Source organism: Vibrio sp. K4, from assembly GCF_051122595.1.
Taxonomy (GTDB): Bacteria; Pseudomonadota; Gammaproteobacteria; order Enterobacterales; family Vibrionaceae; genus Vibrio; species Vibrio owensii.
In genome coordinates this window covers 403,701-519,043 of sequence record NZ_CP178577.1, presented here as the reverse complement: position 1 = coordinate 519,043, position 115,343 = coordinate 403,701, and the positions used below count along the sequence as shown (strand labels likewise).

Here is a 115,343-nt window from a genome sequence, read left to right as displayed (position 1 = left end):
TAAAGCGCGCGAACTGGAAATCCAATTGGCGAATCGCTCCTTTGTTTGCCAACGATTCTAAAGTTGCCAATAGTTCTCGTGTTGCTAAAGGGCTGCTTTGCTCAGAAAGAAGATCATTGGTTTTCATCAAATTAACTCCATCTGACCCGATTCACTGGATCGTGTGTCAGGTGCTTGACCATCAATCAAATGATCCATCTCTTGTAAAAATTCAAAGGTTGGCTTGGCAGAAAAAATACCGTGATCACTTTGCCCATCCATACCACGCAAGAACAGGTAATAAACGCCGCCAAAGTGCTGTTCATAATCATAATTTGGCAATCTGCTACGCAAGAAACGATGCAGCGCCAAAGCATAGATTTGGTATTGCAGATCGTAGCGATGATCCGCCATCGCCGACTTCAACGCATCGCCATGATAGTGGAACACATCATCACCTAAGTGATTCGATTTCCAGTCAAGGACGTAGTATTTACCTTGGTGCTCAAACACCAGGTCAATAAAGCCTTTCAACATTCCTTGCACGGTTTGGAAACCCAGATCGCCCGCTTGGGCAGACAGCGGATCATGACGTTGAATCACGCGGTTCAATGCTGGTGCAGATAGCACTTCAATCGGTAATAAGAATTCCATCTCAACCAAACGTTGCGCCGGACCTTTCTGATTGAGAAGCAGTGCTTTGCTATCCAAAGGCGTTGCCAGCACGGTATCAATCAACTGTTGCAGGATTGGTAACCACTCTTCATCAAGCTGCTCACTTTCCATTAAACCGAGGATGATTTGGGTGTTCTCTTCCGTCGTCGCAGGTTGAGTAAACTCAATTTCCTCAAATAAACTGTGCAGGAAGGTACCCGGGCGTGCGCCACGTGGGAAGTTGAAGATAGAGCGTTCTGGCTCAACCAATTCCGCTTCATCTTGCTCTTCTGAAGAATCGATATCAAAGCCGGTGATTTCAATCGTCGCGTCGTGTTCAGCATGATGAGAACCTTGCTTAACCAAGCCCGAGTAACTGGTGATGCGCCAGTTTCTATCAATTGGATTTTGCAGCTCTTTGGCAGTCAACGCTTCTAACTCGGTTTGCTCCGCAACATACATCTCATCGTGCTGCTTTGGAGGCTCACAAATCACCACGTTATCGAGATTCTCTTGTTGCTTCTTCAATCCTACAAACAGGTCGTTGATGCCGCCTTCTTGACCATTTTGCACCAAATAACCAATCGCACTGTGATGCACACCGGTTGGCTCTTTGGTTGAGCGACCATTGCGCAGTGGTGAAGCACCAATAAAGCAGGCATACACGGCACGCGTTAGCGCTACATAGATGAGGCGCAAGTCTTCAGCAAGGCGCTCTTTATCTGCCTGTTTTAACGACGCATCATTGCCCGTGATATCAAGTACGGTGCGGTCGTTCTCAGCGTCGTAGTATTTGGCTTCACTCGCTTCTCGGTAACCAAACACAAATGGCAGAAAGACCAAGTCATATTCCAGACCTTTGGATTTGTGAATGGTGACGATTTGCACCAAGTTACGCTCTGATTCCAAACGCTGAATTTGATCATCGCTGCCACCCAGCCCATGTTCTGCATCGCTGATGGATTGCGCCAACCAACGCAGCAAGCCGTGGTCGCTGTCTAATTCGTTGCTCGCTTGCTGCAGTAACTCACCAATGTGCATCAGATCGGTAAGCACTCGCTCACCGTTTTCGCTTTGTGAGCTCGCCCCTTCTTCTAGCAGACGCTCAGCAATATGGCGCTTACTGATCACTGCTCGCAGCATAGGTAGCACACCACGTTGCACCCAAAGCTTACGGTATTCTTTGAACTCGTTAACCGCATTTTCCCACACGGTTTCGTCGTTGTTGAGGGCGTCTAAGCTGGCTGCATCCAGAGCGAACAATTCTGATGCTAGGCTGGCGCGTAATGCTCTGTCGTTTTCTGGTGTTAATACCGCTTGCAGCAAACGCTGTAAGTCTTGCGCCACAGAGCTAGTAAACACACTATCGCGGTTGGACAAATACACACTAGCAATGCCTTGGTCTGCTAACGCCTGCTTGACCATGCGACCTTCGCTACCCGTTCGCACCAATACTGCAATGTCGCCCGCTTTAACTGGCTTCTGCTTTTCGCCATTAACCAAGCACGCTTGACCCTGTTGCGCTGCGGTCAAAATGGTTTGAATTTGGCTCGCTGTCGCCTCTGCCATGGCGGTGAGGTATTCACCTTTTGGCAAAGGTTTATCCTCCGCTTCTTGCAGCCAATAAGTCAGTGCAGGTTGCTTTTGACCACCCATGGTCCAAACGCGTTTGTCAGCGCTTGGGCTGTAATCCACAGCGTGGAATGGAATGTCGGAGTCATAAATAAACGGGCTATCTGGCAGAGCAAAAATCTGGTTCACTGCCAATACCATATCGGCACTTGAGCGCCAGTTGGTGCCAAGCGTGTAGTGAGCACTAACTTGGTTACGAGCTTTGATGTAGGTGAAGATGTCTGCACCACGGAAACCGTAAATCGCCTGTTTCGGGTCGCCGATCATAAACAAACCGCACTCAGGATTTTCCAAATAAATGCGGCTGAAAATGCTGTATTGCAGTGGGTCGGTATCTTGGAATTCATCGATCATCGCAACCGGATAAAGCGTGCGAATGCGCTCTGTCAGTAGTGCGGTTTCATCGGTATCAATCGAGGCAGAGAGCTGAGTCAGCAAGTCATCGAATGACAACCATTGTTTCTGATTTTTTGCTTTTGCCAGCATCACGCGACAATGCTCAATTGCGTGAGCCAATAGCGGCGCTTTTAAACTGATTGGGTTGGCAAGGAAAGCTTCAATCGCCTCAAACACAGGGTGCTGTGGCGCAGTGCCTTTCGGAGTTTTCTCAAACAACACATTCTGCGCGAACTTCTCGAGCTTATCTGGATAGTCATAGCCCGTGGTTTCTGTCGAAGCCCATACGTTGACCGCTTCTAACCACGTCGGCAAAGACTTTTTGGTGTAGCTGCGTTTGTTGACATCGGAATCAGAAATCAGTGTGAGGAAGTCATCTTGGCTATCACTCCATTGGGCTTTCAAAGCATCAATTTGCTTTAGGTTTTGCTCATGCAAATCGGCAAGGCTACCTTGCATTGCTGGGACAGAGAGACTTAGCGGCGCGCCCGTGAGGTAGTTACTGATGTCATACAGTAGATCCGATGGCGAGCCCCATAGTTGGCGCACTTCTCCAGCCAAAGCGAATGGCAGAGGGTAGAAGTTACGACGCCAGTAATCGGCAACCACTTGCGCTTTTAGGTGGCTTTCGTCCGTTACAAATTCATTATTGAAACGGCTACCGGATTCGAATGCGTTTTGCGTCAGCATGCGTTGGCAGAAACCATGAATGGTGTACACCGCGGCTTCATCCATTTGGCGCTCTGCTTGCAAAAGGATCTCGGCGGCTTGTTTATGATCCTCGATTTCTTCCAACAAAGGCTGAATCACAGGATCTGAGCTTTGTCCGCGAGCGAATGCGATCCTCGCGTCGTGAATACGCGCACGAATACGATCACGCAGCTCCGCCGTTGCAGCTTCGGTAAAGGTCACCACCAGAATTTGATCCACGGTCAACGGCACGCAGTGCTTCGTCTCGGCAGTGCCATGCCCTAGTAGAAGTCGCAGATACAAACCCGCGATGGTAAAGGTTTTACCCGTACCCGCCGAAGCTTCAATTAGCCTTGCACCATGCAGTGGAAAAGTCATGGTTTGCAGTGGAGTTGGAACTGACATTTGCGCCATAACGCTGAATCTCTCCGGATTATCGACTGATCGAACTGTGATCTATCGTTAAAAATTCTATTAATATGTCTAATAGGTTGGAATATTTAGACCTTTGTGGGATCTCACTCACGGTTATCATTACGGAGTACCGTTAGTATGCGCCTCACGAGATAAGCCAAGCCTTTCAGGCAGCTACACTCAAACGAATCATGGTCCCTCTGACCTTGTGGCCGTACAGCGAACGCCCTACAAAAAATAATGATTTTCTGGCGGCCACCCTACTCTCTTTTTTATCTAAATAATCCAACTTACTTTTCATCATCGGCATCCATCGCCGTCAATCTTGCGCCTTGAAGAACCAATGCAGTCAGCGTGCGAACTTCTGCTGCAAGCTCATCATTCCAAGCAGACCAAATACGCGAAATATACGCATTGTTTCCTTCGCCTGGACTCATGTAACCATCATTGAATACATCCGCCATTTTCTTCAGCGATTTCTCTTCGTCATCAGCCCAGTGGCCACGACTAAAGCCCGCTTCGACACACGCCAGTGCTGTTTTCGGGAAATATGGCAATGGCTTGGTCATGCCTTCAAAAAACAGACGTACTAATTCAGCAAGCAGTTGTTTTGCTTGTGCAGCATCTGCCATTGCTGGGTAAATCAAATGCACCGCGCCTTCCTTGCGGTCATAACCGATAACGTGGGTCTTTCTAGCCTGACCAGAGGCAGACATAGCAAGATGATCGATCCATGCAGCAAGGTAATCCTGCGCACGAATTTTACCGCTGCGGTAGCGAATCAAACCAGATTGATAGCATTGAGTTAGCCAACCGGTTAGACGGATGTTTTTTCCTTCACCAAGCACATCGAAAGTAAGGTCGATTTCTAAATCGTCTTGTGGAGCACCGGATAAAAACGCCAACTTATCCACCAGCTCTTCCGCTTGCACGCGGTTGGTTTCAAACTCGATATCACCAAATGCGCCAACCGGTAATTTACCCTGTGCGCGTTGCTCACTCATAAAATGTTTGAGTACGTCTGCTTTTGCGGACGGTTGAGTAATGGCGGTTTCGAGCAAGGTTTCCAATAGCTCATCGCGCATCTGATAGCTTTCTAAGCCGCCTAATACAAAGGGCTCGTCATCTTCCATCACAGGCAATGGCGGCTCGAACATCACTTTCAAACGGCGGTTAAAGAAATACTGAACAGGCAAACGCCAGAAGCGTTGTAATTCCACCAAGTCCAACTCGATTGGGAAGGTTGCGCCAAGTAAGTAATCATCCAATGCGCGGTTAAACTCGCCACGCGCATGACCTTGCGATTGATTGCTTTGGGTCAACGCCGCTGGAATCCACTCTTTGGCATAGCTTGAGTGAGAACCTTGGAATGCACTTGGGCTGAATGGCACCATGGCATGCACATTCACTAACTCGTTGAGTAGTTTATCTCCCGAGTCATCGACGGGCTGGTCTTGATCGCCATCTAGGCAGTAGTTCTGATGGCAATATTCCATCAATTCAGACACCAGAACAGACGGTACTCGTTCGGTGTTATCTTGAATAGAACGCCCAACGTAACTGATGTACAAACTTTGCTGCGCTGACAACATGGCTTCTAAGAATAGGTAACGGTCATCGTCTCGACGTGAACGATCACCCGGTTTAGTGCGCCCCGTCATTAAGTCAAAACCTTCCGGTGGCATTGAACGCGGGTAAACACCATCGTTCATACCAAGCAGACACACGGTTCTAAATGGGATCGAGCGCATCGGCATCAAAGTACAGAAGTTCACTTGCCCAGCAAGGAAGCGCTGACTGACCCGTGTTCCTGACAGCTTGTTTTGTAGATACTGGCTTACAATAGAAGGCGACAAGGCATCATCAAATGCCGCATCGGTTAGCTGTTCTTTCAGTTGGCTTAAGGTATCTCGAATCGACTTGAGCGCCATTTCCCCTTCTAACTCAACGGAGAAGAAGTCATCCAACATCGCCACCAAGGTTTCACGCCATGCATCAATCGACTGAACATGGGAAAGTTTGCGGCGATATTGGCTAATTTGTTGAATAAAATGGGCTAACTTACCAGCAAGTTCTGCGCCCATGCCTTGCACTTCATTGTATGGTGAGAGGCTACCTTCTTGCGCTTCAAACAAACCGGCAGATTCTGGCATCGCGTAACCTAATAACATACGCTGAATACCAAATTGCCATGTGTTTTGGCGTGTTTCTGGCAGTTCAAATTCGCTGCCCGTATGGCTATCTAGCCCCCAGCGAATGCCGGATTCTTCCACCCATTGTTTGGCTTGAAGGAAATCATCTTCGCTGAGATCGAATCGCTTCAAAATCGCCGGCGTTTCTAACAGCTCAAGTAATTCAGAAGCCAAGCAACGTGTATTCGGTAAATTAACAAGTTGCATGAAAGCCGCCAAAATTGGGCTTTCTTGATCGGCCGTTCGGTCTGAAATCGAGTAAGGAATAAATCGCTCACCCGGCGCATTGCCGAACACCGCCTGAATCGCAGGGCTGTAGGCATTGATGTCTGCCACCATGACAATAATATCGCGCGGTTTCAGTGTCGGATCAGCATCGAACATTGCCAAAAGCTGATCGTGTAACACTTCCACTTCTCGCATTGGGCTGTGGCAAGAGTGCAAGCTCAGAGATTTATCACCCAAACTCACCACTTGTTTGTGCTGACTGCTGTCGATTTGCTCGTCGTCTTGGTGCTCTTCTAAATTAAGAATGTCGGCTTGAAGTTGATGGAGCAGACTGTCGCGCTCGACATCAACAAAAGCTTCAATCTCATGGGATTCGAGCTGCGACAACAGATACATGTTATCGCGTCCAAGTTTACCCATCGACGCCAACAAGCTGTTACCCACCACATCGGTATGCAGCTCATCCACCACGTTTTCTTCTAGTGAACCTTTTAACTGCTCACTCTCACCTTGTACTTCAGAATGGTCTTCTTGCCAGACCACGTGCTGACGATGTTTTGCTGCTAGGCGAGCTAGGAATTTACGGTCGCGTACCTCACCCCAGTAATAGCGACAAGGGTTGGTAAACATCAAGTGCACATCAATGTGTTCACCAATGGCTTTGAGCGCATCCATGTAACGTGGCGGCAGTGAAGAGATACCAAACACAAACAGACGCTTCGGCAGATGGTCAAAGTTACCGTTGAAGTTTTCGAGCGTATCAATGAAGTGTTCGTACAAATTGGCACGATGATAAGGCGATTGCCCAAGGGTAACCGTGTGGTCGTACAATGCTTGCCACAAAACTGGCTGCCATGGGTGTTCGTCTTCAAGTTCAGGTACCGTTTGTCCGGCTTCCCAGCTTGCAATCCATTCTGGGCGATACACCAAATAGCCATCGAAGATATCAGCAATTTTCTCTGCCAATTGATACAGCTTGGAATTGTCAGTGTCGTCCTGAAGATAACGAGCCAAAGGTTCGAATGATGCTTCGTTTAGTAAACCCGGAAGCAAGTGCATCAGCTTCCACGTCATGGCTTCTTTGTTGAAGGCACTGCGCTTAGGCACATCAGCCAATACTTGGGTGAACATGTCCCAAATGAAAGTCGCTGGCAACGGAAATTCTAGGTTTGCCGCAACACCAAACTCTTTCGCCAATTCCATTTTTAACCACTGAGACATGCCCGGGCTTTGAACCAGAATTTGCTCTTTTTCGAATGGGTTTTCTAATGGATTGATGCGAATCAGTTCAACAAGAAGTGATTTGAGAACATCGACCTGATTGGAGTGATAGACAGTAAACAAAGTAGGAGCACCGAATGCCAATGGAAACTGCTAGCAAGCTTAGCACAGCCACATTTATTCCTAGAGCGATCTCGATAGCTTAAATAACAAAAGGTTAGAGAACACTCAAACTCTGCGCAAATAACCAGCAACTGACATTTGTAAGTCACGTCTTACACGCAAATACAAAGCGTGACATCAGTCACAACTATTTCATGATAAAAAACACTGTTTTATAATTCACGCAAATTTTTATAACAATACCCATCAAATTGAATATTGAGTGAAAGGCGAAGAATCACGGGGTTCAAGTCATCTTGATTTCACGCTGAGTCGCACTTTGTTCTTGATTTGATAGGGATGAAAAAGCACTGGAATACCAAAACTATGTTGCTCAAATTTTCTTCAAATAGCGCTTGGCTGATTGCATTTTTTGCTTGCTTTGCGCTTTATCTGTCGATCTCTTGTTACCCATTTTTGCTGTCAAATAATCAAGCAGAACCGCTCACCTTTCTGCAAGAATATTATTTACTTGCTACACAATTTGGCTGGTTGGGTTTAATTGCTCTTCCGCTGATGCTGGGTTGTTTATTGCTGTCCTTTTTACCGACGCACATGTTCAAAGTCGTTGTGATCACCATTGCCATCACACTCTTGATCATGTTGAAAGTCGATATCCTCGTTTTCCAGCAATACAAACTGCACATCAATGGCCTGCTGATCCGCATGTTCTTCGAAGGCGGTCGTGACGTATTTGAAATCTCTTGGATGAGTTGGCTGATCTTTATTAGCGACATTGCACTGCTCGCCATTGGCTTGGCATGCACCGTTTGGTTAGCCAATAAACTGGCTCAGAGCCGAGCAAAGTTTGTGATCGTTGCGGTTTGGTTTGGCTTGTTGCTAAGCACTCAGGTTATCCATGCCTATAAGAACGCACTCTATGACGACGAAGTCAGTCAGTTCTCGAATAACTGGCCTCTTTACTACCCATTAACGGCGCGTAAGTTTATCTATCGTCATCACTTGGTGGATGAAAATATGGCCTCACAAAACCGAGTGGAGCTGAAAAACATTGAAAGCAGTTCACTGAACTACCCACTCGCCCCTGTAAATGTAGAACCTAAATCTAAACAGCCGAATGTGTTGTTCATTCTGGTTGATGCTTGGCGCTACAGTGATGCAACACCAGAGATCATGCCAAATGTCAGCAAGTTCACCGAAAAAACGGTCAATTTCTCTCAACACATGAGCGGTGGTAACTCTACTCAAGCGGGCATTTTTAGTCTGTTCTATAGCTTGCCAGCAACTTACTGGGACAGCTTTTATGCGAGTCAGAAATCCCCCGTCTTCATGGATACCCTACAAAACCAAGGCTATCGAATGGGTATTTTTGGTTCAGCACCATTAACCAGCCCACCTTTGTCGCGCACCGTCTTTAAAAAGGTGAAAGATCTCACCCTTAAACAAACAGGCGAAACACAAATCAAACGTGACCAGCAGATCACCGATGAGTTTATTCAGTTTCAAAAGCAAGATAGCGACAAACCGTATTTTAGCTTCTTGTTTTACGATTCGGCTCATGGCACCAGTTTTCCAGAGCCTGAGTTTGCTAAATTCAAGCCTTACTGGGAACGTGTCGATCATATTCTTCTGAACAACGAATTTGACGCCTCGCTTTATCATAACCGCTATAAGAACTCGTTGTATTTCATCGACAGTTTGATCGCAAAAGTGCTGAAGAATGTCGACCTAGAGAACACCATTGTGGTGATTACTTCCGACCACGGAGAGGAATTTAACGACCATAAGATGAATTACTGGGGCCATACGGGTAACTACAGTGATACTCAAGTGCATGTGCCGTTATACGTTTATCTTCCAGATCATCAGCCAGAGCAGATCAACTACCGCACCACACACTATGACATTGTGCCAACTCTAATGAACGAGCTATTCGACGTTCAAGGCGACACACAATCATATAGTGTAGGACGAGACCTATTTGATAATTGTGTACCACGTGATTGGTTCATTGCGGGCAGTTATTACAACTATGCGCTGGTAGGGAGAGAAACCATGTTAGTGGTAAACCCAGGTGGGCACTCTCAACAGCTCAATAATCAACTTAAAGTAGATACGGAACATCAAGTGCCAGTGAACGTGATTCAAGATTCTCTCGATGAAATGTCGCGCTTCTATAAGAAAGGATAAAAAGAACGCACGCCCATCAGACAGGTAGGCATAGTGAAGAGAGGTAAGTTTCGAATTGCCATCTTCTGCATGAGAACTCTCGCTACAATGGCCGCGGTTACTAAAGTTTGATGTATTAAAATTGTATCTATTTTTCCTGCCACCCTTTTGGGGTGGCATTTTTTTATCTGCAGATTGGCTTTAGAGCCCACCCTACCAATACAAAAAAAGCCTCTTGGCGAGAGAGACCAAGAGACTTTGCTTTACGAGTAAGACTTATGCGTGATGTGTCGTCATCAAGCGTGGTTGGATTAGTAAGTTATTGATGTATTGCAAACCTACGTAAGTCACCACAATCGTTGCCACAATCAATTCGATGCCTGCTAGACCGCGAACTTGTTGTACATAGTGCGCTGCTAGACCATTTGCTTCCATCCAGTTTGCTGTTTTGAACAGAGCCGTTGCACCAATCACCATTGGGAAGGTAAACGCTGCGTAACCTGGGCTAAATGGCAGTCTTAGCAATTTAAAGAAGGCTAAGTAGATGATGGCTGTCATCAATACCGCGATACCAAACAACAGAGCAATAATCACTGGTGAAGGTGTTGCCGTTACGGTTAGGTAACCTGCCAACGATAGGCTTGCTGGTGCCGCCATGATTGCCATGGTTGGTTTGGCTGCGTCTGGGATTTCATGAGTGAACATGAAACGGTAGATCATCATTGGCAACATCACCGCGTAAGCCACCATACCGAAGATCAACGCACCGTGTGCAATAGGTGCAAGCACTGGGTTACCTGAAAAAGACACGTCTGCAACGATAATACCCACTGGTGGTACGAACCAGCTTGGCACCATGTGGTGTAGTTCGAAGTCTTTCGCGCGGTGGTACAAGAAACTCACTAGGAACACGATATGTAGAGCTACCGCCACTAACCAAAGCACGTCACCTGCAGCAGGGAAAAAGTGCCCTAGAGAATTTGAAACCACCATGGTTCCCATCGCGAAAGTTGGAACGACACTACCCACCACAGGGTGCGCAAGATCTTGTCTCAACAAATGATTGTGAAAAAGAAATTTAGTCGCCAAGATTGCTAGCAGTACGCTTGCAATACCTGCGCTAATCCACTGTCCATAGCCATGTAATTCGGCGAAGTTTTCCCAACTCCAACCTAAGCTCGCAATACCAAGAGCCAGACCCGCCATTGGGGTTGGTGCTCCCATTACTTTTGCTTTTGTTCTTTGAATCATTACGACCTCAAAATCTAGGCTAACTTTCTATGGGGTGTATATTACTCTTGCACTTCGTTCCAATATATCTAATTATTTAAAACTAACGTTCAGATAAACTTAACGGAATATCATGCCTAGTCATATCTCTCTTAAACAACTGAAAGTTTTTACTACGATCACTCAGCACAAAACGCTAACTGCGGCTTCTGAAAGCCTGTTTCTTTCTAAGGCGGCCGTGAGTATGGCGCTGTCTGAGTTAGAGAAACAAATTGGTCATCACCTATTTGACCGGGTGAACAACCGCTTAATTCTCAACCAAGAAGGACAAAAACTTTTGCCCCTCGCGGATGAACTCCTCAACCGAGCTCGGGATATTGAGAGTGTGTTCGATGGCGACCAAACCTTATCAGGGCTGCTTCGCATCGGTGCCAGTGACACCATCGGCAACCAAGTTGCACCTTACCTGTTAAGTGATTTTCGTGATGAAACAAATCACCAATCGCAAAGTTTGTTCATCTCTAACTCAGCCCAGATTTGTGACATGTTGATCGCGTACGAACTCGACATCGCGCTCATCGAGGGCAAGACCATACACCCAGAGTTGGAATCAACGCAATTCAGTGAAGACGAAATGTGTGTAATTTGTCCGCCGGATTACCCTAACTTCGATGAAGGGCCAATCAGCCTAAACGAACTCGAAGACACAGAGTGGATTCTGCGTGAGGCGGGTTCTGGTTCTCGTGAGTTCTTCATGCGAGCCATCGCTCCGCGTCTAGAACACTGGCATGAGGCTTTTCAGCTCAACACCACCGAAGCGCTGATCAATTCGGTATCTGCCGGACTTGGCCTAGGTTGTTTATCACGCCTATCTGCAGAACCTGCAATTCGTGATGGTCGTGTGAAAATGCTCAACATGCCACTGGATATGAAGCGTCGCTTCTGGCTTTTGATCCACAAAGAGAAGTATCAAAACCCACTCCTGCGTACATTCATTGAATTCTGCCAAGATTGGGAGCGACCAGAGAACCCACATCTTAAAGATGGCTAGTTCGAGATGGGGCGTTCACGGGAGATAGTTCAAGGCAGATAGTTCAAATGCTGGTCACTTAGTTGTACACGGCTCTCATTCTGAGGCTTGTCGCTAGACTTAATTGGTCAAAAACTGTATAAAAAGCCAGTATAAAATTTAACAAATTAACTTAGAGGACCAACCATGGCTGTAATCGTCAAGTACGTGGTAGAACGCAATGGAGAAGAGAAAATGACTTTTACCTCTAAAGCGGAAGCTGACGCATACGACAAAATGCTGGATATGGCGGACGAGTTATTCTCACTGCTGGGTAAGAGTGAACTTCTAGAAGACGAAGGTAAGCAAGAAGATCTTGCAATGTACCTTGCGCAAAACAAAGAAGAAGTGCTTTACGCTCTGGGTGCAAAACGTAAACCTGCACAAAAAAAAGCAAAGAAGCTTGAAGCTGTTGAAGAAGATAGCGAGCAAGAAGACGCTGCATAAGCCTCTCATTTGTTTAGAAAAAACGTCGCATTATGCGGCGTTTTTTTATGCGTTACATTTATCGCCATATATCTCTGAGAATATAAAGAATCGATTTAATATCCCAAATTGCTCTAAATTTCATGTTGCAGATTAGTGTGACTTAGATCTAATCTAAATGGGCACGGTGATGGGGTGCCACCGGAATCGAAAGATTCGAACCGCTTTAAAGCTAATGACTCCTACAGAAACGAAAACAGGTCAGCCCTGTTGGAAATGCTTTCGCCGATGTTGTGAAAGCAAGAGTTCTGTAGTGAGCAATTCAACTCTTCTCCAACCCCGCTCCTGTTTTCTCAAAAAATAAAAATACACTGGGAAAACATTATGCAATATTCACACGAAATCCAATCAATGTGCCCGATTCAACGCGGCGATCTTCATGCATCTGCACCGATCCCTGTTGAAGGCGCAATGATCAATCCAAAAGACGTTATCGCGATTTCTGGTCTTAGCCACGGCGTTGGCGCTTGTGCTCCTCAACAAGGCGCAGCAAAACTGACTCTTAACGTCAAAAACGGCATCATCGAAGAAGCATTGATCGAAACGATCGGCTGTTCAGGCATGACTCAATCAGCAGCGATGGCCGCAGAAATCCTAACTGGCAAAACCATTCTTGAAGCACTGAATACCGACTTGGTATGTGATGCTATCAACGTCGCGATGCGCGAAATCTTCCTTCAATTTGTTTACGGCCGTACTCAATCTGCTTTCTCTGAAGGCGGCTTAGAAATTGGTGCGGCACTGGAAGACCTTGGTCAAACTCAACGTAGCCAAGTAGGCACTAGCTACTCAACTAAAGCAAAAGGCGTACGTTACATGGAGTTGGCCGAAGGCTACGTAACAAAACTCGCGCTAGACGAAAACAAAGAAGTGATTGGTTACCAATATCTCAACCTAGGCAAGATGATGAAAGCCATCAACGAAGGCGTATCTGCAGCAGAAGCCGCAGACAAAGCAACGGGGACTTACGGTCGTTTTGACGAAGCCGTAACTACTATCAACCCACGCCAACAATAATTGCCACCAAGAGGAAAGAGATTATGAACACTCCAATTACTGAATCTGTACGTCGCACATTAGACGAAATGCAACTTTCTTCTCTGGAAGAGGCTTACCAATACTGTATGGATCGTGGTATCGACCCTAAAGCGCTAGTGATGGACACTCAACCTATCGCGTTTGAAAGCGCTGCCGATGCCTACACGCTAGGCACTGCTTTGGCAATTTTCCGCGGTGCAAAAACAGCAGAAGAAGCTGCAAACATCATCGGTGAAGGCCTTCAAGCCTGCACAAAACCGGGCAGCGTAGCAGAGCAACGCCGAGTGGGTATCGGTCACGGTGCCTTGGCGGCTCGCCTACTGAATGAAGAAAGTGGCTGTTTCGCTTTCCTTGCGGGCCATGAGTCATTCGCAGCGGCAGAAGGCGCAATCAAAATCGCATTGAACGTAAACAAATCACGCAAAAACCCGTTGAAAGTGATCCTAAATGGCTTGGGTAAAGACGCTGCTTACCTAATCTCACGCATTAACGGTTTCACTTACGTACGCACTCAATACAACTACCAAACTGGAGAGTTAGTGGAAGTAGAACGTCGCCGTTTCTCCCAAGGTCCACGAGGTGAGATCCTTTGCTACGGTGCAGACGATGTACGTGAAGGCGTGGCTATCATGCATAAAGAGCAAGTAGACGTGAGCATCACCGGTAACTCAACCAACCCGACTCGCTTCCAACACCCTGTAGCAGGTATCTACAAAGCAGAACGTAACCGTGAAGGCATGCCTTACTTCTCTGTGGCATCAGGTGGTGGTACTGGTCGTACTCTACACCCAGATAACGTGGCGGCGGGTCCTGCATCTTACGGCATGACCGACACTATGGGTCGCATGCACGCCGATGCACAATTCGCGGGCAGCTCTTCAGTACCTGCACACGTAGCGATGATGGGCTTCATCGGTATGGGCAACAATCCAATGGTAGGGGCAACGGTTGCACTTGCAGTAGAGGTCGGTGAGCTAAGCCTCTAAATCGATTTATCGCTTTACTATCCAAAGCCAGTAAATCCAACAAACCCAGTGTAGGGGGAGTGACTTCGGTCCTCCCCTTATTTTTTGCGATGCCCCTTCTCCAACTTCACTGTGTCTCTGCCCAAAATCGGTCTGATAAGGCTTTTGCGACACATTTCTCATCAGACAAACATATCTCTAAAAAGACAAAAGGTATCCATCTACGGACTTTCTCCATTTCCCCTCTTTAAACTCCCCAATACTCTCTTTATGATGACTGACAACTTAATTATTTCTTGTCAGTGAACAGACGAGACACAAGACTCAACACATGGAGATCAACTATGGCTTTCTTCTCTCTAGCCTTTGGTACGGCAACTAAAAACCGCGACGGCAAAATCATCGAAGCGTTTTTCCCAAACCCAATTCTTAACCCAAGCGAAGCGCTTGTTAACGCACTAGCAGCAGTAGCAGGTTACGAGCAAGGCAACCAAGCTATCGAGATCTCTGCAGCACAAAGCGCAGAACTGGCAGCAGCATTTGAAGCAAACGGCGATGCTGCAAACGCATCATTCGCAGCAAAAGCAGCAGAATCAGCACAACCACTTGTACTGGTTATTCTTGCAACTGACGAGCAGCCACAAAGCGTTGCTGAAGGTTTCCTAAAGCTTCAACTTATCTCTAACCGCCTAGTTCAACCACACGGCACGGTACTAGACGGCATCTTCGGTCTACTACACAACATCGCATGGACTAACGAAGGTCCAATCGACCTACCTGAACTAGCAGAGCGTCAAATCGAAGCTCGCCTAGCGGGTCGTGCACTAAGCGTAGATTGCGTAGACAAGTTCCCTAAAATGGTGGACTACGTGGTACCAACTGGCGTTCGTATCGCTGACACTTCTCGCGTACGTCTTGGCGCACACGTTGGCGAAGGCACAACGGTAATGCACGAAGGCTTCATCAACTTCAACGCGGGTACAACTGGCGTGAGCATGGTTGAAGGTCGTATCTCTGCTGGCGTAGTGGTTGGTAACGGCTCTGATATCGGCGGCGGCGCATCTATCATGGGTACGCTATCTGGCGGCGGTAAAGTTGTGGTTTCTATCGGTGAAAACTCACTACTAGGCGCGAACGCAGGTCTTGGCTTCCCAATGGGTGACCGTTGTACTATCGAATCAGGTCTATACGTAACTGCTGGTTCTAAAGTGCGCATGCTAGATTCTGCAGGCCAAGAAGTAGAAGTAGTGAAAGCACGCGATCTTGCTGGTGTGTCTGACCTACTGTTCCGTCGTAACTCTGTAACAGGTCAAATCGAGTGTCTTGCAAACAAGAGCGCGGTTGAACTGAACAGCGAACTGCATAAAAACAACTAATTCATTCGTGAATTAGCCCTACGAAAAATCCCCCAGCAGGAAACTGTTGGGGGATTTTTTATTGCCTGATAGATGGCACATTGTTACGACATGGCGTGTGACGTAATACTGAGCGTTTCAAACACTCAGTTTTTAGAACTTTACTTGTTCAGAAAGTTCACCGCTTTATCAGGGAAGTCAGTAAACAAACCGTCCACTTTCACCTGATTGTAGAAGATGTCCATCATGCCATCGAAGCTGTCGGTGTAAGCAGGAATACGTCCAGGGTCCGCTCGGAAAGTATAAGGGTGCACTTGCAAGCCCGCGTCTTTTGCTGCTTTCATCAAAGGTTTGATGATGATGTTATCCTTAGTTGATTTGTCATCCACCAACATTGGCTTCCAAGGACCGATCCCTTCCGCGTACTGGGCAACCTTCTTCATACCATTGGCTTCAAACATCCAGTCATAACTATATGGTGTTGCCTTGCCGCCTTTGTACTCCATGGTCTCGTTCCAGTCGGTGTAAGCCATGAGCTGAACGAGCTTTAAATCCATGTCCATTGTAGGCATGAGCTCACTGTTGATGCGCTGAAGCTCATTCGCATCAAAACACTGAAGGTATACTTTGTCGTCTTGCGAATCGTAACCGTACTGCTTTAAAACGTTAAGCACCGCTTTTGAGATGTCTTTGCCTTCATGACGATGAAACCACGGCGCTTTGATTTCTGGGTAAATACCGATGTCATAACCCAGTGTTTTGTTTAAGCCTTGGATCAGTTCAATCTCTTCGGCAAAAGTAGGTACGGTGAAGTCTGATTTCCACATTGGGAATCGTGTCGGATAACCAGCAACCTTGTTCCCTTTCTCGTCGATGTTAAAGCCTTCCGTAACTCGCAATGATTTGATTTCTGCCAACGTGAAATCAATCGCGTAGTAACGACCATCTTTACGAGCACGATCCGGGAATCGCTCAGCTACATCGGTCACGCGATCGAGGTAATGATCATGCAATACAACGAGTTGATCGTCTTTGGTCATCACCACATCTTGTTCGATGTAGTCTGGTTTCATCGCGTACGCTAACGCTTTTGCTTCTAAAGTATGTTCTGGTAGATAACCCGATGCGCCACGGTGCGCGATAACAAGCGGTTGTGCAATTGCTCCAGCTGAGATGCTGAAAGCGAGAACCGTCATGCAAACTGACGTTGTTTTCATTGTTCTTTCCTTAGCTTATTGAAGGGGCAGTATTCCACCGCCCCTTTAATGTTTTATGACGCCAATGCTTCTTTCTCACGCGCTTTTTGTTCATGGTGAGCACGCTCGCCAAGAAATGCGTAAGTTAGACAAACGATAGAGGTGATACATGAACCGATTAGGATGATAAAGCCACCATCCCAGCCGAAGTGGTCTACCGTGTAGCCAAGAATCGCGTTTGCCGCTACCGCACCGCCCAAGTAACCAAATAAGCCAGTTAAACCTGCAGCCGTACCCGCCGCTTTCTTAGGAGCAAGCTCTAGCGCATACAAACCAATCAACATTACCGGACCGTAAATCAAGAAGCCGATTGCAACCAGTGCCATCATATCGACTGCAGGGTTACCTGCTGGGTTGAACCAGTAAACCAACACAGCGACGGTGACTAACGCCATAAATAGAATACCGGCAGGAGCACGACGACCTTTAAACAGCTTGTCTGAAATCCAACCACACAATAGCGTACCTGGGATACCCGCCCACTCGTATAGGAAGTAAGCCCAAGAAGATTTATCAACCGAGAAGTCCTTCGCTTCTTTTAGGTATACTGGCGCCCAGTCCAACACACCGTATCGGATCAGGTAAACAAACGCGTTCGCAATCGCGATTGACCACAACAACTTATTAGAAAAGACATACTTGAAGAAAATTTCCTTCGCCGTCATTTCTTTTTCGTGTGACTTGTCGTAATCGTCAGGGTAATCGTCTTTGTACTCTTCAATTGGCGGAAGACCACAAGACTGCGGTGTATCTCTTACGGTGAACCAAATAAAGACAGCAACGAGCGTGGCAAAAAATGCAGGAACATAGAAAGCGGTGCGCCAATCGTCGTTAAATGCCCAAAGACCAAGAATAAATAGTGGACCAATCAAACCACCACCTACGTTATGCGCCACGTTCCAAACCGATACGATCTCGCCACGCTCTTTGCGCGACCACCAGTGAACCATGGTTCGACCACAGGCAGGCCATCCCATACCTTGGAACCAACCGTTTAGGAACAATAGAATAAACATCGCGGTAATGCTGCCCGTAGCCCAAGGCATAAAGCCGAAGCAGAACATCACAAGTGCAGACATTAATAGACCGCCACTTAAAAAGTAACGAGGGTTTGAGCGGTCAGAAACACTGCCCATTAAGAATTTTGACAAACCGTAAGCAATAGATACCGCAGCTAAGGCAACACCTAAGTCACCACGACTAAAACCTTGTTCAATAAGATAAGGCATCGCCAAGCTAAAGTTTTTACGAACCAGGTAGTAGCCAGCGTAACCAACAAAGATGCCGATAAAGAGTTGCCAACGTAAGCGGGAATAAGTGCCATCGATCTTATCGGACGATAAACGATCGATGTGCGCCTTGGGTTTGAATATTCCAAACATAGGAACCTCATTAATATTGTGAGCGATGGTAGGGAGTATTAAATCGCGAACGAGCAAAAAGGAGTTTCGTTCGAAAGTAGTTGCATTCTATGAGATTCGATTTTTATTTCTGTGACAAATGTTGCATAAGGATTAAATTTCAGTAAATACAGAAAATTAGAGATATTTAGTTAGACTATGCTTCCACTTTCCCCAGATTTCGTTACTGTTCGATTTTGTCTTAATAAGAAATAAATGCCTACCACCTGTAAAGATTGAAGTTAAAACGCGCAGAGAACAAAACAAAAATAGGAATTTACCGAAACATATGCGATTTATAACTGTGTTTTCCTTCTTAACGACCCGATTCAATATAGGCTTCCTTTCTAGATAGTTAAGCAGCATTAAAACTAAAACCACTCCCAGAACCAATAAGCAACAAAACGAACACAAAACACGCTACGTTTAGTTTCTTTTTCGCTCCAAAATATGCGCCATTTAACAAAAATAGGCGTATAAATTAACAATTTCATGTTCAAACGCTCAATTTTACAGCGCGTTTATTTTCGAATGCTCTCATGTATGCACAATTGCACGTGCTAGATAAACAAGTAACTAAAGGATTATTAACATGACAGCAAACAAATCCCCCTCTTTGCTCGGAGAATGTTTAGCCGAGTTCATCGGAACAGGACTGCTTATCTTCTTTGGTGTGGGCTGTGTTGCAGCACTCGTGCTAACAGGAGCAACATTCGGACAATGGGAAATTAGTATTGTCTGGGGCTTCGGCGTTGCCATCGCAATTTATTGTACTGCGGGCGTATCCGGTGCACACATCAATCCAGCCGTCACCATTGCACTTGCTATGTTTCATGGATTTGATAAGGCGAAAGTTGTGCCTTACATCATTGCTCAAATGCTCGGCGCGTTTTGCTCTGCGGCTTTGGTTTACAGCTTGTACAGTAATCTATTTACTGATTACGAAATCGCACACAACTTCGTTCGTAGCAGCCAGGACGCATTAGCGACGGCGGGCATTTTCTCGACTTACCCACATGCTTCTCTCTCTTTCTTTGGCGCTTTTGCTGTGGAATTCGTGATTACTGCAGTGCTAATGTTCGCTATCTTAGCCCTTGGTGATGAGAACAACGGCGCACCTCGCGGCGCAATGAACCCTCTACTGATCGGTATTCTCATTGCCGTTATTGGTGGATCTCTTGGTCCACTGACGGGGTTTGCAATGAACCCTGCACGTGACTTCGGGCCTAAACTGTTCGCCTACTTCGCAGGTTGGGATTACGCCTTGAGCGGTGCTCGCGATATTCCTTACTTTATCGTCCCTATGCTCGCTCCAATTGCAGGTGCATGTTTCGGAGCTTGGTTATACCCAAAAGCCATTGCTGTTCACCTACCATCTCAAGGCCATGGATGCACCATTCCTAACCAATGCGAAACCGAAGAAGAAGCAGAACAGGCTCGTGCTTAACTCCAGAAAAACAAACAACTCGTACAAATCTAATAACGAAATAAAAGGACTCTTACCATGACTGAGCAAAAATACATCGTTGCCCTCGACCAAGGTACGACAAGCTCTCGCGCTGTAATCCTCGACCATGATGCGAATATTGTGAGTGTCGCTCAACGAGAATTCACTCAGATTTACCCAGAGGCAGGATGGGTTGAGCATGACCCAATGGAAATCTGGGCAACACAAAGTTCAACTTTGGTTGAAGCGCTAGCAAAGTCTGGTATCCGAAGTGACGAACTAGCAGCTATTGGTATTACTAACCAACGTGAAACTACGATTGTATGGAACAAAGAGACTGGCAAACCGGTTTACAACGCAATCGTGTGGCAATGTCGCCGTACTGCCGATATTTGTGAAGAATTAAAAGCGCGCGGACTAGAAGATTACGTTCGCGACAACACTGGCTTGGTTCTAGACCCTTATTTCTCTGGTACAAAAGTGAAGTGGATTCTAGATAACGTTGAAGGTGCGCGCGAAGAGGCTGAAGCAGGCAAACTACTGTTCGGTACCGTTGATACTTGGCTGGTTTGGAAGATGACTCAAGGTCGCGTCCACGTAACGGATTACACTAACGCATCTCGTACCATGCTTTTCAACATCAATGACCTATGCTGGGATCAGAAAATGCTGGATGAGATGGGCATCCCAGCTTCGATGATGCCAGAAGTCAAACGCTCATCAGAAATTTACGGTCAAACCAACATTGGTGGTAAAGGCGGCACTCGTATCCCAATTGCAGGTATTGCTGGTGATCAACAAGCAGCACTTTACGGACAAATGTGTGTAGAAGCAGGTCAAGCGAAAAACACCTACGGCACGGGTTGTTTCTTGCTGATGAACACGGGTGAAGAGAAAGTCACCTCAAAGAACGGCCTACTGACTACTCTTGCGTGTGGCCCTAAAGGTGAACCGGCATATGCGCTAGAAGGTGCAGTATTTATGGGCGGCGCATCAATTCAATGGCTACGTGATGAAATGAAGATCTTGGCTGGCGCTGAAGATTCAGAGTATTTTGCAACTAAAGTTGATTCTTCAAATGGTGTCTATGTCGTGCCGGCATTTACGGGCCTGGGCGCACCATATTGGGATGCTTACGCTCGCGGTACAATTGTCGGTCTAACTCGTGGCGTGAATGCAAACCATATTATCCGCGCAACGTTAGAAGGTATCGCTTACCAAACTCGTGACGTTCTAGATGCAATGCAAGCTGACTCTGGTATCAAGCTCGCGAACCTTCGGGTAGATGGCGGCGCAGTCGCAAATAACTTCCTAATGCAGTTCCAATCTGACGTGCTTGATACCGAAGTGCACCGCCCACAAGTGACTGAAGTAACGGCGTTGGGTGCTGCTTATCTAGCGGGCTTAGCCGTTGGTTTTTGGGAAAGTATTGACGAGTTGCAAGACAAAGCAGTGCTTGATCGCACTTTCGAACCACATCACGACGAAGAAAAGCGCAATCGCCGTTACAAAGGCTGGAAGCGTGCTGTTAAGTGTGCACAAACCTGGTCGGAGCTTCACGACGAAGAAGACTAATTTTCTACTATCGTTTGACGTTTCTTGACGAACGACTCCCCCTAATAATAAAGAGCGCGAATTCAGCGCTCTTTTTTTGCGCCTGATCGCGTAATCCTTACTCCCTTTACTTCTCAGTTCGCGCTAATTCGAGCACAATAGAGTGAGTTTATATTTTCGATTTTGAAGCATTGGCTATTACCAGTGCACATGGGAGTGCTAAGTGAAGCAAATACCAAGGCACCAACAGATCGTCGAGTTGGTGAAGAAACAAGGCTATGTCAGCACGGATGAGCTGGTCGAGAAATTCAATGTAAGCCCTCAAACTATTCGTCGCGATCTCAACGACCTAGCAGATGAAAACAAAATACGCCGATATCATGGTGGCGCAACGATTCCGCTTAGTTCAGAGAATACGTCATATAACACGCGTAAAGCGCTTAACTTCAATGAGAAAGACGTGATTGCCGAAGAAGTGGTAAAACACATTCCTGATGGTGCGACCTTGTTCATTGATATTGGTACCACTCCTGAAGCTGTTGCCCGAGCATTAAACAAAAGCCATAAGCAATTACGCGTGGTGACCAACAACATCAATGTTGCAACTATTCTCTTACCTAATCCAGAAATCAAAGTGATTTTAGCTGGTGGTGAAGTCCGCAACCGTGACGGTGGTATTGTGGGCGAAGCAACTTTGGACTTTGTGAAACAATTTCGTCTCGACTTTGGCATTCTCGGTATCAGTGGTATCGATTTTGATGGCTCACTGTTAGATTTCGACTACCACGAAGTTCGCGTTAAGCAAGCTATCATCGACAATAGCCGAAGTGTGTTTCTCGCCGTCGACCATACTAAGTTTGGCCGAAATGCAATGGTGAAACTTGGTAATATTTCGCAATTAAATATGGTGTTTACCAACAAGCTGCCACCAGAAGAAATCCTGTCGATATTGAAAGAAGCCGCGATCCCGCTTGAAGTGGTTGATACGATGATCGAAAGAAACGAAACCGAATAGCAACACACTGTCAAATTTCTTCGTAACAAATGACCTCTATCTTAATTACATAGAGGTTTTTTTATGCCCAAATCACACAAAACGCTCACAAACGAAAATAATAGGTGATCATAAACGAAACCTAAGCTACGATTATTTCATGTTCTAAAATGCTCGTTCGCTCATCGAGAGGTCAAATTTATGAGTATCCAACAAAATGCTTCCAAAACTAATCCACTCCCTACTCTAGACATGATCGTGATTGGTGGCGGCATTAACGGGGCTGGCATTGCAGCAGATGCTGCCGGCCGTGGTTTAAGCGTCGGTTTGTACGAAGCTAACGACTTCGCATCTGCTACTTCTTCTGCTAGTTCTAAACTTATCCATGGTGGATTACGTTACCTTGAACACTATGAGTTTCGTTTGGTTTCGGAAGCGCTCGCTGAGCGTGAAGTGATCTTACGCAAAGCGCCTCATGTGGCTCTGCCAATGCGCTTCCGTTTACCTCATCGTCCATTTTTACGCCCAGCTTGGATGATCCGCTGTGGCTTGTTCCTTTACGATAACTTGGGTAAACGAACCACTCTTCCTGGCAGCAAAACCGTCAACCTCGCAAAATCAGGTCTATTAAAACCTGAAATGAAAACCGGTTTCGAATACTCAGATTGTTGGGTAGATGACGCACGCTTGGTGTTGTTGAACGTTCTAGCGGCTAAAGAGAATAACGCAGAAGTTCGCAACTACTGCCGCGTAGAAAAAGCACACCGTGAAGGCGGCATTTGGCATGTCACCATTCATGACGTCACCACAGACCAACGTTTCGAACGCAAAGCGAAAGCTCTGGTTAACGCTGCTGGTCCATGGGTGAAACAGTTCTTTGATGAAGGATTAGAACAAACCTCCCCTCGCAACATTCGTTTGATCAAAGGCTCGCACATCGTTGTTCCTCGTATCCACAACGAGCCGCAAGCCTACATCCTACAAAACAAAGATAACCGCATCGTATTTATGATCCCTTACCTAGATAAGTTCTCGATCATTGGTACAACAGATGTGGAATACAAAGGCGATCCGCGTGAAGTCGCGATTTCTGAAGATGAAGTCGATTACTTGATCGATATCGTTAACCAACACTTTGTCCACCAGCTAAGCCGCGAAGACGTGGTATGGACATACAGTGGTGTACGTCCGTTGTGTGATGATGAGTCTGACTCACCGCAAGCGATCACACGTGACTACACACTAGAACTGGACGCTGAATACGACCACGCACCTTTACTTTCAGTGTTCGGTGGCAAGCTCACGACTTACCGTAAGCTTGGTGAAGCAGCAATGAAGAAACTTGCCCCGTTCCTACCTGAAATGGGTAAAGACTGGACGGCAAACCAAACCCTTCCTGGCGGTAACTTCAGTTGCAGCCGTGAGCAACTTGCGAAGATGATTCATGCGAAGTACTCATGGGCATCAGAAGCGATGTTGCTGCGCTACGTGACTCAGTTTGGTACACAAACTTGGGATCTGATGGAAGGTACTAACAGCGTAGAAGATCTTGGTCACTGCTTCTCAGAGCAAGCAAGTGGCGTATATCAACGCGAAATTGATTACTTGATGAATCACGAAATGGCGATAAATGAGGAAGACATTCTGTGGCGTCGTACTAAGCTTGGTCTTTACATGAACCAAGAAGAACAGCAAGCACTCACCGATTACTTAAAAGAAAAGTTGCAACAGAAAGTCGTGAACCTTTCGCAAGTTAGCTAGCAACTTGTAACCATCACTAAAGGCATGAAAATCCCCCATCAGGAAACTGTTGGGGGATTTTAATTAGTGCAAGATTTCAAGAGTTTGGATAGTAACTATCACAGATAAAAATAGTCGGGGCGGGCGCCCCGACTAATGAGCTGACTTACCGACCAGAGGGCCAACTCAAAATCAGTCACGAATAGAATGATTCGCCATGTGCTCCAACGCTTTGATCATCGCAGAGTGATCCCAGTTTGAACCGTCTAACGATGCGCAAGTATTGAATAGCTCCTGCGCTGTTGCAGTGTTTGGTAGATTGATATTCAGTGCTCGTGCACCTTCCAACGCAAGGTTTAAATCCTTTTGGTGAAGTGATATACGGAAACCAGGATCGAACGTACCGTTAATCATGCGTTCGCCGTGCACTTCAAGAATTTTAGAGGATGCGAAACCGCCCATTAAAGCCTGACGAATTTTCGCCGGATTTGCACCCGCTTTAGAAGCAAAAACAAGCGCTTCTGAAACCGCTTCAATGTTCAAAGCGACAATGATTTGGTTCGCGACTTTACAGGTTTGACCATCACCGTTTCCACCAACTAATGTGATGTTTTGCCCCATGATCTCGAACAAAGGTTTCGCGCGTTCAAAAATCTCATCACGGCCACCAACCATGATTGATAGCGTGCCGTTAATCGCACCGACTTCGCCGCCAGATACTGGTGCATCGAGATAAAATGCGCCTAGTTCTTCTACTTTTTTAGCGAACTCTTTCGTCGCGATAGGTGAAATTGAACTCATGTCGATCACAACTTTGTCTTTCGCAAGGCCATGAGCAATACCAATTTCACTAAATAGTACGTCGTTAACTTGTGGTGTATCTGGCACCATCACGATAATGAACTCACACGCTTCAGCGACTGCAGCCGGGGTTGGCGCTGCAAAACCATTGTCACCCAATAGATCTGACGGAGCTGCTTCAAAGTGCTCAGAGAAGTACAAGGTATGACCTGCATTTTGCAGATTCTTCGCCATTGGTTTGCCCATGATACCTGTACCGATAAAACCGATATTCGCCATTTTTCTATCTCCGATTCTCAATTCTTTACGCTATTAAATTAGGTTGTATTCTTTTAGCCAGCCTAGGCTCGCTTCTGTTGTTGTTGCTGGCACATATTCGCAGCCAATCCAGCCTTGATAGCCAATATCGTCAATGTGCTTAAGTAGGAATGGATAATTGATTTCACCAGTCCCAGGTTCATGACGCCCTGGGTTATCCGCAAGCTGAATATGCGCAATAGTTGACTGGTTATCTTTCAGTGTACGAGCCAGATTGCCTTCCATAATTTGCATGTGGTAAATGTCGTATTGGTAACCTAAGTTAGCTTCACCCACTTCCGCCACAACGCGCAGTGCTTTTTCTGTGCTGTTTATAAAGAAGCCCGGCATGTCTTGTGTATTAATGGCTTCCATAATCAAACTAATGCCTTCCGCTTTGAGCTTTTCAGACGCAAACTTCAAATTCTCAACCACAGTCTGAAATGCTTCTTCTTCAGAAACATGCGAAGGTTTAATCCCTACAAGACAATTCACTTGTTGGCAATTCAATGCTTTAGCATAACGAATTGCTTTATCCACACCTTTACGGAATTCTTCTACACGGTCAGGGTGGCAAGCAATACCGCGCTCCCCTTTGGCCCAATCACCAGCAGGTAGATTGAATAACACTTGAGTTAAACCAAACTGGTACAACTCAGCCGCAATTTCTTGAGCGTCATAATCGTATGGGAAGAGATATTCAACACCACGGAAACCCGCTTTGGATGCCGCTTCAAAACGGTCCATAAAATCGTATTCCGTGAACAACATAGAAAGGTTGGCAGCTAGTTTAGGCATAAGTCACTCCAAGAATATTTGTTGATGCCCTCCCCCACTCAAAGGCGTGGAGGAGAGTGAGTTAGCTATTAATCCAAATCGATGGTTTCTTCGAACTCGACCACTTTGTCGATGTCTGGCCCCATTGCGATATTGGTCACGCGCTCCGTAATCACTTCCACAACAACTGGAACTTGGAACTCTTTGAGCCACGCTTGAGCTTTGCGCAGTGCTGGTTGAATATCTTCTGGGTTGAACACACGAATCGCTTTACAGCCAAGACCTTCTACTACTGACACATGGTCAACGCCGTAGCCATTTACTTCTGGAGCATTAATGTTTTCAAAATCCAGTTGCACACAGTGGTCAATCTCGAAAGCACGTTGAGATTGGCGGATTAAGCCTAGGTAAGCGTTGTTGATTAGTACGTGAATGTAAGGCAGTTTGAATTGTGCACCTACCGCCAACTCTTCCATCAAGAATTGGAAATCGTAGTCACCAGAAACACCAACAACCGGTGTTGTAGGATCGGCCTTCGCCACACCAAGTGCAGCAGGCATTGTCCAACCTAAAGGGCCTGCTTGGCATGAGTTAATCCAATGACGAGGACGATGGACATGTAAGAACTGGTTCGCTGCGATTTGCGCGTTACCAATGGTTGCGACATAACGCGTTTCTGGGCCAAATACCTCATTCATTTCTTGGTAGACACGTTGAGGTTTAATTGGGTTATTGTCGAAATCGGTACGACGCAACATAGTGCGTTTACGTTCCTGACACTCACCTAGCCATGCTGAACGATCTTTTAGTTCGCCACGTGCTTGCATCTCTTGAGCAACTTCTACAAACACTTTAAGCGCCTCACCTGCATCAGAGACAATACCAAGATCTGGGCCAAAGATACGACCAATTTGTGTTGGTTCGATATCTACGTGAATAAATTGACGACCTTTAGTGTAAGTTTCAATTGCACCTGTGTGGCGGTTCGCCCAACGGTTACCAATACCAAATACAAAGTCAGACTCTAGGTAAGAAGCGTTACCGTAACGATGGCCTGCTTGACACCCCATACGACCAATCATCAGTTCATGATCGTCAGAGATTGCCCCCCAACCACGCAGTGTTTGGATAACTGGAACACCTGTAATTTCAGCAAACTGCTGTAGTAGTGCCGACGCACCAGCGTTAATGATGCCGCCACCAGCAACCAAAATAGGTTTGTCCGCTGCATTCAGCATTTGCAGTGCGCGCTCTGCTTGAGCTCGACTTGCTTTTGGTTTGTGTGGCTCTAATGGCTCATACAAATCGATATCGAACTCGATCTCCGCCATTTGAACGTCCATTGGTAAGTCAATATGGACAGGGCCAGGACGGCCCGAACGCATTTCGTAAAATGCTTTTTGGAAAGTACCAGGAACTTGGCCAGCTTCGCGAATAGTCACCGACATTTTAGTCACAGGCTTCGCAATCGCTTCAATATCGACTCCTTGGAAGTCTTCTTTATGAAGCTTCGCTGTTGGTACCTGACCAGTAATGGTAAGAATCGGCGTTGAATCTGCTGACGCAGAATACAGACCGGTGATCATATCTGTACCAGCAGGGCCAGATGTACCGATACACACGCCGATGTTGCCATCTTTAGCACGAGTGTAACCTTCAGCCATATGCGACGCGCCTTCTACGTGACGAGCCAGTACATGCTCGATGCCACCCAGTTTTTTCAATGCCGCATATAGAGGGTTGATAGCTGCGCCAGGAACACCGAATGCGACCTTAACCCCTTCTTTTTTCATGATCAAAACAGCCGCTTCGATCGCTCTCATCTTAGCCATAGTACTTCTCCAAAAACATCGCACCTTATCGGTGACGAACAGAATCATGTGTTGTTGGGGGAGATTATTTGGCAAAAAAAACAGCCCAGCAAAGAATCAAAAATGCTTCAAAATGAAACCTATCAATCAAACAATTTCGTTCCGAAATGAAACGCAAATAATTAAAAATCTACCTTTTTTTGAAAGAGACGCGATTTAAACCATCAAATGATAGCTGTGAAGATAAGAAGTCTATGTGGAGTCAAAAAGACACGTTCACAAGCGGTGAAAAAATCGCCAAGCACATATCAAAGAGATAACTTATTTATAGGGCCAAGATAAACACGGAAGAAGAGGGAAATCCCCTCTATTTATAGGCATCAATTTAGGCTGGGTAAGTTTGACCCATCGGAAATATTCAGCAGGCAAATCATTGATGTATTTTACAAAATCTAACCGTTAATAATTCTTACAATTTAGACAGTTTGTGTGAGATGTAAGTCGCTTTTCTCAAGCCCTTATCTAATAAGAAACTGACCTAAGTCATAGGAGTGTTTCATATTGAATCGGTGAAAAAATCGCCGTGAATGTCATCACACTCTAACGTTTATACGCAATATATCATTGTGCACCATATTACTGATAAGTCTCACAGGAAGAGCACCGCCGTTCCCCTTCCCAAAGTGACTTTCCTACATCCAATAACTGAAACTGACCTCTCCGTCTGGAGCAAATATGCTGTCGATAGAAGACAATAAGAAAAAGTGGGAATTCTTCCAAAAGCACCATTGGGTTTCACCTGAGTTTTCACTTTCCCCTGTGCTTGAGTCATGGGAGCGCTGCACAAAACAATGCAGCCCATATAACTGGTCCAAACCTCATATTGCGTCGGGGTATACCCTGTCGTCTTTAATGAAGCGCAACGAACGCATCATCAGCTGCGCCACTACTGTTATCGAAGATACCTACGATTTACTTAGAGAAGAACAAATCATGTTGTTCATAACTGATGATAACGGATGTGTGCTCTACAGTGTTGGGCATGATGACATGCTGAGAGAAATGAATGAACTCGGCATCAAGATGGGTTGTTTTTTCTCAGAAGGTAAAATAGGCACCAACGCGGTAAGTCTGTGTATTGATACTCACATGCCTTGCGAAGTTTTTGCTGCTGAGCACTTCAATCGCCACCTACACAACTACGCTTCCTCTGCAGCACCTATCTTTGATACTTTTGGTCGACTACGCGGAACAGTGTGCTTGGTTAAAAGAGCGGAGGAATATAGTAAAGAAAACCTGGTGATCATAACCTCATGTGCCAAAGAGGTAGGATTACAGATTCATATTCAATGCGAGCAAGAAACCATGAACCGCTTAAGCTGTGCGCACAACGCAACGTTAGAGTGTATGGATGATGGAATCCTCGCATGGAACGATGAAAACCGCATTACCATGGTAAATGGTCAAGCTGAGCGCTTACTGAACGTCAATAGCCTCAAATTGATAGAGAAAGACGTGTTCTCAATTATGCGTTTTCCACCCAATATTTTGTCTAATATTGAAGCGCATAACATTATTCGTCGTAAGCAGACTACGATCGAAGTAAACGGTGAGTTTATTGAAGCAATTGTGACATTACGTCCGTTAAGTGATGGCTCCAACCTTTTGTTCATCCACCCTATTGATAAAATTCGCGAACTGGCTCAACAACAAATCGGCGGAAGTGCTCGCTACACTTTTGATACATTGCCAGCCGTATCGCGCAAGATGAAACACATCATTACTGTTGCGAAACGCGCAACAAAATCCAAAGCACCTATTCTAATCACAGGTGAAGAAGGCGTCGGTAAAACTGACCTTGCGATGGCGATTCACAATGAGAGTGAGTACAAAGAAGGCCCGTTTATCACCCTAAACTGCCGCTCAGTGAACAGCGAGCAAATGATTCGTGAAACTCTTGGCTACGATGAGGGAAAAGGCATGCCTTCTAAGTTTGAGTTGGCACATAACGGCACCCTCTATCTAGAAAAAATTGAATATCTTTGCCCAGACTTACAAGCCGTAATCTTAAAGTTGCTGAAGACAGGCTTAGTCAGTAGAAGTGATAGCCAACGTTTGATTCCAGTGAAATTTCAACTGATCACCAGTACCTCCTCAGACATCAGTGAGTATGTTGCACAACGCTCCTTTGGACGTCAGTTGTACTACGAAATTTCTTCGAATGAGTTACACATCCCACCTCTTCGCAAACGCAAAGAGGACATCGAATATATGATCCAGAAAATCATCAACAACTATGAGAAACGCCACAATGTCGCCATTTCAGTAGAAAAGGTGGTGATGGATGCTTTAATGAACTTCAACTGGCAAGGGAACAATTCGGAGCTACGAAACCGCATGGAACGCGTTCTTCTCAACCGAAGTTCAAACCTAATTAAACTCGACGACATCCCTGAGGAGATCAAACTCAACCTAAACGCTGGCAATGACCCAGAAAACCAACCAATCTTGTCACTGGAAGAGGTTGAGAAGAAAGCCATCATTCAGGCATGGAACATTTATGATGGAAAGATGAAGGAAATGGCTAAAGCCCTTAAAATAGGCCGCACCACCCTATGGCGTAAAATCAATAAGTTTGGTTTAGCCGACCAGATTGAACTGACATAAACACTCGAATTTCCCTTATTCAAAACAGTCCTTTAGGGCTGTTTTTTATTTGCTCTTTTACCGAGACCATTGACTGATTGAATCGACCTCAAACAAGAAAAGCCCTTTGAGCATCGCTACTCAGAGGGCTTTGGATTGCCAACTGCCTTTTTGGGGGAAAGGGTGAATTAGGCTTTGATGGCGAGATCAATCTTGCGAACTTGCTCTTTCAAAGCAGGTAGCAAACTTGCACTGGCGCTGAACTTTCTCAAGCCGAGCTTGAGCAGCAGCTCTGTTGCTTTAGTATCGCCCGCCATTTCTCCGCACATACTCACAGAGATACCAGCTTTATTACCTGCTGAACAAGTTAACTCAATCGCTTTAATGACTGCAGGTTCGAAGTAGTTCACTAGCTCAGCAACGGCCGTGTTCCCACGATCGGCAGCCATCACGTATTGCGTTAGATCGTTAGTTCCTATTGAGAAGAAATCGACTTCTTTCGCCAATGCATCTGCATTGAAGACTGCGGCAGGTACCTCAATCATAATGCCGATAGGTAACGTGAGGTTGTCGATACCTAAGCTCTTCGCTTCACGCTCAACTAGCGCTTTGACACGACGAACTTCTTCCACCATCGCGATCATAGGGATCATTAACTGGATATTGCTTTGCTCTTGATGAGCTCGTAAGACCGCTCGGATTTGAGTAGTAAATAACTCTTCGTGAGCTAGACACAGACGTACACCGCGTAGTCCCAAGAATGGGTTTTCTTCCTCGGGCATTGGGTAAGCCGCAAGTGGTTTATCACCACCGACATCCAAACTGCGAATCGTTAATGGTTTGTCGCCAAATGCTGCCGCAATATCACGGTAAACCTCATACTGCTCATCTTCCGTCGGCAATTCATCGCTGGTTTGGAATAAAAACTCTGTACGGAACAAACCAACGCCTTCCGCGCCATTTCGAAGTGCTGATTCGACATCTTCTGGGCCACCAATGTTCGCAATCACCTGCACAGCCGTACCATCAGCTGTAATGGCTTTTTCTTGAGCACTGTTTAATGCCGCTTGTTGAGCATCTAACCACTCGGTACGTCTTTGAGCTAATTCTGCTTGAACATCTTCTGATGGTTCTAACCACAGTAAGCCGCTAAATCCATCTACAGTGATAGTTTGACCGACTTTTACTTGGTCTAAACACCCCTGTGCTTTAACAATCGCAGGAATGCCCATCGCTCTTGCTAGGATTGCACTGTGAGACGTTTTACCACCTTCACTCAAGCAAATAGCCATCACTTTAGACTTATCCAAACCTGCGACATCCGAAGGCATTAAGTCGCGAGCGAGCAGAATGCTCGGCTCATTGATTTGCATCGCGGTTTGTTTCGCGCCAGTCACACTAATCATGACCTGACGACCAATATCGTAAACATCCGCTTCGCGCTCACGCATATATTCACTGTCGGCATTACGGTAGTCTTCAGCCAAAGCGTTAATGGTGTTCATCCACGCCTCTTCAGCAATAAATCCGGATTCAATGCGCGTAACAGTGGCTTGCCACAACTCTGGATCGGATAACATCATCAAGTGAGCTTGGAAAATATCTCCATGAGGTTGTTTCGCTTGTACCGCTAAGTGTTGCTTCACAGCGTCGACGGCAGTTTGAAGACGACTGATTTCTGATGCGAACGACTCAAAAGGACGATCTGGTACGGCTGGCATCTCATGAGCAAATAAGATTGCAGGTGCCGTTACGATACCGCCATTCACGCTTAAACCAACAATCGCTCCAGTAATCTCTTGGTCGATAATGATAGCTTCTTCTGGCTCTGCAGAAACAGCACCATTCACAATATCGGCTTCACCAAAGTGTTGATGCGCAAGTAGCGTAAAGGCATCAATAGCGGCTTGAGCATCGTTACCACAAGCGGAAAAAATGATGCAGTCTTCAAGGCGAACACCCAGCTTAGCAATGTTATTTAGGCTCTTAGCACTAACTCGTTGCTCACCTTTTTGCAGCCACATATCACAACTAAATGCAGCTAGTTGACCAACAATCGCCGCCGCAGGACGAGCATGAATACCGTGTGGGTTCTTTACTGTCCATTGGAATTGAAGCTCATCACCTGTCGCCTCTGCTATGACCTCGACTTGATTGGTTTGCTCAAGCTCTTCACCTAAGTGTTCACGTTTTACATCTAATGCACTGCGCGCTTCTGCTACAACGGTTTCAATCGGCAAGCCTGCAGCCGCTGCAACGGATGCTGCCATCGTGCCTTCCACGATAGGAGCCGCAACCAGAGCCACTTTTTCACGCGTCTCGTCATCGAGTAATTCCAGTGCCATTTCAGTACTTAGTAATGCACTGCCTAAGTCCATCAGCACCACAACGCCCTGCTCGTCACAAACTTCTTCTATCGCCCCCATAACTGCGATAGCGTCTGTACCGATTGGGTTTTCTGGATCATCCACACCTGCGGCGATCGCTAAGTTAACCTTGCCTTGCGTCATTTGGGTGGCCAATTCGGCCACCCCTTCTGCGAGACGTCGGCTGTGAGATACAACTACAATCCCGACCATGCTTAGTCTCCTGTAACCGCCTGACGCAATGCTTTAATCATCAGAAGAGAAGACGTCGCACCTGGATCTTGATGACCCACACTGCGCTCACCTAGGTAGCTTGCACGGCCTTTCTTCGCTTGCATCTCAATTGTCGAAACAGCGCTTTTTTCAGCAAGATCGACCATTTCATCCAATAGATGATCTGGGCTAATACCACTTTCAAGCTGTGACTTCGTTGTATTCAGTACTGGCAACCAGACATCACACATAGTCTTATCGCCTTGTTCAGCTTTACCGCGGGAGATAACACCATCTACACCACTCTTTAGAGCATCGATCAATTCTTCGAACGACAGTTGTTCACGTGTTCCTACAGAAGCAGCCGTACGAATAAACAAGGTGCCGTAAAGCGGGCCACTTGCACCACCAACACTAGAAAGCAACGTCATACCCGTGTTTTTCAAGATAGTCGCAATGTTTTGCTTCTCTACGCTTGGTAATGTCTCTGCCACTTTTTTGAAGCCACGGTTCATGTTCAAGCCGTGGTCTGCATCACCGATATCACGGTCAAGATCCGTCAGGAAATCTTGGTTTTCAGCATAAGACTGAGCACACAACTCAAGCCAATTGATGATTTGGTTCTTTTCGATTTGCATATGTCCACCCTCGCCTTACCATTTAATTGCAGCTGTATCGACTGGCGCATCGAACAGTTCGATCATTTCTTTGTCTGCTTGTAGTAAGGTGATTGAAACACCTTCCATGTCCAAAGATGTACAGTAGTTGCCAACCATGTTGCGAACGACACGGAAGCCTTCTTGCTCACAGTTTTGTGCCAGACGACGGTAAACACCGTAAAGTTCAGATTCTGGAGTCCCGCCTAACCCGTTAACGATAGCGATGTAATCTTGATCAGCGTTGAACACTTCAATGCTTGACTCTACTTCGTCCCATTGGCCTTCTTCACGGTTCCAAATACGCAGTGTACGGCTGTAAGTAACGTTCTCTTTTAGCTCAAGGAACATTTTGTCCACTAGCTCATCTGCCGTTGTGTACTTCACACGTTCGATGCCAGGTTCACCATGGATACCTACACCGAATTCCACTTCGTCATCTTCTAAAATGAAAGATGGTTTACCCGCAGCAGGTACTACACATGCATTCAACGCAACGCCAAACGAGCGGCAGTTGTTGTTTACACGGCGAGCCAATTCTTCACATTGCTCAAGCGTGTAGCCTCTGTCTGCTGCTGCACCAACGATTTTCTCAACAAGAACCGTACCTGCAACACCACGGCGGCCTGCTGTGTATAGGCTGTCTTTTACCGCGACGTCATCATCGATAAGAACCGAACCAACTTTAATGCCATCCGCGTGAAGAAGCTCAACTGCTGTTTCAAAGTTCAGTACGTCGCCAGTGTAGTTTTTGATAAAGAATAGAACGCCTTCACCCGTGTTGACTTGGTTACCACATTCGTACATTTGATCAGGAGTTGGAGAGGTGAACACTTCACCTGGGCAAGCACCAGTAAGCATCCCTTTACCGATAAAACCTGCATGTAGAGGTTCGTGACCACAACCACCACCAGATACCAATGCTACTTGCCCTGGGGTTTCTTCATGCCACATGTAGCGAGGTTCGTAGTTCACCTTCAGCTCTGGACGAGAATATGCCAGACCTTCCATTTGCTGTTTAACAACGTCTTCAACACTATTGATTAGCTTTTTCATATTTCCGTTCTCTTTTAATTCGAATTTCGTTTCGTAGGGTTGAGGCCATCTTAAGTGGAGAAAAAGTACGCTCAATCAAAAAAATATCCGTTCCAGGTTGGAACATTTCGTATAGCGCTTTTGTTTCATATCGGAACAAATTCCTCCCTCTCATACACTAGAGTGATCGGTGCCAAAAACTGTCTTGGGAAGGGAAATAGCAAACGACGGCTTTGACACCATCATCATACATTTGCTTATCAAGCAGGCGATTTTCTTCTTCTTTTTGCTTTGTGTACCTACGATAGCTCCAACGTTGAAACAAAACATAACCACATTACAAAAGGTCTGAATATCATGGATAAAATCATCATTAGCCCAAGCAAATATGTTCAAGGTGAAAACGTTTTGGGCTCAATCGCGAGCTACGTGAAAACACTAGGTGAAAACCCACTCGCTATCGCTGATGAGTTTGTGACTGGCTTGGTTGGCGAGACAGTAAAAGAAAGCTTCTCAAAAGAAGACATGCCTATCGCAATGGACATCTTTAACGGCGAATGTTCTCGTGTAGAGATCGACCGCCTAACTGACATCTGTTCAACTCAAAAGAACGACGTCATCATCGGTATTGGTGGTGGTAAAACACTAGACACTGCCAAGTCTGTTGCTTACTACACTAAAATTCCTGTTGTTGTGGTACCTACAATCGCATCAACTGACGCTCCAACATCAGCATTAGCGGTTATCTACACTCCGGAAGGTGAGTTCGCAGAATACCTACTGTTCCCTCAAAACCCAGATATGGTAATCATGGACACGGCAGTGATTGCTAAAGCACCAGTGCGCTTGCTTGTTGCTGGTATGGGTGATGCACTATCAACTTACTTTGAAGCTCGTGCAAACATGACTTCAGGTAAAGCGACAATGGCTGGCGGCGCACCAACTCGCTCAGCTCAAGCTCTGGCTAAACTATGTTACGAAACACTGCTTGAAGACGGTCTGAAAGCAAAAGTAGCAGTAGAGAATGGTGTTAGCACAAAAGCGGTAGAAAACATCATCGAAGCAAACACTTACCTAAGTGGTATCGGTTTCGAAAGTAGCGGCCTCGCTGGCGCTCACGCTATCCACAATGGTCTAACTAAACTGGAAGAATGCCACCATCTTTACCACGGCGAAAAAGTGGCATTCGGTACACTTGTTCAGCTTGTGCTAGAAAACGCAGCGATGGAAGAAATCAATACTGTTATCAATTTCTGCCGCTCAGTTGGTCTACCGACTAACCTATTCGAAATGGGCGTGAAAGAACTGAACCACGAGAAACTATACGAAGTAGCGAAAGGTGCGACAGCGGAAGGCGAAACAATTCACAACATGCCATTCCCAGTAACCGCAGATAACGTATTCTCAGCGATTCTGACTGCTCACCAACTAGGTCAGAAATAAACTCCACACTTAGTTACTGAGTTACGAACAAGGCAAGCGAAAGCTTGCCTTTTTTCGTGGGAAGTTTCAGCGCTTTATCGGACGAATCCACATCGATAAATCAGGGCATTCGTACCGCAAGTGATCCATCAATTGTTTGGCTTCTGAATAATGGAAATAAACATCACTAAACAAATAGTACGAACCATGAATGTGGTGCTCGTATAAAGGCACAGTCGCGCACTGAGCAAATACCTTGTTCGGTGGCTTAACACCAGAGTAGAGCTGAACAACATAAGCTTTAGAGTTTGATGTTGATGGTCGAGATGGCTTTGGCGGAGGCGCTGGTTTTGATTTCCTTTGACCCGCTTTTTTCTCCAACAATGAACAGCTGGCTGCATTGATATCAAAAGACATCACTTTCGATTTGTCTGCGGCATCCAGAATATTGACGCGCTGAGCCTTCGCATCACCAAAACACTCTTTAGCCAAAGCGTAAGTCGCCAGTTCACTCAATACACAAGATGACGAATCGTAATAGATTTGCTGCACACCATTATTCAACTGCGCTTGCGGAGAGCACTTCACCATCTGACGAAACTCTGCCCCATCTAATATCCATAAATCGACTGCTTCTTGAATCGTGAGCTCTGCCTGTGCACCAGAAGCAAACCCAAAACAACTCAAAAGTAAGCACCAAGAGAAGTAAGGCTTGCTTATATTCGACGAAAACACTTACTCGTCTCCACCACCATCTTGATCAGACGATGCTGGTGCTTTTCGAGCATAGTTTGAGAACGTCTCAGGGCCATCTTTCTCTGCAGCCAATTTCTCGATTTTCTTATCCGTTTCGTAATTAACCAATGCATAGACAGACCAAATGGCCGCAGGCAACCAACCGATTAAAGTAATCTGCAATAGCAAACAGATCACGCCCGCCCAATAACGGCCAATAGTAAAAAATTGAAGCCAAGGAATTAGAATGGCAAGTACTAGTCTCATGTCATGTCCTATTAAGTCTTTTATTATTCATGATCGTATTGCGCACTGATGCTCGGCTTATCAACAAATGGATTGCCGTCGAGATCGCTTTGTTCAAAAGAAAAAGCCGCCTAAGAATTTGGAGCTACGAACCGACATGTGAAGCAAGACTTAAGCGGCAAGCTGAAAGGGTAAACTAAGCCACTGGAACACAATCTTCTCCACAATGGCATTAGCAAAGGGCACCAATTTACAATACCGCTATATAGTAACCGTGTCAGAGGGATGAATATTTAGCATCTATAAATCAAGAACAACGGGGATGCATACACAGCGAATCTTAGAAAGTGAGAAAAGTTTAATATTGATAGGAAACAAAAAGCTCCCCAATTTGGGGAGCTTGATGAGTTGTCCGAACGATTAAAACACTCGAACCCCTTGTGCCTCTAACTTATGCTGTACCTCTGAAATATCGACCTCGCGACAGTTAACACCTTGTTTTATCGCTAAAGCAGCTGCTACACCTGCACCTTGCCCTGTCACTGCGCAACATGCCATGTTCCTTGTCGTTGCGTGCGCAAATGGATCAGAGTCAATAGCTCGCCCGCAAACTAAAAGATTTTCAACATTCATTGGTAAAAGTGCACCATAAGGAATCTGGAAGTATCTTGGTTCCAAAGGCAATTTCAGTTTTCCATTCCCATCAATAAACTCAGGAAAAATACCAATGCTGTCCCGGTGGCGTCCTTGATTAACTATATCGTTTTCCGTAAGACGAGTACGCCCTACAATATGTCTAGACTCTCGAGTTCCGATGGTCATTCCAAAATTTTTTAGCACCGCATTCTCGAAACCAGGTTGCATTTTTCGAAGGGCATCGATGGCATAAAGTGCTTGTTTTCTACCTTCAATCTCTGCCTTAGTTAGATCAAAAACATTGGTACAGTCTATTCCCGCCATACTCTGTACGTTCATATAGTTGGCATCACCATGATCGGTAATCGTACTCCAACTTCCACCCAACGTAACACCGTCAGGGATTAACCCCTCTTTCTTGGCTTTTGCAAACACTCTACCTAAGTATGGGCTGAACATTTCTTGGCAACTTTCATGGATTTCGTAAGACCAGTTTTTATTGTCTTCATCTTTTCCCCAGTCACTATATGTTGGTTTCGTTTCTGCAATATTTTCTAAGAATCGCTTCTTGTCGATATTTGAACAGTTAAATACTGTCGTTACACTCATCACCTCTTCACGAGAAGGTTGAATAAAAGGAGCTCCAGCAAAAGCGGCAATGTCAGCATCGCCGGTACAATCAATCACAACTTTTGCAAGTATGGCTTTTCTCCCTGATTTACTCTCTGTAACAATACCAATTACTGTATTGTTATCCATCAGTACATTAACTGCCATTATATGAAGTAAACGCTCAACACCACTCTCCGCAAGAAACTCATCCGCGACAACTTTAAACATTTCTGCGTTGATCGCTTGGCTTACCGATTGCACCTCTGGTGTTGTTGCACCAAATGCTTGTGCTTTATCTTCAAACTCTTTTGCAACTCCCCCAGCATCTACTGTATGTTCGTGCCGCCACCATGCAATAGATTCAACACCTGCGGTGGTCATCATTCCACCAAAACAGCCAAACCTTTCAATAAGTAAAGTATTCGCCCCTTCACGAGCGGCTCCTATTGCCGCAGCCATACCAGCTGGTCCACCGCCAACAACCAAAACATCCACATCGGCAATAATATCAATTGGTTTTGTTGGCTCTGTAATTTGTTTCATCTATACCACCTATAAACAGTTTAATATCTTGAATTCACTATTAGATTTTGTTTCTCTTGATAGCTGGAATAAGCTGCGACATTGCTTCGGTCAACAGTGTGTCCGATATCGCACAGTTCATACGTATATGCCCTTCACCACCAGTCCCAAAGTTTGGCCCAGAATTGACACCTAACTTGGCCTCAAATACGAAGAATTCATGAATGTCTTTATCTGACCATCCAGTCGAAGACATATCGATCCAGATGAGGTAACCCGCATCTGGCAAAGGAATAGATATTTGTCGGGAAGCATTTTTGATACGAGCAATAGTTTGATGGTGAATTTTGCGAATGTGCAGTATCAACTCTTGCTTGTAAGCTCTGCCATACTTGAAGCCGTGGTACATTGCTTCGTGTGTAAACACATTTGGTAACCAATGAAGCTCTTTAATGATGGTTTGTATCATTTGATACAAACTAGTGTCTTTAGTGATGGCAAACCCACCAAACAAACCACCTAAATTAAAGATCTTTCCTCCTGAGTAAAAGGCGATGATCCCGTCAGTATCTGCGGTTGCACTGAAGATACTAGTGAATGGAACTTTGGAGTCCAGATAAGTGAAGTCAGCATGAATTTCATCTGAAATCACGACGGTGCCATTTCTTCTCGCAATGCTGATCAGTTGTTCGAGTTCTTCTACAGTCCAACATTGCCCAGTTGGATTATGTGGGTTACAAAGCAAAACAACAGTATGCTCTCGACACTGCTGCTCAAAAAGCTCGAAGTTAATTTGATATCTACCGGACTCACCTTTTATTAACGAACATTCAATAGGTTGGCGATGATTATCACGAATTGTCCCTGCAAAAGAGTGATAAACGGGACTAAAAATAACCACACCATCTCCTTCTTTAGTAAGATGGCGAATCAATGCCCCAATTGTCATTAGCATGCCCGGTATTTCTTGAATATCTTCAGCTTCAATAGAACACTGGAATTCAGTCTCATACCATCGTGCAACAAGCTCACTGATATCGCTATGATAATGAGCGTAACCAAAATCGTGACGTTGCGCCGTTGCAATCATTGCCGCTCGAATTTCCTCACAAACCGGTAAGTCCATGTCAGCAACCGACATAGGCAACACGTTTCTTCCCAAAACCGATGCATGCGAGTTCCACTTAGCTGAGTACGGGCGAGGGTGGCTATGTTTAAATTTATACATTGGCATTTCCTAATAACCGCCAACACGCTGCACATCTCACAGCGTATTGGCAGTAATAGTTTATTTAACAGTGGCAGGCTCTAACTCCGGGTCTTGTCCTTTTACTTCTTCTTCACCAAGTTCATAACCTTGCTTCAAAGCGAATGCTCGAGCTTCCTCGTGCGTAATAGTTACGATTGAGATATTAGTGATTGCGTAGAAGGTTGCGAATATCATCGAGAAAAAGAACAGCAAACAGTACGGTAGGTAATCCATTGTCGGTACCCCCAGTGTTGTTGCCATAAATAAGCCTGCGGCAGTCCAAGGGATCGCAGGGCCTGTCATGGTACCGAAGTCTTCCAGTGTACGAGCTAGCACCTTAGGATGAATGCCAAGCTTCAAGAAATGCTTATTCATTAGCTCTGAAGTGATTACTTTATTCAAACCATCAGAACCAGTAAGAGCATTGATTACAACTGCGATTAAACCAGAACCTAAAATAGCTGATCTTGCAGTTGTGATCTTTTTGGTCAACTCCCCCATAGCAACATCCATCATCTTAGTGCCAGTCAGAATTCCGGCAAACGCCATTGCACAGATTATGAAAGCGAGGAAACCACCTTGTGTATTTAAACCACCACGATGTAACAGCTTAATCACCCCCGTGGCTTGCTCAGAAGAATTGAAGCCAATCATCTCGACTTTGAAGCCAGTCATGGTTGAAGAGACCCCTTCCCAAAGGTCAAACCCTTGGTACAACCAACCAACTAATACAGCAACAACGGCTGAAAGTAGCATCGAGGGAACAGGTGGCTTTTTAGTAAAAGTACATAGTAAGATCACTAACATTGGCAGCAATGGTAAAACACCAAAGCTGTACATCTCATTTAGTTGAGAAATCAGCAGTACACTATCTGTCGACATTTCACCATCAACATGATGAGTCATGCCAAGATAAATAAAGAAGCCAAGCGCGATAATCGTGGAGGGAATTGTTGTCCAGAACATGTACTTTATATGTTCATAGAGCGGTGTTTTCGTTACGCCCGCAGCTAAATTAGTTGTATCTGACAATGGAGACATCTTGTCACCAAAGTAAGCACCAGAAACCAGCGCACCAGCAAGCATCGCAGGATCGACGCCTAAACCAATACCTACACCCATCAAAGCAACACCAATTGATGCAACAGAACCCCAAGATGAGCCACTTAAAATAGCTAGTAAAGCAGTCAAAATAAAAGATAGGAATAAGATCATTGCAGGGCTAATCAGCTGCATACCATATACAACTAGCATGGCTAGCGTGCCGCTGTAACACCAGGTAGCAACCATGAAAGCAACAAATATTACGATCAAACACGCAGGCATAACCGCAGCAAATTTATCGACAATAAACTTCTCTAGTTCTTCCCATGTAAAATTAAGCCTACAAATCGCTATCCCACCAGCACAAGCTGCAGACAACAGTAGACATACACCTGTAGGCCATTTCAACATGCCCATCCCTATCGTTAGGACAATGACCATGAAAATGATTGGTGTGACCGCTTCACCAAAAGTAGGCAAGCGTGTCTCTCTTTGCTCTTCATGAGTTTCCATATTTTTACTCCGACATCATTGGTATATGTCCATCATTGGCAAACGTTTAGCTCAATACCATAAATACCTCCTGATGCATTATTGAACTGTGAAAACGCTAAAAAGCATTCTATTAATTCACTCTCTGGCTTGCTGAAGGTGTGAACAAACTCAAAGCTAATTAAGAATTGAAGCAATTACGTTTCAAATTGAAACGCGATCTTTTTTGAAAATGAAACACGTCTTGAAATTCACTTTATTTTTAAGCCAATTGATAAGAGCGTAGGATCACACTGTTGTTATTGTTTTATTTATGAGACATATTTCCCCAATAAAGGAGCAGGTAATGAACAGTGCAAAGCAGAACATGAAATCAAGATCAAAAAAGCCCACCGAGGGTATGGTGGGCAAAAAAGAGAGATAAAAAGGCTTTAACTCAAGGCATGATCTCAAGCTAAAAATATCTCTACTTGAGCATTATCTTTAATGTCAAATAAATGATTGGGTAAATCTAATAAGGAACCAAATACATTCACCGGAGAGGCTGCCACAGGTTTTTTGCTATGACTGTATGGCGTGCTACCAAAGAACACACAAAACGCTTGTCCTGGCGGCCAATAAGCTAAATCTCCGACTTCTACTTCTGTTTTCGCTTCTATGCATTCGTCAATCAGCAAAGGAATTGGAAAGTAAATTTCATCTCCCCAGCGCCTTACTCGTCCCTTTATTGGTAGTGACGACAAAATACGTTGAGCAGTATCTGTCTGATTTAACGTAGCGGAATACTCGATGTTGTTTATTCGAATTGTTATTTGAGTCATCTTGTTCACAAGCTCCGAATTAAGCCATTTCCGGTTTTTCTGGCGTTGCTAGTTTATTCACATCAACGGTTTTCGTGTTGAAAGGCTTAACTGCACCATGCTCCATTGTTAAAGCAACAATGTCTTGTGCACTAACATCACGTGAGTAGACACCTCGTTTTACAGCCAACGCTGCGGCAGCACCCACGGCTTGTCCCATCGCCATACAAGTACATTGTGCTCGAATCCCAGCAAGAGACACGCGATCAGCTGACAAGATACGACCCGCAACGGTAATGCGGTTGGTATTCTTTGGGATCAAAGCTCGGAAAGGAACCGCTGGGATAAGACTTGCTGAATCATGGAAAATCTCATCACATCCATTGTCTTCGTTATGCATGTCAATGTAGTTGAAAGCATTACAAATCGCATCTTCATACTTCTCTGCTCCCATAAACTCAGGCTCAGTCACGATATGCTCGCCGATCACTCGGTAGCCTTCGCGAGATAACGCTCGGTTATACATGGTTTTCAGCACAGCACGCTCAGCGCCTGGGATTTTATTGCGAACAAATTGGTACATACGCAACATGCGTTCGCGACCTTCAATGTTAGCTTTTGTTTGGCCATCAGCATCAGAGGTATCACACGAATAGATATGAGTGGAGTTGTGCCCACCCATTTGCAAGAACCACTGGAACGGATAGATACCAAAGTAAGCCCAGTCACCTTTTTGCAACTCACCATCTGCCATCGCTTTCTCGTAAATTTTTTGCACCTCACCCTGCCATACTTGTTGCATGTCGATGCCTTCAATACGATATTCCAGCGTGCCTGGTTGGCGCTTAGGTGACTTTTCAACTTGCAAACCGAGTGCACGTGAAACATCCGCATCGCCTGAACAATCAATGATCTCTCGACAACGTGTTATTCGCTTAATACCGCGAGCATATGAGGTCACGATCCAGAAGTTACCATCATGCGCCATTTCACCAATAAATTCGTGATAGTGAATATCTACACCGGCTTCAATGGCTGCTTGCTCCGCAACAGTCGCATAGATAGGTACGTTGATATTGCTGTAGTACGCCGGTGTATCGACACCATATCGCTCTGACGGCGGTTTAATGCGTAAGCCTTCAATTTCCTTCGAGCGAGAGAACAGCTCCCAACCAATGCCTTGCACTACAGTTTCTGTTGGTGAATGCCAATGGTTTGGCATAAATACTCCACCATCTGTCATTGTGCCACCCAACATCGAACTGGCTTCAATCAAAGACACCGACACACCTGCACGTGCGGCTTGAATGGCAGCTATATGACCAGCAGTACCACCACCAGCCACAACGACATCTACACTCTGTTTTATCGTTTTCATACACTTACCTTATTTCACGTTATCTTTTATATCGAAATCACCTCGTTCTGATGCGAGGAAACTTAGGTATAAATCAATGTGGAAGGTGACCCAAACGACCCTACAAAAGCAGAGCCGCTGGGAGTTGTCACATCACGTTTAGGATTGGAAATTAGTGGATTCGAACACCTTGCTTAACCAAAGTGTTTTGTAGCAATGTCATATCGACATCACGCGCATTGACGCCTTGCTTCAACGATTCTGCTGCTGCGGTACCCGCACCTTCACCCGTGACGGCACAGCACATCATGTTACGCATAGAAGTATGAGCAACGACACCACCAGAAATTGAACGGCCTGCCACAAGTAAGTTTTCTACCTGTTGAGGCACTAGACAGCCGTAAGGAATTTGGAAGTAACGACCTGTCGTTGGCAGGATCAAATAACCACTGCCATCAATGAACTCAGGGAAAATCCCGATAGAGTCATTGCAGCGGCCTTGGTTCAGTACATGCTCGTCGTCGATGTGTGTTTCACCAACAATTAAGCGTGACTCACGAGTACCTAACGTCATACCAAAGTTGCGCAATTTGGCTTTTTCGAAGCCAGGAACATAGTGCTTAAGCGCATCAATCGCCCAAAGCGCCTGCTGACGACCTTCAATTTCAGCCTTAGTCAAATCCCATGCGTTGGTACAGTCGTAGCCAAACGAGTACACCATGTTAAGTTGATGCGCTTCACCCGCTTCAGAGAATGTAGACCAAGTACCAGCAATCGCAGAAGCATCACCAGGAATCACACCTTCTTCTTGTGCTTTGGTGAAAATATCTTCCATGTATGGGCTAAACATGTCGTCTTCTTTGCCCGTCGTTTGAATTGTCCAGTTCTTACCCCAGTCGGCGTAAGTTGGTTTAAGCTCTTCAGCGACAAACTTATTGAATCGCTCAACATCAATACCCGCACAGTGGAACATTACCGTCACACCCATCAATTTATCAGTCGAGCGCTGATTAAATGGAGCACCAGCCAGTGCCGCAACGTCTGCATCCCCCGTACAATCGACAATACGTTTTGCCAAGATAGCGCCGCGACCAGATTTGCTTTCGACAATCACGCCATAAATGGTGTTGCCTTCTTTTAGAACCTCAACAACCCATGAGTGGTAAAGTGGCGTCACGTTTGCTTCTGCAATCATTCGGTCCGCGATGACTTTGAAGCCTTCAGTATCAATCGCTAAGCTCTTCGATTGTGGCTCTTGACGAGCAAAGCCCGCTTCTTGTGCACGAACTTCATATTCACGGCCGATACCTTCACAATCCACCGTCCCTTCATGACGATACCAAGCAAAGCTCTCAACACCCGCTTGAGTTAACATGCCGCCTAAACAGCCATAGCGTTCAACGATCATAGTTTTTGCACCAAGACGACCAGAAGCAATCGCAGCAGTTAAGCCAGCCGGGCCACCGCCTACAACGAGCACGTCCGTTTCTGCAATCACAGGGATTTCTTTTTGAGGTTCGATGATGTTCATTTTTTATCTCCTTAGTGCACCTCCTTTTCATGGAAGGAGGTGCTTATATCGGTGTTTGCTGAAAGTTAGCTAAAAGAAGTCGTTGGCTCTGTCGCCGGCTTTGTGACCTGCTCTTCTTCAACGCGGTCTACCGGTGTTTCCAAGTAAATACGACCTTTTGAGTCTGCCGCAGGGAAACCTTCAGGGAAGTCGATGTTGATTTGTTTAATGAAGCTCTTAGCTACAATTGCAATCACGAAACATAGAGGGAAGCCAGTCAAAATCGATACTGTTTGCAGTGGCTTCAAACTCTCTGGGTTGATGAAGTACAGTGCTAGAGAAACCACACCAGCCAAAATCAACCAGAATGCGATGTTCCAGTGCGCTGGGTCTTCGTTTTCTGCAATTTCATCTTGAGTAGCAGCAGCAAGTGAGTAACCCACAGCACAGTGGCCTGTGATGTAAGAAATCAAAGTGATGAGACCGAATGCGAACACAAATAGCGTGCCTAGTGGCATTTGTTCAAGCATTGCGTACACAACCGCACCACGACCTTGTTCGTTCATGATGGACATCAGATCCACCTGACCTGTCATTTGCATGTTGATGCCCATACCAGGAAGGATCATGTAGAACACCATACAGCCAAGAGAACCGGCAATCAGACCACCCATTACAATTTCGCGAATGGTTCTACCCTTAGAAATCTTCGCAATGAACAGACCAAATGGCAGTGCGTAAACCACCCACCAAGAGAAGTAGAAGATAGTCCAAGCTTGTGGGAATCCACCGTCACGGATAACGTCTGTCGCTAAGCTCATGTAAACAAAGTTTTGAAGCATCAAGCCAAGGCCATCAACCGATAGGTTTAAGATGTATGCTGTAGGACCACAAACGAGCAGCGCGATTAACATCACTACGTCAGCTTTTACGTTCCAGTCACTCAGTGCAGATACCCCTTTCTTAAGACCCATAATCAATGCAACAAGAGGGATAAAGGTCCACAAGAAGATCACGAAAGTATCTAAGAATGCGTTGCTTGATTCCCAACCCATTACATACACAATCGCGTTAGAAATAAGTGGTGTGCCTAGCGCTAGCGATGTCATAACACCACCAACCATACCGAACATGTACAAGAAGTTGATTAAGTGGCCAGAAATACTGTCCACCTTCTTGCCCAATACTGGACGAGCGAACTCACTCATTTTTAATGTTGGCTTTTTACGTACATAGAAGCAGTAAGCAATTGGAATAGCACAAGCAATGTACCAAGCCCAAGCCGATGGCCCCCAGTGGAACATGCCGTAAGCAGAAGCCCAGCGTGCAGCATCAATACTGCCCGCTTCCACACCGAATGGTGGCGCTTGCATGATCCAGATCCATTCAACTGCACCAAGGTAAAGCACGCTACCACCAGTACCAGAGGTAAAGATCATGCCCAACCAAGTCATGGTGGAGAACTCAGGACCATGCTCTTTATCACCCATTACGACACCGCCGTAACGAGAGACTGCTAGATAAATACAGAAGATAACAACTGCAAATGTTGCTAATAAGAAGAACCAGCCGAGCTCTCCCGTGGTGAACGCATGCAGCTTACCCATGACAAGCGCACTTGATGTTGGGTTTATCAGGAAGAATACAGCCATCGCTAAGGTCAAGATCGTGGCAGGCCAGAAGACTGCCTTGTCGATCGCCCCTTTTATATGTTGAGAGGGTTGGTTACTCATAATTTGTTTCCACGTTTCACGTTGTTGTTTTGGACAGGAACATCTTATGAACCCCAACCAATAAAGGTTAGAAATTGCGGTGTTTTTGAACGGCAACTTTGAAGATAGCCACAGGAGAAATGGGTTATTTTTTCTGACGGAATGCGAAGTGTGAAGCTAGGAGAATTTTCCTACAAAAGCGAAATGAGCTTTTCAAAACGAAACATCTCGTTTCAGGAAATATTCCATTTTGGAACAATTCAGAAACCATCTCGGATGATTTAACCTTCACAGCAAAGTAAGAGATTTAAGTATGCTTTTTCGGCTCTACATATCGTGTTAAGCCTTATATGTAGGAGGATTTAAACGTAAAATCATCGTGTTGCATTTTGAAAAGCACCTGGTATTTCTCATCAAATTAAAGGCCGTTACAAGGCATTTTTTCGCTTAATTTAAGTAAACTCCACACACATCGGTTTGTTGATCCAATTAGCACTTTTGATAATTCGCTCGTTTAAGGGCTGCAATTATCTAACATAGCTCAGTTGAAATGGTTATCTTTTTATCGAGACCATTAAAATTTTTAATTTCAGCCACTTAGAACAGTTTCTTATCATTTTTCCACTTATTTATCAGTGGTAATTCCGCTTGATGCCTCCCTATTTCCAAAACCTGTATTGGTATGTGATGAAGAAATCTCTGCTTTTAAGCATGTTATTGCTTGGTGGCTGCTCTATGGCACCGGAAGAAACACCACCTTGTGCGTGCGATAACTACGTTCCTCCTTATGTAAAGCCGCCAAGCGCATCTAATGAAGACAACATCAAACAATTGCTCGCGTATATTGCTCAAAAAGCCAAAGATCGCTGGGGTGAAGATGAGTTCGTTGAAGCAGGCAAACACCGTTACGTGAAGTACCTTGACGGTTACAACACCCGAGCACACATCGACTTCGAAACGGGTAAGATTTATGTTTCGACAATTTCTCAGTACCAACCAACGGAGAAGCTACAAAAAGCCATCGTACAGACACTACTCATGCCTGCCGATCCAGCTCATGCAGAGTTGTTTAGCGATAAAGAAGCGGTATTACGCGGTAAGCCTTTCTTACTGGGGCAAGTTCTCGATCACGATGGAAAGCCGATTGAATGGGAATGGCGCGCTAATCGCTACGCAGACTACCTGCTCGACAATAAACTGCAGAAGAAAGCCATCAAACGCGGCAGTGCTTATTATGTTGAAATCAACATGGTGAAAGATCACCTAGAGCAGCGAGAATACCAGTACGCAGGCTTGGTACGTGATGCAGCTAAACGATATGGCTTGTCTGAAGATCTAATCTTCGCCGTGATCAAAACCGAAAGCAGCTTTAACCCTTATGCGGTCTCTCATGCTGGAGCTTACGGCTTAATGCAGGTGATCCCAAAAACCGCCGGTGCTGATGTGTTTAATTTGGTGAAAAACAAACCGGGTATTCCAACCAAAGAGTACTTATTCGACCCTGCAAATAACATCGATACCGGAGCTGCGTATTTCTATATCTTGAAGAATCGCTACCTAAGAGATGTAAAACATCCTACATCGAAACACTTTAGTATGATTTCAGCCTATAACGGTGGTACAGGCGGTGTGCTTTCAACGTTTGATAGCGACCGAAAACAAGCGATGAATGAGCTTAACAGCCTCAATCCAACTCAAGTCTATGATGCGCTAACCACTCAACATCCAAAAAGTGAAGCAAGACGCTACCTTCAAAAGGTTCTGTATTTCCAAAAAGACTTCAGCGAAGGAAATATCTAGTCAAACTTTATTAAAATGCTCTCCTATGCGAGAGCATTTTTGTTTTTACTCACATGATTCAAAATGAAACATGCGACCTGATTGCCCCCGATATAAACTAAGGAGAAATAACAAAAAATAAGGTTTTGACTATGACTGAGCAAAAATACATCGTTGCTCTCGACCAAGGGACTACCAGCTCTCGAACTGTGGTTCTAGATCATGACGCCAATATCGTTAGTGTCTCGCAACGAGAATTTACCCAATTCTACCCGCAAGCAGGTTGGGTCGAACACGACCCAATGGAAATCTTTGCCACTCAAAGTGCTACCTTAGCCGAAGCGTTGGGGAAAACAGGTATCAACAGTGAGCAAGTCGCTGCAATTGGTATCACTAACCAACGTGAAACGACGATCGTCTGGAATAAAGAAACTGGCGTTCCTGTTTATAATGCAATTGTTTGGCAATGCCGCCGTACTGCTGATATCTGTGAAGATCTCAAACAACGAGGCCTAGAAGATTATATTCGAGATAACACTGGCCTGGTGTTGGATCCTTACTTCTCCGGAACTAAGGTTAAATGGATCTTAGATCACGTTCCTGGTGCCCGTGAAGACGCAGATGCGGGTAAGTTGTTGTTTGGCACAGTTGATACCTGGCTTGTATGGAAGATGACTCAAGGCCAAACACATGTCACCGATTACACCAACGCATCAAGAACGATGCTCTTCAACATCAATACGCTTGAGTGGGACCACAAACTGCTAGAGGAAATGGGTATACCGCACTCGATGATGCCGACGGTAAAGCGGTCTTCAGAAGTATACGGAGATACCAACATAGGTGGTAAAGATGGCATACACATCCCTATAGCTGGTATCGCTGGTGATCAACAAGCGGCATTATTTGGTCAAATGTGTGTCGAAGCCGGGCAAGCCAAAAATACGTATGGCACAGGTTGCTTTCTATTAATGAACACAGGGCAGGAAAAGGTCACCTCGCAAAATGGGCTCTTAACTACCATAGCTTGTGGCGCAAACGGAGAACCTTCTTATGCACTCGAAGGTGCGGTGTTTATGGGAGGAGCATCAATTCAGTGGCTTCGTGACGAAATGAAGTTACTCCATGACGCCAAAGATTCAGAGTACTTTGCTACACAAGTTGATTCTTCCAATGGTGTATATGTAGTTCCTGCCTTCACTGGATTAGGGGCACCGTATTGGGATGCATACGCTCGTGGAACCATTGTTGGTTTAACACGTGGAGTTAATGCAAATCATATTATTCGAGCGACGTTAGAGAGCATTGCTTATCAAACACGTGATGTCCTCGATGCGATGCAGGCGGACTCGGGAATTCAGCTATCTGCACTTCGTGTGGATGGTGGTGCCGTTGCGAACAATTTCCTAATGCAATTTCAATCGGACGTATTAAATACCCATGTTCTTCGCCCAAAAGTCACTGAAGTTACCGCGCTTGGTGCTGGTTATCTTGCGGGTCTTGCCGTTGGGTACTGGGGAAGCATTGAAGAGGTGAAGAACAAGGCTGAACTTGATCGCCAGTTTGCTCCAACTAAGGATGAGGCAAAACGCCAACGTCGTTATAAAGGCTGGAAACGGGCGGTGACGTGTGTCCAATCGTGGGCTGAATTGCACGAAGAAGAATAAAACCAAAACGAAAAACGCCGCTTAGTTCCACGGAGGTATAGAACTAAGCGGCCATGTAATTACACGAAAAGACACCTATGGGTCTAAAACGTCAATTGGCTAGTTAATCACTCATGTGCATACGAGCAATAACACCTACAGAGTAGCGGAGTCCGCACCTTCTAGCACGCTCAAATCCCACTCTAGAATTCAACGTTTTTCACATTCTTAACAATTACCTTACTAATTGTGGGTCATTTGCGGAAGCAAGCTCAAATAAAAAGGACTCACACCGTTGGTTGAGTCCTTCTTTATCAAATCTTAACTGTGACTATCCGGGATGACCATCCACTCTTGGTTTCATCAGCATCATTCCGAATCGCCATACGAACATACCGAAAGCCAGAATCCACAAGGCTGCACTGACATCAATCCAAAGTAGCATGTGTGAAGGGTCAAAAATCACGCCTAAGCTTCTTGCTAATGCCGCTCCAATCACGGCGGCAAAAGCGATGCTCATGTTTGGGCCTTTGTAAATCATGCGACCTGTATGCCCCATGGTCACTCGAGCAATCATCGCTAAGATCAATCCACCCAATGCACCAATAGCAAACAGATGAATTAAGTTGTGGCTCGCAAACGCATTATCCCAACTGCCACGTAGAATCAGACTCAAAGGCAGACACAAATAAGCCACATGTAACGACCACACCAACGGCTCGCTAAGCGTCAGCCAAGGCTTCCAACGCAGGAATCGAACCAACTGCGCCACTCCGGCAAACAACATAAGTGGCTGACCAAGTTCTGCAAATGTCACAGGGAAGAAGCTCAACACAAACAACATAACCAAAGGTAGGTTTGCTAGCCAATCCAACCACAGTAACGGCTGAGCTTTTTCGAAGTTAAAGCGACGGGCTGTGAAAAATGGAATCACTCGTCCACCCATGACGGAAAGCAGCAGAGTGAACCACCAAAGCATCGCTTGCCATACCGCAGACGAGGTAAATGGCGGCATGCCTTTCACCGTTGCGTAACTGGCAAAGTTGGCAAAGATGGCGAGCAAGAATAACGGCACAAAAAACAGATTCCGCCAACCTTTCGCGCGGTAAACACGAATGCCCACTTCGTAGGCCACAAACAGCAAAAACAGCGCTTCAATGCTGCTGGTTAACCAAAGTGGTGCTGGTGTCCAAAGCAATATTCTCGGTGCAAGCCACAATGTAAATATCGCTAACAAGGTGTAGTGTTTCGTGCCGTTAATGCCCGTCCAGTTTTGCACTGCAGTCAGCACAAAGCCCACCACTATTGCCATTGAAAAACCAAACAACATTTCATGAACGTGCCACCACAACGCCGGAACACTCAACGCACTTGGCTGTCCGGTTTGGAACATCCATACCCATACCGCAATTGCGACAACAGCATAAATAGAGCCAAACAGGAAAAACGGTCTAAACCCTAATCGCAGCCATGCAGGGATTTTCTCTTCCACTTTTTTATCGGTGATATTCAGCATTGTGATGCCCTTAAGTACCCATTTGATACCGTTCAAAAATTCTACGCGTTCGATATTAACACAAACATGCATAAAAAATACATGTTATAAAATCAAACTATCCTTTCGAGGTAAAACCTGTGCTTCATACGTTGCTTGGTTGGTAGTGTTTAGGTATAACGGATAACAGTGATTTCGTCGAAGTAAGGGAAGCAATCGAGATGTATATATTTGGCTATGGCAGTTTAATCAATGCCGCCTCGCGCAAGTTAACGGGTCAAACGGGAGAAGCCATCCCAGTCATCGCTCATGGACTGGTGCGCTATTGGGGCAAAGTTGACGACAGCTATATCTTGTCACCCTTGGTTGTGAATGAAGGCGAAGGGCAAGTCAATGGTGTGTTGCTTGAAGTCGACGATCAAGCGCTAGCGGATTTTGACCGACGCGAGCGTGGCTACCATCGCATTCAAATCCGTCCAGATCAGATTGAAACAGAAACCACTTTTAACTCTGAGCACAGCATTTGGGTTTATGTGAAAAACGATCCGTTACCACCCTGCTCACTCAGTCCCATCATGCAAAGCTATGTTGATACGGTGCTCGCTGGATGCTTGGAAGTCTCCCATGCGTTTGCTGAGCACTTCGTTCGCCATACCGTTGGTTGGCATCATGCCAAAGAAAACGACCGCCACCAGCCCAAATACGGCAACTTAGCGGGCGTACAAGATCATCATTATGAGTTGATTGATAACCTAATTAAAAAGGGAGCCTAGTGGCTCCCTTTTGCTATTCATGTTCTGTTTGTGTGAGATTAGAACTTGTAATCAACACCAGCGTATAGGCTGTCGAAATCAAAGTCGATATCGCCACCGCCTTCAACATCGATCGTTACTGTAGAAACACGGTAACCACCAGAGATAATTAGACCTGAAGCGAACTCGTAACCCACTTCTGCACCGTAGTTGAAACCAACATCACTACCGTCAGTTTTCACATTAAGGTTTGCAAGGTTTGATTTAGACTCAAAATCTACACCCATCACACCAAGACCTGCAACTGCACCAACATAAAAACCAGTACCAGAGAATTGGTATTTCGGTTTTGCATTTAGGTTGAAGCCGTAACCATCAACAGTCACTTTTGCCCAGTTACCTGAACCTGATGCCTTTTCTTCAAAGCTACCGTAGTAGACGTATTCGCCCTCTAGTGCCAGTTTGAAGTTTTCTGAGTATTGCAGCTCTTTACCTACCGCAATACCAAGACCCGTTGCTGAAGAGCTTGACGAGTCGCCTTCAACTTTAAGGTCTGAATTTAAAATATCCGCACCAATGTACCAATTACCTTCCGCCTGAACCGACGCCGAAGCAACCACTGCACCTAAAGCCAATAATGGCAATACTTTTTTCATTATAATTTCCCAATTTTTCATGCTGTTAGACAGCTTTTAAAGCGCGGAGATTATAAATAAAGGTGAATATGATTCTATTGATTCATTTATAAAATGAGATCTAAAACATAAATAACTGTTATATAAACAATATATGATTAGATACTAAACGATTCTCACACCAGCAGGCATCGCGCGTTCAGGCGTTAGCAGAACACTTTCTGATTCATCATCGGTTTCGGCACAAAGCAACATGCACTCAGAGGTTTCACCACGCATCTTAGCTTTCGCAAGATTACACAGCACCACCACTTGTTTCCCCATCAACTCTTCTTCTGTGTAGTAAGGCACCAAGCTGGTGACGGTTTGCAGTGTTTTCTCACCGATGTCGATCTGCACGATGTAAAGCTTATCTGCGTTTTCGTGACGAGCCACTTCGATGATTTTTCCGGTGCGAATTTCTAGTTTTGCGAAGTCTGAGTAAGCGATCGTTTCCATTGATTAAAACCTCAAGTAAAATTTTACTAAAACAAACTCTACATTATCAGTTAGTACTTTAAATACAAGAGGTGAAGATCGCATTTTGATGAGCAAAGATCGTGCTGTTTACAATCGTCCTTTACCAAATCTCACTCAACTTCGGCCAACCCCACGCCGTGATCTCTACACCTTTGAATATGTCTTGAAAGCTAAGTGTTTGTCGATGGTGAAGCATCGGACTAACCACACCTTCATAGATCAGCACAGAGCCAAGTTGCTCTAACTTAGTGAGGTAATCTTCCGGAACACTAAACTGTCGAATTTGGTTGACCTCAGCCACCAGCCAGTCGCTGACGTCAGATCCGATCGTGGCGTGCAAAACAGGATCGCTGAGGAAAAACAGTAAAGCCGAGACTTGTCGGTTGTCATCCAAGTTAAAGCTGCTTAGAACAATCTCTTCACTAAAGCCCTCTCCAGACGCTTTTTCAATAAATGCTTCAAACGAATAAACGTTTACTTCAACCTTGATGCCATGTTCCATCAAGATTTGCTCAGCGGCTCTCGCACTGCGTTGAATACCAAGATGGGAATAACAGGCGATTCGGATTGAACTCGGTAGTACTACCTCATCACTTCTCAGGTATTTGACGTTGTGCCAGAAGGGGAAAAAGTTATGTGCGATTTCAGCCCCAAAGGTGGTTCCGTTGCGTTCCAACTGCTGCCAAATGTTCTCACCACTCAAGGCATCACTCAGCCAACGTCGCTGAGCGTGCGATAAGTTAGGATGATTGTGATTGAAAATCATAAACAAACACCCTTCTTCCACGCGATCTTTCGATGCTGTGTGTTTGGCATCGATGATGCGCTCATCCACTTCTTCATCTGGAGAGTTGGTGATGACCTTTTTCGAGTACTGCTCTGTCTTAGGTAAATCGTGGGGGTAATTGGAAGCCTTTGCACCTTCCTTCTTGCCACTGTTTAACGACCAGATGGTGACTTTATCAGTGAGGGAGCGAAATCCGTGAAAGCGCTCATTCGCCACCAAGGTAAGTTTGTTGTTCGTGTGCGATTCCAGAGAGAAAATGCCACAGCCGATGCTGTCGGAGGATAAGTTATTGAGTTGCTCGACAGGCTGTAAAGAGTATTTTAGATCACTCAACAATGCAGCGAAGCCTTTGTCTGGCCGAGTAAGTTGAACGGAAAATCGATAAGGCGACTCAACAGAAACCGCTTCAAGGTGATCGAGTTCATTTTGATAATATGGAAGCTGCTGCCAATGGTTTAGTAGCTTCACCATTAGTTCTGCATCCACTTTACCGCCATGATGAAAGCAAACGGAAGGACGAAGATAAAACGTCCAAGTTCGCCACTCTTCATCGGCTTGCCAATGATGCGCAATGTTTCCGACTAACTCACCTTCAGGTGTCATAGAAACCAAGCAAGCGTGAATTTGACGAATTAAGAAACGCTCGCTGTTTCGTTGCGGTGTGATTGGATTGAGCGTAGCAAAAGAGCGGTTATAGGTGAGTTGTACACTGACTTTGCCTTCTGTCACTTGGGCACCGGAAGTCTGCTTAAGCAGTTGCTCAAACACCACTTGGTCGAAATCAAGAAACTCAAGTGCTCGGTCGTATTTGCTCTCTTTGATCCACTCCAGAGCAATAGAGCGCTTCACCTCTGTATGATCGATGTTACGAATTAAGGTCGAACGTTGGTTACGCCCCACTCTGGGTATCCAAGCGATCCAGTTGAGCGCATTCATCTGCTTGAGAATAGCTCGGGCATGCCTTGGGCTGGTGAACATCTTGTCTGCAATCTCGGCAAGCGTCACCGCGTATTCCTCTCGCAGCTCAAAACTCTCTACACGTTCGTAGTAGCGAAAAAGATTAATACTCTCCAAAACAGGCACTCCAAAACTAAGATTCTGTTCCTTATATTAGCGTTTAATGCCTTCATTCAAGTAAAAAGGTCTAAAAACTTAGTTATCAGGAACAAGAAAAACAAAATTCACTCTGTTTTTTTATGCCTTATTTTTACCCAAAATACTCTTAGATTCTGACGCAGTCCTATGGTTGAGCGATCAAAACAGTGCCCTTCATTCAATTGGTTAAGGCCCTCTATTTTTAGCTCAGCACACCACTTATAAAGCTTTAGCGATAGCAACCAGTTTTTATGTTTATGCTCCAACCCCCGCAAACCATAATCACGATGCTATCGCTAATCTCCCCGCTTCCCACAGTTTATTCATGACTGCGCCACTCAAGATTTTTATCTAACAAGTTGGAGTATTTTTATGTTTGCTAACTTTTTTGCCAACCTTTCTAAGGTCGGTAAGGCGCTCATGTTGCCTATAGCCTCAATGCCCGCGGCGGGTATCCTTTTGGGTATTGGCTCGGCGCAATTTGGGTTCATTCCACCCGTAGTTTCTGAATTGATGGCAGAAGCAGGTGGCGCGGTATTTGGTAACCTGCCGCTTATCTTTGCGCTTGGCGTTGCTATCTCATTTACCAACAATGATGGTGTTGGTGCGGTTGCGGCAGGTATTGGTTATTACGTATTAGTCGCGACGCTAAAAGTCATGGCTGGCGTGCTGGGTGTGGACCATATCGACACAGGTGTGCTCGGCGGCATCATCTCCGGTGCAGTTGGTGCGTATATGTTTAACCGTTTCTATACCATTAAGATGCCAGCTTATTTAGCCTTCTTTGCGGGTAAACGATTTGTCCCGATCGTGACGTCATTTTCTATGCTGTTTTTGGGCATTGCGATTGCCTTTATTTGGCAGCCAATTGGCTCGGGCATTGATTGGTTTGGCACATGGGCAACCGAGCAAAACCCACTGGTCGCATTCTGGGCTTACGGCACCGCGGAACGTGCTCTGATCCCATTTGGTCTGCACCATGTGATTAACGTGATTATTCAGCTTCAAGCCGGTGAGTTTGTGAACGCTGCTGGTCAAGTATTCCATGGAGAGATCCCTCGCTTCTTCGCTGGTGACCCAAATGCGGGCAACCTAGCGGGTGGTTACCTATTCAAGATGTTTGGTCTTCCTGCGGCGGCAATTGCGATTGGCCGTGCAGCAAAACCAGAGAACCGCACCAAAGTTATGGGCATCATGATCTCAGCAGCGCTAACGTCGTTCCTAACTGGTATCACTGAGCCTATCGAGTTTGCGTTCTTGTTCATCTCGCCTGTGCTTTACGTGATTCACGCGATCATTGCGGGTCTGGCTTACCCACTGTGTATCATGCTGGGCGTAAAACATGGCTACAGTTTTAGTGCAGGTCTTATCGACTACGTGACCTTCTTTGGTATTTCGACCAAAGGTTGGATGATCATCCCACTAGGTTTGGCATACGCTGCGCTGTACTACGTTGTGTTCACTTGGTTCATTAAAACGTTCGATCTGAAAACACCAGGGCGTGAAGATCAAGACAGCAGCAAAGCCGTCAATGACACCAGTTCAGAGTTTGCCAGTGAGTTGGTTAGCGCGTTTGGCGGCAAACAAAATATCTTAAGCACCGATGCTTGTATCACTCGTTTGCGAATCCAAGTCGCAGAGCAAGACAAAGTCGACGAAGCAAAATTGAAAGCACTTGGTGCAGCGGGTGTGGTGCGAGTCGGTACAGGCGTACAAGCTATCTTTGGCGGCAACAGCGATGTGTACAAAACTCAAATGGTTGATTGGATGAACAACAACTAGCATTCTGAGCGCCATCTTCTAAGGCCTGTAAAGAGAAAATAGAAACGACAAATCGCGGTCACATCAATGACCGCGATTTTTTGCTTTTATGCGCCTAACCAATACCTCATCTAAGATAACGTTTACACATCACATATATTCAATAAATTCATAGAGTAAGGCCAAATTCATCGCAATATAAAAATGGTGTTGATTGCACTTATTACACAATGGGTGTTTAATACTCCAATTAACGTTTTTAGCCCACGAAAGGTCCCTCATGGCAACAATCAAGGATGTCGCGAAAGAAGCCGGCGTATCGGTCGCGACCGTCTCTCGCGTGATCAATAAATCACCGAAAGCAAGCCAATCTTCTATCGACGCAGTGACGCAAGCAATGAGCAAACTGGGCTACCGTCCAAACGCAGCAGCGCGAGCACTCGTCAGCCAAAGTACCAACACCATGGGCGTGCTTGTGGGTGATGTCTCAGACCCGTTCTTCGGCACACTGGTGAAATCGGTAGATAACGTGGCGCGTGAAAACGGCAAACATATACTGATTGGTAATGGCTACCACAACCCAGAAGACGAACGCCAAGCGCTAGAACTTCTGATCAACAGCCGTTGTGAAGCCATTGTGATTCACTCTAAAGGTCTATCAGATGAAGAACTGATCGGCTACGCCAAAGAAGTCAAAGGCATGGTGTTGATCAACCGCCATATCCCAGAGTTGGCAGAGCGTTGTATCTCTCTTGATAACCGCAAGGGCGCGTACTTAGCGACGGAATATTTGATTCGTCATGGTCACAGCAAGATCGCTTGTATCGCCTCATCCCACGACATCGAAGATACCGACGAACGCTTACAAGGTTACCAAGCAGCACTGAAAGATCACGATATCGAGCTATCAAAAAGCTATGTCGAATATGGCGAGCCAAACAGTGACGGTGGCGAAACAGCCATGACCAATCTGCTGACCAAGTCACTCGCAATCACTGGCGTGGTGGCGTACAACGACTACATGGCAGCAGGTGCGCTGGCGGCGTTAGACCAAAATGGTATCGACGTACCAGAAAAAGTGTCCATGGTTGGCTTCGACGATGGCTTAATTGCTCGCTTCGTCAATCCAAGTTTGACCACGATTCGTTACCCAATCGAAATGATGGCAGAGCGTGCTGCGCGTTTGGCATTAGCGTTATCGCGTGATGAACAAGTGGAAGATGACACCATCATCTTTAGCCCAACTTTAGTGCGCCGTAACTCGGTGGATCGTCTTTAAGATATCGCGCTAGTCAGTGCCAAGAAAGGTTACAAAGTAAAAGCTCTGCCACCGAAGTGACAGAGCTTTTTCTTTTTGGGGTGTTTGTAGAGAGCGTTATTTTGCCAACTTTCGATGAGCTTTTGACCTACTGTGAGCAAAAAGCCTACAGCAACCCAAAAGCTCGAAAATGCTCAGTTTACCTAGAAAGCAAACTGATAAGTGGTGCAGAAGCGGTACTCTTGTTCAGGCTCAAGAATACAGCTTGGCTGCGCCCACTCAGCATGGTTTGGCGAATCTGGTAAAAACTGCGTTTCTAACGCCAGACCCGCGTAATCGTTATATTCGCCGCCACGGCGATTTGGTGCGCCAGCTAACCAGTTGCCCGTGTACAATTGCATCGCAGGCTTGTTTGTTACCACTGACAGGTGCACTTTTTCATCTGGAGAAACCACCAGCGCAACTGGTTTTGAGACATCGCGATGAGCATCAAATAGGTAGCTATGGTCATACCCTTTGGCGGCAACTTGTTGTTCATCTTGTAAGAAGTGTTCTGAAACTGGTTTTTCACTTCTAAAGTCAAATCCAGTGCCTTTCACATCTTGCAGTTCACCCAGCGGAATACCGACCTCAGAGGTTGGTAAGTATTGGCTTGCAACGATGGTTAAGCGATGCGAACGACAATCTAAGTCCGCTTCAGCCCCCAACAAATTGAAGTAAGCATGGTTGGTCAAGTTGATCGGTGTCGCTTTGTCTGTCTTAGCGAAGTACGCAATGCTCACTTGGTTATCATCAGTCAGCGTATACGTCACTTGCACTTCTAGATTGCCCGGAAAACCTTGGTCACCATCTTCAGACAATAAAGAGAACGTCACTTGCTGATTCGAGTGAGACTCAATCTTCCAACGACGTTTATCAAAACCTTCTTCACCACCATGCAGAGAGTTGCCCGCTTGGTTAGTAGACACTTGAAATACTTCGCCATTCACTTCAAAAAGACCATTGGCGATGCGGTTTGCGTAGCGACCAACAGTGACACCCATGTAACACTGTTGCTGCATGAAACTCCCCATCGTCCCCACTCCGAGAAGCACTTCACGCAACTCCCCATTCGCCAAAGGTAAACGACAACTCAGCCATGTCGCGCCAATATCCATAAAGGTAACGCTCATGCCTGTGTTATTTTTCAGTTCGACCACGTTGGCAGGCGCGCCATCAAAGGCGGCCTGCTGTGTCATCGTGATAGTTAATGGCTCAGTCATCTCTCGCTCCTACTGCGTCTTAAAGCACTTTGAACTTAAAGCAATTTTGCACTTAAAGTACTTCGACTAAACCAGCGCCGTTTTTCGCTTGGCACACGTAGATGGATTCTTTTAGACCCGTTGCTGCTTGGTACTTCGCTTCTACCGTTGCTTTCACTTCGTCAACCAATGCTGGCGGTACAATTGCAACGATACAACCACCAAAACCACCGCCCGTCATGCGCACGCCACCTTGCTCACCAATCACTTCTTTCACCATCTCAACTAACGTATCGATTTCTTTGACTGTGATTTCGAAATCATCACGCATGGACGCATGAGACTCGGCCATCAGTTCACCCATACGCTTCATGTCGTGTGCGCGAAGTGCTTGCGCCGCTTCTACCGTGCGGTCGTTTTCTGTGATGACGTGACGAGCACGTTTTGCTACTAGCTCATCAAGTTCAGATACTTTCTCGTTGAACTGTTCAATGGTCACATCACGCAGTGCTTTCACACCGAAAATGCGCGCCGCTTCTTCACACTGCTCACGGCGCGTGTTGTATTCGCTGTCTACCAAACCACGTTTTTTGTTTGAGTTGATGATCACAACGGCCATGTCTTCCGACATTGATACCGCTTCAGTTTCTAGGCTGCGGCAGTCCAACAGCATAGCGTGGTTTTCACGACCTTCTGCCGAAATCATTTGGTCCATAATGCCGCAGTTACAACCAACGAATTCGTTCTCTGCTTGCTGGCCGTTTAGCGCAATTTCCGCTTGGCTGATTTCAAGATTGAATAGCACTTTGAATGTTTGACCAATCACGACTTCCAACGCTGCCGACGAGCTTAAACCCGCACCTTGAGGCACGTTACCGCTAACAGAAATATCCGCACCAGAGAATTGGTAGCCACGAGCAAGAAGACACTTCACCACACCGCGAATGTAGTTCGCCCACATTTTGTCTTGTTGGAATGTGATTTCTTGCGTGATGTCGAACTCATCAACGGCGTTACCGTAATCCACAGAAACTACGCGCACTAGGTTGTCTTCACGCTTCGCTGCTGCCACAACGGTTTGGTAGTTGATCGCACATGGCAGTACAAAACCATCGTTGTAGTCAGTGTGCTCACCAATCAGGTTTACACGACCAGGCGCTTGAATAATGTGGCTTGGTGCGTAACCCAGCACTTGTTCAAAAGAGGTTTTCACATTTTGGATTAGATCAGACATAGGGACGTTCTCTTAAATTATAAATTTGGTATTGGGATAGCGCGTGAGCCTAACTTTCTATCTGTAAAGTCGCGCTATCCCGTTATTCGTTATCAGTCTACTTTGAGGCGTTATTGCTCTTTGTAGTGCACATCGCTTAGGTCACGCAGACGCTGCGCCGCTTGTTCTGCGGTTAGGTCGCGTTGGCTTTCAGCCAGCATTTCATAACCAACCATGAACTTACGAACCGTTGCACTACGTAGCAGTGGCGGGTAGAACAATGCATGCAGTTGCCAATGGTCGATATCGGTACCTTCTTCAAAGAACGGCGCGTAATGCCAGCCCATTGAGTAAGGGAAAGAGCATTGAAATAGGTTGTCGTAACGGCTAGTTAGCTTTTTGATTGCAACCGCAAGGTCATCGCGTTGCTCATCGGTTAGCTCACTCATTCGACGAATGTGCGTTTTAGGCAGTAGCATGGTTTCGAATGGCCACGCCGCCCAGTAAGGCACAACAGCAACCCAATGTTCAGTCTCAACCACGGTGCGTGAACCATCTTTAAGTTCAGCTTGCACGTAATCCACCAGCAAGTTGCTGCCATGCTCTTGGTAGTACGCTTTTAAGTTGTGTTCTTTGCGCTCGATTTCGTTTGGCAAGAAGCTGTTTGCCCAGATTTGACCGTGCGGGTGAGGCTGAGAACAACCCATGGTCTCACCCTTGTTCTCGAATGCTTGAACCCAAACGTAGTCTTTACCCAACTCTTCGATTTGATCATTCCACGTGTCAATCACGCCACGGATTTTGTCGACCGGTAGTTCAGGCAAGGTTTTGCTGTGATCAGGCGAGAAACAAATCACTCGGCTCAAACCGCGCACACCTTGAGTTTTGAACAGAGGGTTGTCTGACTCAGGTGCATCTGGAGAGTCCACCATCAGTGCGGCGAAGTCATTTTGGAACACGTACGTGCCTTGGTAATCTGGGTTTACATCACCAGAAATACGCTCGTTGGTTGGGCAAAGGAAACACTTCTCGTCGTAGCTTGGTAGCTCATCAATCGCAGGTTTCTCGTCAGCACCACTCCAAGGGCGTTTTGCACGATGCGGTGACACCAAAATCCACTGACCCGTTAGTGGGTTGTAACGACGGTGTGGGTGATCCACTGGGTTAAATTCAACATTCGACATCTTACTTACTCAACTTTTAAAATTTCTTTCATCTGCATTCCCCAATGAAATTGGAGTTGCAGCTAGGCGGTCAATCAACAACGCTGCAGCTTCAATTACGCAGGGGAATAGCCTTGCGGGTTGTTTGACTGCCACTTCCACGTATCTGCCGTCATTTCCGCAACACTGCGCGTCGCTTTCCAGCCAAGGTCTCGCTCCGCTTTATCTGTACTTGCCCAGCATTCTGCAATGTCACCCGGGCGACGAGGACAAAGCTCGTAAGGCACTGGATTACCGCAAGCCGTTGCGAACGCTTCTACCATCTCAAGCACACTAGAGCCTTTGCCCGTGCCTAGGTTGTAAATGTGCAAACCTGCTTTTTCACCGACCGATTTCAGCGCTGCAATATGGCCATCAGCCAAATCCATCACGTGGATGTAATCACGCACGCCTGTGCCATCCGGTGTCGGGTAGTCATTGCCAAATACCGACAGTTTTTCGCGGCGGCCTACTGCCACTTGCGCGATAAACGGCATCAAGTTGTTTGGGATGCCCTGAGGGTCTTCACCCATAGTGCCCGATGGATGCGCACCAACTGGGTTGAAGTAGCGCAGCAAAGTCACGCTCCAGTCGTTTTCTGCGTTGAACAAATCGCTCAAGCACTCTTCCACCATGTACTTGCTGCGACCGTATGGGTTAGTGGTCGCCCCCGTTGGAGAGTCTTCCGTAATCGGCACAATGTCAGGATCGCCGTAAACCGTTGCCGATGAGCTAAATACAATGCTTTTCACGCCCGCCTTACGCATACTGCGCGCCAACACCAATGAGCCATTCACATTGTTGTCGTAGTATTCCAGTGGTTTCGCGACAGATTCGCCCACCGCTTTCAGGCCAGCAAAGTGAATCACAGCTTGAATGTCATGCTTGGCAAATACTGAGTCCAAAAAGGCTTCATCGCGAATGTCGCCTTGGTAGAAAGCCGGTTGCTTACCGGTTAGCGCTTCAATGCGGCTTAACACTTCCACTTTGGCATTACACAAATTGTCGACAATGATTGGCTCCATACCTGCTTCAATCATCTGGACACATGTGTGACTGCCGATGTACCCCATACCGCCTGTGACAAGAACTTTCACTTTTGCTTCTCCACTTTTGCTGCTCGATGCTTGGAAATGGGTTGAGCCTGATCACCAAGCAAATTCGCTCATCTCTTAACTGGCTAAAAGTCTACCAATCAAAACCGATCCAGATCCGTGATCAAACTCAAAATAGTGTAAACGTTTCCACAAAATTACATCACGATTCAAAATCAATAAAAATAAAGAAAGTTGGGTTAGAGCAGAAAAATGGGAAAGATTTATGACACTTACATGTATAAACGTTTACACAATGTAAGAAAAACATGGTGATTCACGCAAACCAGAAAGATGATTTTCCGCAATCGATACCTGACATTGCTCTTACAAAAGGAGAGATAAAGCCCGCTACAGTAGCCCCGCCCCAAATGTAACCTTTTGTAACAAGACTCGAATCGCGTCTTTTCCTTTTATCGGGGCATGCAAAGAATAAAAACAAATCTGAAGGGCCCTCATGCTACGCAAGCGAAATGAATTTCGAGACCACAACCAAGAAGTGCGGTTGTTTAAGAACCGTGCCATCGTTGCCTTCCTCGGCATGGTTATTTTGCTGGGTGGATTGGTCGCGAACCTGTACAACTTGCAGGTTAACCACTTTAAAGATTATCAAACTCGTTCTAACGACAACCGAATCAAAATTCTGCCTATCGCGCCAACACGCGGCTTGATCTACGACCGAAATGGCGTATTGCTGGCGGAGAACCGCCCGGTTTACAACCTTGACATGATCCCAGAGCAAGCAGGCGATCCGGATGCTCTGATTGAAAAGTTGCGTCATTACGTCGACATCACCCCAGAACAAGTCGACGCTTTTAAAAAACGCTACAAGCACACTCGCCGCTTTCGTTCTGTCACCATCATGAATGAGCTGAATGACGAACAAGTCGCGCGCTTTTCTGTTCATCAGCATGAGTTTAATGGCGTGTTTGTGACTGCCGACCTCAAGCGTTTTTATCCTTACGGTGAAAAGCTGACGCACGTCCTAGGTTACGTTTCGCACATCAACGACCGAGATTTACGTCGCCTTGATGAAGAAGGCAAAGCGCAGAACTATCAAGCAACACAAAACATCGGCAAGTTGGGCGTTGAGCGCTACTACGAAGACCTTCTCCATGGCACCAAGGGCTATGAAGAAGTCGAAGTAAACAGCCGCGGCCGTGTCATTCGCACCATCAAATACGTTCCACCGATTCCGGGTAAAGACATCGTGCTAAACCTTGATATCGAGTTACAAGAATACGTCTACAAAGAGCTCGACCATCGCCAAGGTAGTGCAGTGGTGCTCGACCCACGAGACAACAGCGTACTCGCAATGGCATCTAGCCCAAGCTATGACCCCAACCCATTTGTGAACGGCATTTCCAGCAAAGCGTACCGATCACTATTGAACGATCCTGCTCACCCCTTGGTAAACCGCACGACGCTTGGTGTTTACCCTCCGGCTTCAACCGTAAAACCATTTATGGCAGTGGCGGGGCTTGAGGAACATGTGATTACGCCAACGACGGTGCGTAACGATCACGGTTCTTGGCGTATTCCTGGCTCGAAACCGAATTCAAAAGCATGGCGAGATTGGAAACGTTGGGGGCATGGTAATGTTGATGTAACTAAGGCAATTGAAGAATCCGTGGACTCTTTCTTCTACCAAACCGCCTTTGACCTTGGCATCGACCGCATCTCAAAATGGATGAACAAGTTCGGCTTTGGCTTGCCAACCGGCATCGATATTTATGAAGAGAGCAGTGCGAACATGCCGACTCGCGAATGGAAAGTCGCACGCCACCGCACGCCTTGGTATCAGGGTGATACTGTGCCAATCGGTATTGGTCAAGGTTATTGGACAGCCACGCCAATGCAAATCGCCAAAGCGACTTCGTTCCTTATCAACCATGGTGAAATGAAAGCACCTCACCTACTTAAAGCCGTGATTGAGCATGGTGAAGAGTTTGAAAATCAAGTCGACGTTGCACCGAAAGATCTGCCGCCAATTGAAGGTGTGCCTGATAAATACTGGGATATTCCAATCAACGCGATGCGCTTGGTAAACAATGGCGCACATGGTTCTGGCCGCCGTGCATTTAAGGGCGCAGAGTACAGCAGCGGTGGTAAATCGGGGACGGCGCAGGTATTTGGCTTGCGTAAAGACGAAGTCTACAACTCGAAAAAGCTTGCTAACCACCTGCTTGACCATGCGTTGTTCACTGCCTTTGCACCGTACGACCATCCAAAATACGTAGCGACCGTTGTGATTGAGCATGGTAACGGTGGTTCAAAAGTCGGGGCACCATTCATTCGTCATGTGTTTGACCACTTGCTTGTCGACCCAGATAAAACCAAAGGTAAAAAGTCTTAGGTTTAACCTTACCACCCTACCACTCGTGTTAAGTGGTAATGATAAATAACAGAGCCCGAACGGATTGTCCTAGCCGTTCGGGCTTTTGTTTGCTTAAAAATTCTGCTTCTCACGTTGATCGCTTCATTTCACTCCTCGCACAGTTTTACTAAAAATTTGTGCATCCATAAGTAGCTGTTTACAATGGTGGGATTATTGCTTATCTCACTGGGACAGTGAGCTTTGCCAACGGGAAGTGAACATGGCAACACTAAAAGATATCGCTACAGAAGCAGGCGTCTCACTTGCAACCGTCTCACGCGTGTTGAATGACGATCCGACTCTGAGCGTAAAAGAAGAAACCAAACACCGCATCTTAGAGATTGCTGAAAAGCTGGAATACCGCACCAGCAGTTCGAAAAAAGCCACCAAAGAGGCGAAACAAAAACACCACTTTTTAGCCTTGTACAACTACAAGCAAGAAGCAGAGGTGAATGACCCCTACTACTTGTCGATTCGTCACGGGATTGAAACCCAGTGCGATAGATTGGGCATTACATTAACCAACTGCTACGACAGTGTCATTGATGTCGAAACGCAAAAGATCACCGGCATCCTTTTAGTTGGTAAAACCGACAAAGCGATCATCAATAAACTACCTAAGCGCCTCGCAGACAGCATTTGTTATATCGACTTCTCAGACAGCGACAGCGTGTACGACAGTGTTGATATCGATCTTGCTCGCATCAGTAAGCAGGTTGTCGACTTCTTCGTCGAACAAGGTTATCAGCGCATTGGTTTCATTGGCGGACAAGACGAGCCCAACACGGCGGACATTCGTGAAAACGCGTTTGTGGAATACGGTAGCCTAAAAGGTGTTGTATCAGAGAACGACATTTACCGCGGCGATTTTTCTAGCCTATCGGGTTACGACTTAGCCAAAGCGATGTTGGCAAAAGGCGACTTTCCAACAGCACTCTTTATCGCATCAGACTCGATTGCGATTGGGGTTTTACGTGCCATCCATGAGTTCGGTTTGAACATTCCACAAGACATTGCTCTTATTAGTGTGAATGACATTCCAACCGCGCGCTTTACCTTCCCACCGCTCTCTACTGTACGAATTCACTCAGAGATGATGGGCATACAAGGGGTAAACTTATTGGTAGAAAAATACCGCGATGGTCGTGCGCTGCCATTGCAAGTTCACGTACCAAGCAAACTCAAACTGCGCGGCACGACTAAGTAGTTCTCCCTCTTAACTCCTATTTTATAAAGCACTGAATCCTCAGTGCTTTTTTATTTCCTTTCTCTAAATCCCCGTTATTTTTTACTCGTTTTACCCAGCAAATAAGCTTGGGATGCTATTCCTTTACGCTGATCACATCTTGCTCACCAATCACGTATTAAAACGTGATCAAGTTAAAGTTAAACGTTTTCACTAATTTATTTTAGTAAAATTTTTACTAATATCTTTCCCAGATAACTCATAAGCCTTTTCACAATACATCGGCTGCATTTCTTTTGGGCAGATTCGACGCTGACGATACCGCGTCGAAATGACCAAGCTAAGCCGAGGGGAGAACAAACGTGAACAACTGGGAAAACTTCCTTCACCTACATGAGAACCGTATGGCACCACGTGCTTACTTCTTCTCATACGATTCAGTTAAAAACGCACAAACGTTCCAACGCGAGCTGAGCAGCCGCTTTAAACTGCTGAGTGGTCAATGGACATTCAACTACTTCACTAACCCGCTTTTGGTACCTGAAGCGTTTTACTCTCAAAAAATGGAAGATTGGGGACGCATTACCGTTCCGAACATGTGGCAAATGGAAGGCCACGGTGACCTTCAATACACTGACGAAGGTTTCCCATTCCCTATCGACGTACCGTTTGTCCCAACCGACAACCCAACTGGCGCATACCAACGCACTTTCACGCTTGGCCAGCAATGGGACAACAAACAAACCATCATCAAATTTGATGGCGTTGAAACTTACTTCGAGGTTTACGTAAACGGTCATTACGTTGGCTTTAGCAAAGGCAGTCGCTTGACTGCTGAGTTCGACATTTCTTCTTACGTTCAACAAGGTGAGAACTTATTGTCTGTGCGCGTCATGCAATGGGCAGATTCGACTTACATTGAAGACCAAGATATGTGGTGGACGGCGGGTATCTTCCGTGATGTTTACCTTGTCGGAAAAGAGCACGTTCACGTCCAAGATCTGACTGTCCGTACTGATTTCGCCGACGATTATCAAAGTGCCACTTTAAGCTGCCAAGTTGAGCTAGAAAACCTGTCTACTGCGGCTGCTTCTGGTTACATGCTGGAATACTCGCTCCAAGACAAAGGTAAAGTGATTGATAGTGGCCAATGTGATGCACTGACTATCCAAGACAACAGCCAAACAAACTTTGCCATTGATGTAGTGAACCCAACCCATTGGACAGCGGAAAACCCATACCTGTACCAACTGTTCATCACGTTAAAAGATGCACAAGGCAATGTGATTGAGGTGATCCCGCAGCGCGTTGGCTTCCGTGACATCAAAGTGCGTGATGGTCTGTTCTACATCAACAACCAATACGTGATGCTGCACGGTGTGAACCGCCACGATAACGACCACCTAAAAGGTCGTGCAGTTGGCATGGAGCGTATCGAGAAAGATCTGATTTTGATGAAGCAACACAACATCAACTCAGTTCGCACCGCGCACTACCCTAATGACCCACGCTTCTACGAACTGTGTGACATTTACGGCTTGTTCGTAATGGCAGAAACCGACGTAGAAACCCACGGCTTCGCGAACGTTGGCGATCTCAGCCGCATCACCAACGACGCTGCATGGGAAAGTGTGTTTGTAGACCGCGCAGAACGCCACGTTCATGCCCAAAAGAACCACCCTTCCATCATCATGTGGTCACTGGGTAATGAGTCCGGTTACGGCTGCAATATCCGCGCAATGTACGACGCAACCAAAGCGATTGATGACACCCGTTTGGTGCATTACGAAGAAGACCGTGATGCAGAAGTTGTCGACGTGATTTCTACCATGTACTCACGTGCGCAGCTCATGAATCACTTTGGGGAGCACCCACACGAGAAACCACGCATCATTTGTGAATACGCACACGCAATGGGTAATGGCCCTGGCGGTCTAACGGAATACCAAAACGTGTTCTATGCGCACGACCACATTCAAGGTCACTACGTATGGGAATGGTGTGATCACGGCGTATTAGCACGTGATGAAAACGGCCAAGAGTTTTACAAATACGGCGGTGATTACGGCGATTACCCGAATAACTACAACTTCTGTATGGATGGTTTGATTTACCCAGATCAAACACCAGGACCGGGCTTGAAAGAGTACAAACAAGTCATCGCTCCAGTGAAAATTCAAGCCGTAGAAGGTACGACAAACACCTTCACCGTAGAGAACAAATTGTGGTTTACCAACCTTGATGATTACACCATCACAGCGGATATCCGATCGGAAGGTGAAACGCTGCGCAGCGTGCAGTTTAAGGTCGAAGAACTTGCTGCAAACAGCGCGCGTGAAATCACAATTAATCTGCCAGAACTGGACGAGCGTGAAGCCTTTATCAACTTCACCGTGCGTAAAGACAGCCGCACTTTGTACAGCGAAGCGAACCACGACATCGCGGTGTACCAATTCCAACTGAAAGAGAACACAGCAAGCGAAGCCGAATTTGTTAGCCACAATGCACAAGCGTTAGTCACCTCAGAAAGCCGCTTGGAACATGTGATTGAAGGTCACAACTTCACTCTGACCTTCTCTAAAGTCAACGGCAAGCTGACCTCTTGGCGCGTCAATGGTGAAGAGCTGATTCAGTCAGAACCTAGACTGAACTTCTTCAAGCCAATGATTGATAACCACAAACAAGAATACGAAGGTTTGTGGCACCCAGCACACTTGCAAATCATGCAAGAGCACTTCCGCACGCTACAAGTCGAAGCTACGGATGAATCGGTTTCGATTACGACCACCAGCATCATTGCGCCTCCTGTGTTCGATTTTGGCATGCGCAGTACCTACCGCTACCAAATCAACGCACAAGGTCACTTGAATGTGGAACTGAGCGGTGAACGCTATGGCGATTACCCGCACGTTATCCCTGTAATTGGCTTGGATTTGGGCATTAACGGCAGCTTTGACCAAGTGAGTTACTACGGTCGTGGCCCTGAAGAAAACTACCAAGACAGCCGCCAAGCGAACTTGATTGATGTTTACCACAGCACGGTAGCCGACATGTTTGAGAACTACCCGTTCCCACAAAACAACGGCAACCGCCAACACGTTCGTTGGGCATCACTGACGAATCGCCACGGCACGGGGTTGTTGGTGAAACCACAGCAAGAAATCAACTTCAGTGCTTGGTTCTACACCAACCAAAACCTGCACGAAGCACAACACACCATTGAGCTAGAAAAGAGCGGCTACATCACGCTCAACCTTGACCATCAAGTGATGGGACTGGGCTCAAACTCATGGGGCAGCGAAGTGCTTGATTCATACCGCGTGTACATGGACGAGTTCCGCTATGGGCTAACACTGATGCCACTTCAAGCGGGCGATTGCAGTGCACAGGCCATGGCAAACCATGATTTCGACAATGCGTTCTTTACTCAACCTAATACTCAAACAGCAAACGAGGCGTAATCCATGATCGTGTTAGACAACTTAGAACAATTCAAAGTCGTGTACCGCGACGGTCGTAAATGGAACCGCTGCGTGGAAGCGATTGAGAACATCGCCAACATCAAAGACGGCGTGATGTATTCGATTGGTGACTCTCTGGTTTACATGATTGAAGACGGGACAAAACAAACCGACCTGTTTGAAGGTAACCGCCGCTACTTCGATGTGCATTACTACCTAGAAGGTCGCGAAACAGTGGAGTTCGCCGACAAATCCGATTTACGCCTAGAGCAAGCATACCGAGATGAAACTGACCGCGAATTTCTCTCTGGTCAAGGTGAGACTCGTGAGCTTTGCGAAGGCCAAGTGGCAATTTTTGATAACGATAAAGCGTACCGCTTCCACGGTGACAACCGAGTAAGAAAAGTGGTGCTCAAAGTGACCATCGAAGATGGCTATTTCCTAAATAAATAACGGCTTACAGGCAAGGCCAGACAACGCGTCTGGCCTAACAACAAAATAATTAAATAAACCCAAAGTAATTCAGATCACAGATCAGTTGTAGACCTCAGCAATCCCACGCGATTACGAATAATATTCGCCCAAGGATGATAAAACGGTCAATAGCACTATCACTGAGTTACGAAGGGAATTGACGTGATTCATCGGAGGACTCTATGTCTGAATCTATGCGTGGCACCATTGGCAAATTCGCCTTGCTGTCGATGACATTTGCGGCGGTATTTAACGTCCGTAACATCGTGAACAACAACATTGAGCTTGGCCTTAGCTCTGCCCCTATCTTCCTTTTCGCGACGATCGTTTACTTCATTCCATTTGTATTCATCATTGCGGAGTTCGTTTCGGCGAACAAAAACTCTGAGTCAGGCATGTACGACTGGCTTAAACAACCACTTGGCTCTAAAGCGGCTTACCTAGGTTCGTTCCTCTACTGGTTCGTGAACCTATTCTGGTTTGTGTCTCTGCTACCAAACGTGATTGCTTACGCGTCTTACGCGATGCTTGGTTACGAATACACCTTCTCACCAATGGTGACGTCGGTGATCTCGATTGTTCTGTTCGCAGCGGCGACCCACATTTCAACCAAAGGCGCATCTTGGTTGGGCAAAATTTCTGAGCTGGTTGCTTACGGTGTGTTTGCCCTATTCGGCATTTACGTTCTCGGCGCGCTAATGGCATTAGGCGGCGACACTTACACGCCAGCTGATCCAATCACGCTAGAAGCAATGAGCCCAACCATTAACTGGGCGACGCTAGGCATTATGTGTTGGATCTTCCAAGCAGCAGGCGGTGCAGAAACCGCAGCGGCTTACCTGAAAGACGTAAAAGGCGGCCAAAAAGCCTTCATCAAAGTGATCATCATGGCGGGCATCTTGATTGGTGCGATGTACGCTATTGGCTCACTTTTGGTGAACGTGTTCGTTCCGCGTGAAGACTTAACATACGCTGGCGGCATGGTAGAAATCTTTACCGGTATGGCGCAATACTTCGACATTTCAACAGTATTGGTTGGCCGCTTCGTTGGTATCATCTTGTTCATCGCGATGTTTGGCTCAATGATGATGTGGACTGCAGCACCAGTAAAAATTCACTTCTCTGAAATTCCAAAAGGTGTGTACGGCGAGAAAACCACAGAGCTGAACGAACACGGTGTTCCAGTACGTGCAGCATGGTGGCAATTCGCGTTCGTTGTGGTGATGCTGATCGTCAACGGCTTTGGTTCAGAATCCGTGCAAGACATGATGAACCAAGCGATCAACCTAACGGCGGGTACGGCGATGCTACCGCCAATCTTCATCATGATTGCGTACTTTGTGTTCCGTCTAAAACACGACGATACACCGCGCGACTTCCGTATGGGTTCACGCAAAGTGGGCATGAGTGTGGTGTCGGTACTGATTGTCATCTTCGTGGTGAGCATGACCGCCTCGGCATTCCCTACAGGTGTTGATTTGGTACGTGCGTTCTTCATCAACGTGTTTATGACTGCCGTCTTCTCTGCTCTGGCTTGGTGGTGGATCTCTCGCTTTGAAAAGAAGCAAGCTATCAAACAACAAGCAACGCAAGAAAAGGCACAAGAGCCAGTAACGCAATCATAAATAAGCGTTAATCCCCCTCTTATTCAAAGAGCATCTTCGTGATGCTCTTTTTGCTTTTGTCCTGCTTCCCCTGCAAAACCACCACTCTTCAAGCGCATTCTAGGGCGTAATTACATAGCAAAAACCATCATTCCCCCTTCCTATATAACCGTTCTCAATCCATAAAAACGACAAGTAAAACTTTACTAAATATCGATCACAATTTAACTATAGAGCATTTAATCAAATATCATTTGATCGATAAAATTGATCCCAAGTTTGCACACGAGCTGATCCTAAAGCCTTTAGAGCACCCCCATATAAATTCAGCCACGTCAGCAAACGATAAATCCTACTCAATTAAGAAGTGATTAAAATGAAGACTTGTTTTACTAAAACTGTTTTGTCCGGATTGATTCTTACCGCTGTCAATGTCCATGCATCTGAAAGCCAAGCTGACCATAGCCCTACTCAACCTCCAAAATCCGACGCAGAAGTCAGCTTCGACTTTTACGGCGAATTAGGCATTGGTGGCCATGTCGCGTTAGAAGGCGAAAACAAAGGCCGCTACGCAGACGGCACTTACATCGAGGGTGGCCTCGCGGTCCAATACGGTAACTGGTTCGGCCTTGCGTACATGGAAGGTTGGACGGTTCAAGCCGATGACGATGGCAATGCTTGGGCGACAGGCCATGGTTGGGGAGGCTTCGAGGGTGGCTTCAACCGTTTCTATGCCGGTTACCGCACCGATGGCAACACCGAGTTTATGATTGGCCGTATGGACTCTTCTCTGGATGACGTTCAATGGTGGGGCGATGCGACAGTCGAATATGGCTACGTGATCTCCAATACACGAGACGTGTTCTTGGGCGCTAAGATCCAAAACCTTGAAGGTAAATTCCGCTACAGCATTTCAGCCGCTCCTGAGTCGGACTTCTCGGAAGATGATTCTTGGGTCAACTTTGGTAAATACGACCGCTTTGCTGATCAATGGATCGATAAGAACGCCATGGTCAACGGTTACATCCAATACGACATTGCTGAACACTTAACGCTGATGGGCGGCGCAGAAGTCCGTAACAACGACGGTGGTGAACTGTTCCTCATTGGTGCGGAATACAAAAACGTTGCCGCACGTGTATGGCACGACACCGATAAAGGCAACCAAGTTTCAGACGGCAGCGAATCAGGCTTTATGACCAGTGCATGGTATGAAGCCGCTCCGGGCGTCTATCTATCAGCGGCCTACAACTACGCCAATTTTGAATCAGACACCGCTGAGGATGAAATCACTTCTTACATCAACGCCGGCGTGTGGTGGGAATACGCCAACGGCACATGGGCAACCGCATTTGATAGTCGCTTTGCTGTCGGGGATGACAACGTGACGGGCGATGCTCAAGTTTTCGCAATGCAATATTTCTACTGGTAAACCGAGGAACCAAACATGACTTTACGTAAAACCCTAATTGCTTTAGCCGTTGGTTCAGCGGTGACACTCTCTGGCTGTAATACCGTCACAACTTCTGAATCACCGTTACAAGCGAGCGAGTTTAAGAATGTAATTGACCGTACCGGCTCTCCAGAATACATGCGCGATTACGACTTTGATGACCACCAGCGTTTTAATCCATTTTTCGATATGGGTGCATGGCACGGACACCTATTGCCTGACAATGCAGAAGGTATGGGTGGCTTTCCTGGCACTGCGCTCCTGACCGAAGAATACATCAACTTTATGGCCAATAATTTTGATCGCTTAAGCGTGTACAAAGATGGCAAAAAAGTCGCCTTCGAAATGGAGGCGTACAGCTTGCCGGGCGCATTGGTGCAAAAGCTAACCTCTGGTGATGTCACCGTGGAGATGACGTTGCGTTTTGCTTCTGACCGCACTTCTCTGTTGGAAACCAACATCACCACAGACGCCCCAGTTGAACTCGTATGGGATGGCCAATTGCTTGAGAAGTACCACGCTAAAGAAGGCAAATCCCAATCAGATAAAACCATTGATGAGCAGTACCCAAATTACAACCGCACGATCGTCGCGACGGATGACGGTTTAAAAGTAACGTTTGGTAAAGTACGTTCAACGTGGGATCTGTTGACCTCTGGCGAGTCCGAATACCAAATCCATAAGTCCATCGATATGGAAACTCAGGTGGATGGTCATCAGTTTACTTCGACGGCGAGAATCGACGGCTCAACCACGATTTACACCACCTACTCTCATGTCCTAACCGCAAAAGAAAACCAAGCTGAACAAGCGAAGATTCAAGACATTTTGGCAAATCCAGAGGCTTATCTTTCGGCTTCTGAGCAGCGTTGGGAAGACTATCTAACCAAAGGCTTAACCAACCCACACGCCACACCAGAGCAAGAACGCGTGGCGGTGAAATCGATGGAGACCTTGAACGGCAACTGGCGCGGTGTCGCAGGTGCGATGAAATTTGATTCGGTAACCCCGTCCGTGACAGCACGTTGGTTCTCAGGCAACCAAACTTGGCCTTGGGATACATGGAAGCAAGCTTATGCGATGGCGCACTTCAATCCAGATGTCGCGAAAGACAACATTCGTGCGATGTTCGCTTATCAAATTCAAGCAAACGATCCTGTTCGCCCTTGGGATGAGGGTTATGTGCCGGATCTATTGGCTTACAACTTAAGCCCTGAACGTGGCGGCGACGGAGGCAACTGGAACGAACGTAATACCAAACCAAGTCTTGCTGCGTGGGCGGTCATGGAAGTGTACAAAACCACCGGTGATAAAGCATGGATCGAAGAGATGTATCCGAAGCTTGTGGCGTACCACAACTGGTGGCTGCGTAACCGCGACAACAACGGCAACGGCGTTCCTGAATATGGCGCTGCGGTAGACAAAGCGCACAACACGCCAGAAGGTGAAATGTACTTTACGGTGGTTCGCGGTGAAGAGCATGAAACGGTAGTGGGTAAGAAAGCACTGGCAAAAGTGATGGCAGAGGGTAATTACGATTACATCGAGAGCCCAGCACAAACCGCCGCTTCTTGGGAATCTGGCCGCGATGACGCAGCGGTCTTTGGCTTTATCGATAAAGAGCAGCTTGATGCTTACGTTGCCAAAGGCGGTAAGCGCAGCGATTGGGAAGTGGAATTTGCGCAGAACCGCGCTGAAGACGGCACCCTACTGGGTTACTCACTGCTACAAGAATCCGTTGACCAAGCGAGCTACATGTACAGCGATAACCAATACCTAGCCGAAATGGCGGACATGTTAGGCAAAGAAGACGAAGCAAAAGACTTCCGAGCGAAGGCTAAACATCTGGCAAACTATATCAACACTTGTATGTTCGATGAGTCCACGGGCTTCTTCTACGACATTCGCATCGAAGACAAACCACTAGAAAATGGCTGTGCGGGCAAGCCGATTGTCGAGCGCGGGATGGGACCAGAGGGTTGGTCGCCCCTGTTTAATGGTGCGGCGACTCAAGCTCATGCCGATTCCGTCGTAAAAGTGATGAAAGACAGCAATGAGTTCAATACGTATGTGCCACTGGGTACGGCTGCGCTCTCCAACCCAGCCTTCGGTCCAGATATTTACTGGCGTGGACGCGTATGGGTCGATCAGTTCTACTTCGGCTTGAAAGGCATGGACAGATACGGCTATCGTGATGACGCCATTGAGATGGCAACGGCCTTCTTCCAGCATGCGGACGGCCTTGTGCAAGATGGCCCAATTCGAGAGAACTACAACCCACTGACGGGCGATCAACAAGGCGCACCAAACTTCTCATGGAGCGCGGCGCACCTATACATGCTGTACAACGACTTCTTCACTGAGTAGAAATCAGTCGTCAATTACAGGGAGCCTTCGTTGCTCCCTGTAATCAATTCTGCCACCAGCTGACGCAGCCAAATCCCTTTATCCTCGTTGTTACGGCTGGTATGCCACAACATCGCGATATCAAAATCCGCTACCGCAATCGGCGGCTGGACGCTCACCAAATCGTCCGAGAACCCTTCCGCTTGCGCCATTTTCTCCGGCACAATCGCAACCAACTCACGCTGTTTAAGCAAGTTTCGAATCGTAAGGAAGTTACGTGAAGCAACGGTGACTTTTCGGCTCAAGCCATGCTCAGCAAGCTTTTTGTCTACTTGTGTACTCAAGCTGCCATCAGGACTTACGAGGGCTTGTTCAATATTGGCAAAAGCGTGAATCGACAATTGTGTTTCGCCTTTCAACACTCGCTTATCACACAGACATACGTGCTTTTCTGTGTAGAGGTACTGGCTCTCAAAATTATCGTCGAGCACAGGCATACTGCCGATGATGACATCTAATTTATCGTGCTCCGTGATCGCTACGTAATTGCTGCGGTTGACGTTGATAAAACTGATTTGGGCTTCTGGCGCACGCTTACGGATTTCATCATAAAGCAGTGGGGCGAAGATAAACTCGGCGTAGTCGGTTAACCCTATGCGGCACACGCCGGCGTAGTTTTCTGGTTGGAAAGCGGACTTAGTCAGTAAGTCTTTGGCAATCGAGTCCAATAAATGATGCACCGTCGGCGCAATATGATGCGCGTGCTCGGTTGGGTCCATCTTATGACCTTTACGCTCAAACAATGGGTCATCAAACAACACGCGCAAACGCGACAAGCTGTGGCTCATGGCAGACTGACTGACAAAGCTTTTCTCGGCCGCCAAACTCACACTGCGATAGCGATATAGGTAAGAAAAGGTCACCAACAGATTTAAGTCGATATTGCGCCACTGGATGTCATCTTTCATAGAACAAACCTCATCCCATTTCATTCATAGATGAAATTAAAACTATTAATTTGAGTCATCTTAGTACATTTCTTACAGTAGATGCAGTTTTATTGGAGATTTAACAGGCTCAACATGTTTACCATTTTTAAAACCTTTTTTTGGCTTGGTTGGATCAGTTTCGGTGGCCCTGCGGCGCACATCGGCTACTTCCGCCAAACGTTCGTTGAAAAGCTCAAATGGATTGATGACAGCGAATACGCACAGATCGTGGCTTTGAGCCAATTCTTACCGGGTCCTGGTTCTAGCCAAGTTGGCTTTGCTCTGGGTTACAAACGCGGAGGCTTAGGCGGCGCATGCATGGCGTTTCTTGGCTTCACGTTGCCTTCCGTGATCATCATGTTGGCGCTTGCGATGGTAAGCAGCCAGATCACCGATACGGCGCTGTTCCAAAACATCGTTCATGGCTTGAAGTTGCTTGCGGTCGTTGTGGTGGCGGATGCGACTTGGGGAATGTACAAAAACTTCTGTCAAAGCAAACTAACAGCAGGCTTGTGTGTGGCAACCGCGATTGCATTATTGGTTGCACCGAGCATCGCAACTCAAATGCTGGTGCTTGTAGTAGCGGGCTTGATTGGCACTCAATATCTTAAGAAAGAATCCGCAGCCCCTGCCGAACCTTTTAAACCAACCATTGCACCATTGGCACTGTTCGCAGTACTTCTGATTGGTTTGCCGTTTGTGGCTCACACCTTGCCAATGCTTGGATTGTTTAGCGACTTCTTCCAAGCGGGTAGCTTAGTTTTCGGTGGTGGTCACGTGGTACTTCCGCTATTGCAAAACATCGTTGGCGATCAACTCAGCCAAGACGCGTTCCTAACGGGCTACGCCGCAGCGCAAGCAGTACCGGGACCGATGTTTACCTTCGCAACTTACATTGGTTACGAGCTGTCTGATGCACCTATCCTAGGCGCGCTAGTTGCAACATTAGGTGTATTCTTACCGGGCTTTTTATTGCTGCTTGGCGTGCTAAAGAACTGGCAAGCGCTGGCTGGCAAACCTGCAGTGTCGGGCGCGATCAACGGCGTAAACGCATCGGTCGTTGGTTTACTATTAGCAGCACTTTACCAACCGGTATTCAGCAGCGCTGTCGTTACCCCAATTGACATCGCTCTTGTGATAGCTGGCTTCTACTTACATAAGAAACTTAACTTGTCGGTGCTTTGGATGATTGTGTTCTTTGTCGCGGCTGGCATTGTGACTGGCATGATGTAAGCGTATCGCTAAGGCAAAGATAAAGATAAAGATAAAGATAAAGATAAGAGTACAACGCCCGCTTCCAATTGGAGGCGGGCGTTTTTAATTCCATCGAGTCAGTAGTTAACACCTATTCCGTTGCTGATGGTTTTTCCTGTTCATCCGCTGGAATGTAAACATCTGCTCTACGGTTTTTAGAACGACCCGACGAGGTATTGTTGGTGGCAATCGGCTCAGATTCCCCAAAGGATTTAAGCGTGGTTTTCTGTTCGCTCACCCCGTAATAGTGCAGCTCACGAGCCGTGCTTTTGGCTCGATTATGACCCAGAGTTTGGTTATAGGCTTTGGTGCCTATCCAGTCAGTATGCCCTTCCACGGTGACTTGATAGTTCGTTTGAGCAAGCTGACGAGCAACACTGCTCAAGACATCTCTAGCGAGCGGTGTGAGGTTAAAACGATCGAACGCGAAGTGAACCCGTGCAATCAATTTACCCTTATCCGTGACTTCACCACTGAATTGCGCAATACCCAAATTCGAGATATACGTCAGGCAATCATTCGGGTTAGTGAGCAGTGATGAGTTCTTCATCAGCGCCCACTTCAGTGCGGGGTCATTGCTGGTATCGGTGACTTGCCAGTAGCCATCACGGTGCGATGCCACCCCTGTCACCTCGCCAACCTGAATCGAGTGCGAGTATTCATAATAAGACGTCCCGCAGTATTCGGTCACTTTTGAACTGACTTCACTGGCATTCGCACTAACGGTCGTGAAACCTGCCACCAGCATCCCTGTTATTAGTATTGCTTTGGTCATACCTATCACCCATATAGTCTCGATACACCATTACCACGAGATCCTTTCTTAATTAGCTCTTCGATTTTCTTAATAAAATCTTCTGTCTCTGTTACATCGATGATGTCTTCATCCGGATTCAACACACAATCTTGGAAACCACTTTGCGAAGATGCACTGAAGTTCACCCCAATGACGCCAATGTACAAATTGCCATTCTCAGTTTGGAAGTGTTCACGCGCCTTATCGCACATACCTTGATTGACTAATCCCGGAAGGATTTGTGTATAAGGAAACTCCATCCCATCACTGATCACAATCAGCATTTTGAGGCGATCGTTGTACTGTTGAGTCTCTTCGGCATCATTGCCATTTGGTCGTCCACCTTCCATGATTTGCAAGCCACGCAGCATGCCTTGGTAGGCGGCAGTGTTACCACCTGAGTTCATGGTTTGCACTTTCTCAAGCTGTGTCTTATCAGCCGTTAGAGGAATCGTGAAGAAACCGTTGTTCCCCGTCATCGTCATGCTACCGTTGTACAAAGAATTGTTATTGGAACGGAAATGGAAGTTGAAACTTGGATTAGAAACCTTGTTGTCGAACATATGATTAACCGACTTGGTGTAACCAATGTACTCCGGAATCTCTAAGCGGTTATTGTTGAAGTTCACCACGTGAGAGACGCGTTTAGCGTGTTGTCTTTCCCAATTCTTTTGATTTGGACAATCATCAACATCGGCGGCACAACTCTCAACTTCACTTTCGGTGTACGGCGACCAATATGACCAGTTAACTTGCTCATATAGAACAGGAGAGACATCTAATCGATAGCCACTCTTGTAACGAAGTTGGCTTGTGGCATACAAGTTTCCGCTTAACTTCTCTTGAACGCGTAGGTTAAAAGGAATGATGGCAATACGATTAAGAACTTCTGTTTCACCTTCTCTCGGCACTAAAATTCTGTCTGCGATTTCCTCTACTGCATCCTTCAATAAATCGATTTTGACTTGCCCTTGCCAGTTGTTGTTCATCGATCCAGAAAAGTCAGTTACCAAAACCAAATCGATGATCTTGTCACCCAAATAATAAGGATATTTTGCCGCTACAGCTTGTCCTGCCAACTTCTGGGTTTGTTCAAAAGAAGGAATAAAAGTGCTGGCAAACCAAGAATTGTGTGTCGTTACTGCATCAACGGAATACTGAATCTTCTCGGTATTGTCATTCTCTTCCGTTGGTTCTTGATAGGTGCGTACCGTCTGAATATTCACATGAGAAACATCACGGACATAATCGTTAATATAAAGCGTCGCTAATGCATCTGATACATTGGATTTGTCATCAATCGTCACGGCTAGTGCCGCTGTTTGAGCAGCATCTCGCAAGCGACTCGTCTCTTGAATATAACGGGTGCCCTCAACGGCTATAAATGTCATGCCGAAGACTGGTACCAAAGTAAGTGCAAACCAAATCGCCGCAACCCCACTTTGGGCACGATGAGATTTAGTTCGGTTGAAGTGTGTAAGGTTCATGGTTACCTCCCTACAACAACAGAGCTGGAAGTAATGGTCATGGTTGGAGACGCATTGTTACCCCAAAATCGAGCGAACCAAGAGTTCTCTTCTTGACACAATGTGACCTGATATAGGGAAAAGATATTGCCATTTTCCACTGGAGCTAAGTCTGCTTTATTCGCAAGACTATTCGCGTTACAACCAAGGTTTCGGTATTCATCGCTTTCAAAAGCATTGAGGGTAGATTTATCGTGCAATGCTTCAATCTTAATTGCGATACTGGTTGGCGTAGTGTCAAACAAACGCGCTGCCAACGTCTTCATGTCTGATTCATCGCTGGCATTGAGCGTGAATCGCTCATCGTAATAGCGTGTCCGCTCTTTTAAGACGTTCGCCAACGCAAAGCTACCTCTATCTAACTGCGCGCGGCTTAATAGCTTATGACTAAGGTCAGTCATAAAATAGAAAACAGCGATTAACGCAACGAGTACTATGAATAGCTCAATCGCAAAAACGCCTTTTTGACGGGTAAGAGTTTTCATGGCGTTTCCTCCTCCCATCCTTCATGTTCTAGGTTTATCAAAGTACTACGTGTAATCGGTACAACATCTCCGGTGAACACGCTAAACATTGGGCTGTGATTATATTGAAGAGTAAACTCGGCAATCGCATAACCACCGCCACCTTCATCCATTTGTACGTCGGTGTAACTCACGTTGGAGATGAGATCTGAATAAGACAAATAGTACTGTCCCGTCAGCGTAAAGTTTTCTGCAGGAACCAAAGTCGCCCACATCGAATCCGATTCGCCTAACGCATTATCGAGTGTTAACTTGTAATTGTCGTAAGAGTCTCCACCCTCATAAATTTTGGTGCTGCGAACCGTTTCTCTTAACGCGTACTCAACCAAGTTCGTTACATAAATTCGAAAGCTCATCTCAAAGAGCATGAGCATAGCAACACCTAAAACAAGTGCGCCCAACACAAACTCGATGATAGTGACACCCTTCGATTTCGATAGAGTATGCCTCATAGCTATCACCTCATTACTGGTGTAACCTTCGCGAAATTTCCATCACTTGAGAGTCAGTAAAAGACCCTTCTAATAAATCTCGCGCCTGATAGATATCCCCTACTTTGAATAATGCGATGGCTAAATTTGCACGCACCTTCTGGTTGCTAGGGTTTTCCTGATAAACAGGAACCAGCAGTGTTATCACGTCGTCATACTGTCGTTGAGCAAGGTAAACTACGGCTAAGTTATTTTTTACCGCCACGTCGTTATAGCCTTTTAGACGGGCTTGGTTGAATGCGGTTTTGGCTTGGTTAAATTGATCGGTGTTGCAATAGGCAATCCCTGACAGAACATAGATTTCTCCGGTATTGTTTCCTAATTCAATCGAATGTTTATAGCGATTAATCGCAAGTTTATCCTCTCCCTCTTGGCTGTGGATTTGTCCTCTGAGTTGAAGTAGAGCAGCGTTTCGAACACCCTTATCGAGCAAATGATCCACATAGAATTTTGAGGACTCGGTATCACCTTTATCAAAATAGACTTTGGCCAACTCTTGCATTATTTGAACGTCTTCAGGGTCTTGTTCCAAGTGCCCCTTATAATGCTGAATTAATCCTGAGTGGTTATCGACACGCTCCATGCTCTGAACAACGTCAATATCGTTGCTAGAGCTTGATGAACAAGCACTTAACAAGACAATTGCAGAGAGAGCGATCACATCCTTTATGATTTTCATCGTTGTCCTCCAAAACTGTTCAGGTCAATTTGCATAACGCCAGGGGCAAGAATAAAGATGACGATTGGAAACATGATCAGCAAAATCAAAGGAATACTCATTTTTGCTGACAACTTACCCATTTTCTCCTCGACTCTTAACAGTTGTATGCGGCGCATATCTTCTGCTAGATCACTCAATACATTGGCGACGGATGCGCCATAGTGGAGATTTTGGATAATCGTAAGAACAAAACTGGAAACCTCAGGTGCAGGCAAGCGCTCAGACAAGTCATGCAACGCTTTTTCAATGCCGTGAACTTTGCCCGCTTCAGATGTCCTTTTAATTTGATAACAAAGGTCTTTATCAAAGATTTTCAACTCTTTCGAAAGATAAGCAAAAGAGGCCTCTATGGTCATACCGGTCTGCACACACACAGACATGATATCCAATACATAGGGCAGATTTTTTGAGATGCGCTTAACCATAAGTCTTTTGCGCATTTCTAGTAGGAAGTCAGGAACAATAATGACCACCACCAGAGCAATAGAGAACGCGAGTGCTTTAGTCAATAAATCGACATTTAAGAACAGCACGACAACAGCAGCAATCAAGATCAGAGCAATTTTAATTGGGAAGTAATAACTGGCTAACTCTTTATTGTAATAACCAGCATTTTGTAACTTTTGCTCTAGGTCTTTTCGGTTTTCCTTACCAAACTTAACCAAAAAAGAGTTTAGCTTCGGCTTTAATTCTTCTTTGTTCGAACCTTTTAAGTACTTATCTAAGGCAACGGCTTTACGATGGCTGAAATACAAATCGTAAGAGATAAACGCGAGTGCTCCGAGCACTAAAATGATGCTTACAATCAAGGTCATTGTCTTACTCCTTTTACAAGCAGCCAAACAATAAACAACCCAAGTACTTCACTCCCAGCAACATAATAAAGAATCCAGCGTCCATTCGGATCATTCAAAATAAAGTTGATATGGTCAGGGCTCACTTGATTAACCATCAAAGCAAACGCAACGGGAATAGCTGCCACTACTTTGGCTGAAATTCGCGCTTCTGATGTCATGGCCATTTTTTTAGTTTCTAATGTCCGTGCATCGACCAAGATACGAATCAACCTCGCCAATACGTTTTTAAGTTGGCCACCACGGTTAATGTTGGCTCGAATAGTAATCGTGAAGAAGATATATTCTGGATAAGGAAATGCTTTACATGATCGCAAGAGAACTTGTTCAGCGCTTTCACCCAGTTTCAATCGATCCCCCATCTCCTTGAACTCTCGTCCAACTTCCCCATCCATGTTATCGCCAACAAAAGAGAAAGCGTGCATGAGACTTTCACCCGCAGTAACCGCACTCATAAGAATATTCAACGCATCAGGGAAAGTTTTCTCAAACGTGATTCGACGCTTGTTTTGCAACCAGTGATACGCCCAAACAATAACGAGGAAGAATATGCCCCCAGCAACAAGTAAGGAGTTGATTTTTAATAACTCATACGTCACGTAATAGGTGAGATAAGCAACGATAAAAATAAAAGCGACAATAATAAAATTGGCTCTCGGCCCAAGAACTTGAATCGTCGGAGATAGGTTATTTTTAAAACGCTGCCAACGCTTTTGTTCCATCAAAGAATTTAGATTGATAGCACTGACAATTTCTTCGTCTACTTCAGATTCAGGAAAGTATCCGCTGATCTTGCTCTGCTTATTACTCAAAAGCAGATAAAGCGCTAAACCAAATAAAATAATGGAAATCCAAAGCATCATGAGCGAACTCCTTGGAAGGCCACCATAAGCTCTTCATATAGACCGTAAAAATGTGCTTTCTTAACCAATTCAGAGCGCTGCATTATACCTTCGGTAGTAAAGCGCCCTCGTACTGCTTCTCCGTAACCGACTTCGTCATACTGGAAACGGAAAATCTCTTCCATCACCACACTGTCGCCTTCTAAACCCACTATCTCAGAGATGCTGGTGACTTTTCTCGAACCGTCTCGAAGCCTGTTCACTTGAACCACCAGCTCAATCGCACTCACAATCGCTCGACGAATCGCATCGAGTGGTTGGTTTAGGTTCGCCATCATCACCATAGATTCAACGCGCCCGATGGCATCACGTGGAGAGTTCGCGTGCAGCGTCGACATTGAACCTTCATGACCCGTATTCATCGCCTGCAACATTTCGAACGCTTCAGAGCCACGACACTCACCTAAAATGATGCGGTCTGGACGCATACGCAGCGCATTAATCACCAAATCACGCTGGGTGACTAAGCCCGTGTGTTCAACACTTTCCGCTCTCGTTTCTAGGCGTACTAGGTTCGGTTGCTCTAGACGCAGCTCAGCAGCATCCTCGATGGTAACAATGCGTTCATCATCACTGATGTATTGAGATAGAGAATTAAGCAGTGTGGTTTTACCTGAGCCGGTACCACCAGAGATCAGGATATTCATTCGGCATCGAGACGCGATCGAGAGAAGTCTGGCCATATCTAAAGACAGAGATCCAAACTCAACCAACTCTTCTAGGCCAATGTTTTGCTCTCTAAATTTACGAATAGAGATCGAAGTGCCATCTAAGGCAATGGGCGGGATAACGATGTTTACACGACTGCCGTCTTCAAGGCGAGCATCTACCGTTGGCGATAACTCATCCACTCGTCGACCAACACGCGAGGCTATTTGTTTTGCAATACTCAGAACTTGGGCTTCGTCGACAAACGTAATTTCCGATTTTTCGAGCTTACCGTGTTTCTCAAAAAACACATTGTTCGCCCCATTCACCATAATATCCGTTATGTTTCTGTCATCCACTAAAGACTGAATAGGCCCTAACCCAAACAGCTCGTCGAGCATGCTTTTGACCAAGCTCGATTTCATCATTGACGTTATAGGTCGCTCAAAGTTACTCGCTAATACATCGACCGCATTACGAATCTGACCTTCGATCTCATGCTTCGATAAACTTTGAATTGCCTCAACATCTAACGCTTCGAATATTTGAGAGCGAAATGCGGTATATAACTCTTTGTTTGAACTCATCTTGCCCCCAATCTGGATAACCAGCTCGTTGAGTGATGCGTTTGCTGACCATTAATTAGGCGAGTAAGATCCTCTATCGTGCGGTTTATAGAACGATCATGTTTGTGAGCACGCTTACCCTCTAGAAGCAAATGAGACAACGCTCGGCAGTACGGCATATCCAAATTAACATCCGTACCTAGATACTTTTTAAGATCGCTTTGTTCGATCACAAAGGTATTTTCTGGGCGATGATGGTTAGCAAGCGTGATGGTTCGGATCCGCTTACTCATGGAAACTTGTTTACTCTCTAACTGTTCGAGCAATACTTTTGCATTTCGCACAGACGAAACTGAAGGTTCAAAAACCACCACGACAACGTCGTAGTTCTCTATCAACCAATGCGGGTCAACCCTAAAATCAACACTTCCAGAGAAATCCTCAATGATAAAGTTTGTGTTCCTACTCAGTAATTCACAGAGAGTTTGGTTATAACTGAAAATATCGTCTTGATTACGTTCACTTTGGAGTGCAAGTAAACGAAGGTTCTTGCGAATTTTCGTCAGATAACTGAGTGCGCCTTCTGTATCTAACTCATGGATAGGAACTGAAAATTCATCAATCGCGCGAGACTTAAAGTCTTCCATTGCAAGCAGTACATCTATATTGCTGTCATTGTATTGATGGTCAACTAAGATGGTATCGATGTTCTGTGACGACAGTTTTGAGCTAAGTTCAGTCGTAATTAGCGACGTTCCAATACCACCTTTACTACCAACAACAGCGACTCGCTTTGCTTTACGCTGCTTACTTACCCCGGAATAAGTTTGTAAGTTGCGATGAACGTTCATGACAAAATCAGCAAATTCATGCTTGTTGATTGGCCAGAACAAGTAGTAAAAACCCATCTCTTTGAGTTGACGAAGGGTTGATATGGAGTCTTCCTTCCCAATTACAATAATGCCTTTGTGCGTCGGCAAATGTGTCGCAAAATGTTGAGCATCGCGAATAATGTCATCCGATTCATTTAACTCCAGAATGACAATATTGCCGCTTTGTTCAGAATAAAAACTCTGTGGAATACTTGATTGTTTGAGACAGTTTGGCGAGTTCCACCCCTCGAACTCAAACATCTCTTTTACCAAAGACATACACTCAAGGCTTTGATAAAGCAGAACACACCCTGCCGGGCCATGGGTACTCTCGAGAATCTGTGGTGTACTTGTCTCTTTTAATGTTTTACCTAAATCAAACATCTACAATCCCTCCACCAAACGTTCCTTGTGCGAGATTTGCTTCATCCGAGCAACTTCGGAGAAACAATTGCGGCTGATATCGTCTTCCTCTATTTCTGAAGGCTGACACGGCTGAGTCAAAAGTGAGTGGTAGGTAATCGTTAGTTGGATGTCATTGCTTAACGTATTGTTACGACGCAAAGAGAAAGCTTCTGCTCTTAGAGGAAGTTTTTCCCTCCCTTTCATTACGCCATCAAGGACTTTTTTACCCTTGGTATTGCGATATTCAAGAAGGTAACTCGCTCCTGAATCGTTCTCTTCAACGATATCTAAAATACTCGAGATTTGGCTTGTCGTTTGCTGCCCGGACTTCACGGTAAACTGATATACATGCGTTTCTGGGTACACGAGCGCTTCAGCGCTAGAGCCGTTAAAATAACGCTCTGCACAACCAGACAGTAACGCAGCAGCTAGCATGGCAAATACGATCGATTTCATTCGATAAACCCTCCTTGAGAAAGCAATTCAATCGTTGGATCGTTTCCTCTGTTACCGTCTGCACTGTCTGATATTTTTAGCCAGCGACGCAAAGTGGATGTTTTATTCATGTAGGGCAGTTGAATTTCTTTGTTCTTCATTGGCTTCACAAGATTCACTGTCGCAACAATAATCAGCTCCGTTCGTCTTCGATCCGTTGAAGCTTTGCGAAATGCAGCACCGAGAACAGGAATATCGCCAAGCAGTGGAATCTTCTGCAGTTCTTCTAGATCCGAGCTACTCATCAAGCCGCCTAAAACGAAGCTATCTCCATCCCCCAATTCAATCGTTGTCATGGCTCGTCTTGTTGCAAACTGTGGAACCTCAATACCCGCAGCTCGAATGTAACGCTCAACTTCACTCACCTCGGGCATGAGTTGCATACGGATTTTTTCTTCATGAAGCACTTTGGCCGTCAAATCGAGCTTGATACCAAATTCTCGAAAGGTGATGTTGATATTGTTGTTGGTACTTACGATTACAGGCACTTCACCGCCGACCAAGAAACTGGCAGATTCACCAGAAATAACGGTAAGGTTTGGTTCGGCAAGGACTTGAGCGACGTTTTCATTACCCAGAGCGGTAATCAAAGTCGTCAAATCAGCGGCATCAAATTGCTGGAATAAGAACTCACCCACGTCAGCACCAACACTAGACCAATCTACACCAACGGTTTGAGCAAAGGTTTCCGTTACTTGGGCAACAGAAATCTTCACATTGACCTGTTGATCCGTTGCAACTTCAATAAGCTCTAAAATGCCATCCCAAGTCATATTCCGGGCGAAGATAAGTGCTTGAGGTTCTTCTATGTCAAACGCCTCATTGTCGAACTCCAGCACTTGAGTTTCTTCCCACTTCTCCACTTTTTCCCTGCCGAGGAGCGTAGCAACCATTCGATAGATATCGTCACGCTGTTGCTCGGAATCAACAACACCACTAACGGCAACTTGTGAGCCTACAGATTCGACTTTGACATTTAGATTCGGGTAATGAAGCTTGAGCTGGCGACGAACAAGAGACAAATCTATGTCTACAATAATTCGGTCAGAAAGGAGGACTTTTTTGGACTTGCCATAGATGATGAATCTGGCTTGGCCGACTTCTTTGGCAAAGACGACGACGGTGTTCTCGTTGATGACGTTATAGTCCACGATGGACGGGTCACTGACAAAAACCGTCGAGATCGCTTCTTTCACTTCAATATGTTGTCCATCACTTACCGTAATGTAGCGATCGGCTGCTAGCGTAAAAGCGCTAAAAAACGAGGCGGATACTATCAGCACATAGATACACATTTTTCTTAGTATTTGGCTGTTCATTACAGTTCCTCTCCCTGAGCAGTTTGGCGAGTCGAACCGCGTAATTCCGTTACGCCACTGTAGTTTCCAATCACATCTCGAACCTCAGCAAAAATCGGCTCTTTGTACTTGTGGCTTCTGTACACTTCGAGGTGCATGGTTTTTTGAGCGATAGAGAGTCTTGCGATAGCTTGTGGCACAACTTCAACCACGATGACGATTTGATGCTCATCTTCACTCGATACATTAGATTGCACAGTATCTTCGTCTTGTGTTGCTCCACCGATACTCAAAACTTTTACATTCTGCAAAATCAACTGTGCGTTCACACCGCTAAAGTCAATTGCATCGTTATCTTCGTCCGCTAAATTTTCTTGAGGAGAGCTAACGGCTAGTAAATCAACGTAGGTTCCAGGACGAATATACCCTTGCACTAGATTACGAGTGCTGACCAATAGCGAGTAAGGCTCCATGCCCTCGGTAATCAAAAGATCAATGTAACGGGGATCGCTCTCATTAACTTGATATTCTGGCAACACCAATTGGCCTTGCTTAATATTTTTGTTGAGCAAAGTTGACGGGGAAAAATCCAATTTGATGTCAGAGCTGATGCCCTCTTCCAAGGCAATATTTAACTGCAATTGTTCTCTTTCAACATTGTTGATATCAATTGGGGTTCCGCGTTCGAGATCGACTGCCGCTCGCCATACTTGAATATATTGAACATCGTCGATTGCAGACTTCGCAGGATGATTGACTTCCGCGATTGCGTTTTGATTCTGCGTGGACGTAATGTTGTGAAAAATACCAACACCACCCACTAATACAGCGAGAAAGGCAACGAACAACGCCAAACGAGATCTCATGATCTGTCTCCCTACGTTATTATCCTTGTTATAAGAACAACATAGAAACCAGAGCAGATAGCGATGCCATAAGGTAAACCAGTTGGAATCGAAGGCTTGACTCGTTTTTGGGTTTGTAGAATGCGTTTAGCGAGATAAAAAATAGCCAATACGCCACCAAAAATAACCACTAGCCAGAGTGCGAACCAAAGTCCGACGGATGGCAGCGACAATGAAAAGGCAGCGATGAGCTTAACGTCTCCGCCCCCCATAACCCTCAAGCGATGAAGTAGAATTAAAGCGGCCCAACAAGTCCCTAGGTACCACAAACTGTTCGCAGAGTAATCTGAAAAACCTAGAGCTAGCGCGACTATGGCAATAATGACCACATGCTTGTTTTCTATTCTTCTGTCCCTTGCATCAGAAATTGAAATAACCAAGCATGTAATCAGCAAAACCGCATAGAGAAATAGCTCTAAGGATTCAGGCATACTGTGTATATACGGGTCTTTGATTAACCGTTTTTACTGTTAATTTCAGAACCGATCTTCTCAAATGCATCTTGTAACGCACCAAGAAAATCGTTGTTACCCGTACCAAGCACTGCGATCAACATGAGTGCCATTGCAACACCAATTAGACCGTACTCAATTGCAGTAACGCCCTGCTCATCATTTTTAAGTTCATTTAGGTAGTTTGTAAGGTCTACATAAAGTTTAGTAATCATGGTTTGTCCCTCTTTCCTTGTTTCGTACTAACTGCTTAGCCCTTTTATCGTAGACACCGGATCACCGTCTCAAAAATGAACAATATCGGTGAGACCGATTCTGCCAAGCGTGCCGTTTCACTTAGAGATTATCCTTAATGGGTAGCAAAAATTTTTTATATCTACAGTTCAGTCAATTATCGCTCCCCCTTCTTCTTTTAGTGGTAAAAATAAGATTTTGTACCGTAAATTTAAAATGTGACACAAATCACACTTAGCTGGATTGTTAATTCAACCTTCTTCATACCCATTAAGCTAAAACTTATGGACTAGAGGCCAGAGGAAGCACCGTGATGAAACTTCCCTTCGACAATCTCATCTCTTTTCATGCCGTGATCACTCATGGTTCTTTTAGTAGTGGAGCAAGAAAATTAGGTAAGTCTCAGTCTACGGTGAGCGGTGCGGTGAAGAGCTTAGAAGAGGAGTTAGGTTACTTACTTATCGACAGGAGCAATAAGCAAGTCGAACCAACAGAACGAGGAAAGAAGATTTATCAACTGGCGACGCCCATCATCAACAAATACAACGAGCTGAGCCAAATCGCCGAATCCCTTTTGAGAACGGATCTGTACCATATGCGAGTTGGTATTGATTCTCTGGTGTTTAACAACGAAGTCAAAAGTGCCCTCATTGAGTTCTCAGAAGCTTTTCCAGAAATAGAATTAACTGTTGTCACCAAACCTAGCCAAATCCTTGGTCAATACATCAATAACAACCAAATCGACATTGCCATCTGTAATCCTTACCACCGCACGAAACTCGACTTTAATATTGATGAGCTTTTTACCGTCAACTGTAATTGGGTGGTACATCATGACCTTATTCAACAAGGAAAACCCACCGAGTCTCGCCTACTCTTATTAGACGGGTGTGAGGATTTGATCGACTTGTCCAATGTCGCCAAAAACAATATGTGGATACTCGATGATATCAGTACCATCATGGAATTATGCATTGCGAAGAAAGGCATGGCGTTCCTACCACAACATACGATTGATAACTCCATGCATCGTGATGTCTTGGCCAAAGCACCAAGTGAGACTGCCTTGTTTGGCAAGCAGTTATACGCCTCTTTGATCTGGCCCATTCACTCGGATTACAGTAAGTATCACCAGTGGCTACACGATAAGCTGAGAAAAGGGCACAAGCATTTTTAGTCACTGGAGCGGTTATGGCTGCGGCTTTCAAACGAATCAAACGCGCGCTTGCTCAGAAAGGTCTCATCTGGATTCTGACTTCGATGGCTCTGGCTGTGTACCCTCAAGCCAATGCAAAAATGACCAAGGTCGATCAACAAACACTCAACCAGCAAAACCGCCACTCTCTCCAAGAGAAAAAGCTCAAACTGAAAACATTGCCAAGCGTATCTCGGCATTCAGGAACGCAAGTGGTGGAGCTAAGAGGCACAACCGAGCCGACAAAAGCCAAAGCTTACAATAAGGTGACCAAACCCACCTCTCCTGCCGCCTTACAATATTTACCCATGATTTCTGAAGCTGCTACGCAATGGAAAATAGAAACCGCCTTGCTGCTGGCCATTATTCATACTGAAAGCGCCTTTAACCCCAATGCAGTCTCACACAAAGATGCCATTGGCTTAATGCAAGTCATGCAAAATGGCGGAGCGTTGGAAGTCTCCCAAAAGCTGTACTTTGGAAGAAAAATTTCACGTGATGAGTTGTTCGAGCCGAACTTTAATATAGATACAGGGGCGGCGTACTTACATATTCTCAAAACCGATTACTTACACTCGGTGCGATCCGAACAAAACAAAATGCTTTTGGCCATTGCGGCTTACAACTGTGGGTTGTCGAACCTAATGCGTTATCTATCTTACACTCAGTCACTGCCTCAATTTTCTTCAGAAATGAATCGACTCACAGAAGACGAACTTTACTTTCGACTAACCCAAACTCTGCCTATTGAAGAGACTCGAAACTACGTAGAAAAAGTCATGCGTCTCTATCACCACTATCAAAAGCGAGTGATTGATACACTTTGATAATCAATTAAACCGTACTTTAGCCCATTGAGGTCATAAGCTGTGATCCCTAACAACAAGTTGTTACTTTTTCTTTCCCCAAACAACCTTACCCATGCTATTGTTAACATTACATTAACAACAACAAACCCTGCGATTAACATGGAGTTAGAGAATGATTCAGCCTAACGAGTTAAGTGAGCAGACTTGCGCTCTCCCACCACCAAATGAAATGATTCTCAAATGGGCAGCGGAACGCCCAGATGAAGTCTACTTAAAACAAATCATCAACCGACAGTTCGTTGAGTTCACTTATGCGGAAGTTGCCGATCAAGCGTTAAGGCTTGTCAGCGCTTTACGTAACCTTGGTGTACAGCCAGGCGATAAAGTGGCTTTAGTCTCGAAAAACTGTGCAGAATGGTTCATCTGTGATTTAGCCATGATGCTTGGCGATTACGTTAGTGTGCCTATTTTCCCGACAGCGGGTGCCGATACCATTGAGTACTGCCTCACCCACAGTGAGAGTAAAGCACTGATCGGCGGTAAGCTTGATGATCCTGCAGCAACGCAGCAAGTGATTGACGCGATGCCGGATATCATTAGCATCGCACTGCCTTACGATACCGCGCCAAACTGCCAGTATCAGTTTAAAGAGCTGATCGCTAACGCCGATCCGAGTGAAGAACGTCCACAGCATTACGACGACAAACTGATGTCTCTGGTTTACACATCAGGTACGTCCGGCCTACCTAAGGGCGCAATGCTCACCTATGGTGCGTTCAGTTGGTCAGTTCAACAACTCATCAACCATATCGGCATTCAAGAAAACGACCGATTGTTCTCGTACTTGCCTCTTGCGCACATTACCGAGCGTGTCTACATCTTTGGTTCATCCATCATGGGTGGTGTGACAACGGCGTTCCCAGAATCGCTCGATACCTTCATCGAAGATGTGAAGATGCATCGTCCGACGCTGTTTATCTCTGTACCTCGCTTGTGGACGTTGTTCCAACAACGTATCCAAGACAAACTTCCTCAGAAAAAGCTCAACATTCTGTTGAAGATTCCTTTCGTCAATTCTTTGATCAAGAAAAAGCTTGCCGATGGCCTTGGCTTAGACCAAGCACGAGTCCTTGGTTGTGGCTCTGCACCTGTTTCACCAGCATTGTTGGAATGGTATCGAAGCGTTGGTTTGAACATCACCGAAGCATGGGGCATGACAGAGTCCTTCGCCTATAGCACACTAAATTATCCGTTCCGCGCCGATAAGATTGGCTCGGTCGGTAATGCAGGTCCTGGCATTGAACTTAAAATTGCTGACGATGATGAGATCATGGTGCGTGGTAGAGGCTTGTTCTCTGGCTACTACAAGAATGACATTGCTACCCAAGAGTCGTTTGACGCGGATGGGTGGCTGCATACTGGTGATATCGGCTCGATCGATGCCGACGGTTACCTCACCATTCAAGGTCGTAAGAAAGACACCTTCAAAACATCGAAAGGTAAGTTCGTCGCTCCTGTGCCTATCGAAAAGAAACTGTTCGAATACAGTCGCGTAGAGATGATGTGTTTGATCGGTTTAGGTCTACCAGGTCCAATCTTATTGGTTGTGCCACATGACTTCCCGAACTTCGACAAAGAGCGTTACGCAAGAACCACACGTAAAGTGATCGCTCGGATGAACCAAGAGCTAGAATCACACGAACAGATCAAAGGGGTATTGATGATCAAAGACCCATGGAGCATCGAGAATGGCGTGTTAACTCCAACCTTGAAGATTAAGCGTCATGTGCTTGAGCAGAAATACCACGAGATCGGCCACAACTGGCCAAAAGGCGATTTAGTGGTGTGGGAGGAAGACTTGTAACTCCTCAGTTTGATGCCAGTTCACCCTAACTTCACCCCAGAGACTGACTTTTCAGTTCTTCTGGGGTGACTTGTCTCATACCTTTTCATACTTATCTTTTTCAAGAATTTCTGCAAATTTCCCTAACCGATTGTCTTCTCGACATTTGTATTCTAGTCATATGGTACTAATCTTTTCTAATACAAGTGCACATGATTTATGAGCGCATTCATGCTCAACAAATTATGAATACAAATGAATCGTGCACTGCAGTCTATTCAATAAATACTTTATACATCAACGCGTTGAGAACTAGGTTAATAACAATTTTAAAATCTAGACCTAAGGGAATATTTGCCATGGAATTCAGTACTCAGCATTTTGTTGTCCACCTATTGAGTCGTGATAATTCATACTCAAGGGTGATTCGCGACTTGATCAAAGTTTCTTTTCCATATGTCAATTTCGTCAATAGCGATCGCTTCACCCAAATGGATGAAGACACCATCAATACCATTGTCTTATTCGACGTACAGACCATGCCTTGTCCAAAACGCTATGGTATCGCCCCGAATGAAAGAGATGAAAAATGGATAGCAGTCAACGTTAGTTCACAAACATCACTAGAATGGCTTGAGAAAGGTTACTCTGGCCAAATCTGTCATGGGCTAGAACTCTTACCTAAAGCCGTCTCCGCGGTTGCTAATGGTGATGTTTGGTTCCCACGTCACATCTTAAATAAAGCCATTCATCACTATCAGCAGGGCACAGAAAACCCAGTCGTTGCAGCTGAAGAACTCAGCTCTAAATTCTTACTAACTAAAAGAGAGAGTGAAGTGTGCAAACTCATGCTCCAAGGCCTCTCCAATACGCAGATAGCTAGGCACTCAAATGTGAGCGTGAATACCGTCAAGACGCATGCGTCCAACGTATTGCATAAATTGGATGTACATTCTCGCTACGAGTTAATGGCAATGGCAAAAGAACAGTTCTAAGCTAACTATAAGAAATTAAAAAGGATTATTGATTAATTCAACATTAGTCAGGGTGAAATCAAATTGAGTTGAACCAAGTTCACCCCTTTTTCACCCTAACTAATAACATCATCTCACCTTTGTCGGTGAGGTTGAGAGACTCCTCCCCTCATAAGCTAGTAGAGCGATGCAACGATATGCATTCATTACTAACGAGGGATTGAGTTATGAAAAAGTTACTTCTAGCTTCAGCAGTAGCTGCAGCAGCCGCTTCACTTTCTTTTGGCGCTTCTGCGGTTCAGTTTAACAACCCAGTGGACTTTACAACGCTGAGTAAAACTGACCAAAAAACCATTCGAATTGAAGGTCGAGTGCCAAAACGCTGTCTACTACGAATTGGTAAGAAAGATGTTAAGAACAACGTTCTGCGTAAAGCAAACAAAGTGCATTCTGATTCGTGGGACAACGGTTTCAATAACAAGAAAGTGCTAGTAGGTAACTTACGAGCTTGGTGTAACTACGGTACTGATCTGGACTTCTCAGTAACCGCTTACAAATTACGCGGCGTAACCAAGCACAACATGGGTGAGAAAATTAACTACAAAGTAAAAATTGGTTCAGAAACGGTTGCGAACACCAAAAACCACCATGGTATGGAACAAATGGCATCGCCAATCCCATCAGTGGGCGAGCATTTGGTGAACAAAATCAACAAACATCCAATTTATGTGAAACCTGAAGACTCAGGCTTTGCACGAGCAGGTAAATATAAAGGTCGTATCAAAGTGAGCCTTGCTGCGTCAGGTCCAGTAATGCCATAGCCGAACGACACTTTATGGACAATGTCTTTATAGACAATTAAAACTTGGCTCGGTTATCGAGCCAAGTTTGTTTTAGGGAGAAATATCTATGGCTAGGATCACCACTCTTCTATTTTCTTTACTGTTCAGTTCTCTACTTTTCGCATATGAAGTGAGCCCGATCTATCTCGAACTCGATGATGTTGGCCGGAACTCACAAGGTTTGTACAAAGTGACCAATGTAGAAGAAGAACCGATTCTTCTTGAAGTAAATGTCTATCAAGCTGACTTCTCTACAGGCGAAGAAATTCTGACGCCATCAGAAGACGAATTTCTTATTCTTCCTCCTCAAGCCAAAATTGCAGGGCAAAAGTCTCAAACTTTCCGTGTACGCCACATGCCAAAAGCTCCGATTAAACAAACGGTCACCTACCGCATCGTCTTTACCCAAATCGAATTAGAAAACCAAGTCGAAGAAAATGACGATGACAGTTCAATTTCTATGCTGTTAGAGTTTGCCACCCTAGCCTTTGTTTCTCCGGCATCTAGCAAGTCGATTCCAACCGCTACCATCCAAAACAATCAGGTTTCAATCAGAAACGATGGTAAACGTGTACTAAACATGAACGGTATGGAGTTTAACTTCTCTGGTGGCAAAGCAAACAAAACAGTCGATTGGGAAGTGTTAAGCAAAAAGACAAGCGCTTACCTAATGCCAGGCACGACAGTGAAATACACTTTGCCAAGTGATTTAGGGCAACCAAAAAAAGTTTCTGTTAAAACAATAGACTAATGAGGTTTTTATGAAAAATCTCATTCTATGCCTCACCTTAGTCATGGCCATGCAAACGGCGATTGCACAGAGTTGGTTGTTCCCATTTCCCGTTACTTGGGGTGAGAATACTATCGGCGAAGTAGACGCCTATTCTGACGGCATGACCGTAGGCTCAATCAACGTAGAGCAACTCGCTCAATCAGTAGAGAAGCTGATAAATGGTGAGACACTTACCGCACTACGAGAGTTCTCCGGAGAGTACATTACGGTTGAGCAGTTGGATCGTATGGGCATTAATGCCACTTTCGACTCTTCCGAACAAAGCATTAATCTGGTCATTGATGAATCTGCGGCGGCAGAGTTTTTGCTGTCTTTTGGCAGTAAATATGAGCCCGCCCAGTATTCGGAAAGTGCATTCTGGACAATGCAAAATACACTGAACGCCAGCACAGATTACACGTTATTCAGCGATTCTAACGCCGAAGATACTCAAACTTGGCTTGGAGAATGGTTAGTTCGAGCCAATATTGGTGGCGTTCGAGGCGCAAACATCGATGTCTCTGGTTTTGTCACTGGCGGCAACGATGTTGACTCTGATGTGTATCGCGGTGAGGCTCGTCTTTTCTTCGATGAACCTAGCACTCCTTGGCGATTAACCTTTGGTGATGTCACCCAAACAAGCGCTGGGCACCTCCCTAGTACCCCTATGGGCGGGGTCGCATTTGAACGTTTGTATCAAGACTTACAACCAACTCGCAACATCCAAAATGGTGGCACACAACCTTTGGTGCTAAATGAAAGTGCCGATGTCGAAATCTATATCAATGATATTTTTCTCACTGAAATCAGATTGCCGCCTGGTCGATACACACTTGATGATTTGCCTCTCGTTTCCGGTACGAATGACGTCCGCTTAGATATTAGTTATCAATCAGGCAGAACGGATACCATCGTTTACAGTCAATTTTTTAATTCCCGTTTACTGCGTGAAGGCATTTCTGACTTTGGTTTTTATTCAGGATTGGCTTCGACAATTGATGACAACAACTTTAAATACGATGACGAGCAGTGGATCACATCTGGATACTATGACTATGGTATCAGCGATACGTTAACACTTGGTGTAAATGGCCTTTATCATCCTGAGGGACAACAACTCGGAGTGATAGCGACTATCGGCTCGGATTGGGGGAATTTAGGCGTTCGAGCTTCTGCACAAAACAACAACCCTAATGACGAAACAGGCAGTATCTACAGCTTGGATTATTCCCATCAATTATGGGGAACGGACAGTTATGGCTCACCTAACTTCCGCCTTGGTGTTGAGTATCAAGATAAGTATTTTGCCTTACCTTGGCAGATTGCCGATCCAAGCACTGGGTTACGCGTTTTTTCGAATTATGTGTTCACGATTACGGATGATCTCAATCTAATATTGAGCGGAGATTATCGTGACTTTGAAGAAGAAGAGGTTGAATGGTTAGCTTCTTCTGAGATTGCTTGGCAGATTTTCAGTCTCTCGCTCTCTGCTGGTGTAGAAAAAGAAGAAAATCCCAATGACAACATTGATGAAACTCGCTTCATCTTCTCTGCTGACTGGGATTGGAACTCTATCGATGGCGAGTACAATGCGAACGTATCCTACTCAAACGAGCCCGATACCTACCGAGCTCAATTCCAACGTCCATCCGACGATTACACTGGCAGTTATGGTTATGCGCTTACAGCAGAAGGCGATGCGGACTCTCAAACGTATTCGGTCGAGGGTAATTACGTTGCTAACCGCTTTATCACCGATGCCAAAGTCTCACACCTAGAATTTGATAATGCGGACAGCTATCAAACGGCGTCTTTACGAGCCAGTACAGCACTGACCGTAGCTGATGGTAACTTGGCTTGGTCACGTCCGATCAATGGTCCAGTGGCCATCGTCGCAGTCCATGACTCACTAGATGCAGACGTAGAAATAAATGCGGTAGCTGATGATCCTGCAGAAGCAATCTCAACTTCTACAATTAATAATGCCGTTCAATTATCGGGTGGGCATCAGTTATCCAGCATTTACATCAACGTACCGGATGCTCCTATCGGCTATGACTTTGGCGACCACGAGTACAACATCACGCCAGGGTCACAAACTGGTCACCTAATTAAAATAGGTTCAGCAGCGTCGAAAACCATTATTGGCACGATTGAACTCGGACCTAAAAAACCATTAAAACTTTTCCAAGGTCAGTTAGTTGGACAACAAAAAACGTATGACTTTTTCACTAACCGATCAGGTAGATTTGTTGTGGAGGGCGTTGCACCAGGCAGCTATACCATCATGATTGATGGCTTTAGCCCAGCCAAATTGAACGTCCCAGAAACCAATGAAAATCTGATTTATCTACCCACTTTACTTATTAAAGAGGGATAAACCATGAAACACTTATTCAAACTCTCAGTGTTCGGTTTAGCCATGTTATCTCAACCAGTTTGGGCCGAATGCAGTGGCAAATGGACACTAAACGTTGACCGAAGTAACGTTGAATTTAAACGTGACTTAGGCGCTTACATTCCGGTTTATCTGGAGTTATCACGCGACATTCAGAGCTGTCGATTTCCTATGGCAATGGTCTCGGTCAACAACAAGCAATCAAGCTACTTAAGCTCCATTGGAACGAACTTGCCTCTGACCATTCTGGACAAAAACTTTCGGCAATTGAGTCACTTTCCAAATAAAGGGTTTCAACTGCCCTTGGATAATAGCCAAAGAACCAAGTTCTGGATAAAGGTTCCAGAGGCTAAAGTAGCCGCATCTGGCAACTACAACGGACTTCTTGAAGCATCTATTTCTTTAGACAGAAAACAAGAGACAAAAAATGCGAAAGTGAAACTCAAAGTGCCAGCGTTTGTGGCTTTCAACTCTGTACCAAACGCGCCAAATCTACAGCGTTCTGGCAACTCAGGTTATCGTTTTCAGCTTGGTGATTTGGAATCTAACCGAACCTATCGCTCTGATTTCGATCTTCTTTCAAACTCAAATGTCAGACTTGTAGTAAAACAAAAATATGGTGAACTGAAGCAGAAGTCGGAGCCTAACATTACCATCCCATACACGTTGCGATTCAACAACGCTCTAGTAAACCAGCAATCGGTTTATACCTTCTCTAATAATGAGAATACCAAACGCTGGGGAGTGCCACTTGAAGTGACATTAGGCAATATCGACTTTGCCCGAGCCGGTAAATACCAAGATACGATAACGGTTGAAGTAAAAGCCATGCCTTAAAGGTGACACCATTGAATACAAAGCCAGCGTTAGATTATTCGCTGGCTTTTTCTTTAGCTAAAGTTCAACCCCGCCAAAACGGTTTCTGAATTTCCTTTTGGACTTCAGTTTCGTTGTAACCGATATCATCCAAAAGGTGGCGAGGTAATTCAGACAAATGACGTCGTGTACGGTAGTTCTTTCTCCATACGGCTAACTTGGAAAAGATATACTGAACTAAACTCTTGCTTGGCTTCGACGCTAACTGGCCACAGGTTTGCGTTGCATTGTTCATATATCCTCCTCGATTCATTCACATTGACCACTTAATAATCAGTGACTACCCTGCTATTCTCAAACGATAGAATCTGACACTGAGTTAAGGAAAACTAATGTGAAAGAACGTATGCCTCCGTTACAAGGGCTGTACTACTTCTACATCGCGGCAAAGGAAGGCAGTTTTAAAGCCGCTGCCAAACACTTATTTGTCACACCAGCCGCGATTAGTCAGCAGATACGTCAGTTGGAAGAGTTTCTCGGTACCGACTTATTTGTCCGCCAACACCGAAAGATACTCCTTACAGCAGAGGGCGATTTACTGTTTGCCCAAGCTGAGCGAGGATTCAACCACCTTCAACAAGGTGTGCGATTGATTAACCAAGATCCCAACCCGAATCACCTCTCCATCTCTACGCTTCCCTCTTTTGCTCACCATTGGTTAGTACCAAGAATCACCGCTTTTCGGCAGCGTCATCCGGATATCTCTTTACTGATGGAACCAACCAACGAGTTGGTGTCATTTCAAGACTGTCAGATAGACCTTTGCGTTCGCTATGGGCATGGCGACTATCCGAACCTTGAATCACAGTGGTTGATGGATGAAGTTTTCTACCCTGCTTGCCATCCCATTTACCAAAAAGAGCACGGTATCTACCGCGTTGAAGATTTAGATAAAGCAGAATTAATCGAAGACCTCTGGCCAGATTTAGACTGGAACTTGTGGCTCAATACACTAGGTCATCAAGCGGCGAAGCCAACCCTCAAATACAGTGGTTCACACCTAGTCCTAGAAGGCGCTTTGTCACTGCAAGGCGTAGCTTTGGTCAAGCACAGTTTGGCTTATCGATATATCCAAGAAGGAAAACTGGTAAGAATTGGAGACATAGGCATTCAACCGAAATACGCGTATTACCTCTGTGCACCGTCCGGTTACTTAAAGCGCCAAAAAGCACAGTTGTTTAGCCAGTGGATAAAAGAAGAGATTGCTGATTTCGAACGTAGCACTGTCCGAGATTTTGAAACGATTCAGTTAAAAGAAGAATAAAATCAGCAATAGGTGTAGGAAAGCCCTATAGATTAGTTTACCGACAGAAAGTAAAAAGCCCCGCACTAGGCGGGGCTTTGATGTCTTACAGAGTTAACTTAAGAATTACTTCTTAGCGTTACGCTCTTTAACGTCAGCAATTACTTGCTCAGCAACGTTGTTTGGACATGGCGAGTAGTGTGAGAACTCCATAGAGAACTGACCACGGCCAGAAGTCATAGTACGTAGAGTACCGATGTAACCAAACATTTCTGATAGAGGTACATCACCCTTGATACGTACGCCAGTAGTACCAGCTTGTTGGTCTTTGATCATACCACGACGACGGTTAAGGTCACCGATTACATCACCAACGTGATCTTCTGGAGTGAACACGTCAACTTTCATGATTGGCTCAAGAAGTTGCGCGCCAGCTTTAGGCATAGACTGACGGAATGCGCCTTTAGCAGCGATTTCGTAAGCGATAGCTGAAGAGTCAACTGCGTGGAAACCACCGTCGAATAGTTCAACTTCTACGTCTAGAGTTGGGAAGCCAGCTAGAACACCAGTTTCCATCATAGATGCGAAACCTTTCTCAACTGCAGGCCAGAATTCTTTAGGTACGTTACCACCAACAACTGTTGATTTGAACGTGAAGCCTGAACCAGTTTCGCCTGGTTTGATACGGTAGTCGATCTTACCGAACTGACCAGAACCACCAGACTGCTTCTTGTGCGTGTAGCTGTCTTCGATTGCTTGAGTGATTGTTTCACGGTAAGCAACTTGAGGAGCACCTACTTCTAGCTCAACGCCGTAAGTACGTTTTAGGATATCTACTTTGATATCTAGGTGAAGTTCACCCATACCACGTAGGATAGTTTCGCCAGATTCTTCATCAGTCTCTACTTGGAATGATGGATCTTCTGCAACCATCTTACCGATCGCGATACCCATCTTCTCAGAACCGCCTTTATCTTTAGGCTTAACTGCGATAGAGATTACTGGATCTGGGAAGATCATTGGTTCTAGAGTACATTCGTGCTTAGGATCACATAGAGTGTGACCAGTTTGAACGTTCTTCATACCAACTACAGCGATGATGTCACCAGCTTGAGCTGAATCGATTTCGTTACGCTCGTCTGCGTGCATCTCAACCATACGGCCGATACGCTCAGTTTTACCAGTTGCAGAGTTAAGGATTGTGTCACCCTTCTTCATGCGGCCTGAGTAAACGCGGATAAACGTTAGAGCACCGAAACGGTCGTCCATGATCTTGAACGCAAGCGCTTTTAGTGGCTCGTCTGCAGATACTTTTGCAACTTCGCCAGTTGGTTCGCCAGTCTCTGGGTTAGTTAGAGGCTGAGGATCAACTTCTGTTGGTGATGGTAGGTAATCTACTACCGCGTCAAGAATAAGTTGGATACCCTTGTTCTTGTACGCTGAACCACAGTAAGTTGGGAAGAATGCTAGGTCACGTGTACCTTTACGGATACAACGTTTGATGTCTTCTAGAGATGGCTCTTCGCCTTCTTCTAGGTAAGCCATCATTAGATCTTCGTCTTGCTCTAGAGCAGTTTCGATTAGCATTTCACGGTATTCAGCCGCTTTCTCAACTAGATCAGCTGGGATGTCTTGAACTTCGTAGTTCTCTGGCTGGCCAGACTCGTCCCATACGTAAGCTTGTTGGCTTAGTACGTCAACAACACCTACGAAATCTTCTTCGATACCGATAGGTAGAGTCATTACTAGTGGAGTAGCACCTAGAACGTTTTGTACTTGGTCAACAACTTTGTAGAAGTCAGCGCCCATACGGTCTAGTTTGTTAACGAAGATCAGACGAGATACGTGTGATTCGTCAGCGTAACGCCAGTTAGTTTCTGACTGAGGCTCAACACCACCAGAACCACAGAATACACCGATACCACCGTCAAGTACTTTTAGAGAACGGTAAACTTCGATAGTGAAGTCAACGTGTCCAGGAGTATCGATGATGTTTAGACGGTGATCGTTCCAGAAACAAGTTGTTGCTGCAGACTGGATTGTGATACCACGCTCAGCTTCCTGCTCCATGAAGTCAGTAGTAGTTGAACCGTCGTGAGTGTCACCGATCTTATGGATCTTACCAGTTAGCTTTAGGATACGCTCTGTAGAGGTAGTTTTACCCGCGTCTACGTGAGCAAAAATACCAATGTTTCTGTATTTTGATAAATCAGTCATTGTCTTACTCTGTTAATAAGGTATAAAGTGCGCGCAGAGTATATCACATTCTGTCAATACTGATACCCTTGCGTGCGGATGGAAGAAAAAAAATTTTAACGTAAATTTTCCGTCCTCAAATAATAGTCAAACTTAGCAATTTGTGTGCTCTATTCGATAATAATGAGGACAGATTCAACATTATTGTTACCCCTTAAATTGGGGCACAAAATGGCGTTTACAACTCATCAAATGCTTCAATCGCTTCTGACAATTTTTTCACGCCGTGGATTTGCATACCAGGAATGCCACCTTTAGGCATATTTGCCGCAGGGACGATTGCTTTCTTAAAGCCATGCTTGAATGCTTCATTTAAGCGTTCTTGTCCACTTGGCACAGGGCGAATCTCACCCGCCAAGCCAACCTCACCAAATACGACCACATCTTTCGGTAATGGGCGATCGCGGAAGCTCGACAAAAGCGCCATAACTAACGCAAGGTCAGCACTGGTTTCTGTCACTTTTACACCACCGACGACATTCACAAATACGTCTTGGTCAGCCATTTGAAGGCCACCGTGCTTATGCAGGACAGCGAGTAATAAAGAGAGGCGGTTTTGTTCCAAGCCAACGGCAACACGACGAGGGTTGGCCAGTTGCGAATAATCCACCAGCGCTTGAATCTCTACTAATAGAGGGCGCGTGCCTTCCCATACCACCATAACAGAGGAACCCGAAGTTTCTTCTTCACCGCGGGAAAGGAAGATAGCCGATGGGTTATTGACCTCTTTCAGTCCCTGCCCCGTCATGGCAAATACACCTAACTCATTCACTGCACCGAAACGGTTTTTGTGACTGCGAAGTGTACGGAAGCGACTATCGGTGCCGCCATCGAGCAGCACAGAACAGTCAATAATATGCTCAAGCACTTTCGGACCTGCAAGGGTACCATCTTTTGTTACGTGACCAACAATAAAGACGGCAACATTGTTTTGCTTTGCGTAGCGCGTCAAAGCGGTCGCTGATTCACGCACCTGCGCCACACTGCCCGGAGAAGACTGAACATCCGAGACGTGCATTACCTGAATCGAGTCGATAACCATAATTCGAGGCTGCTCTTTCTCTGCGATTTGGCAGATTTTATCGACATTGGTCTCCGACAACATCTTTAGATGCTCTTTTGGTAAACCAAGACGAGAAGCACGCATCGCTACCTGCTGAAGGGATTCTTCACCCGTTACATAAAGCGTTGGCATTTGCGCTGAGAGTAAACACATGGTCTGCAATAGCAAGGTCGACTTACCTGCGCCTGGGTTACCACCGATCAGAATAGCAGCGCCGGGCACCACGCCCCCACCAAGCACGCGGTCGAGCTCTTTAAAGCCACTGGTGAATCGCGGTACTTCTTGCAGATCAATCTCAGACAGAGTTTGAACTTTTGATTCCGTTGCAGATCCTGCATAACCAGATAAGCGCTCGTTGCGCGCGACAGTTGGCGATGCCGCTATGCGAACTTCGGTAATCGTATTCCATGCACCACACGCATTACACTGCCCCTGCCAACGTGGGAAATCCGCGCCACAATCATTACAAACATACGCTCGTTTTGCTTTCGCCATGATGCCTCGATTTTTCTACACTCGGTTTTTTCAACAAATGTGACCAAACACAGCCATGTCTGACCTTATCGGACATGAACTATTGATATACTTAAGTTTTGCTTTGCTTAGCCGATATAATTCGAATAACGACATACTTTAACAGAAATAATGCAGCAATCTGAAATTCTCTCGCTCGCAGAACGACTCATCCCTGTTTATGGCACTGATGACTTTGACTTTGTCCTTGGTCAATTGACCGAGGGTGAACCGCCGTCAGCCAAAATCCTAGTTAAGATGGAACTCAACCGTGTCATGGCACCTTGTAAAAAGAGCATTGATTTACGAGGTCGAGTGAAAGGTGAATGTCGTGAATACCTATTAGATGGCATCCCGCATTGGTTGGATGACGTTGCTTTTAATGCTTACCACAAGAACCTGAAGAAGTTTGGCGCTTATACCGAAGGTATGTGGGAAGCCTTGGTCAACACGCGCAATAACTTCCGCGTGATGAGTAAAAACAATGGAAAAAGTGAAGAACAATCACTGACCGATCCGAAAAGCCCATTTCTGGCAGAACCTGTCCACCTTGGTTATGACCTAAAACGCCAAGAAAAACGCTTAAAAGTGCAATCTCAAGTCGAAATCATCCGCCCTAAAGGGCAAGTGATTCACGGTCTGAGTATCGATCTTTCCAGCTCTGGCGCGAAATTCAAGGTTCCAAGCGCTTTCAAATACAGTTTGGGCGAAGTCATCCAAGTCACTTTTACTGAGTTTGCTAGCAAATCTCAGGTTGCGGGCGTAGAAAAGCCAATCACTTATCGCGTCTTAACCGTGGACGATTGCTACGAAAATGATGCCGTTCGTTACTTAAGAACCATTCGTTTAACGGAAACGAATGTCGTTGCTCGTGTGATTGACGAAGCACTCAACAGCGCGGCAAAACGCGCTCGCCATGACAATCAAGATAAAATCATCCGTGCCCGCACGCGTGGTTATGAGCACATTGCACTCAAGCACACCAGTAACCTGCCGCTGTTTTTCGAAGGTAGTGAACTCAAGCTGGCAATGCTAACGCCAAACAACCAAAAGCTTTGGCAATACTGGCATGATGAACGCAACCAACAAGTGTTTGGTTCGCTATTCAATCCAAAGAGAATGGCTTCCCTGATTGCACCCGGCGTGAAAGGTGCAACGAACGTGTTGTATTCCTTCACTCATGAACATGAGAGCAAAACCTACTTCTATTCAATGCTGCGCCCAGAGGCAACCAGAGAACAACGTCAATTGTTCTGGCACCTAGGAGCAAAACGAGCAAGTTGGCGTGCTTTCCGTATCTCGATTTTCGAGCTGTCACAACAGGAGAAAGAAGACCTTGCTGCGTTTTCTTCTGAGTTGGCCGAAAGCTCGCAAAAGCTGACGCACGTTGGCATCTTGCAAGAAATTGCCGATGAAAAATCAGGCCAAGATTACTTGCTGACCGAAAAACCTCGTGTTCCTGCAAACACCTTGAATGAGTTTAGGCAACCAAGAAAAATCCTTGGTAATCCAAAAGGCATTTACTTCGATGCTCAATCTCGCCGTAAAGAACCACGCTACCGTTTTAAAACCCCTTTGGTTCTTGATACTGGTAACGCTAAAGCTGCTGGCTTTACCGCGGATATTTCTAAGCGAGGTTTAGGCCTCAGATTGGATGAACCGACCGCGCTGCGCTCAGGACAAGAAGTACGGATAAACTATAGAGAGTTACAACTCTACGATAAGAAGTTGCCACTTTCAGATGTGCCTTACCGTGTTATTCGCGTTAGCCCTGATGGTCGAAGTGTCCAACTGGTGATTGATGAACAAAGCAAGACCATGAAAGTGATCGCTTTCTTCAACAGCATTATTGAGCACAACCAAGACAAACTGATCCCGCAGAAAGAGATGCTGCCAAGCAATGCGCTACTAGAAAGACTGCACAGTGTGTTGCTGTCACGAACGCTGAGCACGCCAATCTTCATCAGTAAAAGCGCCGCTTCTTCAGTGAAGACCCCCGTAATTGGGGTGAACTTACCGTTGGCAAAACATATCGAGTTGTATGCTCGCCTTGGTCATAATCAGCAGTATTCTTTAGAGCCCCTTTTTAAAGGACGCTCAAACACATTAATTGCCGACCCAATAAAGCGTATTGATGGAGCACAGGCTCGACACCAAGACATTTATATTAGCGTAAGTAAAGTCGGCAATAAGATCACTGCTATTGAATCGAAAATGCAGCAAGACTTCGCCAGCGTCAAAGAGCGTATTCAGTTCATTAAGAAAGCGCGCATGATGGGCGAGTTTTACGCGACACGTATTTCAACGGCGCCGATCTTCGATCCGATGACATCATTGCTACGCCAAGACTTGAGCGACTTAACCCAATTTGGTGTTCACCAAGCGAGTAAGTTAGAAAAAGAGCTGACCGCCCTAGTTGGTTACAGCGAATTTGAGGACATTACTGAAGAAGTGATTGTTCGCTTAGAGCTAACGGAATAACAAAACACCGCCGAGATGGCGGTGTTTTTCTATGTTAATTTGGAAGAAGCTCCAGCTAAGGTTTCGCTTTCCAACTAATTTTCTGCTGCTTGACCAAAGCGCCAGAAAGGATACACAGCACACCACCTAGACCTGCAAATCGAACAGCGGTTTGCGCTTGCTCTTCAACTTTAGGTTTAGCGTGATAAGCCACACCTAGCCCTGCCGCAGCCATCATCACCAAATCGTTCGCACCATCACCCACGGCAACGGTATTGTGTTGTTCGATTTCGTACTCTTCCGCAAGCTCAACTAAGATATCCGCTTTTGTCTGAGCTGATACAACCTCACCCAGTACTTCACCGGTCAGCTTGCCATCCACGATTTCCAGTTGGTTAGACTGCGCAAAGTCCAATCCCACTTTGTCTTTGATGAAATCAGAGAAGTAAGTAAAACCTCCCGAGGCAATGGCAGTCTTCCAGCCAAGCGCTTTAAACGTTGCAATCAGAGCTTCGAAATCTGGCATAAATGGTAGTTGGCCACGTACCTGTTCAAGAATGGCTTCATCGGCACCTTTTAGCTTACCGACACGTTGACGTAAGCTTTGTTCGAAGTCCAACTCACCTTGCATGGCGCGCTCAGTGACTTCTGCAACTTCTTCGCCGACACCGGCCAGTTTGGCGATTTCATCAATACACTCGATTTGAATCGCGGTTGAGTCCATATCGAACACGACCAAACCCGGCGCAGAAAGATCTGGCACTTCTTGCAGAGAGGCGTAATCCAGATTTAGGCCTTTCAGAATGGTTTCGTGCTCTGGTGTCAGGTTGCCCGCCATGAGAGCCACTTCATATTGACCAACTTTCCAAGTGTCTAAAATCGGGTTGTAGAAGCCAGTAAAGAAATCGATGTCTTCGAAGTTGCGGGGCTCAAGATGTTCACCAAACACAATCCAATTCGCCTTGGCTTTATCGAGCTGTGTCGCGAAGCGAGTTTCGGGTAGTCGTTTTAAAAGAGTCGTATGCCTTCTGATAGGCAAGCTTTTTGGCGCGTCCATGTATATAATCCCTTGTGACTTTGCTAAAACGTTACCTTAACAAGCTAAAAAGGCAAGTCTTTGTTTTGATTTGAATGGACGAGTAAAGAGCATGAGTGAATCCTTGTTCTCAGTAAGGAATGCCCTACGAATTCTGGCTCTGATCCTGTTATGTGTGATGCTTTTTGTCACCATCAAAAACAGTGTCGTGATCAGTAAGGGTAATGAGAAAATACAAGCACAACAGCTTGAAACCCTGACCAAAGTTTTGATCTCGCAGGCGTCCTTATCAGCCGGCGAGATGATCATCAATAAAGACCAAGAACGTCTACTCAAGCTCACTAACCAGCTTGCTCAAGACCGCTTGGTATTTGATGCAACCATTTATGATGCACAAGGTGTGCGTTTGGCATCGAGTGAAGAAGCATTGTCAGTGCGTGAGGTGTTGGGATTAGATACCCCACTCGCGACCGCATCGATTGGACGCCAGCAGCTCGTTGAGCCAGTGTTGTCGGATGGCGCAGTGATTGGCTTTGTGCGAGTGACCTTTGAAACTGGTCGAGTCACCGCTATTTCTGATCACCATTACCGCAAGAGTGATCGCTACATGTACATGATGGTACTAATGAGCTTCGCGTGTGGCATGTTGTTCATCATGATTTTACGCAGACAACCGATCCGTCGTAAGAAAGGCGAAAACTTGTTGCTAACCAAGTAACTCGAAAAGCAAATTCCGAAAACAAAACAGCCCGCGACTGCGGGCTGTTTTTTTATGCTGATAAGCAAAAGAATAGAAGACTGTTCGTCCTTACTCTTCGTCACCTAGCAATACTGAATCTAGTGCGATTAGCATCATGTCGTTGAACGTAGTTTGACGCTCTTCAGATGTCGTTTGCTCGCCAGTTTTGATGTGGTCAGAAACAGTACAGATAGTCAGAGCTTTCGCGCCGTACTCTGCTGCAACGCCGTAGATACCAGCTGCTTCCATTTCAACACCTACGATGCCGTACTTGTCCATTACGTCGAACATTTCTGGATCTGGCGTGTAGAACAACTCAGCAGAGAATAGGTTACCTACTTTCACGTCTACGCCGCGAGCTTTTGCTGCTTCTTCTGCTGCGCGAACCATTTTGTAGTCAGCGATAGCAGCAAAGTCATGACCTTTGAAGCGAATGCGGTTCACTTTAGAGTCTGTACATGCGCCCATACCGATAACAACATCACGTACTTTGATGTCTTCGTTCACAGCGCCACAGCTACCTACACGGATCACTTTCTTCACACCGAAGTCTTTGATCAGTTCAGTCACGTAGATTGAACAAGATGGGATACCCATACCGTGGCCCATTACCGAGATCTTACGACCTTTGTAAGTGCCTGTGTAACCAAACATATTACGAACGTCACACACTTGAACTACATCTTCAAGGAAAGTCTCTGCGATGTATTTTGCACGTAGCGGGTCACCCGGCATTAGAACGACGTCTGCGAAAGCACCCATTTCTGCGTTGATATGTGGAGTTGCCATGTTTCTTTTCCTTAACCTGTCCCTAGCGATCCGCACTGCTATCGGCGGCTTAAGCTAGAATATTCTCATTTCCGACAAGCAACATTTTCATGCTGCGAACATAAAACTAGGAGCAATCAAGCTCCTAGTTTTCAAAAACCTATCTAATTATAGGAAGTTCTTACCGTAATCCATTGGAGAAGTACCGAAGTAAGTCGCCAATGTTTGACCGATGTCTGCAAAGCTATCGCGACGGCCTAGTGAACCTGCTGGTACTTTCTTACCGTAAACAATCACTGGGATGTGCTCACGAGTGTGGTCTGTACCTGGCCATGTTGGATCACAGCCGTGGTCTGCCGTTAGGATAAGCACATCGTCTTCTTCCATAATATCCAGCACTTCGTTGATGCGACCATCGAAGTACTCAAGTGCTGCTGCGTAACCTGCTACGTCACGACGGTGACCGTAAGCTGAGTCGAAATCTACAAAGTTAGTGAATACGATGGTGTTGTCGCCCGCTGCTTTGATTTGCTCTAGCGTTGCTTCGAACAATGCAGGGATACCTGTCGCTTTCACTTTCTTAGTGATGCCGCAGTTTGCGTAGATATCAGCAATCTTACCGATAGAAACCACGTTTCCTTGCTTCTCTTCAACAAGTTTCTGTAGAACCGTTGCTGATGGTGGCTCAACAGAAAGGTCACGACGGTTACCAGTACGCTCAAATTGACCTTTACCAGCACCAACGAATGGACGCGCGATAACACGACCAATGTTGTAATCTTCTAGCTCTTCACGTGCGATTTGGCAAAGCTCTAGTAGACGGTCTAGACCGAAAGTCTCTTCGTGACATGCGATTTGGAATACAGAGTCAGCAGACGTGTAGAAGATTGGTTTGCCAGTCTTCATGTGCTCTTCACCAAGATCGTCAAGAACTTGAGTACCAGATGCGTGGCAGTTACCTAGGAAACCGTCAAGACCTGCACGCTCAAGAATGCGGTCAGTCAGTTCTTTCGGGAAGCTGTTTGCTTTGTCAGTGAAGTAACCCCAATCAAACAGAACAGGCACACCTGCAATTTCCCAGTGACCAGACGGTGTGTCTTTACCTGAAGAAAGCTCTGCAGCGTGACCGTATGCACCGATGATTTCAGCGTCTGCGTCTAGTCCAGGTGCGAAGCGACCTGTTGACTCTTTATGTGCCATTGCCAGACCAAGCTTAGATAGGTTTGGAAGACGAAGTGCGCCTTTACGCTGATCGTTATCCGCTAAGCCTTGCTCACACTGGTCAGCGATATGACCTAGCGTGTCTGAACCTACATCACCAAATTGCTCTGCATCTGCAGCTGCGCCGATGCCGAATGAGTCTAGTACTAAAATAAATGCTCTTTTCATTGCTCGTTCCTTAGGCCCACTCGGCTTCTTATTATGGTTGAGTAGGCCTTGTGTAATTACTTATTCGATTAAAGATCTTCTGCACGGATTTGACGGTAAACCTCTGGAGTTGGTGTGTACTCACCACCTACAGTGATTGCACTGCGAAGTGCTTTTGCTGCTTCTTCCCACTGCTCTTCAGTGCGAGCGTGGATAACCGCAAGAGGTTTGTCGCTATCTGCTACTTCACCAAGACGGATGAAGTTATCGAAACCAACCGCGTAGTCGATTTCATCTGTCGCAACGCGACGACCGCCGCCCATTGAAACCACAGCCATACCGATAGCGCGAGTATCCATCGCAGATACAACGCCCGTTTCTGTTGCGTATACTGGTTTGATGATTTCCGCTTTCTCTAGGTAATTATCGTAGTTTTCTACGAAGTCCGCAGGACCACCTAGACCAGCGACCATCTTACCGAAGCACTCAGCCGCTTTGCCGTTATCTAGCGCTTCCATTAGTTTCGCACGCGCGTCTTCTGTGTTCTCAGCCAGTTTGCCAAGTACTAACATTTCAGCACATGAAGCCATGGTTACTTCAAGTAGACGAGGGTTACGGTATTCACCTGTTAGGAAACGAACCGCTTCGCGTACTTCGACTGCGTTGCCCGCAGAAGATGCCAATACTTGGTTCATATCCGTTAGGATAGCGGTTGTCTTAGTGCCAGCACCGTTTGCTACCGCAACGATTGATTTTGCTAGCTCTTCAGACGCTTCGTAAGTTGGCATGAATGCACCAGAACCTACTTTTACGTCCATTACGAGAGATTCAAGACCTGCAGCAAGCTTCTTCGATAAAATCGACGCCGTGATCAGTGAAATGTTATCTACTGTCGCTGTAATATCGCGAGTCGCGTAAACGCGTTTATCCGCTGGCGCTAGGTCACCAGTTTGACCGATGATTGCTACACCTGCATCTTTGGTTACTTGACCAAATACGTCGTTTGTCGGCGTGATGTTGTAGCCCGGAATAGACTCAAGCTTATCCAGCGTACCGCCCGTGTGGCCAAGACCACGACCAGAGATCATAGGTACGAAACCACCACATGCTGCCACCATTGGGCCAAGCATTAGAGAAGTCACGTCACCCACACCACCAGTAGAGTGTTTATCGACAATTGGACCACCAAAGTTCATGTGGCTCCAATCGATAACCATACCTGAATCACGCATTGCACACGTTAGTGCGATACGTTCTGGCATCGTCATTTCATTGAAGAAGATTGTCATAGCAAATGCAGCGATCTGACCTTCAGATACACTGTTGTTCGCTACGCCTTGAATGAAGAAGTTGATTTCGTCGGCTGTTAGAACTTCGCCGTCACGTTTTTTACGGATAATTTCTTGTGGTAAATACATTAGTGCCTCCCAAGCTCATTTTGAGCCATGGTATAAGTAGGATAGAAGAGGTTTGGTAGCACCAAAGCTGGTGCTACCGTTCAGACGTATTGTTGGAATTAGTACGCTGTTGGATCAGCGACTTCGTCCGATACTTCTAATGTATTTAGTAGGTTTGTTAGCAGGCTAGACGCACCGAAACGGTAGTGACGAGCATCAACCCAGTTGTCACCTAGGATTTCGTCAGCCATTGCTAGGTATGCCGCTGCATCTTCAGCAGTACGCACACCACCTGCTGGTTTGAAACCAACAGTTTCTGCAACACCCATGTCACGAATAACTTCAAGCATCATGCGAGCGTATTCTGGTGTTGCGTTTACTGGCACTTTACCAGTTGAAGTTTTAATGAAGTCAGCACCTGCTTCGATACAGATTTGAGATGCTTTCTTGATTAGTGCTTCTTCTTTAAGTTCACCTGTTTCGATGATCACTTTAAGAAGAATGTCACCACAAGCTTCTTTACATTGCTTAACTAGTTCGAAGCCAACTTTCTCATCACCCGTCATTAGAGCGCGGTATGGGAAAACTACGTCTACTTCGTCTGCACCGTAAGCAACCGCCGCTTTTGTTTCAGCAACTGCGATTTCGATATCGTCGTTACCGTGTGGGAAGTTCGTTACCGTTGCGATACGAACTTCTGGCGTACCTTGCTCACGAAGTGTCTTCTTAGCAATAGGAATAAAGCGAGGGTAAATACAGATTGCAGCTGTGTTGCCTACTGCTGATTTCGCGTCATGACATAGTGAGATCACTTTTGCATCAGTGTCATCATCATTTAGCGTAGTAAGGTCCATAAGTTTCAGTGCACGTAGCGCTGCTGCTTTTAAATCGCTCATTTCTATCTCCGATCAATATTCAAAAAATTCACTACTCAGCTTCACATCGCTTCTCTAACTATAATCAACAAGTAGAGACAGCGTGAGATTTTAGCTAAGCAGTCTATTAATGAACGGACTTGGTTCCCTGAAGACTCGGCATATACTGCGAAAAATCATATACCAATTGCTATCCTTGTCACCGCACAGTACCAGTTTGGCCTATGGCACAACAATCTATGATTGCGGTGTCTTTAATATCACATCAAACAATAAAACGCTTGTGAGATTTGATATTGCAGGGCAATTCATTTGCCCATCGAGTATGTAGTATTCACTCTGTGATTAAGTGGTCATCATAACCACGAATTCGTGATTACTACATTATAGAGTTTCACCGCAAAACTGTAGCACCAAATAGAGCGCAAACGGTTTGTATCTCAAAATTTCCCAGCCCCTATTCCACCGACTGCGTAAGCTACTCACGTAGACCTACGTGCGGTTAATTTTTTAGGCCCGAAAAACGAAAAATGCCCCGCAGCAATCTCTTGCTACAGGGCATGATTTAAAACGGCGTCTATATATTAAGAACCGATTCTAATTAAAGTGCTGCAAGGCTAAGGCAGAAGCCTGCAATAGTCGCTGCCATTAGGTTAGACAACGTACCAGCAAGAACTGCTTTAATACCCATGCGAGCGATATCTGAACGACGGTTTGGTGCAAGGCTACCTAGACCACCAAGTAGAATCGCGATAGAAGAAAGGTTCGCGAAGCCACATAGTGCGAATGAGATGATAGCTGTTGTCTTCTCAGACATTACTTCACCAGTTGCCGCAACTACTTGAGCGCCTTCACCTAGGTAAGGTGTGAAGTTCAAGTATGCAACGAATTCGTTGATTACTAGTTTCTGACCGATGAATGAACCAGCAACAACTGCTTCGTCCCATGGAACACCGATTAGGAATGCTAGTGGAGAGAACGCGTAACCTAGGATAAGTTCTAGTGTTAGTTCAGGCATACCGAACCAACCACCGATGCCACCTAGCATACCGTTGATAAGAGCAATAAGACCTACGAACGCGATTAGCATTGCACCAACGTTTAGTGCTAGTTGTAGACCAGAAGCCGCACCGCCCGCTGCTGCGTCGATTACGTTAGCTGGCTTGTCGTCGCCACCGTCCATTGCTTCTTCGATGTCTTCGTGAGGCTGGTCAGTCTCTGGGTGAAGAATCTTAGCGAATAGTAGACCACCTGGTGCTGCCATGAATGATGCAGCTACTAGGTACTCTAGAGGAACACCCATTGAAGCGTAACCTGCTAGTACACCACCAGCTACAGATGCTAGACCACCACACATTACCGCGAATAGCTCAGATTGAGTCATTTTTGGTACGAATGGACGAACAACTAGAGGTGCTTCAGTTTGACCTACGAA

Annotated in this window: 89 protein-coding genes and 1 riboswitch (2 of these 90 cut by a window edge); of the genes, 36 read left to right on the top strand and 53 right to left on the bottom strand. The window is 45.8% G+C overall.

The window, feature by feature from the left end; genetic code table 11:
- The 3 genes from recD to recC all read right to left on the bottom strand — a co-directional run.
- A protein-coding gene (gene recD / locus ACLIIY_RS02385) for an exodeoxyribonuclease V subunit alpha (protein WP_434528073.1) crosses the window boundary here: on the bottom strand, window positions 1-127 show its 5' portion. It extends 2,033 nt beyond the left edge of the window; 127 of the gene's 2,160 nt are visible here — the first part of the coding sequence; its start codon is at window positions 125-127; the stop codon falls past the left edge of the window.
- Complete coding sequence (recB, locus tag ACLIIY_RS02380) at window positions 127-3,765, bottom strand: exodeoxyribonuclease V subunit beta (protein ID WP_434528072.1); 3,639 nt, start codon at window positions 3,763-3,765, stop codon at window positions 127-129. Before recB ends, recD begins: the two co-directional genes overlap by 1 nt.
- 290 nt (window positions 3,766-4,055) lie before the next feature.
- The gene (gene recC / locus ACLIIY_RS02375; protein ID WP_434528531.1) at window positions 4,056-7,529 is read right to left on the bottom strand and encodes an exodeoxyribonuclease V subunit gamma; all 3,474 of its coding nucleotides are present in this window, start codon (window positions 7,527-7,529) and stop codon (window positions 4,056-4,058) included.
- A gap of 366 nt (window positions 7,530-7,895) precedes the next feature.
- On the opposite strand from recC, the gene ACLIIY_RS02370 reads away from it, so the two are divergent.
- Window positions 7,896-9,719, top strand: coding sequence for a DUF3413 domain-containing protein (locus ACLIIY_RS02370; RefSeq protein ID WP_434528071.1), 1,824 nt, complete (start codon window positions 7,896-7,898; stop codon window positions 9,717-9,719).
- A 255-nt stretch (window positions 9,720-9,974) separates the two neighbouring features.
- On the opposite strand, the gene ACLIIY_RS02365 is transcribed toward ACLIIY_RS02370, so the two are convergent.
- Window positions 9,975-10,949 (bottom strand): TDT family transporter, encoded by a 975-nt coding sequence (locus tag ACLIIY_RS02365; protein WP_434528070.1) that lies wholly within the window; start codon window positions 10,947-10,949, stop codon window positions 9,975-9,977.
- 112 nt (window positions 10,950-11,061) lie between these two features.
- On the opposite strand from ACLIIY_RS02365, the gene ACLIIY_RS02360 reads away from it, so the two are divergent.
- From ACLIIY_RS02360 to dapD, 5 genes are all read left to right on the top strand, one after another.
- The gene (locus tag ACLIIY_RS02360) at window positions 11,062-11,979 is read left to right on the top strand and encodes a LysR family transcriptional regulator (RefSeq protein WP_005427361.1); all 918 of its coding nucleotides are present in this window, start codon (window positions 11,062-11,064) and stop codon (window positions 11,977-11,979) included.
- A 165-nt stretch (window positions 11,980-12,144) separates the two neighbouring features.
- Complete coding sequence (locus ACLIIY_RS02355) at window positions 12,145-12,444, top strand: YebG family protein (protein ID WP_434528069.1); 300 nt, start codon at window positions 12,145-12,147, stop codon at window positions 12,442-12,444.
- 156 nt (window positions 12,445-12,600) lie between these two features.
- Window positions 12,601-12,675, top strand: a riboswitch (Fluoride riboswitch).
- A 132-nt stretch (window positions 12,676-12,807) separates the two neighbouring features.
- On the top strand, window positions 12,808-13,500 hold the full coding sequence (locus ACLIIY_RS02350) for an iron-sulfur cluster assembly scaffold protein (protein ID WP_005386501.1): 693 nt from the start codon (window positions 12,808-12,810) through the stop codon (window positions 13,498-13,500).
- 23 nt (window positions 13,501-13,523) lie between these two features.
- A complete protein-coding gene (locus tag ACLIIY_RS02345) occupies window positions 13,524-14,507 on the top strand; it encodes a GGGtGRT protein (RefSeq protein WP_009707468.1) in 984 nt (327 codons plus the stop codon).
- A 323-nt stretch (window positions 14,508-14,830) separates the two neighbouring features.
- On the top strand, window positions 14,831-15,862 hold the full coding sequence (gene dapD / locus ACLIIY_RS02340) for a 2,3,4,5-tetrahydropyridine-2,6-dicarboxylate N-succinyltransferase (protein WP_041058868.1): 1,032 nt from the start codon (window positions 14,831-14,833) through the stop codon (window positions 15,860-15,862).
- Between the two features lie 140 nt (window positions 15,863-16,002).
- On the opposite strand, the gene glpQ is transcribed toward dapD, so the two are convergent.
- Both glpQ and glpT read right to left on the bottom strand, forming a co-directional pair.
- Window positions 16,003-17,058 (bottom strand): glycerophosphodiester phosphodiesterase, encoded by a 1,056-nt coding sequence (glpQ, locus tag ACLIIY_RS02335; protein ID WP_434528068.1) that lies wholly within the window; start codon window positions 17,056-17,058, stop codon window positions 16,003-16,005.
- Between the two features lie 53 nt (window positions 17,059-17,111).
- On the bottom strand, window positions 17,112-18,479 hold the full coding sequence (gene glpT, locus ACLIIY_RS02330) for a glycerol-3-phosphate transporter (protein WP_009707471.1): 1,368 nt from the start codon (window positions 18,477-18,479) through the stop codon (window positions 17,112-17,114).
- Between the two features lie 610 nt (window positions 18,480-19,089).
- Here glpT and ACLIIY_RS02325 point away from each other — a divergent pair.
- From ACLIIY_RS02325 to glpD, 4 genes are all read left to right on the top strand, one after another.
- A complete protein-coding gene (locus tag ACLIIY_RS02325) occupies window positions 19,090-19,944 on the top strand; it encodes an MIP/aquaporin family protein (RefSeq protein WP_434528067.1) in 855 nt (284 codons plus the stop codon).
- A gap of 57 nt (window positions 19,945-20,001) precedes the next feature.
- A complete protein-coding gene (glpK, locus tag ACLIIY_RS02320; RefSeq protein WP_038894192.1) occupies window positions 20,002-21,519 on the top strand; it encodes a glycerol kinase GlpK in 1,518 nt (505 codons plus the stop codon).
- A 202-nt stretch (window positions 21,520-21,721) separates the two neighbouring features.
- Window positions 21,722-22,513 (top strand): DeoR/GlpR family transcriptional regulator, encoded by a 792-nt coding sequence (locus tag ACLIIY_RS02315; RefSeq protein ID WP_038866023.1) that lies wholly within the window; start codon window positions 21,722-21,724, stop codon window positions 22,511-22,513.
- Between the two features lie 180 nt (window positions 22,514-22,693).
- Window positions 22,694-24,253 carry a glycerol-3-phosphate dehydrogenase gene (gene glpD, locus ACLIIY_RS02310; RefSeq protein WP_434528066.1) on the top strand — a complete coding sequence of 520 codons (1,560 nt, stop codon included), beginning with the start codon at window positions 22,694-22,696 and terminating at the stop codon, window positions 24,251-24,253.
- A 171-nt stretch (window positions 24,254-24,424) separates the two neighbouring features.
- Here glpD and glxR read toward each other — a convergent pair whose 3' ends face one another.
- From glxR to gcl, 3 genes are all read right to left on the bottom strand, one after another.
- Window positions 24,425-25,312, bottom strand: coding sequence for a 2-hydroxy-3-oxopropionate reductase (gene glxR, locus ACLIIY_RS02305; RefSeq protein WP_038866018.1), 888 nt, complete (start codon window positions 25,310-25,312; stop codon window positions 24,425-24,427).
- Between the two features lie 33 nt (window positions 25,313-25,345).
- Complete coding sequence (gene hyi / locus ACLIIY_RS02300; protein WP_434528065.1) at window positions 25,346-26,128, bottom strand: hydroxypyruvate isomerase; 783 nt, start codon at window positions 26,126-26,128, stop codon at window positions 25,346-25,348.
- Window positions 26,129-26,196: 68 nt separating this feature from the next.
- The gene (gene gcl, locus ACLIIY_RS02295) at window positions 26,197-27,939 is read right to left on the bottom strand and encodes a glyoxylate carboligase (protein WP_038894196.1); all 1,743 of its coding nucleotides are present in this window, start codon (window positions 27,937-27,939) and stop codon (window positions 26,197-26,199) included.
- A gap of 714 nt (window positions 27,940-28,653) precedes the next feature.
- Here gcl and dhaR point away from each other — a divergent pair.
- Window positions 28,654-30,585 (top strand): dihydroxyacetone kinase operon transcriptional regulator DhaR, encoded by a 1,932-nt coding sequence (gene dhaR / locus ACLIIY_RS02290; RefSeq protein WP_180824674.1) that lies wholly within the window; start codon window positions 28,654-28,656, stop codon window positions 30,583-30,585.
- A gap of 167 nt (window positions 30,586-30,752) precedes the next feature.
- On the opposite strand, the gene ptsP is transcribed toward dhaR, so the two are convergent.
- The 3 genes from ptsP to dhaK are packed head-to-tail and all read right to left on the bottom strand — an operon-like array spanning window position 30,753 to window position 34,855.
- On the bottom strand, window positions 30,753-33,143 hold the full coding sequence (gene ptsP / locus ACLIIY_RS02285) for a phosphoenolpyruvate--protein phosphotransferase (protein WP_434528064.1): 2,391 nt from the start codon (window positions 33,141-33,143) through the stop codon (window positions 30,753-30,755).
- A gap of 2 nt (window positions 33,144-33,145) precedes the next feature.
- Window positions 33,146-33,781, bottom strand: coding sequence for a dihydroxyacetone kinase subunit DhaL (gene dhaL / locus ACLIIY_RS02280; RefSeq protein WP_434528063.1), 636 nt, complete (start codon window positions 33,779-33,781; stop codon window positions 33,146-33,148).
- 15 nt (window positions 33,782-33,796) lie between these two features.
- Window positions 33,797-34,855: a dihydroxyacetone kinase subunit DhaK gene (gene dhaK / locus ACLIIY_RS02275; RefSeq protein ID WP_038866005.1), complete on the bottom strand. Its 1,059-nt coding sequence runs from the start codon at window positions 34,853-34,855 to the stop codon at window positions 33,797-33,799.
- A 336-nt stretch (window positions 34,856-35,191) separates the two neighbouring features.
- Here dhaK and ACLIIY_RS02270 point away from each other — a divergent pair, with 336 nt between their 5' ends.
- A complete protein-coding gene (locus ACLIIY_RS02270) occupies window positions 35,192-36,277 on the top strand; it encodes a glycerol dehydrogenase (RefSeq protein WP_038866003.1) in 1,086 nt (361 codons plus the stop codon).
- A 66-nt stretch (window positions 36,278-36,343) separates the two neighbouring features.
- Here the strand turns inward: ACLIIY_RS02270 and ACLIIY_RS02265 are convergent, their stop codons facing one another.
- The 9 genes from ACLIIY_RS02265 to ACLIIY_RS02225 form a co-directional block, all read right to left on the bottom strand.
- Entirely contained in the window at window positions 36,344-36,943 is a 600-nt protein-coding gene (locus ACLIIY_RS02265) for a hypothetical protein (RefSeq protein ID WP_418095389.1), read from the bottom strand.
- A 48-nt stretch (window positions 36,944-36,991) separates the two neighbouring features.
- On the bottom strand, window positions 36,992-37,258 hold the full coding sequence (locus tag ACLIIY_RS02260; RefSeq protein WP_005436586.1) for a YqaE/Pmp3 family membrane protein: 267 nt from the start codon (window positions 37,256-37,258) through the stop codon (window positions 36,992-36,994).
- Between the two features lie 399 nt (window positions 37,259-37,657).
- Entirely contained in the window at window positions 37,658-39,028 is a 1,371-nt protein-coding gene (locus tag ACLIIY_RS02255; protein ID WP_434528062.1) for an FAD-dependent oxidoreductase, read from the bottom strand.
- 40 nt (window positions 39,029-39,068) lie between these two features.
- Window positions 39,069-40,235 carry a MalY/PatB family protein gene (locus tag ACLIIY_RS02250; RefSeq protein WP_434528061.1) on the bottom strand — a complete coding sequence of 389 codons (1,167 nt, stop codon included), beginning with the start codon at window positions 40,233-40,235 and terminating at the stop codon, window positions 39,069-39,071.
- Window positions 40,236-40,295: 60 nt separating this feature from the next.
- The gene (gene nhaC, locus ACLIIY_RS02245; protein WP_434528060.1) at window positions 40,296-41,813 is read right to left on the bottom strand and encodes a Na+/H+ antiporter NhaC; all 1,518 of its coding nucleotides are present in this window, start codon (window positions 41,811-41,813) and stop codon (window positions 40,296-40,298) included.
- Between the two features lie 428 nt (window positions 41,814-42,241).
- The gene (locus tag ACLIIY_RS02240) at window positions 42,242-42,613 is read right to left on the bottom strand and encodes a cyclophilin-like fold protein (protein WP_270050131.1); all 372 of its coding nucleotides are present in this window, start codon (window positions 42,611-42,613) and stop codon (window positions 42,242-42,244) included.
- 19 nt (window positions 42,614-42,632) lie between these two features.
- Window positions 42,633-43,970, bottom strand: a complete 1,338-nt coding sequence (locus ACLIIY_RS02235) for an FAD-dependent oxidoreductase (protein ID WP_078608259.1) — start codon at window positions 43,968-43,970, stop codon at window positions 42,633-42,635.
- 151 nt (window positions 43,971-44,121) lie between these two features.
- Window positions 44,122-45,480 (bottom strand): FAD-dependent oxidoreductase, encoded by a 1,359-nt coding sequence (locus ACLIIY_RS02230; protein WP_418095387.1) that lies wholly within the window; start codon window positions 45,478-45,480, stop codon window positions 44,122-44,124.
- A 65-nt stretch (window positions 45,481-45,545) separates the two neighbouring features.
- On the bottom strand, window positions 45,546-47,192 hold the full coding sequence (locus ACLIIY_RS02225) for a BCCT family transporter (RefSeq protein WP_434528059.1): 1,647 nt from the start codon (window positions 47,190-47,192) through the stop codon (window positions 45,546-45,548).
- Window positions 47,193-47,858: 666 nt separating this feature from the next.
- On the opposite strand from ACLIIY_RS02225, the gene mltC reads away from it, so the two are divergent.
- Both mltC and glpK (ACLIIY_RS02215) read left to right on the top strand, forming a co-directional pair.
- A complete protein-coding gene (gene mltC / locus ACLIIY_RS02220) occupies window positions 47,859-48,971 on the top strand; it encodes a membrane-bound lytic murein transglycosylase MltC (RefSeq protein ID WP_418104424.1) in 1,113 nt (370 codons plus the stop codon).
- Between the two features lie 131 nt (window positions 48,972-49,102).
- Window positions 49,103-50,617, top strand: coding sequence for a glycerol kinase GlpK (glpK, locus tag ACLIIY_RS02215; protein ID WP_078608255.1), 1,515 nt, complete (start codon window positions 49,103-49,105; stop codon window positions 50,615-50,617).
- 310 nt (window positions 50,618-50,927) lie between these two features.
- Here the strand turns inward: glpK (ACLIIY_RS02215) and ACLIIY_RS02210 are convergent, their stop codons facing one another.
- Entirely contained in the window at window positions 50,928-52,112 is a 1,185-nt protein-coding gene (locus ACLIIY_RS02210; protein WP_045369871.1) for an NnrS family protein, read from the bottom strand.
- Window positions 52,113-52,312: 200 nt separating this feature from the next.
- Between ACLIIY_RS02210 and ACLIIY_RS02205 the strand changes: the two genes are divergently transcribed.
- A complete protein-coding gene (locus ACLIIY_RS02205; RefSeq protein WP_045480422.1) occupies window positions 52,313-52,864 on the top strand; it encodes a gamma-glutamylcyclotransferase family protein in 552 nt (183 codons plus the stop codon).
- Between the two features lie 38 nt (window positions 52,865-52,902).
- Here ACLIIY_RS02205 and ACLIIY_RS02200 read toward each other — a convergent pair whose 3' ends face one another.
- From ACLIIY_RS02200 to ACLIIY_RS02190, 3 genes are all read right to left on the bottom strand, one after another.
- Complete coding sequence (locus tag ACLIIY_RS02200) at window positions 52,903-53,499, bottom strand: outer membrane beta-barrel protein (protein WP_005436574.1); 597 nt, start codon at window positions 53,497-53,499, stop codon at window positions 52,903-52,905.
- A 144-nt stretch (window positions 53,500-53,643) separates the two neighbouring features.
- Complete coding sequence (locus tag ACLIIY_RS02195; RefSeq protein ID WP_005436572.1) at window positions 53,644-53,976, bottom strand: tRNA-binding protein; 333 nt, start codon at window positions 53,974-53,976, stop codon at window positions 53,644-53,646.
- A 121-nt stretch (window positions 53,977-54,097) separates the two neighbouring features.
- Window positions 54,098-55,867 carry an SgrR family transcriptional regulator gene (locus ACLIIY_RS02190; protein ID WP_434528058.1) on the bottom strand — a complete coding sequence of 590 codons (1,770 nt, stop codon included), beginning with the start codon at window positions 55,865-55,867 and terminating at the stop codon, window positions 54,098-54,100.
- Window positions 55,868-56,251: 384 nt separating this feature from the next.
- Here ACLIIY_RS02190 and ptsG point away from each other — a divergent pair, with 384 nt between their 5' ends.
- Together ptsG and ACLIIY_RS02180 are read left to right on the top strand one after the other, a co-directional pair.
- The gene (gene ptsG / locus ACLIIY_RS02185) at window positions 56,252-57,661 is read left to right on the top strand and encodes a PTS glucose transporter subunit IIBC (RefSeq protein ID WP_038879045.1); all 1,410 of its coding nucleotides are present in this window, start codon (window positions 56,252-56,254) and stop codon (window positions 57,659-57,661) included.
- Window positions 57,662-57,920: 259 nt separating this feature from the next.
- On the top strand, window positions 57,921-58,919 hold the full coding sequence (locus ACLIIY_RS02180) for a substrate-binding domain-containing protein (RefSeq protein WP_042603189.1): 999 nt from the start codon (window positions 57,921-57,923) through the stop codon (window positions 58,917-58,919).
- Between the two features lie 182 nt (window positions 58,920-59,101).
- On the opposite strand, the gene galM is transcribed toward ACLIIY_RS02180, so the two are convergent.
- From galM to galE, 4 genes are all read right to left on the bottom strand, one after another.
- Window positions 59,102-60,160 carry a galactose-1-epimerase gene (gene galM / locus ACLIIY_RS02175; protein ID WP_434528057.1) on the bottom strand — a complete coding sequence of 353 codons (1,059 nt, stop codon included), beginning with the start codon at window positions 60,158-60,160 and terminating at the stop codon, window positions 59,102-59,104.
- Between the two features lie 52 nt (window positions 60,161-60,212).
- Window positions 60,213-61,373: a galactokinase gene (gene galK, locus ACLIIY_RS02170; protein ID WP_434528056.1), complete on the bottom strand. Its 1,161-nt coding sequence runs from the start codon at window positions 61,371-61,373 to the stop codon at window positions 60,213-60,215.
- 110 nt (window positions 61,374-61,483) lie between these two features.
- On the bottom strand, window positions 61,484-62,536 hold the full coding sequence (locus ACLIIY_RS02165; protein WP_009707482.1) for a UDP-glucose--hexose-1-phosphate uridylyltransferase: 1,053 nt from the start codon (window positions 62,534-62,536) through the stop codon (window positions 61,484-61,486).
- Between the two features lie 95 nt (window positions 62,537-62,631).
- The gene (gene galE, locus ACLIIY_RS02160) at window positions 62,632-63,651 is read right to left on the bottom strand and encodes a UDP-glucose 4-epimerase GalE (protein WP_020193937.1); all 1,020 of its coding nucleotides are present in this window, start codon (window positions 63,649-63,651) and stop codon (window positions 62,632-62,634) included.
- Between the two features lie 454 nt (window positions 63,652-64,105).
- Here galE and mrdA point away from each other — a divergent pair, with 454 nt between their 5' ends.
- The 7 genes from mrdA to ygjK all read left to right on the top strand — a co-directional run bounded on the left by mrdA (window position 64,106) and on the right by ygjK (window position 76,570).
- A complete protein-coding gene (mrdA, locus tag ACLIIY_RS02155; protein WP_020193936.1) occupies window positions 64,106-66,004 on the top strand; it encodes a penicillin-binding protein 2 in 1,899 nt (632 codons plus the stop codon).
- 241 nt (window positions 66,005-66,245) lie between these two features.
- Window positions 66,246-67,232 carry a transcriptional regulator EbgR gene (ebgR, locus tag ACLIIY_RS02150; protein WP_005427451.1) on the top strand — a complete coding sequence of 329 codons (987 nt, stop codon included), beginning with the start codon at window positions 66,246-66,248 and terminating at the stop codon, window positions 67,230-67,232.
- A 341-nt stretch (window positions 67,233-67,573) separates the two neighbouring features.
- Window positions 67,574-70,672 (top strand): beta-galactosidase subunit alpha, encoded by a 3,099-nt coding sequence (gene ebgA / locus ACLIIY_RS02145; protein ID WP_434528055.1) that lies wholly within the window; start codon window positions 67,574-67,576, stop codon window positions 70,670-70,672.
- 3 nt (window positions 70,673-70,675) lie between these two features.
- Window positions 70,676-71,125: a beta-galactosidase subunit beta gene (locus tag ACLIIY_RS02140; protein ID WP_009707487.1), complete on the top strand. Its 450-nt coding sequence runs from the start codon at window positions 70,676-70,678 to the stop codon at window positions 71,123-71,125.
- A gap of 203 nt (window positions 71,126-71,328) precedes the next feature.
- On the top strand, window positions 71,329-72,771 hold the full coding sequence (locus ACLIIY_RS02135; RefSeq protein WP_434528054.1) for an amino acid permease: 1,443 nt from the start codon (window positions 71,329-71,331) through the stop codon (window positions 72,769-72,771).
- A 355-nt stretch (window positions 72,772-73,126) separates the two neighbouring features.
- Window positions 73,127-74,182 (top strand): protein YgjJ, encoded by a 1,056-nt coding sequence (gene ygjJ, locus ACLIIY_RS02130; protein WP_434528053.1) that lies wholly within the window; start codon window positions 73,127-73,129, stop codon window positions 74,180-74,182.
- A gap of 15 nt (window positions 74,183-74,197) precedes the next feature.
- Entirely contained in the window at window positions 74,198-76,570 is a 2,373-nt protein-coding gene (gene ygjK, locus ACLIIY_RS02125) for an alpha-glucosidase (RefSeq protein ID WP_434528052.1), read from the top strand.
- A gap of 14 nt (window positions 76,571-76,584) precedes the next feature.
- Here ygjK and ACLIIY_RS02120 read toward each other — a convergent pair whose 3' ends face one another.
- Window positions 76,585-77,517, bottom strand: a complete 933-nt coding sequence (locus ACLIIY_RS02120) for a LysR family transcriptional regulator (RefSeq protein ID WP_039986329.1) — start codon at window positions 77,515-77,517, stop codon at window positions 76,585-76,587.
- A gap of 114 nt (window positions 77,518-77,631) precedes the next feature.
- Between ACLIIY_RS02120 and chrA the strand changes: the two genes are divergently transcribed.
- Window positions 77,632-78,771 carry a chromate efflux transporter gene (gene chrA, locus ACLIIY_RS02115; RefSeq protein WP_132697916.1) on the top strand — a complete coding sequence of 380 codons (1,140 nt, stop codon included), beginning with the start codon at window positions 77,632-77,634 and terminating at the stop codon, window positions 78,769-78,771.
- A 112-nt stretch (window positions 78,772-78,883) separates the two neighbouring features.
- Here chrA and ACLIIY_RS02110 read toward each other — a convergent pair whose 3' ends face one another.
- From ACLIIY_RS02110 to ACLIIY_RS02045, 14 genes are read right to left on the bottom strand one after another with little or no spacing between them, the layout of a single operon-like run.
- Window positions 78,884-79,567, bottom strand: a complete 684-nt coding sequence (locus tag ACLIIY_RS02110; RefSeq protein ID WP_434528051.1) for an OmpA family protein — start codon at window positions 79,565-79,567, stop codon at window positions 78,884-78,886.
- Between the two features lie 5 nt (window positions 79,568-79,572).
- Entirely contained in the window at window positions 79,573-81,075 is a 1,503-nt protein-coding gene (locus ACLIIY_RS02105) for a pilus assembly protein (protein ID WP_258490292.1), read from the bottom strand.
- Window positions 81,076-81,077: 2 nt separating this feature from the next.
- Entirely contained in the window at window positions 81,078-81,599 is a 522-nt protein-coding gene (tadF, locus tag ACLIIY_RS02100; RefSeq protein WP_434528050.1) for a tight adherence pilus pseudopilin TadF, read from the bottom strand.
- Window positions 81,596-82,090 (bottom strand): TadE family protein, encoded by a 495-nt coding sequence (locus ACLIIY_RS02095; protein WP_045480379.1) that lies wholly within the window; start codon window positions 82,088-82,090, stop codon window positions 81,596-81,598. The genes tadF and ACLIIY_RS02095 overlap by 4 nt, the downstream gene beginning before the upstream one ends.
- 13 nt (window positions 82,091-82,103) lie before the next feature.
- Window positions 82,104-82,808: a tetratricopeptide repeat protein gene (locus ACLIIY_RS02090; protein ID WP_045480376.1), complete on the bottom strand. Its 705-nt coding sequence runs from the start codon at window positions 82,806-82,808 to the stop codon at window positions 82,104-82,106.
- Window positions 82,805-83,665, bottom strand: a complete 861-nt coding sequence (locus ACLIIY_RS02085) for a type II secretion system F family protein (RefSeq protein WP_045480374.1) — start codon at window positions 83,663-83,665, stop codon at window positions 82,805-82,807. The genes ACLIIY_RS02090 and ACLIIY_RS02085 overlap by 4 nt, the downstream gene beginning before the upstream one ends.
- The gene (locus tag ACLIIY_RS02080) at window positions 83,662-84,564 is read right to left on the bottom strand and encodes a type II secretion system F family protein (RefSeq protein WP_434528530.1); all 903 of its coding nucleotides are present in this window, start codon (window positions 84,562-84,564) and stop codon (window positions 83,662-83,664) included. Before ACLIIY_RS02080 ends, ACLIIY_RS02085 begins: the two co-directional genes overlap by 4 nt.
- Window positions 84,564-85,841, bottom strand: a complete 1,278-nt coding sequence (locus tag ACLIIY_RS02075; protein WP_045480371.1) for a CpaF family protein — start codon at window positions 85,839-85,841, stop codon at window positions 84,564-84,566. The genes ACLIIY_RS02080 and ACLIIY_RS02075 overlap by 1 nt, the downstream gene beginning before the upstream one ends.
- On the bottom strand, window positions 85,838-87,076 hold the full coding sequence (locus ACLIIY_RS02070) for an AAA family ATPase (RefSeq protein WP_045480368.1): 1,239 nt from the start codon (window positions 87,074-87,076) through the stop codon (window positions 85,838-85,840). Before ACLIIY_RS02070 ends, ACLIIY_RS02075 begins: the two co-directional genes overlap by 4 nt.
- Complete coding sequence (locus tag ACLIIY_RS02065) at window positions 87,077-87,553, bottom strand: hypothetical protein (RefSeq protein ID WP_045480365.1); 477 nt, start codon at window positions 87,551-87,553, stop codon at window positions 87,077-87,079.
- Window positions 87,550-88,887, bottom strand: a complete 1,338-nt coding sequence (locus ACLIIY_RS02060) for a type II and III secretion system protein family protein (protein WP_045480955.1) — start codon at window positions 88,885-88,887, stop codon at window positions 87,550-87,552. Before ACLIIY_RS02060 ends, ACLIIY_RS02065 begins: the two co-directional genes overlap by 4 nt.
- A gap of 23 nt (window positions 88,888-88,910) precedes the next feature.
- Window positions 88,911-89,756 carry a Flp pilus assembly protein CpaB gene (gene cpaB / locus ACLIIY_RS02055; RefSeq protein ID WP_434528049.1) on the bottom strand — a complete coding sequence of 282 codons (846 nt, stop codon included), beginning with the start codon at window positions 89,754-89,756 and terminating at the stop codon, window positions 88,911-88,913.
- Window positions 89,757-89,767: 11 nt separating this feature from the next.
- Complete coding sequence (locus ACLIIY_RS02050) at window positions 89,768-90,226, bottom strand: A24 family peptidase (RefSeq protein ID WP_199482980.1); 459 nt, start codon at window positions 90,224-90,226, stop codon at window positions 89,768-89,770.
- A gap of 23 nt (window positions 90,227-90,249) precedes the next feature.
- Window positions 90,250-90,462 (bottom strand): Flp family type IVb pilin, encoded by a 213-nt coding sequence (locus tag ACLIIY_RS02045; protein ID WP_434528048.1) that lies wholly within the window; start codon window positions 90,460-90,462, stop codon window positions 90,250-90,252.
- 332 nt (window positions 90,463-90,794) lie between these two features.
- On the opposite strand from ACLIIY_RS02045, the gene ACLIIY_RS02040 reads away from it, so the two are divergent.
- The 8 genes from ACLIIY_RS02040 (at window position 90,795) to ACLIIY_RS02005 (ending at window position 100,151) form a co-directional block, all read left to right on the top strand.
- Window positions 90,795-91,658: a LysR family transcriptional regulator gene (locus tag ACLIIY_RS02040; protein WP_020193913.1), complete on the top strand. Its 864-nt coding sequence runs from the start codon at window positions 90,795-90,797 to the stop codon at window positions 91,656-91,658.
- Window positions 91,659-91,672: 14 nt separating this feature from the next.
- Window positions 91,673-92,503, top strand: coding sequence for a transglycosylase SLT domain-containing protein (locus tag ACLIIY_RS02035; protein ID WP_434528047.1), 831 nt, complete (start codon window positions 91,673-91,675; stop codon window positions 92,501-92,503).
- A 154-nt stretch (window positions 92,504-92,657) separates the two neighbouring features.
- The gene (locus ACLIIY_RS02030; RefSeq protein ID WP_199455642.1) at window positions 92,658-94,349 is read left to right on the top strand and encodes an AMP-binding protein; all 1,692 of its coding nucleotides are present in this window, start codon (window positions 92,658-92,660) and stop codon (window positions 94,347-94,349) included.
- Between the two features lie 338 nt (window positions 94,350-94,687).
- Window positions 94,688-95,323: a response regulator transcription factor gene (locus ACLIIY_RS02025; protein WP_038894250.1), complete on the top strand. Its 636-nt coding sequence runs from the start codon at window positions 94,688-94,690 to the stop codon at window positions 95,321-95,323.
- Between the two features lie 206 nt (window positions 95,324-95,529).
- Window positions 95,530-96,123, top strand: coding sequence for a hypothetical protein (locus tag ACLIIY_RS02020; protein ID WP_042603848.1), 594 nt, complete (start codon window positions 95,530-95,532; stop codon window positions 96,121-96,123).
- Between the two features lie 88 nt (window positions 96,124-96,211).
- Window positions 96,212-96,895: a fimbrial biogenesis chaperone gene (locus ACLIIY_RS02015; protein ID WP_434528046.1), complete on the top strand. Its 684-nt coding sequence runs from the start codon at window positions 96,212-96,214 to the stop codon at window positions 96,893-96,895.
- Window positions 96,896-96,905: 10 nt separating this feature from the next.
- On the top strand, window positions 96,906-99,296 hold the full coding sequence (locus ACLIIY_RS02010) for a fimbria/pilus outer membrane usher protein (RefSeq protein WP_434528045.1): 2,391 nt from the start codon (window positions 96,906-96,908) through the stop codon (window positions 99,294-99,296).
- Window positions 99,297-99,299: 3 nt separating this feature from the next.
- Window positions 99,300-100,151: a hypothetical protein gene (locus tag ACLIIY_RS02005; RefSeq protein ID WP_038894254.1), complete on the top strand. Its 852-nt coding sequence runs from the start codon at window positions 99,300-99,302 to the stop codon at window positions 100,149-100,151.
- A gap of 64 nt (window positions 100,152-100,215) precedes the next feature.
- Here ACLIIY_RS02005 and ACLIIY_RS02000 read toward each other — a convergent pair whose 3' ends face one another.
- Entirely contained in the window at window positions 100,216-100,425 is a 210-nt protein-coding gene (locus ACLIIY_RS02000) for a DUF1127 domain-containing protein (protein ID WP_434528044.1), read from the bottom strand.
- 99 nt (window positions 100,426-100,524) lie between these two features.
- On the opposite strand from ACLIIY_RS02000, the gene ACLIIY_RS01995 reads away from it, so the two are divergent.
- A complete protein-coding gene (locus ACLIIY_RS01995; protein WP_434528043.1) occupies window positions 100,525-101,454 on the top strand; it encodes a LysR substrate-binding domain-containing protein in 930 nt (309 codons plus the stop codon).
- A gap of 105 nt (window positions 101,455-101,559) precedes the next feature.
- On the opposite strand, the gene fusA is transcribed toward ACLIIY_RS01995, so the two are convergent.
- Complete coding sequence (fusA, locus tag ACLIIY_RS01990) at window positions 101,560-103,650, bottom strand: elongation factor G (protein WP_039840239.1); 2,091 nt, start codon at window positions 103,648-103,650, stop codon at window positions 101,560-101,562.
- A gap of 217 nt (window positions 103,651-103,867) precedes the next feature.
- The gene (gene radA, locus ACLIIY_RS01985; protein WP_005439523.1) at window positions 103,868-105,247 is read right to left on the bottom strand and encodes a DNA repair protein RadA; all 1,380 of its coding nucleotides are present in this window, start codon (window positions 105,245-105,247) and stop codon (window positions 103,868-103,870) included.
- A gap of 150 nt (window positions 105,248-105,397) precedes the next feature.
- Between radA and ACLIIY_RS01980 the strand changes: the two genes are divergently transcribed.
- Window positions 105,398-107,746: a PilZ domain-containing protein gene (locus tag ACLIIY_RS01980; RefSeq protein WP_434528042.1), complete on the top strand. Its 2,349-nt coding sequence runs from the start codon at window positions 105,398-105,400 to the stop codon at window positions 107,744-107,746.
- A gap of 55 nt (window positions 107,747-107,801) precedes the next feature.
- Here ACLIIY_RS01980 and serB read toward each other — a convergent pair whose 3' ends face one another.
- Window positions 107,802-108,782, bottom strand: coding sequence for a phosphoserine phosphatase (gene serB, locus ACLIIY_RS01975; RefSeq protein WP_045414517.1), 981 nt, complete (start codon window positions 108,780-108,782; stop codon window positions 107,802-107,804).
- A 91-nt stretch (window positions 108,783-108,873) separates the two neighbouring features.
- Between serB and ACLIIY_RS01970 the strand changes: the two genes are divergently transcribed.
- Complete coding sequence (locus ACLIIY_RS01970; protein WP_027726522.1) at window positions 108,874-109,479, top strand: YtjB family periplasmic protein; 606 nt, start codon at window positions 108,874-108,876, stop codon at window positions 109,477-109,479.
- 90 nt (window positions 109,480-109,569) lie between these two features.
- On the opposite strand, the gene deoD is transcribed toward ACLIIY_RS01970, so the two are convergent.
- The 5 genes from deoD to ACLIIY_RS01945 form a co-directional block, all read right to left on the bottom strand.
- Window positions 109,570-110,289 carry a purine-nucleoside phosphorylase gene (gene deoD / locus ACLIIY_RS01965; RefSeq protein ID WP_005439515.1) on the bottom strand — a complete coding sequence of 240 codons (720 nt, stop codon included), beginning with the start codon at window positions 110,287-110,289 and terminating at the stop codon, window positions 109,570-109,572.
- Between the two features lie 147 nt (window positions 110,290-110,436).
- Complete coding sequence (locus tag ACLIIY_RS01960) at window positions 110,437-111,657, bottom strand: phosphopentomutase (protein ID WP_262671920.1); 1,221 nt, start codon at window positions 111,655-111,657, stop codon at window positions 110,437-110,439.
- 68 nt (window positions 111,658-111,725) lie between these two features.
- Entirely contained in the window at window positions 111,726-113,054 is a 1,329-nt protein-coding gene (gene deoA, locus ACLIIY_RS01955) for a thymidine phosphorylase (protein WP_005449121.1), read from the bottom strand.
- Between the two features lie 98 nt (window positions 113,055-113,152).
- Window positions 113,153-113,929, bottom strand: coding sequence for a deoxyribose-phosphate aldolase (gene deoC / locus ACLIIY_RS01950; protein ID WP_434528041.1), 777 nt, complete (start codon window positions 113,927-113,929; stop codon window positions 113,153-113,155).
- A 580-nt stretch (window positions 113,930-114,509) separates the two neighbouring features.
- Window positions 114,510-115,343, bottom strand: partial view of a NupC/NupG family nucleoside CNT transporter gene (locus tag ACLIIY_RS01945; protein WP_005431894.1) — the 3' portion only. It continues 450 nt past the right edge of the window; the window shows 834 of its 1,284 coding nt (coding positions 451-1,284); its start codon lies off the right edge, out of view; it ends in the stop codon at window positions 114,510-114,512.

What these genes read in the sequence shown, in the direction of transcription:
- glpT (WP_009707471.1), bottom strand. Translation starts at nt 18,479, where the DNA reads ATGTTTGGAATATTCAAACCCAAGGCGCACATCGATCGTTTATCGTCC.
- ACLIIY_RS02180 (WP_042603189.1), top strand. Translation starts at nt 57,921, where the DNA reads ATGGCAACAATCAAGGATGTCGCGAAAGAAGCCGGCGTATCGGTCGCG.
- gcl (WP_038894196.1), bottom strand. Translation starts at nt 27,939, where the DNA reads ATGGCTAAGATGAGAGCGATCGAAGCGGCTGTTTTGATCATGAAAAAA.
- ACLIIY_RS02090 (WP_045480376.1), bottom strand. Translation starts at nt 82,808, where the DNA reads ATGAAAATCATAAAGGATGTGATCGCTCTCTCTGCAATTGTCTTGTTA.
- ACLIIY_RS02345 (WP_009707468.1), top strand. Translation starts at nt 13,524, where the DNA reads ATGAACACTCCAATTACTGAATCTGTACGTCGCACATTAGACGAAATG.
- ACLIIY_RS02250 (WP_434528061.1), bottom strand. Translation starts at nt 40,235, where the DNA reads ATGTATAAATTTAAACATAGCCACCCTCGCCCGTACTCAGCTAAGTGG.
- ACLIIY_RS02140 (WP_009707487.1), top strand. Translation starts at nt 70,676, where the DNA reads ATGATCGTGTTAGACAACTTAGAACAATTCAAAGTCGTGTACCGCGAC.
- ACLIIY_RS02000 (WP_434528044.1), bottom strand. Translation starts at nt 100,425, where the DNA reads ATGAACAATGCAACGCAAACCTGTGGCCAGTTAGCGTCGAAGCCAAGC.
- glpK (WP_078608255.1), top strand. Translation starts at nt 49,103, where the DNA reads ATGACTGAGCAAAAATACATCGTTGCTCTCGACCAAGGGACTACCAGC.
- ACLIIY_RS02360 (WP_005427361.1), top strand. Translation starts at nt 11,062, where the DNA reads ATGCCTAGTCATATCTCTCTTAAACAACTGAAAGTTTTTACTACGATC.
- ptsP (WP_434528064.1), bottom strand. Translation starts at nt 33,143, where the DNA reads ATGGTCGGGATTGTAGTTGTATCTCACAGCCGACGTCTCGCAGAAGGG.
- ACLIIY_RS02325 (WP_434528067.1), top strand. Translation starts at nt 19,090, where the DNA reads ATGACAGCAAACAAATCCCCCTCTTTGCTCGGAGAATGTTTAGCCGAG.
- ACLIIY_RS01960 (WP_262671920.1), bottom strand. Translation starts at nt 111,657, where the DNA reads ATGAAAAGAGCATTTATTTTAGTACTAGACTCATTCGGCATCGGCGCA.
- ACLIIY_RS02105 (WP_258490292.1), bottom strand. Translation starts at nt 81,075, where the DNA reads ATGAACCTTACACACTTCAACCGAACTAAATCTCATCGTGCCCAAAGT.
- ACLIIY_RS02030 (WP_199455642.1), top strand. Translation starts at nt 92,658, where the DNA reads ATGATTCAGCCTAACGAGTTAAGTGAGCAGACTTGCGCTCTCCCACCA.
- ACLIIY_RS02065 (WP_045480365.1), bottom strand. Translation starts at nt 87,553, where the DNA reads ATGAAATCGATCGTATTTGCCATGCTAGCTGCTGCGTTACTGTCTGGT.
- ptsG (WP_038879045.1), top strand. Translation starts at nt 56,252, where the DNA reads ATGTTTGCTAACTTTTTTGCCAACCTTTCTAAGGTCGGTAAGGCGCTC.
- ACLIIY_RS02110 (WP_434528051.1), bottom strand. Translation starts at nt 79,567, where the DNA reads ATGACCAAAGCAATACTAATAACAGGGATGCTGGTGGCAGGTTTCACG.
- ACLIIY_RS02350 (WP_005386501.1), top strand. Translation starts at nt 12,808, where the DNA reads ATGCAATATTCACACGAAATCCAATCAATGTGCCCGATTCAACGCGGC.
- ACLIIY_RS02040 (WP_020193913.1), top strand. Translation starts at nt 90,795, where the DNA reads ATGAAACTTCCCTTCGACAATCTCATCTCTTTTCATGCCGTGATCACT.
- galM (WP_434528057.1), bottom strand. Translation starts at nt 60,160, where the DNA reads ATGACTGAGCCATTAACTATCACGATGACACAGCAGGCCGCCTTTGAT.
- radA (WP_005439523.1), bottom strand. Translation starts at nt 105,247, where the DNA reads ATGGCGAAAGCAAAACGAGCGTATGTTTGTAATGATTGTGGCGCGGAT.
- ACLIIY_RS02355 (WP_434528069.1), top strand. Translation starts at nt 12,145, where the DNA reads ATGGCTGTAATCGTCAAGTACGTGGTAGAACGCAATGGAGAAGAGAAA.
- ACLIIY_RS02010 (WP_434528045.1), top strand. Translation starts at nt 96,906, where the DNA reads ATGAAAAATCTCATTCTATGCCTCACCTTAGTCATGGCCATGCAAACG.
- fusA (WP_039840239.1), bottom strand. Translation starts at nt 103,650, where the DNA reads ATGACTGATTTATCAAAATACAGAAACATTGGTATTTTTGCTCACGTA.
- glxR (WP_038866018.1), bottom strand. Translation starts at nt 25,312, where the DNA reads ATGGCGAATATCGGTTTTATCGGTACAGGTATCATGGGCAAACCAATG.
- ACLIIY_RS02060 (WP_045480955.1), bottom strand. Translation starts at nt 88,887, where the DNA reads ATGTGTATCTATGTGCTGATAGTATCCGCCTCGTTTTTTAGCGCTTTT.
- recB (WP_434528072.1), bottom strand. Translation starts at nt 3,765, where the DNA reads ATGGCGCAAATGTCAGTTCCAACTCCACTGCAAACCATGACTTTTCCA.
- ACLIIY_RS02070 (WP_045480368.1), bottom strand. Translation starts at nt 87,076, where the DNA reads ATGTTTGATTTAGGTAAAACATTAAAAGAGACAAGTACACCACAGATT.
- ACLIIY_RS02195 (WP_005436572.1), bottom strand. Translation starts at nt 53,976, where the DNA reads ATGGAAACGATCGCTTACTCAGACTTCGCAAAACTAGAAATTCGCACC.
- ACLIIY_RS02235 (WP_078608259.1), bottom strand. Translation starts at nt 43,970, where the DNA reads ATGAAAACGATAAAACAGAGTGTAGATGTCGTTGTGGCTGGTGGTGGT.
- nhaC (WP_434528060.1), bottom strand. Translation starts at nt 41,813, where the DNA reads ATGGAAACTCATGAAGAGCAAAGAGAGACACGCTTGCCTACTTTTGGT.
- ebgR (WP_005427451.1), top strand. Translation starts at nt 66,246, where the DNA reads ATGGCAACACTAAAAGATATCGCTACAGAAGCAGGCGTCTCACTTGCA.
- ygjK (WP_434528052.1), top strand. Translation starts at nt 74,198, where the DNA reads ATGACTTTACGTAAAACCCTAATTGCTTTAGCCGTTGGTTCAGCGGTG.
- tadF (WP_434528050.1), bottom strand. Translation starts at nt 81,599, where the DNA reads ATGAAAACTCTTACCCGTCAAAAAGGCGTTTTTGCGATTGAGCTATTC.
- ACLIIY_RS02225 (WP_434528059.1), bottom strand. Translation starts at nt 47,192, where the DNA reads ATGAGTAACCAACCCTCTCAACATATAAAAGGGGCGATCGACAAGGCA.
- cpaB (WP_434528049.1), bottom strand. Translation starts at nt 89,756, where the DNA reads ATGAGATCTCGTTTGGCGTTGTTCGTTGCCTTTCTCGCTGTATTAGTG.
- chrA (WP_132697916.1), top strand. Translation starts at nt 77,632, where the DNA reads ATGTTTACCATTTTTAAAACCTTTTTTTGGCTTGGTTGGATCAGTTTC.
- ACLIIY_RS02365 (WP_434528070.1), bottom strand. Translation starts at nt 10,949, where the DNA reads ATGATTCAAAGAACAAAAGCAAAAGTAATGGGAGCACCAACCCCAATG.
- ACLIIY_RS02035 (WP_434528047.1), top strand. Translation starts at nt 91,673, where the DNA reads ATGGCTGCGGCTTTCAAACGAATCAAACGCGCGCTTGCTCAGAAAGGT.
- deoA (WP_005449121.1), bottom strand. Translation starts at nt 113,054, where the DNA reads ATGTATTTACCACAAGAAATTATCCGTAAAAAACGTGACGGCGAAGTT.
- ACLIIY_RS02210 (WP_045369871.1), bottom strand. Translation starts at nt 52,112, where the DNA reads ATGCTGAATATCACCGATAAAAAAGTGGAAGAGAAAATCCCTGCATGG.
- dhaR (WP_180824674.1), top strand. Translation starts at nt 28,654, where the DNA reads ATGCTGTCGATAGAAGACAATAAGAAAAAGTGGGAATTCTTCCAAAAG.
- dhaK (WP_038866005.1), bottom strand. Translation starts at nt 34,855, where the DNA reads ATGAAAAAGCTAATCAATAGTGTTGAAGACGTTGTTAAACAGCAAATG.
- ACLIIY_RS02025 (WP_038894250.1), top strand. Translation starts at nt 94,688, where the DNA reads ATGGAATTCAGTACTCAGCATTTTGTTGTCCACCTATTGAGTCGTGAT.
- ygjJ (WP_434528053.1), top strand. Translation starts at nt 73,127, where the DNA reads ATGAAGACTTGTTTTACTAAAACTGTTTTGTCCGGATTGATTCTTACC.
- glpD (WP_434528066.1), top strand. Translation starts at nt 22,694, where the DNA reads ATGAGTATCCAACAAAATGCTTCCAAAACTAATCCACTCCCTACTCTA.
- ACLIIY_RS02200 (WP_005436574.1), bottom strand. Translation starts at nt 53,499, where the DNA reads ATGAAAAAAGTATTGCCATTATTGGCTTTAGGTGCAGTGGTTGCTTCG.
- ACLIIY_RS02165 (WP_009707482.1), bottom strand. Translation starts at nt 62,536, where the DNA reads ATGTCGAATGTTGAATTTAACCCAGTGGATCACCCACACCGTCGTTAC.
- glpK (WP_038894192.1), top strand. Translation starts at nt 20,002, where the DNA reads ATGACTGAGCAAAAATACATCGTTGCCCTCGACCAAGGTACGACAAGC.
- ACLIIY_RS02020 (WP_042603848.1), top strand. Translation starts at nt 95,530, where the DNA reads ATGAAAAAGTTACTTCTAGCTTCAGCAGTAGCTGCAGCAGCCGCTTCA.
- ACLIIY_RS01980 (WP_434528042.1), top strand. Translation starts at nt 105,398, where the DNA reads ATGCAGCAATCTGAAATTCTCTCGCTCGCAGAACGACTCATCCCTGTT.
- ACLIIY_RS02015 (WP_434528046.1), top strand. Translation starts at nt 96,212, where the DNA reads ATGGCTAGGATCACCACTCTTCTATTTTCTTTACTGTTCAGTTCTCTA.
- hyi (WP_434528065.1), bottom strand. Translation starts at nt 26,128, where the DNA reads ATGCCTAAACTAGCTGCCAACCTTTCTATGTTGTTCACGGAATACGAT.
- ACLIIY_RS02270 (WP_038866003.1), top strand. Translation starts at nt 35,192, where the DNA reads ATGGATAAAATCATCATTAGCCCAAGCAAATATGTTCAAGGTGAAAAC.
- ACLIIY_RS02260 (WP_005436586.1), bottom strand. Translation starts at nt 37,258, where the DNA reads ATGAGACTAGTACTTGCCATTCTAATTCCTTGGCTTCAATTTTTTACT.
- glpQ (WP_434528068.1), bottom strand. Translation starts at nt 17,058, where the DNA reads ATGAAAACAACGTCAGTTTGCATGACGGTTCTCGCTTTCAGCATCTCA.
- dhaL (WP_434528063.1), bottom strand. Translation starts at nt 33,781, where the DNA reads ATGCAAATCGAAAAGAACCAAATCATCAATTGGCTTGAGTTGTGTGCT.
- ACLIIY_RS02230 (WP_418095387.1), bottom strand. Translation starts at nt 45,480, where the DNA reads ATGAACATCATCGAACCTCAAAAAGAAATCCCTGTGATTGCAGAAACG.
- ACLIIY_RS02080 (WP_434528530.1), bottom strand. Translation starts at nt 84,564, where the DNA reads ATGCTTTGGATTTCCATTATTTTATTTGGTTTAGCGCTTTATCTGCTT.
- dapD (WP_041058868.1), top strand. Translation starts at nt 14,831, where the DNA reads ATGGCTTTCTTCTCTCTAGCCTTTGGTACGGCAACTAAAAACCGCGAC.
- mrdA (WP_020193936.1), top strand. Translation starts at nt 64,106, where the DNA reads ATGCTACGCAAGCGAAATGAATTTCGAGACCACAACCAAGAAGTGCGG.
- ACLIIY_RS02050 (WP_199482980.1), bottom strand. Translation starts at nt 90,226, where the DNA reads ATGCCTGAATCCTTAGAGCTATTTCTCTATGCGGTTTTGCTGATTACA.
- ACLIIY_RS02075 (WP_045480371.1), bottom strand. Translation starts at nt 85,841, where the DNA reads ATGAGTTCAAACAAAGAGTTATATACCGCATTTCGCTCTCAAATATTC.
- ACLIIY_RS02005 (WP_038894254.1), top strand. Translation starts at nt 99,300, where the DNA reads ATGAAACACTTATTCAAACTCTCAGTGTTCGGTTTAGCCATGTTATCT.
- deoC (WP_434528041.1), bottom strand. Translation starts at nt 113,929, where the DNA reads ATGAGCGATTTAAAAGCAGCAGCGCTACGTGCACTGAAACTTATGGAC.
- serB (WP_045414517.1), bottom strand. Translation starts at nt 108,782, where the DNA reads ATGGACGCGCCAAAAAGCTTGCCTATCAGAAGGCATACGACTCTTTTA.
- ACLIIY_RS02255 (WP_434528062.1), bottom strand. Translation starts at nt 39,028, where the DNA reads ATGAAACAAATTACAGAGCCAACAAAACCAATTGATATTATTGCCGAT.
- ACLIIY_RS02135 (WP_434528054.1), top strand. Translation starts at nt 71,329, where the DNA reads ATGTCTGAATCTATGCGTGGCACCATTGGCAAATTCGCCTTGCTGTCG.
- ACLIIY_RS02370 (WP_434528071.1), top strand. Translation starts at nt 7,896, where the DNA reads ATGTTGCTCAAATTTTCTTCAAATAGCGCTTGGCTGATTGCATTTTTT.
- ACLIIY_RS01970 (WP_027726522.1), top strand. Translation starts at nt 108,874, where the DNA reads ATGAGTGAATCCTTGTTCTCAGTAAGGAATGCCCTACGAATTCTGGCT.
- ACLIIY_RS02085 (WP_045480374.1), bottom strand. Translation starts at nt 83,665, where the DNA reads ATGACCTTGATTGTAAGCATCATTTTAGTGCTCGGAGCACTCGCGTTT.
- mltC (WP_418104424.1), top strand. Translation starts at nt 47,859, where the DNA reads ATGAAGAAATCTCTGCTTTTAAGCATGTTATTGCTTGGTGGCTGCTCT.
- deoD (WP_005439515.1), bottom strand. Translation starts at nt 110,289, where the DNA reads ATGGCAACTCCACATATCAACGCAGAAATGGGTGCTTTCGCAGACGTC.
- galK (WP_434528056.1), bottom strand. Translation starts at nt 61,373, where the DNA reads ATGTCTGATCTAATCCAAAATGTGAAAACCTCTTTTGAACAAGTGCTG.
- ACLIIY_RS02095 (WP_045480379.1), bottom strand. Translation starts at nt 82,090, where the DNA reads ATGAGGCATACTCTATCGAAATCGAAGGGTGTCACTATCATCGAGTTT.
- ACLIIY_RS02045 (WP_434528048.1), bottom strand. Translation starts at nt 90,462, where the DNA reads ATGATTACTAAACTTTATGTAGACCTTACAAACTACCTAAATGAACTT.
- ACLIIY_RS02205 (WP_045480422.1), top strand. Translation starts at nt 52,313, where the DNA reads ATGTATATATTTGGCTATGGCAGTTTAATCAATGCCGCCTCGCGCAAG.
- ACLIIY_RS02120 (WP_039986329.1), bottom strand. Translation starts at nt 77,517, where the DNA reads ATGAAAGATGACATCCAGTGGCGCAATATCGACTTAAATCTGTTGGTG.
- ACLIIY_RS02240 (WP_270050131.1), bottom strand. Translation starts at nt 42,613, where the DNA reads ATGACTCAAATAACAATTCGAATAAACAACATCGAGTATTCCGCTACG.